The following is a 115,343-nucleotide window of genomic DNA, read 5'->3' as shown; positions in this document are numbered from 1 at the left end:
CGTCCAGGTCCAACTTGGCGCTCGCCTTGAGGACGTCGTCCTGGTGCTTGAGGAGAACACCCAGGCTGTCCCGTACGACCGTCTCGTCCAGCGTGTCCGCTCCCAGCGCCAGCAGGGTGCGCGCCCAGTCGATGGTCTCGGACACCGAGGGCACCTTGCGCAGGTCCATCGCGCGCAGCGCGCCCACCACCCGGACCACCGACTCGGCCAGCGCCGCGTCCAGCTCCGGCACCTTCAGCCGTACGATGCTGCGCTCCAACTCGGCGTCGGGGAAGCCGATATGGAGGAAGAGGCAGCGGCGGCGCAGGGCCTCGGACAGTTCGCGGCTGGCGTTGGAGGTGAGGACGACGAAGGGGCGGCGGGTCGCGGTGATCGTGCCCAGCTCGGGGACGGTGACCTGGAAGTCGGAGAGTACCTCGAGGAGCAGGCCCTCCACCTCGACGTCCGCCTTGTCGGTCTCGTCGATCAGCAGCACCTTGGGGTCGTCCCCGCGGATGGCGGTCAGCAGCGGGCGGGGGAGCAGGAACTCCTCGCTGAAGATGTCCGAGCGGGTCGCGTCCCAGGTCTCGTCGCGGCCCGCGCTGATCCGCAGGAGCTGCTTGGCGTGGTTCCACTCGTACAGCGCCCTGGACTCGTCGACGCCCTCGTAGCACTGGAGGCGGATCAGCTCGGCGCCGGCGATCTCGGCGACGGCCTTGGCCAGCTCGGTCTTGCCGACGCCGGCCGGGCCCTCCACCAGGAGCGGCTTGCCGAGACGGTCGGCCAGGAAGACCGTGGTGGCGACGGCGGGGGAGGCCAGATACCCGGTCTCCGCGAGGCGGGCGGAGACATCGGCGACGGATGTGAACAACGGGGCCTCCAGCGCCGGTGTGAACAGGATCGGATCTACTATCTAAGCGCTTGTTCACCGATCCTGTCACGCACGAATTGGTCACCCGGCCACCAGTACAACTTCCAGCGTGCGCGGACCGTGCACCCCCTCGACCCGGTCCAGCTCGATGTCACTGGTCGCGGACGGACCGGAGATCCAGGTCAACGGCCTTGTCGGGTCGAGGCGTTCGAGGGCCTGCGGCACGGAGGAGACGACCTGGTCGGGGACCCGGACCACGCAGATGTGGTGGTCGGGGACCAGGGTGATCCGACGGCGCCCCTGATCCGGGCCACCGTCCAGGACGATGGTGCCGGTCTCGGCGATGGCGAGGGCGCAGCCGGTCACCACGCTCTCGACCTTGTCGAGATCGTGGGCCGTACTCACCACCCGATCGTGAACGCGGGTGGGATCGGCGGCCGACATCCACTCGGGTGGCAGGCCCGGCGGGACGAGCACGTACTGGGGACCGCGTTGGGCGAGCAGTCGCATGATCAGATACGGCAGCTCATCAGGATCTGTGCGATGCACGATCGCCCGGTAGTCCGCCAGGTTCTCGGCGAGGAGTTCGACGGTCTCCTCGACGCTGCGGTTTCCGTGCTCGCGCAGATAGTCGCGGTCGACCGCCTGCTCGTACGGGGTGTCGTCGCGGGGCACGTCCGCGAGTGCGCGGCGCACCCGGCCCAGGATCAGGTCGCGGCTGTTCACTTGCTGGTGTCCTTTCCGCCGTTGGTGCGCTGCCACCAGTCACGGAACGGCTCCGCCGGTACGGCCGGCAGATCGCGGGTGGCGCTCCATGCCTTGCCGGGGCCGGGCAGCGTACGTGGGTGCAGTCGCCGGGTGCGGGAGGCGAGGCGTTGGCCCGTGCGCAGGGCGCCGGGGTGGCTGAACGCCCAGCGGGCGGCACGCATCGCGGCCCGCTCGGCGGCGTGGCCCTTCGCGGGCTTCAGGACGACCTTGTTGCCCTCCCGGGTGGCCGGCCCGCCCTCGACGACGCGCTCGCGCAGATGCACCAGCACCTCGGGGATGTCGATGGCGACCGGGCAGACCTCGTAGCAGGCCCCGCACAGCGAGGAGGCGTACGGGAGCGACGCGTCGATCTCGCTCTGGGTGCCCCGGAGTTGGGGGCTGAGGATGGCGCCGATGGGGCCGGGATACACCGAGCCGTAGGCGTGACCGCCGGCCCGCTCGTACACCGGGCAGACGTTCAGACAGGCCGAGCAGCGGATGCAGCGCAGGGCCTGGCGGCCGACCTCGTCGGCGAGGGTGTCGGTGCGGCCGTTGTCGATCAGGACCAGGTGGAAGGTCCCCGGGCCGTCGCCGTCCGTCGTACCCGTCCAGGTCGACGTGTACGGGTTCATGCGCTCGGCGGTCGAGGAGCGGGGGAGGGTCTGGAGGAAGACCTCCAGGTCCTGCCAGGTCGGCACGATCTTCTCGATGCCGACGACCGAGATCAGCGTCTCGGGCAGGGTCAGGCACATCCGTCCGTTGCCCTCGGACTCGACCACGACCAGGGTTCCGGTCTCGGCGACCATGAAGTTGGCGCCGGAGACGCCCACCTTGGCGCGCAGGAACTTCTCCCGGAGGTGCAGCCGTGCCGCCTCGGCGAGTTCGGCGGGCGTGTCGGTGAGGCCCTCGGGGGCCGGGCGGCCCCACTCGCTCATCTCGCGCGCGAAGATGTCCCGGATCTCACCCCGGTTGCGGTGGATCGCCGGGACGAGGATGTGCGAGGGGCGGTCCTTGCCCAACTGCACGATCAGCTCGGCGAGATCGGTCTCGTAGGCCGCGATGCCCTCGGCCTCAAGGGCCTCGTTCAGCCCGATCTCCTGCGTGGCCATCGACTTGACCTTGACGACCTCCGTCTCCCCGGTCATCCGCACCAGGTCGATGACGATCCGGTTGGCCTCGTCGGCGTCGGCGGCCCAGTGCACCACACCGCCCGCCGCCGTGACCGAATCCTCCAGCTGGAGGAGGTAGCGGTCGAGATGACGCAGCGTGTGATCCTTGATCCGCTTGCCCGCCTCCCGCAGCTCGGCCCAGTCGGACATCTCCGCGACGGCTTTCGCCCGCTTCCCGCGGATGGTGTGGGTGGCGTGGCGCAGGTTCCCGCGCAACGTCTGGTTGCCGACCGCCTCGTGGGCGGCCTTGGGGAAGGCCGGCATCCCGACGAACGTCCCGCTCATGCCAGGGGCTCCTCTTCCGTGCTCGCCAGGATTTCCGCGATGTGTACCGGCCGCATGCCGACGCTGAGCCGGGTCATGGTGCCGCCGATGTGCATGAGACACGAGTTGTCGGCGGCGCACAGCACCTCCGCGCCCGTCGACTCGGCGGCGCGCACCTTGTCGGCGCCCATCGCCGCCGAGACATCGGAGTTCTTCAGCGCGAACGTGCCGCCGAAGCCGCAGCACTCGTCGGCGCCGGGCAGCTCACGCAGCTCCAGCCCCTTCACGGCCTGAAGCAGCCTGAGCGGCCGGTCGGCAAGCCCCAGGCCGCGCAGCCCGTGGCAGGTCGGGTGGTAGGTGACGGCGTGCGGGTAGAAGGCGCCCACGTCCGTCACCCCCAGCACGTCCACCAGGAACTCCGTCAGCTCGTACGTCTTCGGGACCACCGGTGCCAGGGCGACCGCGAGACCGTCCCCGCGCCCCTCGGCCCGTGCCCGTTCACCCATCCGCGGATACAGCTCCCGCACCATCGCGCCGCACGACCCGGAGGGCGTGACGATCGCGTCGTACTCCCCGAATACATCGGAGAAATGCCGGGCGAGAGGCTCGGCCTCATGCCGGTACCCGGTGTTGTAGTGCGCCTGCCCGCAGCAGGTCTGCGCCATCGGGAAGTCGACCTCGACACCCAGCCTGGTCAGCAGTTTCACTACGGCGCGGCCCGTTTCCGGATACAGCGTGTCGTTGACACAGGTAAGGAACAGGGCGACACGCATCGCGGCTCCTAGCGATCGATCATCGGATGAGTGCAGAGTACGCGGAGGTCGCGCGGTCGGGGAATCCCCGTCTCACCGGGTGTCGGTGAGACGGGCCTCCGCCGCCCGCCAGGCCCCCGGGTCGCCGGACGGCTCGTAACGGGTCAGCGGCTGGGTACGGGCGAGCAGCCGGCGCATGTCCGTACGGTCGCCGACGAGCCCGTGGGCCCTCGCCTGGACGAGGACGTTGCCGAGCGCGGCGGCCTCCGCCGGACCCGCCACCACCGGCAACCCGCAGGCGTCGGCGGTGAGTTGGCACAGCAGGGCGTTGCGCGTCCCGCCCCCGACGATGTGCACGGCGTCCACGTCATGCCCGGCGAGCCGCTGGGCGTCGGTCACCGCCCGCCGATGTGCGAGGGCGAGGGAGTCGAGGATGCACCGCGTGATCTCGCCCGGGGTCTGCGGCACCGGCTGCCCGGAGGCACGGCAGGCCTCGGCGATCCGCTCCGGCATCCGTCCGGGCGCCAGGAACGCCGCGTCGCCCGCGTCCACCACGGACCGCAGTCCGGGCGCCTCGGCCGCCGCCCGCAGCAGGTCGCCCAGCTCCGGGTTCCCCCAGGCCCGTACGCACTCCTGGAGCAGCCACAGCCCCATGATGTTGCGCAGATAGCGGACCGTGCCGTCGAGCCCCAGCTCGTTGGTGAAGTTGGCGGCCCGGCTCTCCTCGGAGAGCACCGGCGCCGCCAGCTCCAGGCCCGCCAGGGACCAGGTGCCGGTGCAGATGTAGGCGAACCGCTCGTCCACGGCCGGCACGGCCGCCACCGCCGAGGCGGTGTCGTGCGAGCCGACCGTCGTCACCGGCACCGGCCCGGTGAGCCCGGTCTCCTCCAGCACCTCCGCCCGCAGCACGCCCGCAGGATCCCCGGGCTGCCGAAGCGGCGCGAACAGCCCGAGATCGATGTCCAGCTTCCGCGCGATGTCATGGGCCCAGTCGCGCGTGCGCGGGTCGATCAGCTGGGTGGTGGAGGCATTGGTCAGCTCGGTGCCGGCCTCGCCCGTCAGCCAGTACGTCAGCAGATCGGGGATGAGCAACAGCCGCTGAGCGGCGGCCAGTTGACGGGTGTCGCGGGCCGCCGTCAGCTGGTAGAGGGTGTTGAAGGGCGCGTACTGCAACCCGGTCGCCGCGTACAGCTCGGCGGCCGGGACGGACGCCCACACCTTCTCCGCCACACCCTCGGTACGGGCGTCGCGGTAGTGCACCGGGTTGCCCAGCAGGGCCCCGTCGGCGTCCAGCAGCCCGTAGTCCACGGCCCAGCTGTCGATGCCGACGGAGTCGAGTTCTCCCCCCGAGTGGACGCCGGCCGCCCGAAGCCCGTCGAGGACACCCCCGTACAGTGCGAGCACGTCCCAGCGCAGCCCCTCGGGCACCCGCACGGGACGGTTCACGAACCGGTGCGCCTCCGCCAGCTCCAGCGTGTCCGGCCCGACGCGGCCGACCATGACGCGTCCACTGGACGCGCCGAGGTCGACCGCGGCATACGACTTCAAGGTGCGGCTCATCGCAGGAAGGCGGCGGCGACGCCGGCGTCGACCGGGACGTGCAGCCCGGTGGTGTGGGTGAGCTCGCCGCCGGTCAGCGCGAACACGGCGTTGGCGACGTGCTCGGGCAGCACCTCGCGCTTGAGGATGGTCCGCTGCGCGTAGAACTCGCCGAGCTTCTCCTCCTCGATCCCGTACGTCGCCGCACGCTGGGCACCCCAGCCGGCCGCGAAGATCCCGGAACCACGCACGACACCGTCGGGGTTGATGCCGTTGACCCGGATGCCGTGCTCGCCCAGCTCGGCGGCGAGCAGCCGCACCTGGTGCGCCTGGTCGGCCTTGGTCGCGGAGTACGCGATGTTGTTCGGCCCTGCGAAGACGGCGTTCTTGGACGCGATGTAGACGATGTCGCCGCCCAGTTCCTGGGCGATCAGCACGCGAGCCGCCTCACGTGAGACGAGGAACGAGCCGCGCGCCATGATGTCGTGCTGCAGGTCCCAGTCGCGCGCCGAGGTCTCCAGCAGCGGCTTGGAGATGGAGATCCCCGCGTTGTTGACGACGAGATCGACCCCGCCGAAGGCCAGTACGGCGTCCTTGAACGCCTCCGCGATCTGCTCCTCGGACGTGACGTCCACGGTCACGGCGACGGCCTTGTCCGGGCCACCCAGCTCCTCGGCCACAGCCGCCGCGTTCTCCGCGTTGAGGTCGGCGACGACGACACAGGCACCCTCGGCGACCAGCCGCTCGGCGATGGCCTTCCCGATGCCGCTGCCCGCCCCCGTCACCAGCGCGACCCGGGTGGCCAGCGCCTTCGGCTTGGGCATCCGCTGGAGCTTCGCCTCCTCCAGGGCCCAGTACTCGATGCGGAACTTCTCCGACTCCTCGATCGGCGCGTACGTCGAGACCGCCTCGGCCCCGCGCATCACGTTGATCGCGTTGACGTAGAACTCGCCGGCCACCCGCGCGGTCTGCTTGTCCTTGCCGAAGCTGAACATGCCCACGCCCGGGACCAGCACGATCGCGGGGTCGGCGCCACGCAGCGCGGGGGAGTCGGGCAGCGCGTTGCGCTCGTAGTAGGCGGCGTACTCCTCGCGGTACTCGGCGTGCAGCTCCTTCAGCCGCGCGATCGCCTCGTCCAGCGGAGCGGAGGCCGGCAGATCGAGAACGAGCGGCCTGACCTTGGTACGCAGGAAGTGGTCCGGGCAGGAGGTACCGAGGGCCGCGAGCCGCGGGTGCTCGGCACGCGACACGAAGTCCAGCACGACGTCCGCGTCCGTGAAGTGCCCGACCTGCGGCTTGTCCTGCGAGGCGATGGCCCGCACGTACGGGGCGAGCGCGGCGGCCCGATCCCGCCGCTCCTCCGGCGCGAGGGCGGCGTACCCGTCGAGCACGGGGCCGAAGGGTTCGGCCTTGCCGCGCTCGGCGAGGAACGTCTCGGCGGTACGGATGATGTGCAGCGAGTTCTTCTCGCACTCCTCGGCGGTGTCGCCCCAGGCGGTGATGCCGTGCCCGCCGAGGATGCACCCGATCGCCTGCGGGTTCTCGGCCTTCACGGCGGCGATGTCCAGCCCGAGCTGGAACCCGGGCCGCCGCCACGGCACCCACACCACGCTGTCCCCGAAACACTCGGCGGTCAGCTTCTCTCCGTCGGCCGCGCAGGCGAGCGCGATACCGGAGTCGGGGTGGAGGTGATCGACGTGCGCGGCGTCGACGAGCCCGTGCATGGCGGTGTCGATCGACGGCGCCGCCCCGCCCTTGCCGTGCAGGCAGTAGTCGAACGCGGCCACCATCTCGTCCTCGCGCTCCACCCCCGGATACACACCCTTGAGCGCGTGCAACCGGTCCAGCCGCAACACGGCCAGCCCACCTTCGGTAAGGGTCCCCAGGTCACCCCCGGACCCCTTGACCCACATCAGCTCCACATCACCACCGGTGACGGGATCGACATCGGTCCCTTTCGCGGACGTGTTACCCCCGGCGTAGTTCGTGTTCCGGGCGTCAGCACCAAGCCGACGAGACCGAGCAATGAGGGCAGCGGCTTCAGGATGGGTTGCCATGCGAGATCAATCCTTACGTGACGTTTTCGAGAAAGGGCGGGGGAGGTGTTTCAGGGGCGCGGGGAACTGCGCGACAAGCCACGACGAACCGGCACTCCGCAACGAACGGAACCCGGCAGCCGCTCACGCCCCCCAACCGGCCTGCTCCCCACCAACCCGCTCCGCAGCAATCTTCGAACCCCACCCGGACCGCGCATACGCCGCGATCGGATCCCCGTCCAACCCCAGCTCCTCCCGAACCTCCACCAGCAACGGCCGAACATCCGTGTTGTACGCGTCCATCAACACCGCGTTGGCAGCAAGAACGTCTCCGGCCCGCTGAGCCGCCGCCAACGCCGACGCGTCAACGAGCAACGCCTTCGCCGTAGCCTCCTGCACGTTCATAACCGACCGGATGATCGCCGGAATCTTCGCCTCGATGTTGTGGCACTGGTCCAGCATGAACGCCACGTCGGGCGAGAACCCCCCGCCCCGGATCACCTCGTACATGATCCGGAACAGCTGGAACGGGTCCGCCGAGCCGACCATCAGGTCGTCGTCCGCGTAGAACCGCGAGTTGAAGTCGAACGCGCCGAGCTTCCCCTCCCGCAGCAGCGTGGCGACGATGAACTCGATGTTGGTGCCGGGCGCGTGGTGCCCGGTGTCGACGACGACCTGCGCCTTCGGTCCGAGCTTGAGGCAGTGCGCGTACGCCGTGCCCCAGTCCGGGACGTCGGTCGTGTAGAAGGCCGGCTCGAAGAACTTGTACTCGAGGAGCATCCGCTGGTCGTCGCCGAGCCGCTCGTACACCGCGGCCAGGGCCTCGGCGAGCCGGTCCTGCCGGTCGCGGATGTCGTCCTGGCCGGGATAGTTCGTACCGTCGGCGAACCACAGCTTCAGATCGGCGGACCCCGTCGCGTCCATGATGTCGACGCACTCCAGCAGATGGCCGAGCGCCTTGCGCCGAACGGCCGCGTCCGGGTGGCAGATGCTGCCGAGCTTGTAATCGTCGTCCTGGAAGGTGTTGGAGTTGATCGCGCCCAGCTTGAGGCCGCGCTCCTGCGCGTACTTCGACAGCGCGGCGTAGTCCTCGACCTTGTCCCACGGAATGTGCAGAGCCACGGTCGGGGCCACTCCGGTGAAGGCGTGCACCTGCGCGGCGTCGTCCAGCTTCTCGAAGGGGTCGCGGGGAACGCCGGGCTGCGCGAACACCTTGAAACGGGTCCCCGAGTTCCCGTAGGCCCACGACGGGGTCTCGATGGCCTGGGTCTTGAGAGCGGCCTTCACCGCGCTGAGCTCGGTCACTTCGGGACTCCTGTGACATCGGGTCGGCTCGACTGCTGGGTAACAGCATGCGGAACGACGTTCTGATGAAACGATTCAGAACGGGAAGCTATGAGTCACCCGGAGGGGTGTCAAGTCCTCTGACCGATTCGGCCTACCGTGACTTGCCTGTGACCTTCGATTATCGAAAAAATTTCGACACGGACCCATTGACGTGACATGTCTGCCATGCCTAACGTCCCGGCAACCCAGTTGAAACCTTTCACGACGCCGTGAGGGCCGTGCCACCGGCGTCGTCGAGGAGCCCTCATGACCCACCCGTCCGACCCGGGGCCGGCCCCAGTGCTGGCACTCAAGGACATCTCGAAGTCCTTCGGTGCGGTGCGTGCCCTGCGGGACGTCTCCCTGGAGCTGTTCCCCGGCGAAGTGCACGCACTCGCCGGCGAGAACGGCGCCGGCAAGTCGACCCTCATCAAGACGCTCGCCGGAGTGCACCGACCGGACACCGGCCAGGTGCTGCTCGATGGCGCGCCCGTCGCCTTCCACGGCCCCGGCGACGCCCGCGACGCCGGAATCGCCGTGATCTACCAGGAGCCCACGCTCTTCCCGGACCTGTCGATCGCCGAAAACATCTTCATGGGCCGCCAGCCCCGGCGCGCCCTCGGCCGGATCGACCACAAGGCCACCCACGCGGCGACCGCCGCCCTGATGCAGCGCCTCGGTGTCGAACTCGACCCCGACCGGCCCGCACGCGGCCTGTCCATCGCCGACCAGCAGATCGTCGAGATCGCCAAGGCGCTCTCCTTCGACGCCCGCGTCCTGATCATGGACGAGCCGACCGCGGCCCTCACCGGCAGCGAGGTCGCCCGCCTCTTCGGCGTCGTGCGCACCCTCCGCGACCAGGGCGCCGCCGTCCTGTTCATCTCGCACCGGCTGGAGGAGATCTTCCAGATCTGCCAGCGGGTGACGACCCTGCGTGACGGCGCCTGGATCGCCAGCGAGCCGATCGACGGCATGACCGAGGACGATCTCGTACGCCGTATGGTCGGCCGCGACCTCGACGAGCTCTACCCGAAGCAGGACGTGCAGGCCGGCGAGGTCGCGCTCAGCGTGCGCCGGCTGACCCGCGAGGGCGTCTTCACCGACGTCTCCTTCGAGGTGCGCCACGGCGAGATCGTGGGCCTCGCCGGACTCGTCGGCGCCGGCCGCACCGAGGTCGCCCGGGCCGTCTTCGGCATCGACCGCTGGGACGCCGGCGAGGTCGAGGTGGACGGCAAGGTCCTGACGAACGGGGCGCCCTCCACGGCCATGGCCGCCGGGCTCGCCCTCGTCCCCGAGGACCGCCGCGCCCAGGGCCTGGTGATGGACATGTCCATCGAGCGGAACATCGGCCTCACGGGCCTCCGTACGACCGTCCGGGCCGGCCTCATGGACCGGGGCGCCGAGCGCAGCCGCTCCCTCGACTGGGCCGTCAAGCTCCAGGTGAAGTACGCCCGCATCGCCGACACCGTCAACACGCTGTCCGGCGGCAACCAGCAGAAGGTCGTCCTCGCCAAGTGGCTCGCCACCGGCCCCCGGGTACTGATCGTCGACGAGCCCACCCGAGGCATCGACGTCGGTACGAAGGCCGAGGTGCACCGCCTGCTCAGCGAGCTGGCCGCCGACGGGGTGGCCGTATTGATGATCTCCTCCGACCTGCCCGAGATCCTCGGCATGGCCGACCGCGTGCTCGTGATGCACGAGGGCCGCCTCGCCGCCGAGATCCCGCGCTCCGAAGCAACCGAGGAAACGGTGATGGCCGCAGCCACCGGGAGGGCCGCCGCATGACGGTGACCGCTCCCAACCCCGCTCCCGCAGCCGAGGTGCCCAAGTCCAGCGGCACCCGACTGGTGGACCGCGTGTTCAAGATGCGCGAACTCGCCATCCTCGTCGTCTTCCTGGTGATGATCGCCATCACCCAGGCCGGCAACAGCGAGTTCCTGTCCGAACAGGGCATCAAGGACCTGCTGCTGAACGCCACGATCCTGGTCCTGGTCGCCACCGGTCAGTCCCTCGTGGTCATCACCCGCAACGTGGACCTGTCGGTCGGCTCCACCCTCGGCATCAGCGCCTTCGCCGCCGGCGTCTACCTCCAGGACGGCGGAAACCCCGTCGTGGCCGTACTCCTGGCCATCCTTCTCGGCATCGGCTTCGGGCTCCTCAACGGGCTGCTCGTCAGCTTCGGCCAGGTACCCGCCCTCGTCGTCACCCTCGGCACGCTCTACATCATCCGCGGCATCGACTCCATCTGGGTCGGCTCCCGGCAGATCACCGCGGCCGACCTCCCGGACGGCTTCGTCGACTTCGGCTCCGGCGGCATCTCGGCGGTCCCCTACCTCGCGCTGATCGCGCTCGCCGTACTCGTCGCCACCGCCTACTACCTCAGGCAGTTCGGCAGCGGCCGTGAGCTGTACGCGCTCGGCTCCAACCCCGAGGCCGCCCGGCTCGCCGGCATCCCCGTGCGCAAGCGGATCCTCCTCGCGTACACCTTCTGCGGCGCTCTCGCCGGACTCGCCGGCGCTCTCTACCTCGCGCGCTTCGGCAACGTCGACTCCAGCACGGGCAACGGCTACGAACTCACCGTCGTCAGCGCGGTCGTCGTCGGCGGTGTGGTCTTCACCGGCGGCTCCGGCAGCGTCTACGGTGCCGCGCTCGGCGCACTGCTGCTGACCTCCATCAACAGCGTGCTGCCCGCCCTCGGCGTCAGCTCGGTGTGGGTCATGGCCATCAACGGCATCCTGCTCATCCTCGCCATCGCGGTCGACCGGGTCGTCGCCCTGCGCGTGGCGACCGCCCTGAAGAAGAGGAACGCCCGCCATGGCTGACTCACCGCTCGCGCGTGCCATCCGCGGGTCCTCCCTGAAGAGGTGGGACTCCGCCGTCGGCGCCCTCCTCGTCGTCGTCCTCCTGCTGTCCTTCGGGTTCGTGGACGGGTTCGGCAACGGGCTCAACCTGTCCTTCCTGATCGGCAACACCCTGCCGATCGCACTCGTCGCGCTGCCCATGACCCTGCTCGTCGTCTCCGGTGAGATCGATCTCTCGGTCGCCTCCACCGCCGGCCTGTCCGGCGCGGTGATGGGCGCTCTGTGGAACCAGGGCCTGACCATCGAGATGATCATCCCGATCTGCCTGGTCCTGGGCGCCGTCTGCGGGCTGGTCAACGGGCTGCTCGTCACCCGCCTCGGGCTGCCCTCCCTCGCCGTCACCATCGGCACCATGGCCGCCTACCGGGGCATCGCACAGATCGTGCTCGGCTCCGACGCGGTGACCGACTTCCCCACCCAGTACCTGGACTTCGCGGCCGGACGTATCGGGGACACCTTCATCCCGTACGCCCTGTTCCCCTTCCTGGTGCTGCTCGCGATCGCCGTGGTCGCACTGCACGCCACCCCGTTCGGCCGCTCGCTCTTCGCGATCGGCGCGAGCGAGGAGGCCGCCCGCTTCGCGGGTATCCGGGTCAAGCGGCAGAAGCTGATCCTGTTCACGGTGACCGGCCTCACGGCCTCGCTCACCGGGATCTTCTGGGCGCTGCACTACGCCAGCGCGCGTTATGACAACGCGACCGGGCTCGAACTCTCCGTCATCGCCGCGGTGTTGCTGGGCGGCATCGACTTCGACGGGGGCAAGGGCACGCTGGGCGGCGCGATCGCGGGAGTTTTCCTGCTGGGTGCGCTGCAGAACGTGATGAGTCTTCAGGATGTCTCGGCTCAGTCGCAGATCGTTGTGACGGGCGTTCTGTTGGTGCTTTCTGTGCTGGGGCCTCGGGTTGCTCGGCAGGTTTCTCTTGCCAGGGCGTCACAAAGGCTCACCTAGCAGGCCGTTCGAACGCTGCGGGCCTGCTGTGGCTGGTCGCGCAGTTCCCCGCGCCCCTAAAGACGGGCGCTTCTCCTCACCCTCTGTTTGTAAGGAACCCTCATGCGTAAGTCATCCGTTCGTCGTGCCTCTGCGGCTCTTGCCGCTGCCACCTCTCTCGCCGTGGCGCTCACCGCCTGTGGCGGGACCACCAAGAACGACGTCAAGGACGAGGGTGCCTCGGCCGCCGCGACCGGCAAGGCCGACCCGAACGCGGCCACCAAGAAGGGGCTGACCGTCGGCTTCCTGCCGAAGCAGGTCAACAACCCGTACTTCACCTCCGCCGACAAGGGCGGCGAGGCCGCGCTGAAGACCCTGGGCTCCAGCTACAAGGAGGTCGGCCCCAGCAGCGCCACCGACACCTCCGGGCAGGTGTCGTACGTCAACACCCTCACCCAGCAGCAGGTCGACGCGATGGCCGTGTCCGCGCAGGACCCGGGCGCCCTGTGCACCGCGCTCAAGCAGGCCATGAAGAACGACATCAAGGTCGTCACGTACGACTCGGACACCAAGACCGACTGTCGCAACGCCTTCGTCTCGCAGGCCAGCGCCGAGGACCTGGGCCGTACCGAGGTGCAGCTGCTCGCCGAGCAGATCGGCTACAAGGGCGAGATCGCGATCCTTTCCGCCGCGCAGACCGCGACGAACCAGAACACCTGGATCGACTTCATGAAGGACGAGCTGAAGGACCCGAAGTACAAGGACGTCAAGCTCGTCAAGGTCGCGTACGGCAACGACGACGCCCAGCAGTCCTTCCAGCAGACCCAGGGCCTCCTCCAGGAGTACCCGAACCTGAAGGGGATCATCTCCCCGACCACGGTCGGCATCAAGGCCGCCGCCCAGTACCTGTCCGGCTCGAAGTACAAGGGCAAGGTCAAGCTGACCGGTCTCGGCACCCCCAACGACATGCGCAAGTACGTCAAGAACGGCACCGTCGAGGGCTTCGAGCTGTGGGACCCGGCGAAGCTCGGCTCGCTGGCCGCGTACACCGCCGTCGCGCTGGCCTCGGGTCAGATCACCGGCAAGGAGGGCGAGACCTTCAAGGCCGGCGACATGGGTGAGTACACGATCGGCAAGGACGGCGTGATCAGCCTCGGCAAGCCGACCGTGTTCACCAAGGACAACATCGACCAGTTCAACTTCTGATTCCCTGGGGGCTGTTGATGCAACGCGTGTGCTTTCTGCTGAAGGTCAGGGCGGACCGCCTCGACGAGTACCGCGAGCGGCACGCCGCCGTGTGGCCCGAGATGCTCGAAGCGCTCTCGGCCACCGGCTGGCACAACTACTCGCTCTTCCTGCGCGCAGACGGCCTGCTGGTCGGCTACCTGGAGACCGAGGACTTCGCCGCCGCCCAGGCCGGCATGGAAGCAGCGGAGGTCAACGCCCGCTGGCAGGCGGAGATGGCGCCGTTCTTCGAATCGCTGGACGGCGCCCGTCCCGACGAGGCCATGAAACCCCTCACCGAGGTGTTCCACCTCGCCTGATCACCCCGACCCACCCCCGCTCCCCGCATCATTTCGCAAGACAACGGAGTCCCCGAGATGAACAGACGTACGTTGCTCGGTGCCGTCCTCGCCGGCGCCGTGGTGACCCCCGCCTTCGCCGCGGGCAGTGCCCGCGCCGCCGACCCCGGCCCCTCGGTCACCCAGACCGGCATCACCACGCTCGACTCCCAGGCCGTCTTCTTCGTCTCCTACGACGGCCTGGTCAACAACAACTCGTTCCAGAAGAACGGCCTGCTGACCTACAAGGGCTACCAGTACGCCGTCTGGTACACCGCCGACAAGAACGCCGTCGTCGGCCGCCGTGTCCTCGGCGGCAGCACCTGGTCGACGGTCCAGGTCGGGCACACCCTCAAGGTCAACGACTCGCACAACGTCATCTCCATGGGCGTGTCCAAGATCGACGGCCGGCTCCACCTCAACATGGACTCGCACAGCGACGGCTTCACCTACGTCAAGTCGGTGGCCGGCCTCATGGACAACCCGGCCGGCCTCAGCTGGACCGCGGCCCGTTTCGGCGCACCCCAGTCGACGCTCGACGGACTCGCGCTCACCTCGCAGTTCACGTACCCGCAGTTCGTGTCGTTGTCCGACGGCAAGCTCCAGCTCAGCTACCGCGTCGGGATCTCCGGCAACGGCCGCAACGCGATCGCCGAGTACGACGGCACGTCCTGGACCAACCTCGGCGAGTGGTCCAGCTCCACCGGCACGTACACCAGCGAGCACGGTTCGTCGACGGCCCGCAACATGTACCTGCACGGCATCGACTACGACAAGAACGGCCGACTGCACTCGTTCTTCACCTGGCGCGAGCAGAACGGCGCCGTCATGTGCAACAGCGGCGGCATCACCAACCACGACACCGGCTACGTCTACTCCGACGACCGGGGCCGCACCTGGCGCAACAACGCGGGCGCCGTCGTCGGCACGACGGGGGGCTCCGACAAGGTCGCGGTCACCGACAGCGGCCTGGTGGTCGACCCGCTGAACCCGGACCACTCGCTGATGAACCAGGAGAGCCAGTTCACCGACTCGTCCGGGCTGCCGCACGCCATCATCAGCTACGTCCCCGGCCGCTTCGGTCAGTGCACCACCAACTACGTCGCCAACCGCACCGCCAACGGCCGCGCCTTCCACCTGCGCAAGAACTCCGCCGGAAGCTGGCAGAAGACCGAGATCCCGGTCCCGTTGAACTCCAGCCAGCGCACCAAGCTGGTCCTCGACAAGTACGACAACGCCTACGCGATCTTCCCCTTCGGCCGCATAGCCGGCGCCTCGAAGGCCTCCGGCTACACCGACTGGACCGTGCTGTACGACGGCAGCGGACTGAACGCCTTCGGCGAGGTCGTGATCGACGAGTCGCGGATAGCCCAGGACAACGTCCTGTCCGTCCTCTACCAGGAGAAGTCGAGCGGTACGACCCCGTCGGCGCTCCATGTCGTCGACTTCCGGCTCCCCGCGTGACCGGAATGATCAGCGGATTAGTCAAGGCCGGGCAGGCAGCTAATGTAAGGGCCTGCCCGCCACCGTTCGTTTCCCTGGAGGTCCCCGCCTGATGGCCCAGCCGGTGGGTATCAAGGATGTAGCCCGCGCCGCCGGAGTCTCGGTGGGCACGGTTTCGAACGTCATCAACCGCCCGGACTCGGTCGCCACCGAGACCCGCGCCCGTGTGCTGTCCGCGATCGACCGCCTCGGCTACGTCCGCAGCGAGTCGGCCCGACAGCTGCGCGCCGGACGCAGCCGCATCATGGGCCTGCTCGTCCTCGACATGGGCAACCCCTTCTTCGTGGACGTGGCACGCGGTGCCGAGCGGGCCGCGCGCGACGCCGGGCTCGGTGTGATGGTCTGCAACAGTGCGCAGAGCGCCGGCGAGGAGGCCGACTACCTGTCGCTCTTCGCCGAGCAGCGGGTGCGCGGAGTGCTGCTCACCCCGGCCGACGCGACGGGCCGCAACATCGACGCGTTCCGCCGCCACGGCATCCCGTTCGTCCTCGTCGACCGGGTCGCCGAGGGCACCACCGAGTGTTCGGTGTCCGTGGACGACGTCGCGGGCGGCGCACTGGCCGTACGTCATCTCGTCGACGCCGGCCACCGCTCCATCGCGTACGTCAGCGGGCCCCCTGGCTTCAACCAGGTGCGCGACCGCCGTACGGGCGCCATGAACGCGCTCGCCGAGGCGGGCCTCAGCCCCACGGCGCTGCGCGAGCTGCCCACCGAGCGCCTCGACGTGGCCGCGGGCCGTGACGCGGGCGCCCGTCTCCTGGGCCTCGCCGACCGGCCGACCGCCGTGTTCTGCGCCAACGACCTGCTCGCCCTCGGCGTCCTGCAGGCCATGTACGCGGCCGGGGTCGGCGTCCCCGACGACCTCGCGATCGTCGGCTACGACGACATCGAGTTCGCGGCGGCGGCCGCCGTCCCGCTCACCTCCGTACGCCAGCCCGCCGTGACCATGGGCGCGCTGGCCGCGGAACTCCTCCTGGAGGAGACCGAGACGGAGGCGGAGTCCGGCGCGCGGCGCCACTCCCACCGCCGGGTCGTGCTCCAGCCGGAGCTGGTGGTGCGGCGCTCCAGTCTCGCGGCCCGCTGAACCGGGGTTCAGTACACAATCCGTGGGTCCTCATGATCCCGGGGCTCGGCAGCGCCCCGGCCATGTGCTGAACTGGGACGGCCTGGAATCCAACCGTCTCGGGAGCCCCGTTGACCGTCAGCTACCGCCAGCCCGGCGTCGTCCTCACCGACCGCCGCTTCACCGTGCCCCTGGATCACGACGACCCCGGGGGCGAGACCATCGAGCTGTACGCCCGTGAGGTCGTCGCCGGCGGTGATGCGGACCGGGACGACCTGCCGTGGCTGCTCTATCTCCAGGGCGGTCCGGGCTTCGGGGCGAATCGTTTCGTCGGCCAGGGTGCCTGGCTCGGCCGGGCCCTGGAGGAGTTCCGTGTGCTCCTCCTCGACCAGCGCGGCACCGGCGCCTCCACGCCCGCCAACCGCCAGACGCTGCCGCTGCGCGGCGGGCCCGCCGAACAGGCCGCCTATCTGACCCGTTTCCGCGCGGACTCGATCGTCCGGGACTGCGAGGCCATACGCCCCTCGGTGACCGGCGGCGCCCCCTGGACCGTCCTCGGCCAGAGCTTCGGCGGCTTCTGCGCGGTGAACTATCTGTCGACGGCGCCCGAGGGCCTGACCGCCGCCCTGATCACCGGCGGCCTTCCCTCGCTCGACGGGCACGCGGACGACGTCTACCGGGCCGCCTACCCCCGTATCGAACGCAAGGTCGCCGCGCACTACGCGCGTTACCCCCAGGATGTCGAACGGGCGCGGCGGATCGCCGAGTACGTGAGCGTGCACGAGCCGGTGCTGCCGAACGGCTACCGGCTGACCGTCGAGGCCTTCCAGTCCCTCGGCATCGTCCTCGGCGGAGGCGAGGGCAGCCACCGGCTGCACTACCTCCTGGAGGACGCGTTCGTCCGGACCCCCACGGGCCCGGCCCTGTCCGACGCGTTCCTGGAGGAGGTGCAGGGCCTGCTGTCGTACGCCGGTCATCCGCTGTACGCCCTCGTCCACGAGGCGATCTACGGCCAGGACCACCGGCCCACCGACTGGTCGGCCGAACGGGTGCGCGCCGAGTTCCCGCAGTTCGACGCGGGCAAGTCCCTCGCGGACGACGGCCCGTTGCTGTTCACCGGCGAGTCGGTCCACCCCTGGATGTTCGACGTCGACCCGGCCCTGCGCCCCCTGCGCGAGACCGCCGAACTCCTCGCCGCCCACACCGACTGGACACCCCTGTACGACCGTTCCCGCCTGGCCGTCAACGAGGTCCCGGTCGCCGCGGCCGTCTACCACGACGACATGTACGTCGACACCGGCCACGCCCTGGAGACCGCGCGGGCGATCCGGGGGCTGCGGACCTGGGTGACGGACGAGTTCGAGCACGACGGGGTGCGGGCGGGCGGCCCTCGGGTCCTCGACCGGCTGCTGGCCCTGACCCGTGACGAGGTGTGACGCGACCCGGTGACTCAGGCGGCGACGGCGAGCCCGCCGCCGCGCAGCGGGCCCACGGCCCGTCCGTCCGGCAGGAGTTCACCCGTGTCGTCGAAGACGATGGTGCCGTAGCACAACAGGTTCCAGCCCTGCTCGGGGTGGGCCGCGACGATGAGGACCGCGTCGTGGTCGGGGCTGTCGACGGCCGGGCACGAAGGCTGATGAGTGCACATGGTCTCTCCCGCGTCTCAAGTGTCTGTCTCTGTAGTACCGGAGGAAGTTTTCCTCTGTATGTGGAGACCCCGACACCCGGGGAAATTCATCTGTGAGGTCGCGGGTCAGACGGCCGCCAACTCCGTTCCCGGCGACCGGCGTTCGAGGTGCAGACGCAGTCCCTCGGGTATCACCGTCAGCCGTTCCGCCACCCGCAGCCGGTAGTCGGGGTCGGGCTTCAGGTCGTAGCGGCGCAGCAGCAGGCCGAGGACCAGTGTCGCCTCGTGCAGGGCGAACTGACGGCCGATGCACGCCCGCGCCCCGGTGCCCCAGGGCTTGAACGCGTGGGCGGGGCGGGCGCGTACGGCCGCCGCGTCGAAACGGTCCGGGTCGAACCGGTCGGCGTCGGCGCCCCAGACCGCCGGGTCGCGGTGCAGCAGCGGGGCGAGGACCAGGGTCCAGGCGCCCTCGCGCATCGGATGCTCGCCGCCGAGCACCGTGTCCTGGCGGGCTTCACGGGCGAAGCCGGGTGCCGTCGGCCACAGCCGCAGCGACTCGTCGAGCACCCGGCGCACGTACCGCAGCTTGGCGACCTGGTCGTACCCGGGGACGGCGGCCGGGCCCCAGACGCGGTTCACCTCGGCGCGGGCGCGGGCGGCGACCTCCGGGTGGCGGGAGAGGTAGTGCAGGGCGAAGGAGAGCGCACCGGACGTCGTCTCGTGGCCCGCGATGAGGAAGGTCAGCACCTGTCGGCGCACGTTCTCCGGCGCGAGGCGCTCGCCGGTCTCCGGGTGGGCGGTGTCGAGCATGCGGTCGAGCAGATCGCCGGCGCCCGCGCCGGCCGACGCCCGGCGGGTCCGTACGAGCTCGTCGACCGTGCGGTTCAGGTAGGTCATGGCCGCCTCGTTGCGGCGCGTGGCCCGGCGCAGCAGCAGCGGGGCTAGCGGCGCGGGGACGACGTTCAGGTACTGCGCGTGGTTCAGGGTGCCCACCATCGCCGTCACGAAGGGGTGTGGGCGCTCGCGTTCGAAGGAGCCGAAGTCGTGCCCGAAGCCGGTGCGCGCGATCGTCTCCAGGGTCAGCTTCGTCATGTCGCCGGGCACGTCCACAGCACGGCCCGCGGCCAGTTCCCGGTCCCAGTGGTCGGTGAGCCGCCCGGCCACGGCCAGCATCATCGGGTGGTAGCCGGCCATCGCCTCGCGGCTGAACCCGGGGGCTAGCACGTCGTGCGCCAGCTGCCAGTTGGGCTCGTGGTTGTACGCGGTGAACAGCCCGTCTCCGGCGATCGGCCGCAGGTTGGCCACGCCGAGGCCCACGTGCTTGGCGAAGCGTGACTCGTCCGCCAGATCGGCGGTGAGATCCGCGCCCCACACGAACACGATCTCCTTGCCGAACGCCCTGCGCCGGAAGATCGGGCCCAGCCGGCGCCCGACCCGCATGGAGTCCTGGAGGGGCGTACGGGGGCTGACGCCGAACAGGTCGCCGAGCAGTGGGATCCGGTGCGGCGGATGAGGAATCCGGTGCAGCTCGGGCCAGCCCTGCTCGGCACTGCGGAATCCCCCGGACGGGTCGGTCCGGGTCACCGTCTCGGTCATGGCGCCATCTCCCTCGAGCCAGGGGCGTGTTGACCCTGTTGTACGTGGATTCAATAGCGGGGTCAGTCTGATCCCGCCGCTGAACCGACGTCAAGTAAGGTGCGGGCATGGCCGCGAAAGAGGGGGAGCGCACACGTCGGAGGCTGAGCACCGGCGAGCGTCGGGAGCAGCTTCTGGCGGTCGGCGCGCGGCTGTTCTCGGAGAGCCCGTACGACGAGGTGTGGATCGAGCAGGTCGCCGAGATCGCCGGTGTCTCGCGCGGGCTGCTCTACCACTACTTCCCGACCAAGCGGGACTTCTTCGCGGCGGTCGTGGAGCGCGAGAGCGAGTACATGCTGCGGATGACGGCTGCCGTGCCGGGGGTCCCCGCGCGCGAGCAGCTGGACGCGAACCTCGACGCCTTCCTCGCGTACGTCGAGGAGCACGCGCACGGCTATCGCGCCTTCCATCGCGCCGACGCCTCCGGTGACCAGGCGGTGCGGAAGGTCTACCAGCGGGCGCTGGCCGCGCAGGAGCGGCAGATCCTCGCCGCGCTCGCGGCCGACCCGGAGTTCGGGCGGCTGTCCGAGGAGCGACCCGACCTGCGGCTCGCCGTCCGGGGGTGGCTGGCGTTCACCACGGCGGTGTGCCTGGAGTGGCTGCGCGGCTCGGACCTGTCCAGGGAGCAGGTGCGGGAGCTGTGCGCGCGGTCGCTGCTCGGCACGCTCGCGCCCTGACGGCGCGCAGGGGTTTTCAGCGGTTCGTGGTCGGGTGCGGGTTCGTTGTGGTTTGTCGCGCAGTTCCCCGCGCCCCTGAAAACTCGGGCGGAGGTGGTTGGCGTACGCCCGGATCTTCGATAGGTTAGGCAAGGCTTACCTAAGGAGGTTTGGGATGGGTGACAGTCCGACCTGGACGACCGCGCCCGCCGCGGCGGAACGCGCGCGCTCGGTGCTCGCCGCGGTCTGGTCCTGCGCGGTGACCGCGGACGGCGGGCGCGAGGAGTTCGTCGGCGCGCACACCGTCGGCGAGGACGGCACGGTGGTCCTGGACGTATCGGCGGACAGCACGCTGCTCGCCGCCGCCGTCTGCGCCCCGCGCGGCGAACCGTCGGCCGTACTGGAGTTCGCCGACGTCTCGCCCGTCCCCGTGCGCAACCGGATCCGCGCCCGGCTGTGGATGGCCGGCTGGTTCTCCGTCGAGGGCGAGCGGCTCACGTTCCGCCCGACGCGCATCGTGCTGCGCCAGACCTCCGGTGCCGTCGTCGTCGACCTCGACGACTTCGCCGCCGCCGCGCCCGACCCGCTGGCCACGGCCGAGGCGGGACTGCTGACCCACCTCGCCGACTGTCACTCGGACGCCGTCGAGCGACTCACCCGCCTGGTCGAGCCGGACAGCCTGTACGGCGCGGTCAGGGTCCAGCCGCTCGCCGTCGACCGGCACGGACTCACCCTGCGCATCGAGCGGGCCCGCGCCCACGGCGACGTACGGCTGGCGTTCCATCGGCCCGCCGACACCGTCGCCGAGCTCACCGAGCGCATGCACATCCTGCTCACCCGGGCCAGCGCCGCCTCCTGCCCCCGCGCTCTACAGCGGCAGCGCACAGACGGCCACGGGTGACGCGAACGGCTCGCCCGCGAGGCGCAGTTGACCGCTCACGCGGTCGACACGGAACACACTGACCGTGCCCGACCGCTGGTTCGCCGCGAACAGCAGGTTCCCGTCCGGCGCCAGGGCGATGTGGCGCGGGAAGTCACCCGCGACCGGCACCGTGTCGATCAGCCGCAGACGCGCGCCGTCCGCCTCCACCGCGTACCGCGTCACACTGTTGTGGCCGCGGTTCGCCAGATACGCGTACCGCCCGTCCCCGGTCACCGCGAACTGGGCCGGATAACTCGTGCCCGCCCCTGTCCCGGTGGACTGCGCCTCTCCCACGGTCAGGCGCCCGGTGGTGGGGGAGTAGCCGCAGACCGCCACCGTGTTGTCGACCTCGTTCGCGAGATACGCGTACCGGCCGCCCGGGTGGAAGGTCAGATGGCGTGGGCCCGCGCCCGGGCGGGTGCGCGCACGCGACACCTCGGTGAGCGTGCCGCGTGCGGTGTCCAGGCGGTACGTGTAGACCGTGTCCGTGCCCAGATCGACCGCGAGGACATGACCACCGTCCGGGCTGGTGGCGAACTGGTGCGCGTGCGGGCCCTGTTGGCCCGGACCCGGCGCGGGACTGGAGTGCGCGACCAGATCGGTGCGCTCGCCGAGCGCGCCCGACGCGCCGATCGGGTGCACCGCCACGCTGCCCGAGCCGTAGTTGGCGCTGAGCAGCCAGCGTCCACTGGGATGCACCGACAGATGACACGGCGCCGCCCCGCCGGTCCCGCGGGTGCCGAGCACCCGGTGCCGCTCGCCCTCGCCGCCGAGCCGGATCGCGGTCACGCCGCCGTCCTGGCGCTCGTTCACCGCGTACAGGGTGCGGCCGTCAGGGTGTGCGGCGAGGAAGGACGGGTCGCCCACACCGGTGAGGGTGCCGGCGCCACTGACCCGGCCCGAGACCGGGTCGTAGACGGCGAGACCGATGCCGGTGCCGCCGCCCTCGACGGAGGTGTACGTACCGAGGAAGAGAGGGCGCGGCGCGGCAGGCCGAGGGGTCGCGGGCGCGGGTGACTCCGGTGCGGCGACTGGCTTCACCGGGGTGGACGCCATGGCTCTCACCGGCACCGAAGCCGTCGCGGCGGTGCCCGCCGCCGCACCCACGAACCGGCGCCTGCTCCAGCCACTCATACCTGCACCCCGGGTCTCGGTCGCGTCGGCTCGGACGAGCCGTGATCAGCCGTGATCAGCCGTGACAGCAACTCTGACCCGGATCACCCGTGAAGTGCAAGAGGAGCAATGGGTGTTGCGCATGCTGCAATGCGCGTGAACGCGGTTCACCAGTCCCCGTCCTCCACCGGTTTCCCGGTCAGCGGCTTCACCTGGCCGGGCAGGGGCGCCTGCCACGGCTCGAGGTCGTCGCCCAGCCAGTCGCCGACCGGCTTCACGGCCGTCAGGGAGTCCGTGGGGGCGAGGTCCTCGGCGTCCTGGTCGAAGTAGTCGAACCAGGGCAGGCCGGCCCGCGTGTAGGCCGCGCGGTCCACGGGCGACGGGGGCGGGGCCTCGCCGGTGATACGACGCCACTCGGGCGGCGTCACGAGGTGCACGAACACCCGTCCGGCGGGACGCTCGGCCCATGCCGTGAGCGGCCGGTCGTCCCGGTACACCTCCTGGCGCATGGAACCGCCGACGCCCAGCCCCATGGCCGCCCCCGACCGCTGCGCGGGCGCCCCGCCGGCGGGTGCCGCCGGTGCGGCCATCGCCATCGGCACGGCCCCTCCGTAGCCCCCTGTCGAAGCCGTCGCCGCACGCGCCCGCTCGGCCCGGCGCTGCTCCTCCGCGCGCCACTTCGCCAGTTCCGCGTCGGTCAGCGGGAACGACTGGAGCTGCACGCCGCCCCACACCTCCTCGCCCGTGACCTGGCCCTCCACGGTCGCGCCCAGCCCGAGCGGCACCGCCACGAACTGGCGGACAGTGCCCTTGCCCGAGTTGATGCCGTCCAGCCAGGGCTGACGGGGCAGCACCACATAGTTCTGCGGCTTCCTCGACAGCCGGTCGCTCCACGGCTTGCCCGACACCGCGCACACCTTGCCCACGCCCACCTGCAACGCGGCGGGCTGGATCGTGCCCCCGAAACTCAGCCACATCGCCTCGCGCAGATACACCGGCAGCATCACCCCACCGCGCGCCCGCCAGGCCTCGGGCACGGTGTCGGGATAGTCGGCGACCCGCCGGACCGGGAACTCGCCGAGCCCCGGCGGCAGCGGATGCGTGCCCGTCTCCGGCAGCCGGAGGGTGCGGATGAACCGTACGGACACACCGCCCGGCAGCCGCAGTGTGTTCCCGTCGATCCGCACCTCGGAGTCACCCATGCGCAGCCCTCTCGATCCCAGTCGGTGCCAGTCGTCCCTCTTCATGTGACGTCGCCACATGGTTCGTCACATAGAACGACGTGACACCGCCCGGCGGTTCCGGCCGGGCACCCGCACGCGCTTCACGTAGTTGACGTACTTCCGCAGCCGGGCCACCCAGGGCATCCGCTCCCTTTCCTCCCGGGTGCAGCGGTCCAGCTCCTCCAGCAGTCGCCGGGAGCGGTGCTCGGTGTCCAGCTCGTCGAGGATGCGGTTGACCTCGGTCAGGACGGCACCGTGCAGCTGCCACTGGGTGGTGATCCCGGCGTTCTGCTGGATCTCCGCCAGGAGCAGCCGGGCCAGCTTGTCGCGGGTGGCCGTCGCGCCCCGGAGCTCGGTGGCGAGCCGGGTCTCCGCCGACTCGGCGCTGACGCTCACGTCGGTGGTGACGAGGACGGCGAAGCTGACCACGGCGTCGCCGATCTCGGACAGCAGCCGCTCCAGCGTCGCGCCCGTCTCCGGGGCGAACAGCGGCTCGGGGTCACGTTCCTTGGCCAGATCGGTCAGGCTGCGGGCGAGCACGCGCAGGACGACCGTGCAGATCTCCAGTGTGTCCAGTCCGGTGCGCAGCACCACCCGGTGCAGCAGGCCCTCCCGGACCCGCGGGTTGAGCCGCAGACTGTCCTCCGCCTGCTTCAGGGCCGCGTCCACCTCGACGATGTCGTGGTCGAGCCGGCGGGCCTCGTGCAGACGGGCGGTCGCGTGGTCCACCGGAGTACGGCCGGCGGCCTCCTCGCCCATGCGCAGCATCAACCGCCGTACCCGGCGTGCCAGCCCCTCGATGGACTCACCGGCCTGGTCCACCCACACCGGGGGAGCGAACAGCAGGTTGAAGGCGAGCCCGACGACCGCGCCGATCACCGTCTCCAGCACCCGCGCCCACGCCGTGTCCCCGACCCGGGTGACGCCCAGCACCAGCATCGCGCTGATCGCCACCTCGGGCACGAACTCGCTGACCCGCACCAGATGTCCCACGGCCAGCGAGGCCAGGATGATCAGTCCCAGGCTCCACCACGTCAGACCCACCAGCACACTGAAGCCGATCGCGATGACGACCCCGGCGACCACCGAGTTCACCCTGCGGATGCCGGTGGTGATCGTGGCGTAGAGGGTGACCTGGACGACCAGGAGCGCGGTCAGCGGTGCGGTGAGCGGCGCGGCCTCGGGGCTGACGCGCAGCGCGACGACGTACGCGATCGTCGCGGCGGCCGTCGACCGCAGCGACTGGACGACCACGGGCTCGCGGTGCTTTCCGACGAACCGGACGGCGGACGCCGTCCACTCACCAAGTGCCACTCGCATACGAGCACACACCTCCTTTCCCACAAACGGACCGAGCGTAGTCACCGAAGTCCGGAAGTGTGTGCGAAGGGGAGCGAGGTATTCCTCACGTGATCAGGGATGTCCTAAAGCTGTGGATCTTCGGGGCCGCCGGATGATCTCCTGACAGGCATGGTGGTCGAATCCGCATCCGAATCCGATTCAGTGCACGCGAAGGCACTGCGCCATGTCGCCGCCCTCTCCGCCGGCCCGGCCGTGCCCGGGGACCTTCGGGTGACCGTGAACTTCCACCCCGACCGGACGGCCCGCGAACTGCCCCTGCTCGAGGCTCTCGCCCAGGACGGTTTCTACCGCTCCCAGTTCGTCACCGGCACGAGCAACGGCGGGCTCACCGCCCGTCCCGGCGGCGACCGCTGGCGCTGGGAGAGCCGGATGTTCGCCGGGGCGTACGACAGCGCGCCCGCCCAACTGCGCCCGGTGTACGGCGCGTTGAACTTCCGGCGCCAAGTCGTGGGCGCCGCCCCGAGGTTCGGCTCCGCGCACTTCCGGCTGAGCGGCACCACCCTCGCCCGGGCCACCTTCTGCTACCCGGACAGCGCGGCCGAACCCGACCACTTCGGAGTCGCCGCCGGCATGTCCCTCCTAGCCCTCGCCGAGGCGGACACCCAGGACGCGCTCAACGACTACGTCGAGGCCCAGGTGCACGGCCCCGTCGCCCTGGCCCGGGACGTCGAGGCGCTGGTCCTCGACGCGAGCCATCGCGGCACACCGGTGGAGGAGGCGGCCCGCGCCCTGCCCGTACCGCTCGAATGGCACCCCGGATACCGGCTCTCCGTACGGGAGTTGCGCCGCCACGCCGACTACCGGGGTCCCGGCGCCGTCGAACTCGGCGCCCGGATCGCCGAGGACGGCCGGCTCGACCCACGCGTCATCGGCGACGCGGCCCGCACCGGTCGCCATGAGCTCCAGGACCTGAAGCTGGTCTGGCACTGCCTCGCCCGGTTCGGCGCCCCGGAGGGCGCGGGGACGGCACCTTCGTCCTACGGCGCCTGAGCGCGGTCGGCGGACGTTCCGTACCCTGTTCCGGGCCGTACGCGGGTTCGGGTGCGGCGGGTCGCAACGGGGAGGCGTGGACGGTGACCGATGCGTGGGAGCGGGCCAGGGAGGTCCTCGGGGCGGCGGGGCTGTCACCGGACCACCTGGTGGACTGCCGTCCGCTGACCGGCGGGACGTACAACACCGTCGAGGAGCTCCGGCTGGCCGACGGCAGCCGCTACGTCCTGAAGGTCCCGCCGCCGGACACGGTGCCGGGGCTGCGGCACGAATCCCGACTGCTCGTCTCCGAGGCGGAGTTCTACCGGGCCGCCGGCACGGTCGGCGTCCCCGCACCGAGTGTCGTCGCGATCGGGGACGACCATCTGCTGATGACCGCCTGCCCGGGCGATCCCTGGGACGACTCCACGACAGGGGCCGAACAGGCTCTCCTGAGGGACGAGTTGGGCACCCTGGTGGCCCGTCTGCACCAGGTCACCGGCTCCGCCTACGGCTACCCCTCCGGCGCCCTCGGCCCCCTCGCCCCCGACTGGCGTACGGCCTTCTCGACGATGTTCGACGCCGTACTCGACGACGCCGTCCGCTACGAGGCCTGGCTGCCGGTCCCGGTGGACGAGGTGGCCCGCACCGCCCGGGCCGCGTACGACACCCTCGACGAGGTCACCGTTCCCCACCTGGTCCACTTCGACCTCTGGCAGGGGAACATCCTGGTGGACCGCTCGACCGGGGCACCCCGGATCGGCGGCCTCATCGACGGGGAACGCATGTTCTGGGGTGACCCGGTGGCCGACTTCGTGTCGCTGGCCCTGCTGCGGGACATCAGGGACGACGAGGCGTTCCTGCGCGGCTACCGGGAAACGGGCGGACACGTCGAGTTCGACGAACCGACCTGTCGGCGGCTCGCCCTGTACCGCGCCTACCTGGACCTGATCATGCTGACCGAAACGGTGCCACGAGCGATGGGCGAGGAACGCACGAGGTGGGCACGCGAGGTGGTGGGCCCCGCACTGATGGGGGCGTTGAGCGATCTCCGATCGCCTGAGTGAGATCACCCTGATCCACGATGCGCCGCTGATGGCGGTGCGCGGCGCCCTGCTCACCGACGACCGGGAACAACAGGCGTCCCGAGGCCCGGCGGTAGCCGGCGCTCCCGCGTCCACGCCAGCAGGTCGTCCGCCGGCCAGGTCGTGACCACGCGTTCGGGCGGTACGCCGCATTCCTCCGCGCGAGCACAGCCCAGGATCTGCCAGTCCAGCTGGCCGGGCGCGTGCGCGTCGGTGTCGATCGAGAACAGCACGCCCGCCGCCAAGGCCTGCCGCAGCAACCGGCGCGGCGGGTCGAGCCGCTCCGGACGACTGTTGATCTCCACGGCCGTGCCCGTCTCCGCGCACGCCGCGAACACCGCGTCCGCGTCGAACTCCGACTCCGGCCGCGCACGGCCACCACCCCGCTTGCCCCGCCCACCACCGCCACCCCGGGGCTCCTCCCCGACGAGCAGCCGCCCCGTGCAGTGCCCGAGCACGTCCGAGTGCGGATTTCGTACGGCGGCCACCATCCGGCGGGTCATCGAGCGCTCGTCCATACGCAGCTTGGAGTGCACGGACACCACCACGACGTCCAGCAGATCCAGCAGCTCCGGGTCCTGGTCGAGCGAGCCGTCGTCGAGGATGTCGCACTCGATGCCGGTGAGGAGCCGGAACGGCGCCCACGTCGCGTTGAGTTCCTCGACCAGCGCCAGCTGCTCGCGCAGCCGCTCGGCGGACAGCCCGTGCGCCACGGTGAGACGCGGGGAGTGATCGGTGAGCACGGCCCACTCGTGCCCGAGCTGCTCCGCGGTACGGCCCATCTCCTCGACCGGGCTGCCGCCGTCCGACCAGTCGGAGTGCAGATGGCAGTCCCCGCGCAGCAGCGCCCGCAGCCGGTCCCCGTCCCGCGCAGGCGGGGTCACTCCCTGCTCCCGCTCCAGTTTCTCCAGGTAACCGGGCACCCGCCCGTCTAGCGCTTCCCGCACGACCTGCGCGGTCTTCGGGCCGATGCCCTTGAGCGACTCCAGTGTGCCCGCCTCGGCCCGCTGCCGGATCTCGTCCGGGGACAGCTCCGCCAGCACCTCGATCGCGGTACGGAACGCACGTACGCGATACGTGGGTGCCAGTGAGCGCTCCAACAGGAAGGCGATCCGGTCCAGCGCCTCGACGGGGTCCAACGCCATGGCCATCGTCACCTCCGCCTCCAGCGTCGCGCGAGGTCGGCCCGGCCGCACCACGGGGGAGAGGGAGGCGACTGTGCCTGCTCTGTCCGTGGCTGGTACAGGATGGCTGGATTCGCTCTACGCTCGATGCATGACCGAAATTGCGAGCCCCTACATCTCCCATCCACGGATCATGGTGCTCGGGGTGCAGCCGGGCATGCCGCCGTTCCGGATCGTGGAGATCGACGGTGAGGTGGTCGGTGCGGCGCGGGCGCTCACCGATGTACTGACGGTCGCCGCCGCGGCCGGTATCACGGTCCATGACCTGGACGATCCGGACATGGTCCGCTGGGTGGGCGGCGACAAGCTCACCTGGACGAGGTAGCCCGTCGCCGGGGCGCGTGCACGGCGCGGCTGAGTCGACGGCCCAGGAGCAGGTAACCGACCAGCGCACCCGTGGTGTTGAGGATGACGTCGTCGATGTCGAAGGCGCGCCCGGTGATCAGCGCGCCCTGGGCCACCTCGACCATGAGCATGACGGTCGCGGTCAGGAACAGCACCCGCAGCACTCCCCGGGTCCGGGGTGCGACGACCGGCATCAGGGTGCCGAAGGGTACGCCGAGCAGCAGGTTTCCGCCGATCTGGCGGATGGCGTCACGCATTTCGGGCTGGTCCAGATAGGCGCGCAGCGAACGGCCCGGATGGAAGTTGTTGTGGGTGAGCGCCACGGACGCCGGGGACGGTTCCAGGGTCAGCCGGGCCAGGATCACGGCGAAAGCCACCATGAACACGAAGGCGCACAGGACCGTCAGCACCCGCGCCAGAAAGGCGAACGGACGGCGCTTCGGGCGAGCCTCCTCGGGGGGCCGCGCCGAGGCCTTCGGAGTCCTTCGGGCGGTAAGGGCGCGCAGGGCCTTCGGTGTCCTCGGGGTCTTCGGTGTCCTGGTGGAGGGCGCGGGTTTTGAAGCGGGCTTCGGCGCGGGCTTGGTCGCGGACTTCGAGGCGGGTTTCGCCCTGGATCTCGGCTTCGGCTTGGGCTTCGACGGGGACTTCGACGGGCTCTCCGGCGGCTTGCCCTCGGCCTTCGCGGGACGCAGACGCAGCGCGGAGAGGGAGCGCGGAGCTGATCGGGCCATCAACATCCTCCGGTCTTCAACTGAACCCCGTGAAAGGGCAGTTACCCCCGATCGGACCGGGAATTCCACCGGGGCCGGGTCTCGGCCCCTCCCCGGGACCCGGCCGCCTCCCTCAGGTCCCGTACGTGACCTTCACGTCAGTGAAGCCGAGGGAGCCGAGCAGCCCCCTGAGCATGGCGGTCGTGTTCTGTTCGGCGCGCACGGTCAGTTCGCTCTCCTTCGCCGCGTCGCCGATGTGCTGGGCCGCCAGTTTCTGGACGGCCTGCTCGTCGTTCGGGTTGCCGGAGAAGATGTCGGTGAGCCGGTCGAAGAGACCGCGCTGCTTGGAGACGGCATAGGAGCGGTCGGGGTCGAGCGCGGGCTTCCCGAGTGCCGCGTGCGGCAGCCGGAGCGTCGCGGAGGTGCGGTCGTCGTTGACGGTCACGTCGCTCTTCGCGACCTTGCCGAGATCGACGTAGGCGTCGACCGTGCCGGCACCCACATAGAGCACACGGGTGCCCTTGATCGCGTCGGGCAGGTACTTGGTGTCCTTCTCCAGGTCCACGACGACCTGGAAGTTGCCGGACGCCGCGTCGTAACGGCTCATGTCCTGGATGGATTCGAGGAGCGCGGGTCCTGAACGGTCGTGCGTCTCCTCACCGAAGATGTCCCCCAGTACCGGAAGCACCGCCAGCCGGAGCCCGGCCAGCAGCAGTGCGAACATCACCACCACGACACCGAGCAGCTTGGCCCAGAGAGGCATGCGTCGCACGGCCTTGATGGACGTCGTCATGACGACGGACCTCCTTCTTCCTACGTACTGAGTCGAATGCCCGCCAAATGCCGTGCCAGACCGTCCTGTTGACGGATCGCAACAATTCCGAGGGGGTCGACGCGAGCAGTCGTGCGCCTCAGTCGTTGGGCCGAGGAGTCATAAGGTGCCGGAGGCTGCCTCGGGCAGCCCGAGGGCCGCGTCCAGCGAGGCCAGGGGCGGCAGCAGCCGGGTCAGGCCGGTGACCTTGAGGACACGCAGGGTGAGTGGATGCGTGCAGACGAGCTGGAGGTCGCCGTCGTGGGCGAGCACCCGGTGGCGGGCCCGGTAGATCAGGCGCAGTCCCGAGCAGTCGAAGAACTCGACATTCGTCAGGTCGACCACGATCCGGGCGCCAGGGCTCCCGGTGGCCGCGTCCAGGTGCGGGATGATCTCGACGGCCGCGGCGATGTCGATCTCACCGTGGAACTCCAGCACCGTGTGGCCGCGGTCCTGGTGGACACGCAGATGCCGGGTGGGCGGTGCGGATTCCTGCTGCACGGCGACATCGCCTCCATCCGGCTGCTGTGGTGGCGGGACCCGCAGATGGGCGCAACTGAGGTCCCCGCCATGCAAGTTACCCTCGATGGAGTGAATTTGAGCATGTTCGATTGACATATGTCTTCGAAATCGACACGTGTCTCGCACCTGTTTCGCGCTCGTCTGTCTCTGCTCTGCCCCCTCCTCTGCCGGCCCCCTGCGCGGCGGGCCTACGACAGGGCGTGCCAGGCCTTCGACAGCGACTGGCGCAGCTGCTCGGCCTGGTGTGACGTGAGGTCGCGGATCATCCGCTCCTCCAGCTCCCGCACGGGCTCGACGAAGCGCTCGAGCAGCTCGCGGCCGTCGTCGGTCAGCAGGATCAGCAGCTCTCGGCGATTGCGCGGATTGCGCTCCCGGCGCACCAGTCCGCGGGTCTCGAGGGACCGGACGAGGTCGGCGATGGACTGGGCGGTGACGAACGAGTCGCGGGCCAGTTGGGCCGCCGAGAGGCCGTCGTGTCGCTCCAGTACGGTGAGCGAGGTGTACTGGAGTGCGGTGATTCCAGCCGGTCTGACCAGATCGTCCAGATGGGAGCGCACTACGAGCTCCACCTGCTTGACCATGTAGAGCAGTGAGGGGGGTGCCTTGGTGCTGACCATGGATTCAGACTAGAGCATTGACAGGAAACCTGTCTGTAATCAGACTGCGGACCAACAGGAATCCTGTTGATTTATGTCTTGGCAATGAGGCTGAGGAGTGGTGATGACCACCTTCGAGATCGAACCCGGGCGACTGTTCATCGCAGGACAGTGGCGCGAGGCCGCGGACGGAGCACGTACCGAGGTGGTCGACCCGTCCCGGGGGACGGTCGTCACGACCGTCGCGGAGGCGTCCGCCGCCGACGTGGACGCGGCCGTGCGGGCCGCGCGGGAGGCCTTCGAGAGCGGCCCGTGGGCCGCGATGAGCGGACGCGAGCGCGGCCGGATCCTGAACCGGGTCGCCCAGCTGATCCGGGAGAACGCGGATGAGATCGCGGGGCTGGAGAGCCTCGACGTGGGCAAGCCGATCAGCCTGTGCCACGCCGTCGACGTGACCAACGCGGCCAACGACTACGAGTACTTCGCCGCCCTCGCCTTCTCTCTGGACGGCGCGACCCGCGAGACGGCCCACAACGCGCTCGCCTACACCAGGCGCGAGGCCGTCGGCGTCGTCGGCGCGATCACGCCCTTCAACTTCCCGCTGATCCTGGCCGGCACGAAGCTGGGCCCGGCGCTGGCCGCCGGCAACACGGTGGTGCACAAGCCCGCCGACGAGACCCCGCTCAGCGCCCTCTACATGGCCAAGCTGTTCCAGGAGGCGGGGGTACCGGACGGCGTCGTCAACATCGTCACCGGCACCGGTCCGGTCGCCGGTGAGGCGCTGCTGCGCCACCCCGGGGTCGACAAGATCGCCTTCACCGGCTCCACCGCCATCGGCCGCCATGTGGCGAGCGCCGCGGGCGAGGCCCTCAAGCCGGTCACCATGGAGCTGGGCGGCAACGCGGCGCACATCGTCTTCGACGACGCCGACGTGGAGAAGGCGGTCGGCGCGGTCATCAAGGCCTTCGTCTTCAACACCGGCCAGTTCTGCATGGGCGGCCCGCGACTGCTGGTCGCGCGCCCGGTGTACGAGACCATGCTCGGCATCCTCGCGGAGGCCGTGCCCGGGGTGCCGGTCGGCGACCCGCGGCAGCCCGAGACCGTGGTCGGACCGATGGCGGCGGAGAAGCACCTGCGCAAGGTCGAGGAGTACGTGGCGCTCGCCCGCAAGGAGGGCGCACGGATCGTCTGCGGCGGTGAGCGGCTCGACCTGGACGGCGGCTACTACTACAAGCCGACAGTGATCGCCGACCTGACCAACGACTCCCGGGTCGTCCAGGAGGAGATCTTCGGCCCGGTCCTCACCGTCCAGCCCTTCGACTCCGAGGACGAGGCGGTCCAGCTCGCCAACTCCACGCCGTACGGCCTGGCTTCGGGCATCCAGACCACCAACCTGGCCCGCGCCCACCGGGTCGCGAACCGGCTCCAGGCGGGCATCGTCTGGATCAACGACTGGGCGATGCTCGACCCCGCGATCCCCTTCGGCGGCGTGAAGGACTCCGGCTTCGGCCGCGAGTACGGCCCCGAGGCGCTCGCCGCGTACACCAAGGTCAAGTCCGTGGTCGTGTCGCTCGACTGAAAGCGCTCGTCGACCGATCACCCCAACACCCCAGCAACTCAGCAGGTCAGCAGTTCAACACCTGGTCAACTCGTCAACTGTGTCAGCCCGTAAAGGGAGTTAACGATGTCCATCACCACCCGCGCCGCGGTCGTCGAGTCCGGCGGTGCGCCCTTCACCCTCTCCGACGTCGAACTGGCGGAGCCCGCACCCACCGAGGCGCTCGTACGTCTGGTCGCGACGGGCCTGTGCCACACGGACCTCGGGGTGGCGAGCGGCGGACTGCCCTTCCCCCTCCCGGGAGTTCTGGGGCACGAGGGCGCGGGCGTCGTCGAGGCGGTCGGCTCCGCCGTCACCGGCATCAAGCCCGGCGACCATGTCGTCCTGTCCTTCACCTCCTGCGGGAGCTGCCGCAACTGCCGTGACGGGCACCCCGCGTACTGCGCGGCCTGGCTGCCGCTGAACCTCCTCGGCGGCCGGCGGGCCGACGGCACCGCCACCATCAGCCGTGACGGCGCGGAACTGGGCGGCCACTTCTTCGGCCAGTCCTCGTTCGCGGAGCGGGCGTTGGTCGACCAGCGGAGCCTGGTCAAGGTCGACCCGGATGTACCGCTGGAGTCGATCGCCCCGCTGGGCTGCGGAGTCCAGACGGGCGTCGGCGCCGTCTGGAACGTGCTGAAGCCGGTCACCGGCAGCACGGTGCTCGTACTCGGCGCCGGAGCCGTGGGGCTCTCGGCGGTCATGGCGGCCGCGCTCACCCCGGCGACCACGATCATCGCGGTGGACAGGGTCGGTGAACGCCTCTCGCTGGCAAAGGAGTTGGGCGCCACCCACACCATCAACGCGGGCGAGGCCGACCTCGGCGAGGCCGTCGCGAAGATCACCGACGGACAGGGCGTCGACGGAATCGTGGAGACCACCGGCAACGTCAACGTCCTGCGCCAGGGCGTCGACGCGCTCGCCCTGCGAGGCACCCTCGTCGTGGTCGGCGCCCCGCCGTTCGGCACCGAGGTCGCCCTGGACGTCAACGGGATGCTCGGCGGCAAGCGGGTGGTGGGCCTCACCCTGGGCGACGCCGAGACACAGACCTTCATCCCGGCCCTGGTGGACCTGGTGAAGACGGGCCGCCTTCCCCTGCACCGCCTGATCAGCACCTACCCGTTCGAGGACATCGCCCAGGCGGTGAGGGACATGGGAGCGGGCAAAACAATCAAGCCGGTACTGACCTTCACCCCCAGCCCGTCCGGCGTTTGAGGACGAGGCCCGTTCAGGGCCGAAAGGGGGGTCTGGGGGCGCAGCCCCCAGGAACGGGATGGGACGGGTAGGGGCGGCGGGGGCGAAACGAAAACCCCTCACCTGCTCCGATGCAGAGCCACCAGCAACTGCCACACCTGATGGGCGATCTCCTCCGAGGTCGCCTCGATCCTCCCGTGCAGCCAGTCCGCCAGGACCCCGGCAAAGGTGGCCGCAACCGCCGAGGCAACCAGCGGAGCATCCCCCGCCCCGGCGAGCTCCCGCTCCGCGAGGCTCCGCGCACGCAGATCCCGGTGCAGAACCTGCCCCAGCGGCCCCCCGCCCCCGGGGCTCAGCAGAGTCCGGTACAACGCGGTGTGCGGGGTGAGTTCCGCGAAGAACTCCACGAGCGCGGTCGGCGCGATCATCGGATCGGGCCGGCCGCGCCACGCGTGCAGGGCGTCCACGGCCTCCCGTACGACATCGGCGCAGGCGTCGACGGCCAGCGCCTCCAGGTCGGGGTAGTGGACGTAGAAGGTGGCCCGTCCGACCCCCGCCCGGCGCACCAGCGCGGCGACGCCGATCTCCGCCAGCGGGTGTTCGGCGCACTCCGCGAGGAGGGCCGCACGGAGTTTCGCCCGGGTACGGGCGGCCCGCGGGTCCTCGGGCGCGCCGCGCGTCACCGCGCGACGAGGACGGCGGCGAGGGCGATGGCGCCGGGCAGCGCCTGGGCGATGAGGATGCGCCGGTTCGCGGTCGCGGCGCCGTAGACGCCCGCCACGATCACACAGGAGAGGAAGAAGACCTGGGCGCGGAACCCGGTCGGGTCGGCGGCGATCAGTCCCCAGACCAGGCCTGCCGCGAGAAACCCGTTGTAGAGCCCCTGGTTGGCGGCCATCGCGGCGGTCGCCCGGGCCATCTCCGGGTCGAAGCCGTGGAACTTGCGCCCCTGCGCGCGCTGCCACAGGAACATCTCCATCACGAGGATGTACAGGTGCAGCGCGGCCACCAGGCCGACCAGCACGTTCGCGACCGTCTCCATGCTCAGCAACTCCCACGTCAGGCTTCTGAAGCTTCTTCTTGGACAGATGTCCATGATGGACAGGCGTCCAGCATACATGGACGGATGTCCAACAAGTCGCCCGCGTTGTCAGACCCTGCCGATAGCGTCCGTGACGTGACCGACCACGCTGCTCAGGACCCGACGATCACCGTCCGCCCCGCCCGTACCGACGATCTCCCGGGACTCGTCGCCTCCAGCACCGGCCTCTTCGCCGAGGACGCCGGCACCCGTGATCCGAGCGTCGACGCGGACTGGCCGCGCGAGCACGCCGCCGAGTCGTTCTCGGTGGCGCTGGCGGACCCCGCGCGCCTGGTGCTGGCGGTCGAGTGCGCGGGTGCGGTGGTCGGACATCTGACGGGCTCGCTCGCCGAGCCGACGGCCATGCGGCCGGTGCGGGCCGCCACCCTGCTCAGTGTCTACGTCCGTCCCGCGCACCGGAGTTCGGGAGCCGGGGCGCGTCTGGTGGAGGCCTTCGTACGGTGGGCGGCCGAGCGGGGCGCCGTGCACGCAGAGGTGAGCGCGTACGCGGTCAACTCGGACGCGATACGTTTCTACGAGCGTGCCGGCTTCGCACCGCAGACGGTGACACTCCGCCTGGGGCTGTAGCCAGAGCCAGAGCCAGAGTCGGAACAGGGGCCACAGCCAGGAAGCCGGAGTCACCCGTCAGCCGTCAGGCCTCCGACTCGGCCGCATACACCCTCTCGCCCCCCACATAGGTGAGCGCCACCTTCGTCTCCCCGATCGCCTCCGGCGGCCCCGCGTACGGATCGCGGTCCAGGATCGTCAGGTCGGCCAGCGCCCCGGCGCGCACGCTGCCCGTGTCGTCCAGGTGGTTGGCGTACGCGGAACCCGCGGTGTACGCGGTGAGCGCGTCCGTCAGGCCGATGCGTTCGGTGGGGAGGAACACGCGCGGAAAGGCGGAGCCGGGGGCCGAGCGGTTGACGGCGACATGGATCGCCTGGAGCGGGTCGGGGCTGCTGACCGGCCAGTCGCTGCCCGCCGCCAGGGTGGCCCCGGAGCGCAGCAGCGCGCCGAACGGGTACTGCCACGCGGCCCGTTCGGGGCCGAGGAAGGGGATCGTCAGGTCGTCCATCTGGGGTTCGTGCATGGCCCACAGCGCCTGGATGTTCGCGACCGCGCCGAGCCGCGCGAAACGGGGCACGTCGTCCGGGTGCACCACCTGCAGGTGGGCCAGGTGGGGCCGGGTGTCGCTCGGTCCGTTGGCGTCGCGCGCCGCCTCGACGGCGTCCAGGGCGTCGCGTACGGCCCGGTCGCCCAGGGCGTGGAAGTGGCACTGGAAGCCGAGTGCGTCCAACTGCGTGACGTATTTGGGCAGTTCGGCCGGGTCCAGGAAGCTCGTGCCGCGATTGGCCGTGACGCAGCCGCACTTGTCGAGGTACGGGTCGAGCAGCGCGGCCGTACCCGTCTCGGCGACCCCGTCCAGCATCAGCTTCACGCTGCCCGCCCGGAACCTGCCCCGGCTCAACGCGGCCCGCCGCTCGACGAGTTCGGCAATCTGCTCGGCCCCGCGATCCCGGTCCCACCACAGTGCGCCGACCACCCGCGCGGTCAGCGAACCGTCCCGGGCGGCGGCGAGGTACGTCTCGGAGGGGTCCTCCATCCCGAGGAACGAGCCGACCAGCGCGTCCTGCCAGGCGGTGACGCCGAGCGAGTGCAGCCGGCGCTGCGCGGACAGCAGGGCCCCCAGCCGTTCCGCCGCCGTGACCGGCGGGGTCAGCCGGCCCACGTACTCCATGGCCCCTTCCTGGAGCATGCCGGTCGGCTCGCCCGAGGCATCCCGTTCGAAGCGGCCGTCCACCGGGTCCGGGGTGTCCCGGGTGACGCCCGCGAGTTCCAGGGCGCGGGTGTTGACCCAGGCCCCGTGATGGTCCCGGTTGGGCAGGTACACCGGCCGGTCGGGGACCACCGCGTCCAGCAACTCCCGGGTGGGGGTGCCCCCTTCGAAGGCCTCCATGGACCAGCCGCCGCCCGTGATCCACTCCCGTTCGGGGTGTGCGAGGGCGTACGCGCGGATGGCGGCCACCGTGTCCTCGGCGGTCTTCAGGCCGGTCAGATCGCACTGGGTCAGCTCGAGACCGGCCGGCAGTGGATGGACGTGGGCGTCCTGGAAGCCGGGCAGGAGCAGCCGTCCGGCGAGATCGACGACCTCGGTCCCCGGCCCGACCAGATCGTGCACCTCGGCCCGGCCCACGGCGGTGATCCGGCCGCCGGTGACCGCGACGGCCGTGGGGCTCCCGGGGGCGAAGACGGGTCCGCCGGTGAAGAGGAGGTCAGCGTGCATGTTCCGTTTCCTTGCTGGTGTGGGGGGAGGGCGGGGAGCGGGGGCTATGGCACCGACGGCTGCTGTACGGAGAGGAGTTGGGGCGCGTCGGCGTCGGTGCCGTGGCCCGTGTGGAAGTACGGGGACCTGCGTCCCCACTTGGCCCAGGCGGCGGCCAGGAAACCCGAGGCGACCATCATCGACGGCACGAGAAGGAGGAACCAGCCGTTGTCCGGGCTGAGTTCGAGGTGGTCGGCGGAGGTGTAGAAGGACCAGCCGAGATAGCCGCCGAGCCCGAGCAGCGTGGCGGCGCTCAGCGCGGGCAGCACCACCGCGCGTATCCCGTCCCGCCAGTTCTCGCGCAGCAGACCCCGGAACCGTGCGGCGGCGGCGAGTGCGGTGAGCGCGTACGACAGGGCGACGACCATGCCGATCGCGTTGACCGCAGCCAGGATCATGTCGGCGAGGCGCGGGATGACCAGGGCGAGCGCGGCGACGCCCGCAGCCAGCGCGCCGATCATCATCGTGCCGGCCGCCGGGGTGCCGTACTTGGGGCTGACCCGCGACCAGGCCGGGCCGAGCGTACGGTCGCGGCTCATTGCGAACATCGAGCGGGCCGTCGGGATCACCCCGGCCTGCAGCGAGGCCACCGCCGAGAACATCAGCGCGACCAGCGGCAGCGCGGCCAGCGGCTGGTCGGCGAGCCGGTTGCCGAAGAACGCCAGCCCCTCGGCGCCGTGCCCCGCCAACTCGCCTTCCGACAGCACCCGTTGGAAGGCGATCGAGCCGAGCAGGAACAGCCCCAGCATCGTCACCAGAGTGGTGATCCCGGCCCGTGAGGCCTCCCTCGGGTCCTTCACCTCCTCGTTCACACTGAACGCGGCCTCGAAGCCCCAGTAGCAGAACACCGACAGCAGCATGCCCTGCGCGAGCGCCGACGCCGAGGGGATCTGGAAGGGGTCGAACCAGCTCAGGCTGAACGGGTGCGGGCCGACGACGATGCCGTATCCGCAGAAGCCCAGCAGGACGACGTACTCGAAGACCAGCAGTGCGCCCTGGAGCCGGGCGGCCGTCCTGATGCCGGAGACCGCGGTCAGGGTGACGGCGACCAGGACCAGGATGCCCACCCCGGTCGTCTGCGCGGTGGACCCCGGGTCCAGGGTCAGCCCCGCCACCCGGTGCAGGCCCGCGTCGCCCGTCAGTTGGAGCACCGCCGAGCCGGTGACCGCCGTGGTGTACGCGAGGAACACCACCGAGGCCACGATGTTCACCCAGCCGACCATGAAGCCGAGCCAGGGGCTGAGCGAACGACCCACCCATACATAGCCGTTGCCGGCGTTGGGCTCCACCCTGTTCAGCCGGGAGTAGGCGCCCGCGATGCCCAGGATCGGCAGGAACGCCAGCAGCATGATGGCGGGCAGATGCAGGCCGACCACCCCGGCCGTGACGCCGAGACCGATGCCGATGCTGGTGGTCGCCGCCGTGCTGGACGCGGCGATGGCGACGCCGTCCAGCATGCCGAGCGACTTGCGCAGCGCGGTCGGCGTGGTGGGCGTGGGAGGGGCGGCTCCGTAGGGCTGGGGCTCGGTCATGGCGGTCTCCGCTCACACCTGGGGGCCTCGGTCGACCCCGGTGAACGCACATGAAACTGCCTGTGGCCTTAACAGGTCAACGGTGTTGTCATAAGGTGCCCGCGGCCACCGACAGGACAGCGGCCACCGACAGGACAGCGGCGACCGAACCGACCGCGCAGGAGGAAGCCCGTGAGTGAACGTGTCGTGCCGCCCGCCGCCCGGCGGCGCAGGCGCCCCACCAAACAGGGCGTCGTCCTGTCCGAGGAACTGATCGTCGAGACGGCGATGAGGCTGCTCGCGGAACACGGCGCCGAAGCCCTCTCCGTGCGCCGCCTCGGCCGTGCCCTCGGCGCCGACCCGAGCGCCCTGTACCGCTACTTCCGGGACACCGACGACCTGCTGCTCGCCATCGCGGACGAGCTGATCGGCCGTACGCTGCGCGGCTGGCGGCCCAGCGGCGACTGGTGCGCCGACCTGCGGGACCTCGGTCTGCGCATGCACTCCGGAGCCCTCGCCCAGCCGCACGCGGCGGTACTCAGCTCGTACCGGGTGACCGGACGGGCGCACGAGATTCAGGCGGTGGAGACCGTCCTGGGGGTGCTGCGCGGCGCCGGGTTCCCGGACGCCGAGGCGGTGCGGATCTACCACGCCTTCGTCGACCAGGCGCTCGCCTTCGGAGCCCTCGACTCGGCGACCGTGGCGCTGCCCAGGGCGGCCCGCGAGGCGGAGACAGCCGTATGGCGGGCGACCTACGCCCAACTGCCCGCCGACACCCACCCGCACATCAACGCGACCGCCCGCCACCTCGTGACGGACATGCGGCACAGCTCCTACCCGGCGGCCCTCGACCTCTTCCTCACAGCGGCGGCGGCCCGCCTCGCGCAGCTCACCGGGCGCGCCGACGCGGCGCCTGTGTGATTCCGGCGGGCGGGGTACCCGCAATCGGGAGGGCCGCGGCGACGAGGACCGCCCCCGATGTCCGTACGGAGGAAGCATGACCTTGGTGACAGCAGGCGTCGTGGTGCTGGACTGCGCCGAACCCGAGAAGCTCGCCGCCTTCTACAAGGAACTGCTGGCGGCCGAGGAGACCCACGCGACCGCCAACCGCATCGAGATCAGGGGCGCCGACGGAACCCGGATGGCCTTCCGCCGTGACGTCAACGCCACCCCGCCGAGCTGGCCGCGCCCCGAGAACTCCCTCCAGGTCCACCTCGACTTCCGGGTGGAGGACCTCGACGAGGTGGAACGCCGGGTGATCGGACTCGGCGGGCGCCCGCTGGACACCAAGGACGCCGGCGGACCGTACGAGGAGCGGGGATACGCCGACCCGGCCGGCCACTCCTTCACCCTCCTGCGGGTCGTGCCGACGGCCCCCAAGCAGCATTGACGGCCAACGGGACCGGCGGCGACAGCAGGCAGACGGGCGGTACGTCGTCGTCGGACCGGCGGACACGGGTGACCGTGCTGGTGGCGCTGGGCGCCAATCTGCTGATCGCCGTCGCCAAGGCGGTCGGCGGACTCGTCACCGGGTCGCCCGCGCTGCTGTCCGAGGCCGCGCACTCCGTGGCCGACAGCCTCAATGAGGTCTTCCTGCTCGCCGCCCTGCGCCGCAGCCGCCGCCCCGCCGACCGGCGGCATCCCTTCGGCTACGGCAAGGAACGGTTCTTCTGGTCGCTGCTCGCGGCCGTCGGCATCTTCGTCATGGGCGGCTGCTTCTCGTTCTTCCAGGGCGTCGAGGCGTTCATGAGCGACACCCAGGAGTCCTTCGGCGGCTACGTGGCGGGCCTCGTCGTGCTCGGCGTCGCGCTGCTCGCGGAGGGTGTCTCGCTGCTCCGGGCCGTGCACCAGGCACGCGGGGAGATGGCCGGGAAGGGCACGGCGGGCGCCAGAAGCGCTCTGCGCGATCCCGCCCTGCGTACGGTGATCGCCGAGGACGGCACCGCCGTGCTCGGTGTGACCCTCGCCCTCGCGGGCATGGCCCTTCACATGGTCACCGGGCAGGTCGTGTGGGAGGCGTCCGCGTCCCTCGCGATCGGGGTACTGCTCGTCTGCGTCGCCGTCTGGCTGGGCCGGGACGCGCGTGACCAGCTCATCGGCGAGGCCGCCGACCCGGAGGTGAGCCGCGACGTCCGCGCCCTGCTGGCGGCTCAGCCCGAGATCGACAGCGTGGAGGCGCTGTTCACGATGAAGATGGGGCTCGACTCCACACTGGTGGCCGCCCGGATCGACCTCGTGCCCGGTCTCGACAGCGAGCGGGTCGAGGAGGTCGCCGTACGCATCAAGCGCTCGGTCGTCCAGACCGTCCCCGAGGTCGGCGAGATCTTCCTCGACGTGACCGACGCCGACGCGAAGGAGGCAGCGCGGAGCCCCGCCGCGACGGGGGAGCGCGGCGGGGCCTGAGGCTCAGGTGCCCGGAGGCGGGGAGTTCATTCCTCCGGGCACCGAAATTTGTTCTCCTGCGGCCCGGATCAGTTCCCGGCGGGCGGTTCGAGGACGAACACGGGTATCTCGCGGTCGGTCTTCTTCTGGTACTCGGCGTACTGGGGGAACGCCTCGACCGCCCGCTCCCACCACACGGACTTCTCCTCGCCGGTCACCTCACGGGCGACCATGTCCTGGCGCACGGGTCCGTCCTGGATGTCCACGTGCGGATCGGCGAGGACGTTGTAGTACCAGACCGGGTGCTTGGGAGCGCCGCCCAACGAGGCGACCACCGCGTACAGCCCGTCGTGCTCCACCCGCATCAGCGGGGTCCTGCGGATCTTGCCGCTGCGGGCACCCCGCGTGGTGAGCAGGACCACCGGCAGGCCGGTGTCGAGCAGGGTCGTGCCCTCGGTGCCACCCGAGCGTTCGTACAACTCGACCTGCTCACGCACCCATTGGGTCGGACTGGCTTCGTATTCGCCCTCAAGAGGCATGGAGTTCGTCCCATCGTCTCGTCGCGTGTGACCGTTGCTACGAGGGTGCAACACCGGGACGGAGCGGATTCATCCGGGGTCGTCACGCCGGTGACAGCACCATCCGCACCGCCAGCGCCATGATCACCGCGCTGGACACGAGCGCCGTCACCAGCCGCCCGCGCCGGCCCGTCAACGCGCGGCCGAGCAGTGCGCCCCCCGAGGCGATCAGCAGTTGCCAGCTGGCCGAGGCGAGAAAGGCCGCGAGGACGAACACCCCTTGTTCCCAGTGGGATACGGCGTCCGAGGCCCGGCTGCCCAGGACCAGCGCGGCGAAGTAGATCACCGTGGTGGGGTTGAGCAGGGTGATGCCGACCAGCATGAGGAACGCCCGCAGCGGGGTCGGTGGCATGGCGTCGGCGCGGGTGGCGAGTGCGCCCGCGCGGTACTGCCGCAGGGCGCCGGCCCCGCCCCGGACCGCGAGGACCGCCAGCACCAGGGCGGAGGCCCAGCGCAACGGCACCAGCACCGGCTGCAGGGCACCGGCCAGGGCGGTACCGCCGAGCGTGGCCAGCAGGGCGTAGAGACCGTCGGCGGTGGCGATACCGAGCGCAGCGCAGACACCGGTCCGCAGCGACGTACGTGCGGTGAGGGAGACGAGATAGGTCGTGACGGCTCCGACGGGAACGGCGATGCCGTACCCCGCGAGAAGCCCCGCGACGAGCGCGGCCGTCATGACCGGGGAAGCACGGGCCTCCGGGGGCGGCCGGGCTGCTGCTGGACCCGCACCGGACGAGCGGCGACGAGGGACAGCGACAGGAAGGCTTCGATCGTGGGCATGGCGTGATCCTGGAGGAGGGATCGCCCACCCACAACTCATTTAGGGTTTCCGGATGACCGAGACGACCGCACAGACCCCCGAGGCCCCGGCCCCCAAGCCCTTCCTCTACGTCATCGTCTGCGCTGCCGGGATCGCCTCCGACGTCAGCAAGCTGATCACCGCCGCGCAGGAACGGGACTGGGAGGTCGGGGTCGTCGCGACGCCGCTCGCCATGGGGTTCTTCGACCCGGCGGCTGTCGAGACACAGACCGGACGCCCGATCCGCTCCGCGTGGCGCAAACCCGGTGATCCGCGCCCCTTTCCCGCGCCCGACGCCGTGCTCGTCGCGCCCGCCACCTTCAACACCCTCAACAAGTGGGCGGCCGGCATCGCCGACACCCTCGCCCTGGGCACGCTGTGCGAGGTGTACGGACTCGGGGTGCCGATCGCCGTACTGCCCTGCGTGGGCGACGCGTTGGCCGCCCATCCCGCGTACCGGGCCAGTCTGGAACGGCTGCGCGGGATGGGCGTGCGGTTCGCGGACCCGTACGCCTCGGACGTTCAAGAGGGCGGCGGGCGACCGGAGTTCGGGTGGGAGCGCGGGCTCGAGCTGCTTGCCGCACGGTGATCGTGACACCGGTGACGCGTCAGGAGGTGACGCGTCAGGAGGTGATCGGTCACATGGTGAGGTCCAGCGGGGCGCCCATCGGCAGCCAGCGGAACCGCTCCCGGACGTCCTCGGGCGCCTTCGCCAGTTCCGCCTCGATCGCCTCCCGCCCCTCCTGGAAGTGCCGCCAGCCCTCGTAGTGGACGGGCAGCGCGGTCCGGGGTCTCAACTCGCCGCACAGGGACACCGCCTGGGCGGCCGTCATCGAGTAGCGCAGGGGGCCGGTCAGCGGGAAGCGGACACCGCCCAGGTGGAGGAGCGCCGTGCCGACGGCCAGCCGGTGGGCGACCTCCCGTACCCCGCCGTAGAGGACGGTGTCCCCGGAGATCCACAGGGCGCCGTGCCGCTGCCCCTCCCAGCGCAGCGCGAAGCCCGTCACCTCACCGACGACGGGGCGGGAGAGCGGCGGACCGTGCCGGGCGGGCGTGGCCGTGACCTCGATCGTGGGGCGGCCCGCGGCCGTCAGACGGTACGTCGTCCAGGGGGCCAGACCGTGTGCGTTGCCGCCCACCCTGCGCGCCCCGGACGGTGTCGTCAGGACGACGCCCGCCCCCGGCAGCAGGGCCCGGCCGGCCGGGTCGAGATTGTCGCCGTGGTGGTCGTGGGTCAGCAACACGGCGTCCAGTGAAGGGAGTTCGGCGGTCGGCAGGGCCGGTCCCGAGGTCTTCACCGAAGAGGTGCCCCAGCCGAAGGAGTAGCGGCGGCCGGGCGGGTCGAACGTCGGGTCCGTCAGCAGCCGCCAACCGCCGGCCTCGATCAGCGTGGTCGGGCCGCCGATGTGGGTGACACGGGCCTCGGTCATCAGGGGTTCCCTCCGGGTTCCGGATGCCCGGAGCGGCCGGTGCACGGCCGCCCCGGGCTCTTGGCGGTCTACCGCGCGTGCCGGACCGCCCACTCCAGCACGTCGTCCGCGATCCCCTCCCAGCCGGGGGCGGCGGGAAGCAGGTGCGGCCGGCCCGCGTACTCCCTGATCTCCGTGACCGTCTTCGACTTGTAGTGCTTCGCGTTGGACTGCTGCACCTTGGGCGGCATCAGATGGTCCTGTTCACCCGCCACGAACAGCAGCGGCGCCCGCTCGTCGTTGTGATAGTCCACGTACGTGCTCTGGTGGCCGGGGCGCAGCGTCGCCAGGGCGCTGTCGAAGAAGATGCTGCCGGACGCCGGGACCGCGTACCGCTCGTACAGTCGCCGGGACTCCTCCTCGGGGAACGTGTTGGTGAACGCGTAGTGCCACTGCTCGAAGTTCAGGCCGACCGCCCGGTGCCGGTTGGCCGGGTTCTTCAGAACCGGGAAGGCCGCCTTGATCTGGGACAGCGGCAGCACCGCCACCCCCTCCGTCGGCGCGGAGTTGAGCGCCACGCCCACCGCGCCCAGGCCCCGGTCGAGCAGCAGTTGCACGAAGACACCGCCCGCGGAGTGGCCGATGAGGATCGGCGGCTTGTCCAGCGAGCGGATGACGCCCTCCAGCTTCTCGACGATCTGCGGGACGGTCACCTGCTCGACCGGTGTCGGGTCCGCGTTCAGCGCCTCGACCTCCACCTCGAAGCCGGGGTACGCGGGCGCGAGGACCCGGTAGCCGCGCTTCTCGTAGTGGTCGATCCACTGCTCCCAGCTGCGGGGCGTGACCCAGAAGCCGTGGATCAGGACGACGGTGTCGGGAGTGCTCATCGGTGCTCCTCAGCGGGTGGCGCGGTGGGCGGCCTGGATCTGGCGGACGACGCTGTCGGTGCGGGACATCATCACGACGTGCGAGGCGCCCTTGACCTCGACGACCTTGCTGCCCGCCCGCTCGGCCATGAAGCGCTGCACCGCCGGCGGGATGACGCGGTCGGCGGTCGGGATGACGTACCAGGACGGCAGGGTCTTCCAGGCCGGTACGCCGCTGCCGTTGCCCAACCCTTCGAGGCTGCCCGGGCGTTGGGCCGCGGCCATGACCCGTGTGGTGTTCCTCGGCAGGTCCTGGGCGAAGACGTCGTGGAACTTGGCCGGGTCGATGTAGCCGTCGTGGCCGTCGGGGGCTCCCGGTTGCGGATACGTCCGGACCAGGAGCGATTCCGGCAGCTTGCTGCCGGTGAACTTCTCGGCCAGGCCCAACGCCGTCTCGCCCTGGTCGGGCGCGAACGCGGCGACGTACACCAGGGCCTTGACGTTGGCGTTGCCTCGGGCGGCGTTGGTGACGACCTCGCCGCCGTAGGAGTGGCCGACCAGGATCACCGGGCCGGGAATCGTCTTGAGGACACTGGAGACGTACGCGGAGTCGGCCGCGAGGTCGCGCAGCGGGTTGGCCGGGGCGATCACCGGATAGCCCAGGTCCTGGAGCGACTTGATCGTGGAGTTCCAGCCGGACGAGTCGGCGAACACGCCGTGGACGAGCACGACCGTCGGCTTGGGCCCGGGCTTCTGCGCGGAGGAGGCCGCGGGGGAGGAGGAGTGTGCGACGGCGCCGGTCAGACCGGCGACCAGGGCACAGCTCGCGAGGACCGTGCCCAGGGTGCGGTGGAGTCGCATGCTCACGAAGTCCCTTCCGGGGATCAGGAGTTCAGGAGTTGAGGAAGTCGAGGAGATCCGCGCTCAGTTGGTCCCTGTGCGTGTCCGTGATGCCGTGCGGCGCGCCCGGATAGACCTTGAGCGTCGCCGTCTTGATGCGGGCCGCCGACGCCTTGCCGCCGACGTCGATCGGTACGACCTGGTCGTCGTCGCCGTGTACGACCAGCGTGGGTACGTCGAAGGCGTCGAGGTCGGCGCGGAAGTCGGTCGCGGAGAAGGCCGCGATGCTCTCGTAGGCGTTCCGGTGCCCGGCCTGCAGGCTCTGGCGCCAGAACGCGTCCCGGATGCCCTGCGAGACGTCCTGGCCGGGCCGGTTGTGGCCGAAGAACGGCCCGTCGGCCAGATCCCGGTACAGCTGTGAGCGGTCGGCGAGCGACCCGGCCCGGATCGCGTCGAACACCTCGCCCGGCACCCCGCCCGGATTGTCGTCCGTCTTCAGCATGAACGGCGGTACGGCGGACACGAGCGCTAGCTGGGCGACGCGCCCGGTGGCGTGCCGGCCCACATAGCGGGCGACCTCGCCGCCGCCGGTGGAGAAGCCGACGAGGGTGACGTCACGCAGGTCGAGGGTGTCGATGAGGGTGGCCAGGTCGTCGGCGTAGGTGTTCATCTCGTTGCCGTGCCAGGTCTGCGAGGAACGGCCGTGGCCGCGCCGGTCGTGCGCGAGGACCCGGTAGCCGTGGGTGGCGAGGAACAGCTGCTGTGCCTCCCAGCTGTCCGAGTTCAGCGGCCAGCCGTGGCTCAGGACCACCGGGCGGCCCTGCCCCCAGTCCTTGTAGAAGATCTCCGCGCCGTCCGCTGCGGTGACGTATGGCATGGGTGTGCTCCCGTCTGCGGGACTTTCCCGACCCCCTGAGCATCCGTCGCACGCGGTGGGCCCCGTACCCCGTGCGGCGCGTAGTCGTTACCGCGCGCTGGGCCGGCTCAGAGGCCGGGGGCCTGGGCGAGCTGTCGCCGGGAGGTCACGTCGAGCTTCCGGAAGATCTTCCGCAGGTGGTAGTCGACCGTGCTCGCGCTGATGAACAGCTGGGCGGCGATCTCGGCGTTGGTCGCGCCGCCCTTCGCGAGACGGGCGACGGTGAGTTCCTGCGGGGTGAGCGCGTTCGCCGTACCGGCGGGTCCCCGCCGGGGGTGTTCGCCGGTGGCGGCCAGCTCCTGGGCGGCGCGTGCGGCGAAGCCCTTGGCGCCCATCGCGTCGAACAGGTCCACCGCCGTACGCAGTTGCTCCCGGGCGTCCCGGCGTCGCCTGCGGCGGCGCAGCCACTCGCCGTACAGGAGGTGGGTGACCGCCAGATCGGACCGGGCGCGGGTGTCCGACAGCACGCCGATCGCCTCGGCGAACAGCGGTTCGACCTCGTCCGCCGGAGCGAGCAGGGCCCGTGAGCGGGCCAGCAGACCGAGCGCCCAGGGCGTGCCGGCTGCCTCGGCCCGTGCGGTGAGCGTGCGCAGGGCGGCGGTGGCGAGGACCCGGTCGCCGCAGCGCACGGCGGCCTCGACGAGGTGCGGGAGCAGGCGGGAGTGGATCCCGTGGGGGTCCTCCTCGACCAGCTCCTTGGTGTGGTCGCGCGCCGTGGCGTAGTCGCCGCGGCTCAGTGCCAGGACGGCCATGCCGATCCGGGCGATGGACTCGACCGCCCCGGCGCCGAGCCAGGTCCCGGCGTCCATCGAGCCGTTCAGCACGGTGTCGATGTCCTCCGAACCGCCCTGCCAGGCGAGGAGTTCGGGATGGCGGTAGATCGCCCACACGTCGTCGGTCGCGCCGATCGCCGCCCGGATCTGGTCGCCTTCCGCGCGCAGGGCCTCGGCGTCGGCCAGTTCACCGAGGTTCGTCTCGGACATCACCGCGCAGTACAGCGCGCTGTCCAGCTGAGTGAGCGCGCCGGTGGCCCGGGCCACGTCCGCGGTCCGCCGCAGCACGGCGGTCACCGTCCGCTCGTCCCACCGGATCATCGCCATCGTCACGGTGGGCAGATAGGCGCGCAGCACCTGTTCGTCGGGCGTGCGCGGGTCCAGCACCATCGCGCAGGCCCGCCGCAGATGCGGGACGGCGCACTCGTAGCCGTCGAGGGCGAGCACGGCGAAGGCGCGCAGTACGAGATCGGGGCCGCCGGCGGGCCCGGAGCGGGGCAGCAGGCTCTCGATGGCCCGGGCGATCTCGGCCGCCGAGGTGTCCCGCATGAGGTGCTCCGAGGTGATGACACCGTGGATCGCCTGCAGCAGCGCCTGGCGCGCGAGGTCGGGCGCACCCTCGGCGAGCAGCAGTGCGGCGCGCAGACACAGCGCGGGCGCACGCGAGAACGAGTCCGCGTCGCCCAGCGCCAGTACCGCGTACGCGCGGACCAGCAGCATCCGGCCCCGGCCCACCGCGTCGAGCGGGCCCACGTCGACGGCGTCGACCAGCGACTCCGCCTGCAGGGGCGCCCCGGCCCGCAGCGCGGCCTCGGCCGCCGCCAGCAGCCGCCCGGCCCGCATCCCGTCGTCCGGTGTCAGCTCGGCGGCCCGGGTGAGAAAGGTGGCGCGGGCCGCGAACCCGCCCCGGGCGCCCGCCCGGTCGGCCGCGCGCTCCACCTCCGTCGCGACCTCGGAGTCCGGCCCCAGCGCGGCGGAGGCGAGGTGCCAGGCCCGCCGGTCGCTGTCCAAGGGGCGGTCGGTGGCCTCGGCGAGCGCGAGGTGGACGCGCCGTCGCTCCACGCTGGTGGCACCCCCGTACACCGCGGAACGCACCAGCGGATGCCGGAACACGGCGGCGCTCCGCAGCACCACCAAACGGGCCGCCTCCGCCGGATCGGAGGCCTCGGCACCGATCCCGAGTCGCTCGGCCGCCGCGGTGATGTAGCCGAGATCGCCGCCCGGTTCGGCGGCGGCGAGCAGCAGCCAGGTCTGCGCGTCCGGCGCCAGCGCGTGCACCCGCTGGAGGTAGTGCGCCTCCAACCGCCCGCCCACGGGCAGCGGTTCGGGCAGCGCGAGGCCGCCGACGAGCTGCTCCGCGGACAGCTCCTGGCCGAGGTCCGCCAGCGCCAGGGGGTTTCCGGCGGTGGCGCTCACAATGCGGGCCGCGACTCGCGTGTCGAGCGGCCCGGCGACCGCCGCCCGCAGCACCTCCAGCGCGAACGGCTCGGCCAGCCCGGCGACTTCGGTGACGGGGAGCCCCGCCGGTACGTCGAAGCCGGTGCGCGCGGCGAACAGCAGTCCGACGCCCTCCGCGTGCACCCGGCGCCCGACGAACGCCAGCACGCCGAGGGTCTCCTCGTCGAGCCACTGGACGTCGTCCACGAGCGCCAGCACGGGCCGGGCCTTCGCCGCCTCCGCGAGGAGGGTGAGCGTCGCGAGCCCGACCAGGAAGCCGTCGGCGGGCGGCCCCTCGGCCAGCCCGCAGGCCACCCGCAACGCCTCGCGCTGGACGGCGGACAGCGGCCCGGGCTCCTTGAGCCCCTCCAGGAACGGTACGAGCAGCCGGTGCAGCGCCGCGAACGGGAAGCCCGCCTCCGCCTCGACACCCGCGATCCGCAGCACCCGCAACCCGGCGGCCTCGGCGGCCGCGTGGTCGAGCAGCACGGTCTTCCCGATGCCCGCGTCGCCGCGCAACAGCGCGACCCGGCTCAGCCCGGAGCGAAGGTCGGTGACCAGGTGGTCGAGTAACTCACGTTCCGCCGTGCGCCCTTGCAGGATCAAGCCAACACCCTTCAGTGCGGCCCCAGTTGGGCCCGAGAGCGAACATGTGGGGGTTGCGTGAAGCCCTCTGATTCAAGCAGGGGCGACACCCCGGCAGGGGCCGATCTCCCCGTTCCGCCTCAGCGCGTCCTGCGGATGTACCCGGCGCTGCCCGGTGTCGACACATCGACATCCCTGCGGACGATGCTCAGCCGGTCACCGAAGCCCGCGAGGGCCTTGTGCAGCCCGCTGTCGGTGTACTCGATCACGACCACCCGGTCGTCGAACGCCGCCGCGTACTCCCCGCACTCGTCGAACTCGCCGCACTCCTCCGCGACCGCGAAGTCCAGTCCGGTCTTCTTCCTCAGCCCGGCCAGGTCCGCGGTGTTCTTCTGACCGATGGCCAGCCCCCGCGCGTGCGCGTGCCGGGAGAGAAGGGTGATGAAGGCGGTGGCGTCGTCGGCGGTGAGGAGGTCGTCGGAGCGGGTGTAGCTGTCGTAGTTGTCGGGCTCGACCGCGTCGAAACCCTTGTCCGCGCAGCCGTCGATCCACTCGTTCACCCGCGCCGCGATCCGCTTTCGTTTCGCCGCCGTGCCGATGTCGAGCAGGGCCTCGTCCCAGTCCTCGTCGATGACGGTCTCGCCGTTCGCGTCCCGCAGCAGCAGATCGGCGGGCCATGACTTCTCGTCGCCGGGCTGCGCCTGGAAGGCGTTGACGTAGCAGATGTTGTAGAGGCCGGGCGCGGGAGCCGCCGTACGGTCGCGGCTGACGATGCGCACGCCCACAGGGGGCGGATAGGCGCCGCCGATCTGGTAGTCGAAACCGGCGTGCAGCGGCGGCAGTCGGACCTCGGCCGAGGCGGGGGGCGTGGGCGTCGACCCGGGTTCGGCCGCTTCCCCCGGCTCCGGCGACGAGCCGCCGCACGCGGTCAGTCCCCATCCGGCAGCGCAGACGGCCGCCAGCACGACCGCCGCCGTCCGGAAGCCTCCGACGCGGTGTGCACCCTCGGCGGGCATGTCCGCTCCATCGATCGCGGGTACGACCACCACCGGCTGTGCGTACCTCTGCGCACCGGGCGCACGGCCCGGCACGGTCAGGATCAAAGCGCCCGGAACGCCCGCAGTCAAATGGACCCGGTACCCGCATGTCGACGGCAGAGCCGGTCACTTGACAGAAGCCCGCACCCCGGCCTCCCGGCCATGATCAGGTCGCGCCCTCGCCCGCTCGTCCCGCCGAGTCAAGGAAGACACGTCATGCGCGTCGGCATCATCGGCACCGGAGCCCTCGGACAGGCCCTCGCCGTCCGGTTCGTGGCTGCCGGTGAGACGGTTCTCCTCAGTGACAGCCGGAACCCCCGGTCCCCGCGCGACCTCGCCGACACGATCGGGCCGGGGCTCGTCCCGGCGACCGTGGCGGAGGCGGCCGGTGAGGAGATCGTCGTACTCGCCGTGCCCTGGCGGCAGTTGTCCGAGGCGGTCGCGGCGGCCGGGACCTGCGACTGGCAGGAACGGATCGTCATCGACACCACCAACCCGCTGGGGCCCCTCGACCTTCACGTCGCCGACCTCCACGTCACCGAAAGCCAGGACCACCAGTCCAGCGAGGTCGTCGCCGGCCTGGTGCCCGGGGCCCGCCTGGTGAAGGCGTTCAACACCCTCGCGCCCGCGATCCTCGCCGCCGAGCCGCGCACGCCCGCCGGACGCCGGGTGATCTTTCTCTCCGGCAACCACCCGGGCGCCAACGACCGGGTCGCCCGGCTCGTCGAGCATGTCGGCTGGGCGGCCGTCGACCTGGGCCGATTGGCCGCCGGGGGCCGCCTCCAACAGTTTCCCGGCGGACAGCTGGCGACACTCAGTCTGCTGCTCCAGCCCTGAACCGTGGGCGGTACCACACCCGTTCGGGACGACCTGGAGCCAACTCACCGCTTATTGTCAGGACATGATCGGAGAGCGCACCCCGTCGGACTTACGGGACTCGTCGGCCGGTGCCGACCGGCCACCCGCGGCGATTCCAGCAGCAGTCCGCTCCTCAGGGGCCCCCTCATGAGCCCCTCCCGTCCCGGCGAGGAGTGGATCGTCGGCCGCGACAGCGAACTCGCCGTCCTCACCGAGCTGGTGAACCAGGTCACGGCCGAACCCGACGACCTCCCGGGGGCGCTGCCAGGCGTCCTGGTCCTCACCGGCGGACCGGGCGCGGGCAAGAGCGTGCTGCTCGACGCGGTCGGCCGTACCGCCCTGCGGGCCAAAGTGCGCGTGCTGCGCTGCCGAGGCTGCGAAGGCGAGTCCGGGCTGCCGTTCGCCGGACTGCATCAACTGCTGCGCCCGGTACTGGACCTGGCCGATGGTCTGCCCGTACGCCAACGGGCCGCGCTGCTCGGTGTGTTCGGGCTCGACCCCGAGCAGGAGCAGGCCACGGTCCCCGACCCGCTGCTCACCTCCCTCGGCGCCCTCACCCTGCTCTCCGACGCGGCGAGCCGGGGACCGCTGCTGCTCGTGATCGACGACGCCCACTGGCTCGACGTGGGCACCCTCGACGTCCTCGCCTTCGTCGCCCGGCGCCTCGAAGGGGAACCGGTCGCGATGGTCCTCGCCGCCCGCGACAACTCCCTGCCTCCTCAATTCGCGCACGAGCACCGGCAGTTGACCGTCGAGCCGCTGCCCCCGTCCGCCGCCGGACGCCTCCTCGACCTCCAGCCCGAACCGCCCGTCGGCCGCGCCCGCTCCCGCATCCTCGACCAGGCGGCCGGTGTCCCCCTCGCCCTGGTCGAACTCGCCCGAGCCGTCAGCCGCGACCCCGAGGCCGGACGGGACGGCGCCACCGAGGCACTGCCCCTCACCGACCGCCTGGAGGCGATCTTCGCCGCAGACCTGCCCGAACTCCCCGCACCCACACGCCGGTTGCTGCTCCTCGCGGCAGCCGCAGAGACGGCCGAACTGCCCGTCATCCTCTCCGCGGCCGGACACACCGCCACCCCCGCCGACTGGCGGCCGGCCGAAGAGGCGGGACTCGTCCGCATCGACGACGGCCGCCTCCACTTCCGGCACCCGCTGATCCGCTCCGCCGTCTACCAGTCCGCGACCTACGCCGGACGCCACGCGGCCCACACCGCCCTGGCGGACGTCCTCGCCGGTGACCCCGACCAGCGCGCCTGGCACCGGGCCGCCGCCGTCTCGGGCGTCGACGAGGAAGCCGCCCAGGGACTGGACGACAGCGCCGCCCGCGCGCAGCGCCGGGGCGGTTACGCGGGAGCGGCGGCCGCCCTCGAACGGGCGGCCCGGCTCAGCCCCGACCCCGGCGTCCGCTCCCGGCGGCTGGTCCGGGCCGCGAACATGGCGATGCACGCCGGACACCCGCGCTGGGTCGGCGAACTGGCCTCCCACGTCCTCACCCTCACCGACGAGCCGGCCGTGCTCGCCCAGGCCTCGCTCCTGGCCGGCTGGGCGCTCGCCGTGACCACCCGCTTCGAGGACTCGCTCGGCTTCCTGCTGCCGGTAGCGGAGGCCGCCGTCGAGACCGATCCCGCCCTCGCCCTCGACGCCCTCAGCACGGCCACCACCCCCGCCTACCACTCCGGTGACCCCTCGTTCCGTGAGCGGATCCAGCGGATCACCGCGAGCGTGCCGACCCAGGACGACGAGGCGGGCCGCGTGTGGGCGCTGGCGGGCTGCGATCCCGTACGCAACCGTGAGCAGGCCCTCGCGCTGCTCAGGGGCACCGACTGGACCGGAGACCCGCCGGGGCTCCCGCCCGGGCCCGCCGCCCAGGACCAGAGACTGGCCCGGCTGGTCGTCGTGGGCGCCGCCGCCTGGATCCTGGACGAGACCGCCGAAGCCGTCCGGCTGCTCGGCGCCGCCCTGGACCATCTGCGGCGTTCCCCGACGGCCGGCGCCAACGCCACCGTCGCCAACGCCCTTGCGCTGGCCCTGTACGAGAGCGGGTCCTGGAACCGGGCCCACGCGATCTTCGACGAGTCGTACCGGACGGCGGCCGAGGCCGGCCTGGAGATCGTGGCGGCGGGCTCACCCGTCGTCGGCGCCACCATCCTCGCCCTGCGCGGGGACACCGAGGCGGCCCGCGCCGCGGTGCAGCGGGCCGTCCACGGGGTCGATCTGCCCAACTCCCTCAGCCTGCAGGTACGCAGGCACTACGCCCTCGGCGCCGCCGCCCTCGCCGAGGGCGACCACGCAGCCGCCTACACCCGCTTCCGGGCCGTCTACACCCAGGACGCCGAGCCCCAACCGCTCCACTTCCACGCCTCCGACCACTACCTGGCCGATCTCACCGCGGCGGCCGTGCGCACCGGCCGAGCCGACGAGGCACGCCGGATCGTCGATGCGACCCGCCGTCGCCTCGCGGCCGGCGGCGTCTCCGCCCGGCTGGACGCCGTACTGCACCGGGCTCAGGCGCTGCTGAGCGAAGGCGACGAGGCGGAGGAACACTTCACGGCGGCCCTCGCCGATCCGGCCGGCGAACAGTGGCTGTTCGAGCGGGCTCTGGTCCGCCTCGACTACGCGGAGTGGCTGCGCCGCAGACGCCGTTCGGTGGAGGCGCGTCCGCAGCTCACCGCCGCGCTCGTCGCCTTCGAACGGGTCGGCGCCCGCCCCTGGACCGAGCGCGCCCGCGCCGAACTGCGGGCCACCGGCGTCACCCCCACCAGCACCCCGCCACGCGACGTCCTCGCCGAACTCACCCCGCAGCAGCTCCAGATAGCCCGGCTGGCCGCAGCGGGCCTCAGCAACCGCGAGATCGGCGAACGCATCTTCCTCTCGCCCCGCACGGTCGGCTTCCACCTCTACCGCGTCTTCCCCAAACTCGGCATCACCGGCCGCGCCCAACTGCGCGACGCGCTGCCCGAGTCGTCCCAGCCGCTGGAGGGGACCCCGGCTCCTTGATCACGTCAGGCGTACGCTCGATCGCGTACCGGTACCCCACCCGAAGGCAGGAGCAGCAACGATGCAGTACGTGAAGCTCGGTTCGACGGGCCTGGACGTGTCGCGGATCTGTCTGGGCTGCATGAGCTACGGCCTTCCCGACCGCGGCAACCACGCGTGGACCCTCGACGAGCAGGCCTCGCGCCCACTGATCCGGCAGGCCCTCGACGCCGGGATCAACTTCTTCGACACGGCGAACGTCTACTCCGACGGCACCAGCGAGGAGATCGTCGGCAGGGCGCTCGCCGACTTCGCCCGCCGCGACGAGATCGTGCTCGCCACGAAGGTGCACGGCCGGATGCGGCCCGGACCCAACGGCGGCGGCCTCTCCCGCAAGGCGATCCTGACCGAGATCGACCGCAGTCTCACCCGCCTCGGCACCGACTACGTCGACCTCTACCAGATCCACCGCTACGACTCCGTCACCCCGGTCGAGGAGACGATGGAGGCGCTGCACGACGTCGTCAAGGCGGGCAAGGCCCGCTACATCGGGGCGAGTTCGATGTACGCCTGGCAGTTCTCCAAGGCCCAGTACACGGCCCGGGAGCACGGCTGGACGCGGTTCGTGTCCATGCAGAACCACTACAACCTCCTCTACCGCGAGGAGGAGCGCGAGATGCTGCCCCTGTGCGCGGACCAGGGCGTCGGTGTCCTGCCGTGGAGCCCGCTGGCGCGCGGCCGGCTCACCCGCGACTGGGACACCGCCACCGAGCGCAGCGAGACCGACGAGTTCGGCCGCACCCTCTACCCGGAGAGCGACCGCACCATCGTCGACACGGTCGCCCGCATCGCGGCCGAGCGGGATGTGCCGCGCGCCCGGGTCGCCCTGGCCTGGCTGCTGCACCAGAGCCCGGTGACCGCCCCGATCGTCGGCGCGACCAAGCCGCACCACATCGACGACGCGGTGGCCGCCGTCGACATCGAGCTGACCGACAAGGAGATCGAGGAACTGGGGCAGGCGTACACCCCGCATCCCATCAGCGGTCACTGACCGGCGGCGAGGGCGGGGGTGTGCCTGCCCGGCAGGGCGTCAGTGCGGTCCGGAGAGCGGCCCGAACTCCGTACCGCACGGCCCCGCGCCCTCGCTCTCCCGCAACTGGACCCGGTCACCGCTCATGGAGATCGTGCGGTAGAAGTGGCCGATGCTCTCGGCCGAGCGGCCCACGTAGTGCCCGATGAAGGAACGGCGGAACCGGTCGGCGCTGCGGTTGGGCTGCGAACCGTGCACCAGGCTGCCGTTGAAGAACAGGACGTCACCCGGGGCCATGTCGACCGGTACCGTGCTCAGACCGGGTGGCGGGGGCACGTACTCCCGGGCGAAGGACAGCCCGGCGTCCGCCTGTTCGGGACAGAACAGGTCCATCCGGTGCGTGCCGGGCACGACCTCCAGACCGCCGTTGTCCCGGTCGATCGCCTCGCAGGCGATCCACGCGGCCACACAGGTGCCCGGCTCGACCCGCAGATAGAAGTTGTCCTGGTGCAGCGCCTGGCCCCGGGCGCCCGGTGGCTTGAAATAGAACATGCTCTGCGCGGCCAGCACCTCCTCGCCGAGCAGGATCTCCAGTACGGCGCGCAGCCGGGGGTCGAGCAGCCAGCCGAGCGACGGCTCGTGGAACTCGTGCGGCTGCATCACGCGCGGATACGCGTCCAGTGGGTCGGCCGGCCGGCCGACCTGGCCCGACGGGCGGGGCTCGAAATGCCCCGGCACGGGACCGGCCGCGTGCAGCGCTGTGAACTCGGCGCGAAGACCGGCGATCTCCGCCTCCCCGAAAAGTCCCCGTACGACGGTGAATCCGTCCTCCTCGAACCGTCGGCGCTCCTCCTGCCGCAGGATGGAGGCGCCGGCGGCACCGATACCCGTGACTGTCATCGTCCACTCCCTCGGTCCGCTGTCACCGGCCGCCACACTAGGGCCGACGCACTCTGGAGACGATGCCCGTGAACGCTGACGGATTGCCCGAGACCGCCACCCCCGCACCGCCGCCCGGACTGGTGACCGTCGGGCGCTACGACGAGGGGCCCGGATACGCCGTCAACCGGCCGCAGGGCGCGGACAGCTGGCTCTTCACCTGGACGACGGACGGCCACGGTCTGCTCACCCAGGGCGCGGCCGGGGCGCGGGCCGACGCCGGGGACCTGGTCGTCCTCGGCCCTGGGGTGCCGCACCGCTACCAGGTCGGACCGGGCGCCCGGCACTGGCGGTTCTGGTGGGCGCACTGCCAGGCGCGCCCCTCCTGGACGGCCTGGCTGAGCCCCTACGCCGTGGGCGACGGCCTGTACGTCGTCGCCCCGGTCCCGGCCACCTTGCACGACCGTATGGCGACGGCGTTCGCCCGCATGCTGTCGGACGCCCGCTGGCCCGGCGGCGGGGCACAGCCGCCCGGTTCCCCGGTCGATTCCGCTTCCCCGGCCGTGCCCAACGGCCCGATAGCCGTGGCGCACGGCACCGCCGCCCAGGAGCTCGCCCTCTGTTCCCTGGAGGAAATCGTCCTGCTCGCCTCGGCCGCCGCCCGCCCCCTTCCGGCGCGGCCGGGAGTCGACGCGCGGGTGAGCCGGGCGGAAGCCCTCATCGCCGCAGACCCCGCCGCCGCGCACACCGTGCGGTCGCTCGCCGAGGGGGTCGCGCTGTCGCCCTCGCGGTTCGCGCACCTGTTCACCGAGCAGCTCGGCCGGTCCCCGATGCGGGCGCTGCGCGAGGCCCGGCTGCGGCATGCGGCCCGGCTGCTTGAGGCCACCGATCTGCCGGTGGAACGCGTGGCCGTCGCCTCCGGTTTCGCCAGTCCCTTCCACTTCAACCGGGTGTTCCGGGAGCGCCACGGGACACCGCCGGGCGCGTACCGGGCACTGTGCAGACGCGTACCCGCGGTAACCGATTCTCCTATTGGTTTGACGGCGGGTTCCGGACACAGATGTGAAGGAACCGGCCAACTACCGTGACGTCCCCGTGTGTTGCGGCGGCCCCGTCCATACCCGGAACATGAGCTGCGGAAACACCCGGGCCCGTGGTTGCGGGTCCGCCCGGGCGGACCCTTTCGCGACTCGGGCGGAGGTTGTCCGTCAATGGTTGGGAAACAGCGCCGAGCGAAGTGAATACCGTTTGCAATGCGGATCTTGATACAGTAGCAATCCCAAAAGGCGCACCCTCATTGACACTTCGTCTACCGCATTCAGCAGTGCTGGAATGCGGAAAACGGCGTGATCTCTTGTTACGGCTCGCTGAGCTGTGCAAAGGTGTGCACGTCGGTGTGCGGACAATCATTTTCCCCCTGCACGTACGCGACGTTCCCGCTGGGTCCCCGCTCCAAAAGAGCTGTCCGCTGCGGGCGTTCGCGATACCGATCCCCGTTTGGTCGGATCCTGTCGTTTCGTCGGCAGGGTCGCATACCGCTAGGTATGGACTAGAACCCGCGTTGTCCGTGGAGGAATACAGACGTGAAAGACGCAGGCCTGTCGAATTCCCCAACCCCAGCCCCAACTCCCGCGTACGACGCCTCGGATGTCGAACTCAGCGCCGAGTTGAAGAAGTGGACGGGGACGACGCCCGCGCTCCATCCTGTCGGCGAACTGCTCGACCGGCACTGGGAAGCGGCCTTCGCCTACGCGCGTCTGTGCACCAGCGGCCCCCGCCCGGCCGGAATGCTCACCACGGCCGCCTTCACCCGCATCTTCGGTGAGTCCCTGCGACAGAGCGGCCCCACCTCCGCCTGGCGTCCCCACCTGCTGGTCACCGTGCGCCGACTGGCGGCGGAGTGGGAGGGCGACCACCGGCACGAGATGCTCCACCCCGAGCTGCGCACCACGCCCGGCGGCGGAAACCGCGTCGCCGCCCGACTGCTGCCCGCGCCCGACCGGCGGCTGCTCTCCCGGGCCTTCCAGAACCTCCCGCAGTCCGCGCGCTGCCTGCTCTGGCACGCCGAGGTCGAGGCCGAACCGCTGGAGATACCCGCCGGCCTGCTGGGTCTGAGCGTGGCGGACGCCGCCGTGGAACTCGGCCGGGCCCGCGGCCGTCTGCGTGAGGAATGCCTGCACGTCCACCGCGAGGTCGTGCCCCAGGAGGAGTGCCGCCGCTACATCCGGCTCATCGACGTCACCTGCCGGCGCCGCAGCTTCGACATCGACCCCGATCTCGCCAAGCACCTCGCGGACTGCAAGACCTGCCGCCACGCCGCCGACCAGCTGAACCAGTTCAACGGCGACCTCGCCCTCGCGCTGGCCGAGGGCGTCCTCGGCTGGGGCGCGCGCGCCTATCTCGAGTCCCGCCCCGGACGTGCCGCGGAGAGCGCCATCGTCGAGGTCGAGCAGGCCCCGATCATCGAGGTCGCCACCACCGAGAGCCTGCTTCCCGTCCCGCGGATCCTGGCCCAGGCCCCGCCCATGCCCACGACCCCTCCCTCCTCCACCGAGCTGGCCGTCCGCCCCGGCTCCCACCGCTCCGCGCACAAGGCAGCCCGGCGCAGGGTCCGCCGACGCAACCGCACCCTCGCCGTCGCGACCGTGAGCGCGCTGGTCCTCGTGCCGCTGGTCCTGTGGTCCGCCCTCAACCAGGGCGACGACGACGGCCCGACAGCCGAGACCAACCCCTCGGACTCCGCCACCGACGGCTCGGGCACCGACTCCTCCTGGGTCGGCTCGGGGGAGACCACCAAGGGCGACCTGCGCGGCCGGCTGCACAACGTCGAGTCCGGCCTGTGCATCGGCATCGCCGGCGGCAAGTCCGTCAAGGGCGCGGAGGCCGAGCTGACCGGCTGCTCGTCGGCGCCCGGCCAGGAGTGGTCGTACGAGACCGACGGCCTGCTGCGCAACGTCGCCGCCCCTGACCTCTGCCTCGACTCCCACCTCGGCTACTCGGTCCAGCTCGCCCCGTGCACGGGCCCCTCCCAGCCCGGTACCAAGAACGTGCGCTACGACTTCACTCTCCAGGGCACCCTGGTCCCGCGCTGGGACCAGAACCTGGCGCTGACCCCCGCCGACGCGAAAAGCAGCTCACCGCTCGTCCTGAAGGCGCGCGAGGAGGACGCCGACCAGCACTGGGTCTTCGACTCGTCTTCGCCGTCCCTCCAGATGGAGGCCGTCAACTGGGACGCGGCCGACGAGTCGAGCCCTCCGGTCGTCAAGAAGGCCCCCGCGCCCGCGAACACCCCGGCGCCGGCCCCCACGCCCACACCGGCCCGGCCCACACCGACTCCGCCGGCGGCCCAGCCGACACCCCCGCCCCCGTTCCCGACGGCAGGGCCCTGCTCCTACGGTTACCCCAACTGCGCCGGGAGCGGCCCGAACCCGACCAACGGCGGCAACTACGGCCCCGGTTACGGATACCCCTACGGGTACGGAGGCGGCTATGGCTACGGCCCGTACGGAGGCTGGGGAGCACCCCGCTGACGCCCGGGGGCCCGCTCGCCCGTCCCTCAGCTCCCGAGGACGGCCAGCGAGCCCCACAGCGCCACGACCGCCGGGATCAGCGCGGCCGGCACGGAGATCAGCCCGAGCCGCGTGAACTCCCCGATCCCGACCTCGTGTTCGTACCGGTGCACGATGCGCCGCCACAGCAGGGTCGCCAGCGATCCCGCGTACGTCAGGTTCGGACCGATGTTCACCCCGAGCAGCACGGCGAGCACCGCGCCCGGACCGGCCGTCGCGGTCAGCGGCAGCAGCACGAGCACCGCGGGCAGGTTGTTGATCAGATTGGCGAGTACGGCGGCCAGCGCGGCGATCCCGAGCAGCGCGGCCAGTCCTGTCCCGTCGGGCAGCACCCGGCCGAGCGCGTCGGCGAGCCCGTTGTCCACGACCGCGCGGACGACGATGCCCAGCGCCAGCACGAACGCGAGGAACCCGGGCGCCGTGGCCCGCACCACCGCCACCGGGGTCGCGTGCCGTCGCACCAGCGCGCGTCCGGCGAGCACGAGCGCCCCCGCGAGCGCGGCCCACGCAGGATCGACGCCCAGCGCGGAGGCCACGACGAACCCGGCGAGCGTGCAGGCGACGGTGACGAGGGCGAACAGGGGAAACGCGGGCGTGTCGGCGGCGGACGCGTCCGGGTCGGCCACCTCGGCCGACGCCGGTGCGGCCAGGTCGGCGGCGAAGAACCGCCGGAACACCAGGTATTCGGCGGCGATCGCGACCAGCCAGGGCAGCGTCATCAACGCGGCGAACCGGGTGAAGCTCAGCCCACTCGCGCTGAACGCCAGCAGGTTGGTGAGGTTGGAGACCGGCAGCAGCAGCGACGCCGTGTTCGACAGATGCGCGCAGGCGTAGGAGTGCGGCCCCGGCCGGACCCCCGACCGGGCGGCCGTGGCGAACACCACCGGCGTGAGCAGCACGATGGTCGCGTCCAGACTCAGTACGGCCGTGATCGCCGAGGCGAGCACGAAGACCGAGGTCAGCAGCCGCCCGGGCCGGTTCGCCGCCCACCGGGCCATCCAGGCCCCGCAGGCCCGGAAGAGGCCCTCGACATCGCAGAAGTGGGCCAGCACCAGCACCGCGGCGAGGAAACCGATCACCGGCCCGAGCCGCTCGGCCTCCTCCCACGCGTGCTCCGGCGAGATGGCGCCGGTGACGACCACGAGCCCGGCTGCGGGAACCGCCACGACCGCCTCCGGCAGCCCGAACGGGCGCACGACAGCGCAGGCCAGGACAGCGACGAGCAGCACGATGGACAGGGCCTCGGCGGACGGGGCGTTCAGGGTTCGGTCCTCCGGGACAGGAACAGATGTACCCGTCCATGAAAGCAGGCGCCGCTCGGCTGCTCTCCGGCCGGGTCAGGGTCCGGTGCCGGGAGCGAGGACGGTCAGGAACACCGACGACTTGTTTCCGCCGACGGGTACCTCTCCCGCCTCCCAGGCCACCTCGAGTTCGTCCCCCTCGTCCGGCGGGGTCACCAGCAGCTCGGCCGGTGTCGCCGTCTCGGCCTCGCTGAGCTCCGGGTTCGTGAAGCTCAGGCCGGCCCAGGCGCTGTCGCCCGGCGCCAGTTCGACCGGCGTCGGTGTGGCCTCGGAGTGCTGGGGAGCGGGGCCCAGCCGCTTGCCCGACGCGTCCACGAAGACAGCGCCGGGATAGCCGCGCACGGTGCAGGTGCGGTCCGAGTCGTTGGTCAGGACGACGGGGAGGTTCCGCTGTCCGGCGCCCGGATCGAGACGCCCGACCGAGGCGCGCAGCTCGGTGGACCGGCAACGCGTGTCGCCTGTCGACGGGCTGGTCGCGGACGGGACGGTGTTCGGCGAAACACTCTCCCCGCCCTTGCCGCAGGCCCCGAGCAGCACCGGTAACGCGATCACGGTGGTGAACAGCGCGGCCCCGCGCACCGGGCGGGACGTAGGGAAGATCGACATGCCCTCACTCACTCCTCGAAGTCACTCCGCGAAGAGCGAGTGTTCCGATCGGCGCGTTCCATGCACCGCGAGGAGCGGTCCGGACCTCAGATGTCGTCCGTCAGCGACAGCTCGGCCCAGATGGTCTTCCCGTCGGGGGTGTGCCGGCTGCCCCACCGCTCGGTGAGCTGCGCGACCAGCAGCAGACCCCGGCCGCCCTCGTCGAACGTCCTGGCGCGCCGCAGGTGCGGGGCGGTGTGACTGGCGTCGGAGACCTCGCAGATCAGGGTGGACGTGTCGTGGACGAGGCGCAGCCGGATCGGATGCGAGCCGTAGCGGATGGCGTTGGTGACGAGCTCGCTCACCACCAGCTCGGTGGTGAACGCGGCCTCGCTCAGCCCCCAGACGTCGAGCTGCTCACCGACCTGCCTGCGGATCGGCCCGACGAGCGCCGGGTCGGCCGGGATGTCCCACGTGGTGACCCGGGAGGCGGGCAGGCCCTGGGTTCTGGCCAGCAGCAGGGCCACGTCGTCGGCCGCGCCGCCCGGCGGGAGCAGGGTGTGCAGGACGCGGTCGCACATCTCGTCGAGCGAGTCGGCGTACGCCGCCAGCGCGTCGCACAACAGGCGGTGACCGGCGTCGATGTCCCGCTCGCGGCTCTCGATCAGCCCGTCGGTGTAGAAGGCGAGGACCGTCCCCTCGGGCAGCTCCAGTTCCGTGGACTCGAACGGCAGACCGCCCAGACCGAGCGGCGGACCGGCGGGCATCCGCACCTGCCGGGGCGTACCACCTGGCGTGAGCATGATCGGCGGCGGATGCCCGGCACGGGCCAGGGCCAAGCGCCGCGACACCGGGTCGTACACCGCGTACAGACAGGTGGCGCCGACCTCGCCCGGGCCGCCCTCACCGCCGGCCTCGGCCGACAGCCGAACGACGAGATCGTCCAGGTGGGTGAGCAGCTCGTCCGGGGCGAGGTCGATGTCGGCGAGCGTGCGCACGGCGGTGCGCAGCCGGCCCATGGTGGCGGAGGCCTGGACACCGTGGCCGACGACGTCCCCGACGACCATCGCGACCCGCATCCCCGACAGCGGGATCACGTCGAACCAGTCGCCGCCGACCCCGGCCCGCGCCGCGGGCAGATACCGTGAGGCGGCTTCGAGGGCGGCGGTGTGCGGCAGGGTGCGGGGGAGCAGGCTGCGTTGCAGGGCGAGGGCGGTCTCGCGTTCGCGGGAGAACCGGCGGGCGTTGTCGATACAGACGGCCGCCCGGGCGGTGACCTCCTCGGCGAGCAGAGCGTCGTCGGACGTGAACGGGTCGGGGCGCCGGTACCGGGTCAGGACGGCGACGCCCAGCGTCGTACCGCGTGCCGTGATCGGCACGGACATCGTGGAGTGGATGCCGAACTCCTTGACCCGGTCGTAGCGCGCCTTGTCCCAGGTCATCCACTGTTCGAAATCGCCCGAGGGCACCGCGGCCACGATGGTGCGGCCCGCGAGAAGGGAGTCGGCCTGGGGCGAGAAGGCCGGGTACTCGTCCAGCTGTCCCGGCTTGGCCACGGCTTCGGGACTGCCCGGGATGATCGACCGGTGGGCGGCCCGGCGCAGGCTGAGGGGCGCCGTCAGCTCGGCCGGATGATGGTCGCCGCCGTGCTGCGGCGGGTCCAGCAGGTCGACGCTGACGAAGTCGGCGAGCGCCGGGACGCAGACGTCCGCCAGTTCCTGCGCCGTCCGGGTGACGTCGAGGGTGGTGCCGATGCGTACGCTCGCCTCGTTGACCAGCTGGAGCCGCTCTCGGGCGAGGTACTGCTCGGTGAAGTCGTGGGCCGCGAGACAGACCCCCCGCACCCGCCCCTCGGTGTCCTTGAGTGGCGCGAGCCGGGCCAGCCAGGCGTGCGCGTGGTCCTCGCCGCCGGTGCGCAGATAGGTCTGGACGTCCTTCGCCCTGCCGCTGGTCAGTACGTCGAGCATGTTCAGTTCCAGGTCAGCGCTGCGTTCCTTGCCCCCTATCTCGGCGATCCTGAGCCCCCGGATGCGATCCAGCGGCAGTCCGATGACAGCGGCCATGGCGTCGTTGACACCGTGCAGCCGCAGCCGGTCGTCGTAGACGGCCGTCGCGCAGGGCGCCTGGTCCAATGCGGCCCGCATCAGCTGGTCGTCCGCGGCCTGGGCACCGCTCTCCAAGGGGGTGACGACGAGCCAGTCGCCCCCGCCGCCGTCCGGGGACGGCCGGTGGTGGGCGAGGAGCCAGCTGGACACCGTACGGCCGTCGCGGTGACGCAGAGCGAGGGTGCCGTGCCAGAGGTGCTCCGTCGGCCGTCCGGGCCCGTCCGCGCCGTCGGCGGCCAGCAGGGAAGCGGCGGGGCGGCCCAGCATTTCGGCCGCCGACCAGCCCAGCAGCCGACGAGCACCCTCGTTCCAGCCGGTCAGTGTGCCCCGCGCGTCGACGATGGCTCGCGCCGAGGCGGAATCGTCGAACGGGTACACCGGACTCATCAGCGCCACTCCATCGTGAACACGCACAGTGAGCAGGGGGACGTCACTGGTGCTCCACCCTAGTGCGTCCTGCTCATGAGCGGTCAGGGACACCACCGTCCCCGGGCCCTCGGCAAGGCCGCCGCGAGGGGCGGAATTCAGGCCGTTGTGACAGGTGAGGCCGAAGTACGTCACCGAACTCTTGACGGGCGCATGTTCCACACCGTCAGAATCTGTTTGCTAACGATCAGTTGTGATTATTTCTGGGCCCTGATGAGGGAGAGCCGCGATGACGGTCACTCGCAGATCGGTGTTGATCGCCGGTACGTCCGCCCCCGCCGCCGGAGCCCTGCTGGGCACCGCCGCCGACGCGCGGGCCGCGACCGGCCCGGGCGGCCGCCGAACCGTCCCGCTGCGGGACGGCTGGCGCTTCGCACTGGTCGACCCGGGAGGGATCACCGACCCCACGGGCGAGTACGCGAACGCCGCCGACCCCGCCTACGACGACTCCGCGTGGCGGGCGGTCGCCGTCCCCCACGACTGGAGCATCGAACTCACCCCGACCACCGACCACGGCACCACCAGCGGCACCGGGTTCTTCCCCGGCGGCCTCGGCTGGTACCGCCTCGCCTTCACCCTTCCGCCCGCGCCGGCCGGCCGGCGGATCTCGGTGGAGTTCGACGGCGTCTACATGGACTCGTACGTCTACTGCAACGGCACGGAGGTCGGCCGCCACCCCTACGGCTACACCGGGTTCGCGCTCGACCTCACCGGCCTCCTGCACACCGACGGCACCACCGAGAACGTGCTCGCGGTCAAGGTGCAGAACCGTCTGCCCAGCAGCCGCTGGTACTCGGGCAGCGGCATCTACCGCGAGGCCCGCCTTGTCGTCACCGAACCGGTGCACGTGGAGCGCTGGGGTACGTACGTCACGACGCCGGAGATCACCGCGGAGCGGGCCCGCGTCCGGGTGCGGACGTCCGTGGTGAACGCGTCCGGGGCCGCCGCAGACGTCGAGGTCGTCTCCCGCATCGTCGACGCCCGCGGCCGTACCGTCGCCCGTACGTCCTCCACGGTCACCGTCACCGACCGGGCGGACGAGACCCATGAACTCACCGTCCGCGAACCGAAGTTGTGGGACATCGCGGACCCGCACCGCTACACCCTGAAGACCGAGCTGCGCGTCGCAGGCACCCCCGTGGACACCCACCGCACGACCTTCGGTATCCGCGACTTCCGCTTCGACCCGGACGAGGGCTTCCAGCTCAACGGCACCCATCACAAGATCAAGGGGGTCGACCTCCACCACGACCTCGGCGCCCTCGGAGCCGCCGTCAGCATCGACGCGATCCGCCGGCAGATGACCATCATGAAGTCGATGGGCGTCAACGCCTTCCGCACCTCCCACAACCCGCCCTCGCCGGAGATCATCCAGGTCTGCGAGGAGCTGGGCATCGTGATGATGGTGGAGGCCTTCGACTGCTGGCGGACCGGCAAGTCCCGCTACGACTACGGCCGGTTCTTCGACGAGTGGTGCGAGAAGGACGCCACCGAGATGGTGCTCGCGGCCCGCAACTCGCCCGCCGTGCTGCTGTGGTCGATCGGCAACGAGATCCCCGACTCCACCCAGACCGCCGGCCTCGCCATGGCCGACCGAATCATCGCCGCGATCAGGGCGGCCGACGACACCCGCCCGCTCGTCATCGGCTCGGACAAGTACCGCAACCCGCCCGCGAAGGGTTCGGCGGCCGACCTGATGCTGGCCAAGCTCGACGGCCTCGGCCTCAACTACAACACCGCGAAGTCGGTGGACATCCTGCACGCCGCCTACCCGCATCTGTTCCTCTTCGAGTCGGAGTCCTCGTCCGAGACCTCCACCCGAGGCACCTACCAGGAACCGGAACACCTCAACACCGGCGAGAACCACACCCCGGGCGGTCGCGCGGTCTCGTCCTACGACAACAACCTCGCCTCCTGGACGATGAGCGGCGAGTACGGACTCAAGAAGGACCGGGACCGGAAGTGGTTCGCGGGCGAGTTCCTGTGGTCGGGCATCGACTACATCGGCGAACCGACCCCGTACAACGTGTTCCCGGTGAAGGCGTCCTTCTTCGGGGCGGTCGACACAGCGGGCTTCCCCAAGGACATGTACCACCTGTTCCGCAGTCAGTGGACGAACGAGCCCATGGTCCATCTGCTCCCGATGACCTGGAACCACGAGCCGGGCGACACGGTGGAGGTCTGGGCCTACGCGAACGTGGACACGGTGGAGTTGTTCCTCAACAAGAAGTCCCTGGGCACAAGGCGGTTCGACACGAAGAGGACGACCGACGGCCGCGCCTACCTGGAGACCACCGAGGCCACCGGCGACGACAAGACCGTCACCTCCGGCGCCTGGCCCGGCAGTTACACCAGCCCGAACGGCAGCGCGGGCAAACTCCATCTGAACTGGCATGTGCCGTACGAGCCCGGCGAGTTGAAGGCGGTGGCCCGCAGGGACGGCCGGGTCGTGGCGACGGACGTCCTGCGGACGGCCGGACCGGCGCACGCGATACGCCTGACCGCTGACCGCAAGTCCCTCTCGGCGGACGGCCGTTCCCTCGTCTTCGTGACCGCCGACGTCATCGACGCCCGGGGCGTGGTCGTGCCCGACGCCGAGCACCTGCTCGCCTTCGACGTCGACGGCGGCTCCCTGGCCGGCCTCGACAACGGGCGCGAGGAGAGCGCCGAGCGCTATCAGGCGAGCACCCGGACCGCCTTCCACGGCAAGGCCCTCGCCATCGTCCGGTCGGGCACCGACGCCGGACGCCTCAAGGTGACGGCCCGCTCGGCGGGGCTGCGCACGGGCACGGTCGTGGTCCGTACGACGGCCGCGCGCGACGAGGCGCTGACGCCGGCGCCGCACTTCGCACCCGACCCGGGCCCGGGCGCGCCCGCCTACCCCCGGGCGGACGCCAGTTACTCCGGCCGCCCGGACACCCTGCCCGCCGCGATGCTGGACGGCGCGTCGGCCACCGGCTGGTCCAACGGCTTCCACAAGGCGCCGACCGCGCTGCTGCCGGCGTTCAGCGGGGCCCGGGCCGAGGACTGGGTGTCGGTGGACTTCGGACGGGTCCGCGACTTCACCCGCGTCGAGGTGTCCTTCACGGTGGACGCGACGCATTCGCTGCCCGCGTCGATAGCGGTGTCGGTACGGAACGGCGACCGCTACGTGCGGGTGCCCGCGGCGGCGGTCCAGTGGGCGGACGCCTCCGACACGGCGACGGTGATCACCTTCGCCGCGGCGAGGGGTACGGGTGTGCGCCTCGACCTGACGAGCCGCTACCCGGGGGAGGAACGGGGCGCGATACGCATCAGCCACCTGGACGCGCCGGCGGGCTGAGTTCTCGCCCCCGCCGCCCCTACCCGTCCCTCCCCCAGAGGGGGGGACCCCCACTGGGGGCTGCGCCCCCAGACCCTCGCTTTCGGCCCTGAAGGGGCCTCGTCCTCAAACGCCGGACGGGCTGGTATGTCAGCCCCTCCGGCGTTTGAGGAGCGGGGGGTCGGGGGCAGCGCCCCGAGAAGGATGGGAGGGGTAGGGGCGGCGGGGGCGAAAACCGTCCGGATCGTTGACGAGCCATCACCCCTCGCACAACATGGCCACGTCCGAACTTGGGAGCGCTCCCATCACGCACGCCGCACCTCCACCACCCCACCCGAGGAGCCCAGACGTGAAACGACGCAGAACCACCCTGCTCTCGGTGACCGCCCTCCTCGCAGCGGCCCTCACCACCCTCCCCACCACCCCGGCCGGCGCCGAAGAGATCGAACAGGTCAAGAACGGCACCTTCGACACCACCACCGCCCCCTGGTGGACCACCAGCAACGTCACCGCCGGCCTCGCCGAAGGCGGCCTCTGTGCCGAGGTCCCCGGCGGCACCACCAACCGCTGGGACGCCGCCGTCGGCCAGAACGACCTGACCCTCGTCAAGGGCGAGTCGTACCGGTTCAGCTTCAAGGCGCTGGGCACGCCCGCAGGACACGTCGTCCGGGCGATCGTCGGCCTCTCGGTGGCCCCGTACGACACCTACTTCGAGGTGAGCCCGCAGCTGAGCGTCTCCGGCGACGCCTACTCGTACACCTTCACCGCCCCCGCCGACACCGCCCAGGGTCAGGTCGGTTTCCAACTCGGCGGCAGCGCGGACCCCTTCCGGTTCTGCATGGACGACGTATCACTGGTGGGCGGGGTGCCGCCCGAGGTGTACGAACCCGACACCGGTCCCCGGGTACGCGTCAACCAGGTCGCCTACCTCCCCGCGGGCCCGAAGAACGCCACGCTGGTCACCGGCTCCACGCAGCCGCTGCCGTGGCAGCTGAAGAACGCCGAAGGAAAGACGGTGGCCCACGGCAGGACCGTGCCGCGCGGCACCGACGTCTCCTCCGGACAGAACGTCCAGTCGATCGACTTCGGCGCCTACCGCAAGCCCGGCACCGGGCTCACGCTGGTCGCCGACGGTGAGACGAGCCGCCCCTTCGACATCGGCACGAGCGCCTACGACCGGCTGCGGCTCGACTCGCTGAAGTACTACTACACGCAGCGCAGCGGCATCGCGATCCGCGACGACCTGCGCCCGGGCTATGCCCGCCCCGCCGGCCACGTCGACGTGGCGCCCAACCGGGGCGACTCCCAGGTGCCGTGCCGGCCGGGCGTGTGCGACTACACCCTCGACGTCACCGGCGGCTGGTACGACGCCGGCGACCACGGCAAGTACGTCGTCAACGGAGGCATCTCCACCTGGGAGCTGCTGAGCACGTACGAGCGAGCCCTGCACGCCCGTACGGGACAGCGGGACAAGCTCGGTGACGGCACGCTCGCCATCCCGGAGAGCGGCAACAAGGTGCCGGACGTCCTGGACGAGGCCCGCTGGGAACTGGAGTTCCTGCTGAAGATGCAGGTGCCCGCCGGGCAGCCGCTGGCCGGCATGGCCCACCACAAGATGCACGACGAACAGTGGACCGGGCTGCCGCTGCTGCCGAGCGACGACCCGCAGAAGCGTGAACTGCACCCGCCGACCACCGAGGCCACCCTGAACCTGGCGGCCACGGCGGCGCAGGCGGCCCGGCTGTACCGGCCCTACGACCGGACCTTCGCCGCGCACGCCCTCGCCGTGGCGCGGAAGGCCTGGACGGCCGCCCTCGCCCACCCCGACCTGCACGCCGACCCGAACGACGGGACCGGCGGCGGTGCCTACAACGACACCGACGCGAGGGACGAGTTCTACTGGGCGGCCGCCGAGCTGTATCTCACCACCGGTGAGAAGCCGTTCGAGCAGTACATCCTGAACTCGCCGGTCCACACGGCCGACATCTTCGTCCCGCTCGGCTTCGACTGGGCCAGGACCGCCGCGGCCGGCCGTCTCGACCTGGCGACCGTCCCCAGCAAGCTGCCCGGCCGGGACAAGGTCCGCCAGTCCGTCCTCAAGGGCGCCGACCGCTATCTGACCACGCTGGCGGCACAGCCGTACGGCATGCCCTACGCCCCCGACGCCAACCTGTACGACTGGGGCTCCAACGCCCAGGTCCTCAACAACGCCGTCGTCATCGCCACCGCGTACGACATCGGCGGCGCCTCGAAGTACCGGGACGGCGCGCTCCAGAGCATGGACTACCTGCTGGGCCGCAACGCGCTGAACATGTCGTACGTGACGGGCTACGGCGAGGTCAACTCGCATCAGCAGCACAGCCGTTGGTACGCCCACCAGCTCGACCCCAAGCTGCCGAGCCCGCCGGACGGCACGCTCGCCGGCGGCCCCAACTCGAGCATTCAGGACCCCTACGCACAGAGCAAACTCCAGGGCTGCGTCGGCCAGTTCTGCTACATCGACGACATCCAGTCCTGGTCGACGAACGAGCACACGATCAACTGGAACGCGGCCCTGGCCCGGATGGCGTCCTTCGTGGCGGACCAGGGCTAGCCCGGACCGGGTCCCGCCCCCACGGTACCTCTGCCTCACCCTTCTGACCTGGTGGTATTTACGGGTAAGTACCGGCGAGGTACCGTGGGGGCATGCCTGCTCTGAATGTGGAGTTCAGTGACCGCGAGCTAGAGGACCTGCGGCAGATCGCCAAGGAACGCGGTACGTCGATGAAGGCACTCGTGCGGGAGGCGGCGGCGGCCGACATCGCCCGGCACCGTGCCCTGCAGGAGGGCGCGGAGGAATTCCGGCGGTTCTTCGCGGCCCACGCCGACGAGTTCGCCGCCGCGTTCCCCGAGGACGAACCGGTGGCGCCGGGGCGTCAGGGACAGGTCGCCTGACCGATGGCTCCCGTCATCCACATCGACGTGCCGTGGCTGCTCCAGCGCCACGAGGAGGTCCTGCCGGACCAGCCCACGGTCAACGACTTCTCCGCCCTGGTCGCCGCTGTGGCCCGGCACCGGGTCGACCCGCCGCGGCTCGGCGTGGACTCCGACCCCGCCTGGCGGGCCGCCGCGCTGCTGCACACCCTCGCGCTGCTCAAGCCGCTGCCGTCGGCCAACGCCCGCTTCGCCTGTGCCACCGCGGTGGCGTACATGTTCGTCAGCGACGTCGGCATCGACCCGCCCTACGGCGCTCTCGTCGACCTCGCCCGCGATCTGATCTCGGGCAAGACGGACGTCTACGGCGCGGCCGACCGACTGCGCTCCTGGCAGATCTGAGGCCGAGCCGCGAGCTGGGCCCGCCCTCGGGGCCGCCGACCGAGGGCGGGAGGAACGGGGTCGGCGGCCGTTTCGCGCGAGAGAGCCGCCGTTTCGCGCGGGGCCTCCGAGAAGGGCCGGTTCCAGTGGACTACACCGTTGCACACGCCGGGAGCGTGCGCGGCGCCCGGGCGTGTGCGCGCCGTTCACACGGGGCGCGGGCAAGAATCCGAAAACCGGTACGAGTGCTGGAGCTTCTCCCCTGTTGCCGACCTTTCTGCAGTGAACGGACGTGAGCGGATGTTGCCCAAGTGGCTTGTTGGCCAGGAGCAACTTGTGCAAGGGTGAACTACTTGTACAGGGGGAGTGGCCGGGCTCGACTCGCCGGTGGTGATGCTGTGGCGGTCCAGCGCCACAGCCGGGGCGGGGCTACGCGGCCGGGGGACCTCTGTGAGTCACCCGTGCGTGGGAAGGAAACCGCTCAGTGCCCCATCCCCACCCCCCTCGTCCGTCCTACCTCCCGTACTCCGGTGGGGTCCTGGGGGAATCGGACGAGAGCCTCGCGGCGCAGCTCAGAGGCAGACCGGAGGGCGAGAGCGGCCCTGCTGTGGCCCTGCTGACGGCGCGGCACTGGCAGGCGGCCCACGAGTACGCGGTCATCTGCCTCGCCACCTCGGCCCAGACCGCTTCCATGGTCACCGCCGCGGCCTTCCACCAGGTCCTGGAGCGGGTGATGCGGGCGGAGTCGGCCGTCGCGCTACGCCCCCGGTTCCTCGTGGCCGTGCGCGACACGGTCAGGGAGTGGGCCGACGACGACCGTATATCCGATCTGCTGCCCGAACTGACGAAACCGGCGGGCGGTCGCGGTATGCGCGCGGCGAAGTCCATGACGCCGGAGAACCGAAAGCTCGCCGAGCGTTCGTTCCAGGCTCTTCCAGGCCTCGCCCAGTGCCTGCTGTGGCACACCGAGGTCGAGGCCGACCCGATGAGGGTCCCCGCCGAACTTCTCGGCATGGACACGGATACGGCAGCGGCGTCGCTGGAACAGGCCCGCGAGCAGTTCCGCGAGGGCTGTGTACGCGCCCACCGGGAACTCGCGCCGTCCAAGGAATGCCGGTTCTACAACCGTCTCCTCGACGTCCCGATCCGACGAGGCGGGGCGCTGCTGCCCGATGTGCAGCAGCATCTGATGGAGTGCCGCTACTGCCGTTACGCAGCCGAGCAGTTGAGCCAGGTCGAGGGCGCACTCGGCACGATGCTCGCGGAGGCGGTGCTCGGCTGGGGCGCCCGCCGCTACCTCGACTCCCGCCCGGGCCGCACCCAGGGCACCGCCAGGGCGCGGGGCCAGGCCCGGCACGGCGGTGGCGGGGGGAGAAGCAGGCGCACCGCTGGCCGCCGCCGTGATATCGGCGGCCTGGGACGCGGCCGACTCCTCTCCAGGATCCCCTCCCCCCGCCGCCCGGCAATGGGCCTCCCCCACAACAGAAGAACCCTGTTCACCAGCGTGGGCCTGGCGTCGGCGGTCGTTCTCGCGGTCGTGCTGGGCAGCGGGGTGTGGCCGAAGGACGGCAGCGGTGCCGACCCGGCCGCCTCGTCCAGCGCGACCGGCGGCCGAACCCAGACGCCCGGCGCCACGCCGACCCCGCCCGCGGTGTCCTCCTCCCCGCCCGCGAACCCGACGGCGACCCAGCAGACCAGGTTGCGCAACATCACCGCCGACCAGTGCCTCGACATCCGGGGCAGCAAGGCCACGGTCGGCGCCGTCACCAAACTCGCGTCCTGCTCGACGGCGTGGACCCAGCTGTGGTCGTACACGGACGACGGCCTGTTGCGCAGTGTCGCCAACCCCGAGCTGTGCCTGGACTCGCACGCCGACGCAGGTGTGGTCATCCTCGGCCGCTGCGCCGCCGCCTCCAGCGACGACGTCCGCTACGACCTCACCGTACGGGGCGAGTTGCTGCCCCGCTGGAAGGAGGGTCTGGCCATAGCTCCCGCCTCCGACGACCCCGACACGGACGTCGTGGTAAAGGTCCGCGACGGCTCCCCCCAACAACGCTGGCAGACGGACCCGACCACCGCCAGCCCCGGCTCCCTGTCGATAGGGGGCCCACGGGGAAAGGCGGAACAGGTCGCCACATCCCGCACCATCAGCCCGTCCGGCGATTGAGGACGAGGCCCGTTCAGGGCCGAAAGGGGGGTCTGGGGGCGCAGCCCCCAGGAACGGGATGGGACGGGTAGGGGCGGCGGGGGCGAAAACCCTCAGGCAGGCCCGACGCCCCCCGCCGCCCGATGCAGCACAGCGGCCAACTCCCGCGGCCGGGAGAACATCGGCCAGTGCCCGGTGTCCAACTCGACCAGCTCCCACCGCTCACCCTTGAGCAACTCCACCACGTCCTCGGACGGCTCCGGATCATCGAGCAGACACTTGATGTACGTCGCCGGAAGATCACCCACCGACCCCCGGAGTACCGCCGGCTCGGTGAGACTGGCCCCCGGATGCGGCGTCGAACCGCTCACGATCCGCGCGATCTGCTCGTCACTGAGCCCCTGCCCCGAGAAGTGGGCGGCTGACGCGGTCGGCCAGAAGCCCCCGTTCTCGGCGATCGACGCCTCCACCCCGGCACTGTCCCAGCCCCACAGGAACGACTTCCCGTCGGCCGGGACGCTCGCGTCCACGAACACGACCCGCCGCAGCCGCTCCCCGATCTGCTCGGCGGCCTGCCCGACGGGTATCCCCGCGTAACTGTGCCCGACGAGCACCACATCCCGCAGATCGAGGCGCTCGACCTCCTCCACGATGTCCCGCACATGGGTCTGCTGCCCCGCCGGCTCACCGCGCCGCTCCGCCAGCCCCGACAACGTCAGCGGGTGCACCTCGTGCCCGGCGGCACGTAGCTCGACCACCACCTCGTCCCACGCCCAGGCACCGAGCCGCGCACCCGCGACCAACACGAATTCGCTCATGCCGGACACCTTGACATGCTCCTCGCCCTGAAGGCGCGAGGATTCCGGCAATCGCGAGCAGGCCGCCCCCTGGTCATGAATATGCCATTGAGTTGCCCTCGGTGACGGTCACTCCTCGTCGGCGGACGGCTCCTGAGGTTCGGCGTCCGGTCCCTGGGACCGGACGCGCTGCACGTGTTCGAGGGACTCGCGCAGCTCCGTGAGCCAGTCGTCGGTGTGGCGTTCGACGAGGCGTACGCACCAGGCGAGGGCGTCGCTGCGGCTGCGGGCCACCCCGGAGGCGATGAGGGTGTCGAGGACCTGTCGCTCGGGCTGACGTAGCCGGGTCATGACGGGCGCGGCGATGTGGGTGAACAGCGCGCGCCGGCCGTCGCACTCCACACCCCAGGAGACCTTTTTGTCGAACCGGTGCTCGGCCTCGCGCGCGACCGCGATCCGGGTCTTCCGGGTGCGCTCGCGGAACTCCTCGATCCGGCCCTGGACGGTCGCGTCCCGCTCGGCGGTCGACACGTCCTCGGCGAGCCGGGGTGCGGGGATCCGGCCGATCACGGTGATCTCCTCGCGGTCGACGGTGACCTCGGCCAGGCTCTCGAACAGGTCGTCGGGCAGTCGGCCGGCGAACCAGCCGCGCAGCTTCTCTCGTTGCTCTGGCGTAATCATGTAATAAGAATTACTCCGCAAGGGAGAGAAAGCAAAGGGGTGGTGCGGGCGTCCGCCCGGAGCTGAATCGGAATGTTTCAGGCCGATTAAAAAGGCAGGTGGATCCAGCCAGTATGTCGTTCGAAGTGATCATCGACCGCTCAGTTGTGGGCTTCTGGCGTTCACGGTCACGTAACTTCACGCCACTGATTCAATGCGCAAGGTTACTGAAACGCATGGGGTCGAGATGAGTTTCGGCGCCGGACTCGGCAGACTCACGCTCGCCGATCCGGCCCGACCGGCTGGGATCGAGCACCCTGCGAACCATTTGACCTTCGATTCGCATCTTCGAACCGAGCGGAAGGATGCACACAATGCCGAACACCGCGCGCTGGGCAGCGACTCTGACCCTGACGGCCACCGCCGTCTGCGGCCCCCTCACCGGGGCCGCCGTCGCCACCCCCGCCCCCGCTGCCTCCGGGCTCTACGCACCCTCGGCCCTCGTCCTCACGACGGGGCACGGAGACACCGCGGCCGCCGTCACCCCGGAGCGTGCCGTCACCCTGACCTGCGCGCCCACGGCCTCGGGCACGCACCCGGCGGCGTCCGACGCGTGCGCCGAACTCCGCGCCGCCGACGGGGACTTCGACGCCCTGGCGGAGCGAAGTGGCGTGAAGTGCACCAAGCGGTACGACCCCGTCGTCGTCACCGTCCAGGGCGTGTGGCGTGGGCAGCGGGTCGCCTATGAGCGGACTTTCGCGAACGAGTGCGTGAAGAGCACCTACGGGACGGCCCTCTTCACGTTCTGAAAGACCGGGGTCGCGCGCTCCCGTGGGCATCGCAGGACGCTCGCGGATGGGGAGAGCCAACCCTGTGTCGCGGGAGTCGCGCGATCTCGCAGCGGGGCCGGTCGGTGGTGTGGGGCCACCGGCCGGCCCATCGGCGTGTGCGGGGACGAGGACCAGCCCCCGAGCCCCTCATTCGGGGATGCGTGAGAGAGGCGGAAAGCGTCGAAGCAGCCGCGCGGCGTGCAGCAGGCGGTGGATGCGGGCCGTGTCGGAGACCAGACGCAGCCGCCCGCCCCGCTCACGGGCCCGGCTGTCCGCACGGCACAGTTCGCGCAGACCCGAGCAGTCGAAGAAGTCGACGTGCCGGAGGTCGACCAGTACGTCCGGCTCGGGGCGCGCGGTCGCGGCGTCCAGATGCTCGGCGAGGAGGCCCGTGGTCGCCAAGTCGATCTCCCCGGAGACCTCGACCACGGTGAACGGCCCGTGCACGTACGTACGGGCATACGGATTGGCCGTCGGCGGCAGGGCTCCGGACGAGTCCGAGGCCGTGCGCTCGGACGGCCCGCGGGTACGGTCGTCGGCTTCCGGCGTCATGGCTGCTCCACCTCTGCAGTGGGCACATTTCGGTCTCCGTAGCTACCCCTCCGAAGCCCGGACCATCCCTGCCGCGCCGCCTGCAAGATCTAGTTCACTCGAGAAGGTGAATTACGAGCCTCGTAATTGACATTTCCATGCGTCAGGCACTCGCCGCAGTCGGGAGGGGCCGCCGTCTCCCTGAAGACGGCGGCCCCTCGGTCTCTCCGGTCCGGGTGCGTCACATGTGCACCACCGGCGCGGCGTTCTCGTCCTGGACCGGTACGCCGGGGCGGTAGAGGAGGAAGGTGATCAGCGCGCCCGCGGCGAAGAAGCCGGCCGACCACCAGAAGGCGGTGGTGTAGCTCTCGATCGTCGACTGGGCCTGGACCAGCTTGTCGGCCGCGTTCCGCCCGGACAGGTAGTTGGTCGCGGCGCTCGCGGCGAGCGTGCTCAGCAGGGCCGTACCGATCGAACCGCCCACCTGCTGCATGGTGTTGACCGTCGCGGAGGCCACCCCCGCGTCCTCCGCGCCGATTCCGCTGGTGGCCAGCTGCATCGCGGGCGGCATGATGGCGCCCATGCCCAGGCCGATCACCAGCAGCTGCGGAAGGACGGCGGTGCTGAAGTCCGAGCCGACCCCGATACCGGTCAGCCAGGCCATGCCGCCCGCGCCGAGGAGGAAGCCCAGCGGGATGATGATCCGGGGGCCGAAGCGGGGCACGAGCATCGTGGTCGAGACCTGGGCCGCGACCATCAGGGCCGCCATCATCGGCATGAAGGCCAGGCCGGTCCTGGTCGGGCTGAAGCCGAGGTTCAGCTGCAGGTAGTAGGTGAGGAAGAGGAAGACCCCGAACATCGCCGCGCCGGAGATGAGCACCGTGAGGAACGAGGCCGCACGGTCGCGGTCGAGCAGGACGCGCATCGGCAGCAGCGGGTGCTTCGCCCGCGTCTGCCACTGGGTGAACGCCACGAGGAGCAGGACGCCCGCGATCAGGAAGCCCCAGGTCTGCGGTGAACTCCAGTCGTGCGTCTCGGCGTTGGAGAAGCCGTAGACGACGGAGAAGAGGCCGGCGGAGACCAGCAGGGTGCCCGGGACGTCGATCTTGGAGTTGGCGGCGTCACGGTGGTTGCCCAGCAGTATCCAGCCGCCCACGAACGCGACGACGGCGAAGATCAGGTTGACGTACAGCGTCCAGCGCCAGTCGAGAGCGTCGGTCAGCAGTCCGCCGAGCAGCAGGCCCACCGCGCCGCCGGCACCGGCGATCGCGCCGTACACGCTGAACGCGCGGGCACGTTCGCGCGCGTCGGTGAAGGTCGTGTTGAGAAGGGACAGCGCGGCGGGCGCGAGCAGTGCGCCGAAGACACCCTGGAGGGCCCGGGCGACGACCAGCATCTCGAAGCTGTTGGCCGCGCCGCCGAGGACGGAGGCGCCGGCGAAACCGGCGACGCCGATGAGGAAGGCGGGCTTGCGGCCGAACAGGTCGGCTATCCGGCCGCCGAGCAGCAGCAGGGAGGCGAAGGCCAGCGCGTACGCGGTGACGATCCACTGGCGGTTGCCGTCGGTGAAGCCGAGGTCGGCCTGTGCGGAGGGGAGGGCGATGTTCACGATGGTGGCGTCGAGGACGACCATCAGCTGCGCGATACCGATGATCGCGAGGATCAGCCACCGCCTCGGGTTCGGCGCGGCGGACCCCTTGTCCGTGTCGTTCGTGACGCCCTTCGGGGCGCCTTCGGTAAGGGACTGGGACATCTGAGCACACTCCAGGGAAAGCAGCTCCGGCGAGGAGCGGACGAGGGTGACGGAGAGCAGGGAAGGCATGGGTTACGCGTATGTAAACGAAACCGTTTCGTACGCCCGATGGTCCGAGGCTAGCCCACTTTCATCGAAACGGCAAAGTATCGATACGGGAAAGTATCGTTAAGGAGGATGTGCGGACGTGCGCAGCGGCAGGCTGGCGGTCGACGGGGCCGAGCTCTACTACGAGGTGCGCGGGGTCGGCCCGGCCCTGCTGATGATCAGCGGCGCGGGCGGAGACGCCGGCTACTACTCCGGGATCGCCGAGGGCCTCGCCGACGCCTTCACCGTGATCACCTACGACCGGCGCGGCAACTCCCGCAGTACCGGTGGCGGCGCCCTCATGGCACTGTCACGGCAGGCAGCCGACGCCCGGGCGCTGGTCGCCGACCTGGCGGAAGGCCGAGCGCTGGTCTTCGGCAACAGCGGCGGCGCGATCATCGGACTGACCCTGGCCGCGCGTCACCCGGAGTGCCTGGCGGGTCTCATCGCCCATGAACCGCCCGCCGTGAACGTCCTGCCCGAAGGCGACCCCGCGCGCGGCTTCTTCGCCGACCTGGCCGCCCGGTACGAGGCGGGTGGTGCCCCGGCGGCGGGCCGCCGTTTCGCCGAGACGACGCGGGGCGAGGGCTCCTACCGCTGGCCGGCCGACCTGTGGGAACGCTTCCTCGGCAACGCCGACCAGCTCTTCCGCCATGAATGGCCCGGCTTCGCCGCCTTCCACCCCGACGAGGCGGCGCTGCGCGCGGCACCGTTCCCCATCGTCCTGGGCGCCGGCGCGGACGACCGGGGCACGTACTACGCCCGGCCGTCGATCGAGATCGCCCGCCGGATCGGCGTGCCATGGGTGGAGTTCCCCGGCATCCACATGGAGTTCCTGCGTCATCCGTCGGTCTTCGCAGCGGCCCTGCGGATACTGGCGACCCAGGTGTACGCCGCCGACGGCCGGGTTCCGGAACCGTGGCACGGGGTACCGGCGGCCCCTTGACCCCCGCCCGTCGACCGGACTACGCCAGCTGTCGGCGCACCAGTTCGTGCAGCCGTCCACCCGTGTCCGCCAGCAGCTGGGCCGGGGGACCCTGCTGGGCGACCCTGCCGTCCTCCATCACGATCACCCGGTCCGCGTCCAGCACCGTCGACAGACGGTGGGCGATCACGATCCGGGTGGCGTTCAGCGCCCGGGTGCTCTCGATGACCGTGCGCTGGGTCTCGTTGTCCAGGGCACTGGTCGCCTCGTCGAAGAAGAGAATGCGCGGCCTGCGGATCAGTGCCTGCGCGATCATCAGCCGCTGCCGTTGGCCGCCCGAGATCGCGCCGCTGCCCTGGACGATGGTGTGCAGGCCCATCGGCATCCGCTGGATGTCCTCCGCGAGGCCCGCCATCGCGGCGGCCGCCATCGCCTCCTCCGGCGTGTAGGGCTCGGTGCCGCAGATGACGTCCAGGATCGAACCCGTCATCGGCTGGGCGTGCTGGAGCACGACACCGCACTGGCGCCGTACGGCCGACTGGTCGAGCGCGCCCAGGTCCTGACCGTCGTACAGCACACTGCCCGAGACGGGTTTGTCGAAGCCGATCAGCAGGCGCAGCAGCGTCGACTTGCCGCAGCCGCTCGGGCCGACGATCGCCACGAACTCGCCCGCCCGCACCTGGAAGGACACGTCGTCCAGGACGAGCGGCCCGTCGTCCGCGTAGCGGAAGGAGAGTCGGCGGGCCTCGATCGCGCCGGTCAGCACACCCGGCCGGGTGCTCGCCACGCGCACCTCCGGGGTCGCCTCCAGCACCGGCTTGATCTCCTCGTACAGCGGGAGCGCGGCCACGCCGGAGACGAAGGCGCCGGTCAGCTGGGTGACCGAGGTCAGCAGCATCGTCACCGAGGTGTTGAAGGTGAGGAAGGCAGCCGCCGACATCGCACCGCGTGCCGGACCCGCGAGCAGCATGAACATCAGCAGGGTGCAGACCGGCAGGTACACCGCGCCCAGCACCGTGGTGAGGTTCTTGATGCGGCCGACCTTCTGCTGCAGCTCGCGGCTGCGCGCGAACTCGCCCGCCCAGGCCGCGTACGCGTAGTTCTCGGCCGCGGCGACCCGGAGTTTGGGCAGGCCGCGCAGGGTCTGGAAGGCCTGGTTGTTCAGCTTGTTGGAGAGCACGATCAGCCGCCGCTGCCAGCGCACCTGCCACAGCCCGAGCCCCAGGAACACGGCGGCGATCACCACCAGCATGCCGATCGCCGCCAGCGCCATCGGGACGCTGTAGTAGAGGAGCAGGGCCAGGTTCATCGCCGCGACCGTGACCGACTGCGTGACGACGGGGGCAACTCCCGCCAGCAGCTTGCGGATCGCGCTGATACCCATCGCCGCACTCGCCAGCTCACCGGTCGAGCGCTCCGTGAAGAACTTCGTCGGCAGCCGCAACAGCCGGTCCCAGACGGCCGGTTGGAGTGTCGCCTCGATCCGGCCCTCCATCCGGAGCAGAGTGAGGTTCTGCAGCAGCATGAAGGCCGCCGCCACCACGCTGCTGATCATCACGGCGAGACAGAACTGCACGATCAGCGTCGTCTGCGCCGTCGGCACGAACTCGCCGAGCACCTTGCCCGTCGCGACCGGTACCAGCGCCCCGATCGCGATCGTCACCAGAGTGCTCAGCAGCAGGTTCACCACATCGCCCCGGCTGCCGCCCATGCTGAACCGGAGCAGCCGCAGCGGGCTCATCCCGCGTTCGGGCAGCGGACGGTAGAACATCACCGCCCGCTCCTCGAACTCCGCCGCGTTCGCCTTCTCCACCGGCGTCTCGCGACCCGACGAGGGATGTACGGCCACATAGCCCCCGCGCCGCCACAGCAGGGCGACGGGCGAGCCCGACAGACTGCGGTGGCCGATCAGCGGGCCGACGTTGTCGTGCCACCAGCGCCCGTCGAGCCGGACGGCCCGGGTACGGACACGGGAGGCGAGCGCGATCCTCTCCACCGGGTCGAGCCGGTCGCTCTCGGTACCGCTCTGCGCGGGCTCGGCGAGCGTGATCCCGGCCGCCTCGGCGACCAGCCGGCAGGCCGCGTACGTGGCGTCGGCGTCGGCAGCGGTCGTACGCTTCACCGACGGCCTGCCGATCGACGCCAGCAGCGTCCGGTCGGCCTGGGCCCGGACCGCCTCGCCCGCCTTGATACCGGCCGCCGTACGGGTCTCGTGGCTGCGTTCGAGCTGCTCGATCCACCGGTCGAGGGTGGCGAGCAGCCGGAACTGCTGGTCGACCATGCCCTGCCAGACCCCGGGGTCCATCAGCAGATCAGCGGCGGCCTCCGTCCCGTACAGCGATCCGTACTGCACACTGCCCGGCGGGACCTGCATCCAGAACACGTCGTCGTCGGTCGGCGCGGCGGCCCGCTCGGAGGCCATCGGCGCCTGGAAGAGGATCGACAGACCCCGTCCGACACCCAGGGCGAGGGCGTACTCCAGCGGGCTGGTCGCCGGGGGCACGTACTGGGCGTTGCCGTACTCGTCGTACGACCAGGTTTCCGTGGCCGGCGACTGGTACAGCTCGCGCAGGCCGATGCGGTGCACCACGCAGTCGCGCACCGGACGGGCGACCAGCGTGTGCTGCGGCCCGGTGACCGGGCCCAGCAGCAGCGCGCCCGCCTCCAGTCGGCCGATGTGGTGCCACTGGCCCTGTTCCACGGCGTCCACCGCGTACAGGTCGAGCGCGCCGGACGCGACCAGCCACAGCACCTGCGGGCCCTCGAGATCGAGACGGCCCTGCCCGGACAGATCGAACCGCGTCCCCAGCTGCCCGAGCGCGCCCAGGACGACATCGCCCTCGTGAACCGTCGTCATCTCATCGCTCCCTGACCAGTTCGGCATACGCCCCACCGGCCGCCACCAGGGCTTCGTGCCGCCCGCGCTCCACGATCGTGCCGTGCTGGAGTACGACGATCTCGTCACTGTCGCGCACGGTGCTCAGCCGGTGCGCGATCACCACACAGGCGCAGCCCCGCTTGCGCAGGTTGTCGATCACCGTCTGCTCGGTCTCCGCGTCCAGCGCGCTGGTCACCTCGTCGAGGACGAGAATGCTGGGGTTGCGCACCAACGCCCGCGCGATCTCCAGGCGTTGCCGCTGGCCCCCGGAGAAGTTCCGGCCGTCCTGCTCGACCCGGCTGTGGATACCGCCCGGCCGACGCGTGATGACGTCGTACAGCGCCGCGTCCTCGAGCGCCGCCACCACCGACTCGTCCGGGATCGACGGATCCCACAGCGCCACGTTGTCGCGGACACTGCCCTCGAACAGGAACACGTCCTGGTCGACGAAGGAGACCGAGGCCGCCAGCGCGCCGCGCGGAATGTCATCGAGGCGCTGCCCGTCGATACGGATGACGCCCTCCCAGGGCGCGTACAGCCCCGAAATCAGCCTGGAGACAGTCGACTTGCCGCTGCCGGAGCCGCCGACCAGCGCCACCTGCTGTCCCGGACCGACGGTCAGATCGAAACCGGACAGCAGGGGCTTGTCGAGCGGGCTGTAGCCGAAGGTGATGTCCTGGAGCTCGATGTGGCCGTGCAGCCGACGCGTCGAGTCGCCGCCGCCCGGGCGCGCGTAGAGCGGATCCGCCTGGAAGTTCTCGACGTCCTTGAGCCGGGCCACGTCCGCCGCGAAGTCCTGGATCCGGCCCGCCACGCCGTTGAGCCGGGTGAGGGGCGCGGTGAACCGCACGACCAGGGCCTGGAACGCCACCAGCAGACCCACCGATATATGGCCCTCGACGGCCCGCATCCCGCCGATCCACAGGATCAGCGCGCTGTTCAGCGTCGCGAGCGTCGGCGCGACCACCCCCAGCCAGGCACTCGGCACCCCGAGCCGCTGCTGCTCCTCCAGCGTCGTCGCGTGCTGCCCGGCCCACTTGCGGAAGTAGCCCTCCTCGCCGCCGGTCGCCTTCATCGTCTCGATCAACTGGAGCCCGGAGTAAGCGGTGTTGGTCAACCGGGCGTTGTCCGCGCGCAGTTTCGCGGTACGCGTCGCACGCAGCCGGATCACCACCCGCATGGCCACGATGTTCAGCAGCGCCACACCGATACCGACGGCCGTCAACTGCGGGTCGTACGTATAGAGGAGCACGGCGTACAGCACGACCACGACGGCGTCGACGCCGGCCGACGCGAGGTCGCGAGCCAGGGTCTCGGACACCGCGTCGTTCGACTGGAGACGCTGGACCAGGTCGGCCGGGCTGCGCTGGGAGAAGAAGGTGACCGGCAGGCGCAGCAGATGGCGCAGGAAGCGGGCACTGCTCAGGGTCGAGGAGATGATGCGGCCGTGCAGCAGGTTCGCCTGCTGCAGCCAGGTCAGTACGACGGTGAGCGCCACGCACGCGCCCATCGACGCGAACAGCACCTCCAGCATCGAGGTCTGGCCGCCGATCAGGAACGAGTCGATGTAGGTGCGGCTGAGCGCGGGCATCGCGGCGCCCACCGCCACCAGCAGCAGACTCGCCAGGATCGCGGCGGGCATGGTGCCCGACGTACCGCGCAGCCGGGCCGGCATGGCACCCAGAACACCCGGCTTGCGCCCGCCGCGCTCGAAGTCGGGGCCCGGTTCCATGACGAGGACGACACCGGTGAAACTGGAGTCGAAGTCCTCCATCGGCACGAACCGGCGGCCCTTGCCGGGGTCGTTGATGTGCACCCCGCGCCGTCCGAAGCGGCGCCCCATGCCGTCGAGGACGACGTAGTGGTTGAACTCCCAGAACAGGATCGCGGGCGCGTTCACCTCGGCGAGCGCGGCCGTGTCCATCTGCATGCCCTTGGCCGTCAGCCCGTAACTCCGGGCCGCCTTCAGGAGGTTGCTGGCGCGCGAGCCGTCCCGCGAGACCCCGCAGGCGATGCGCAGCTCTTCGAGGGGGATGTGCCGGCCGAAGTGTCCGAGGACCATGGCGAGCGACGCGGCGCCGCACTCCACGGCCTCCATCTGGAGCACGGTCGGTGTGCGCACGGACCTGCCGCCGCCCTTGGGGACCGTGCGCCGGGGCGGGGCCGAGCGGTGCCCCGACCGGGAGTTGTGTGCGGGACTCACGGCAGCAGCCAATCGACGGGACGCTGGTCGGCCAGCCGGATCGAGCCCGAGGCCAGGGTCATGGAGGTGAGCTGGAACGGCGGCCCGTCGGCGGACGACCACTGATAGCCGCTCTTGGTGGACGACGACCTCTCCAACTCCACCAGTACGGCGACCGGACGGCCCTTCCTGGTGAACTGCTCGCCCAGTTGGCTGTCCCCGAGGAACGCGCCGATCTGCTGCTGCGTCTGCGCGGCCCGGTCCACCGACTTCACCCGGCCGCGCAGCACTCCGTACTGCTGGGTGGGCGCGGTCTGGACGGTCAGGTCGACGGCCGCGTTCGCGGGAATCGTGGCGGCGCTCTCCGCAGGGACGTACACCGTCGCGTACAGCGGGTCGCTCGCGCGGGCGACCTTCTCCATGGCCGCGATGTTCGTGCCCGTGGTGATGATCTGGCCGATGGTGGCGGCGAGCGCGGTGAGCCGGCCTGCGGCGACAGAGCGGACGACCGAGTCACCGGAGGCCGTACGGACTTTCAGCACCGGCGAGTTGGCGGGCAGCCGGGCGCCCTCCTCGGCGAGGACTGCGGTGATCTGGCCGGAGACAGGACTCTGCAGGACGTAACTGCCCTCCCCGTGCGTGAGGATGGCGGGCGCGGAGACCGTGGAGGAGACGGACCCCGTGACCGCCCACACGGACGCGGCGGCCATCACGACGACCGTCACCGCGAGGACCAGCCAGCCCTGGGGACGGGCGAAGCGCACCGGAAGGTCCAGTTCCTCGGCCGACTGGAGCTTGGCGAGGGCCTGTTGGCGGAACTGCACGGGCTTTCCCCACCTGCGTAGGAAGAAGTGAACTCAGGGCAGCCGAGAGTCCCGGAACCGGGAGACGGTTCCGGGACTCAGCGGCGCGAGGCGACGATCAGAGACCGGCGACCGTGTTGGTGATCGCACCGGTGTTCAGGCCGGTGAGGCCCTCGACCGTGCCGACGACCGTGCCGACCAGCGGGAGCGCGCCGGGGGCAACGCTGTCCACCAGGTTCGTGACGGTGCCGACGGCGTTCAGGGAAAGACCGCCGGAGACGGCGTCGAGGGCGGCGTCCGACAGCTCGGCGGTCTCAACCTGGGGGGTGGAGTTCATGATGGAACTTCCCTTCGTATGGGGATTTCACAAGGGGGGAGCGGCCCCCTCTGGGACAGTGACGGCCGCGACCGCAGGGCCAATCGGTGTTGTCTGCACAACCTCGGCGGCCCCTGCGATGCGTTGGATCAAAGCACGCCCGCGCCACGCCCTTCCAATCAACCAACCGCCTCACCTGGGCATTTGAGACCCAGGGGCCTCACACCGTGAGGGAGCACGCACGACTTGGCGGCGACTTCTTCACAAGCCGCACGGCTTCGGTGCAGCGCGGCTCTTGCGGTCGGGTGCGCGCGCCGGTCACGGCCGCGCGGCGGAATCGGACACTCCGCCACCAAAGGCGTGGCGTGTTACGAGCGGATGTGCGCAACCGTCGTATCCGGTGACCTGACTGCGTATTCGATGTGCAGATTCACTGGAGCCGGGATTCGTCCCGCCATGACCGACACAGCGCCATGCGGCGACTACGGAAGGTGTCCTCCGGGCCTCCTTGTTGCCCCTTCTTGCGGGCTGTCAGCCCAGCAGGGCGTACACCGTGCTTGCGCGGGCCGCGAGTTCACCGGACTCCGCGTCGGTCAGCGTGATGTCGGCGAAGGCCATCCGGCGGCCCAGCTTGGTGAGGACCGCCTCGATCAGGACATCGGATCCGGTCACCGCGCGCTGAAAAGTCGTGGACTGCTGGACCGTCGTCATGGGGACGAAGGCCCCGCGAGCCGCCGACACCGCGATCACGGTCGAGGTGTCGGCGGCGGCCATCAGAGCCTGGCCCGACAGCGCTCCGCCCTCCCGCGCCAACCGAGTCGACCAGGGCATACGCAGCAGCGCGCGGTGCTCGCCCAGTTCCTCGACGGACAGGCCGAGATCGAGCACCCAGGGGGCGAAGTTGGCGGAAAGGATCTTGTCTGCTTCGGCGGGCGTCATCGTCATATGGGTGATTGTTCCCGGCAGCCGTCGGTCAGGCGCGGGCAATGGCCGATTCGCTGTTTCGCAAAGGGAGTTGGCAAATCTTTTGAACGCCCCACGCAACCCGTCCGTACCTAGAGCCATCCAGGCGCCCCACTCGGTCGCCGAGAACCATCGGCGGCTAAGACCCCGCCCCGCAGGAGGTCAAGAAGTTGAGTCACAAGCGAGTTCCGAAGCGTAAGGCCGCGATAGCGGTGGGCAGTGTCGCGGCGCTCGGAGCGGCGGCCCTGCTGCTGCCCAACGCCATGGCGTCCCAGACCGACGCTGCGGCCGACGCGGCTCCGAAGACCCTCAAGGCGACGGATGCCTCGGATCTGGCCTCGCAGCTGCAGGAGTTGCTCGGCGACGCCTTCGCGGGCTCCTACTACGACGCCGACAAGCAGCAGCTGATCATCAACGTCGTCGAGGGCGACAACAACAACGTCATTGTCCAGGCCAAGAAGGCCGGCGCCGCTGTTCGCGAGGTCGACAACAGCATCGCCGAGCTCAAGGCCGGTGCGCAGACGCTGAAGGCGAAGGCGACGATCCCGGGCACCGCCTGGGCGCTCGACCCCCGCACCAACAAGATCCAGGTCACCGCCGACAGCACGGTCACCGGCGCCAAGTGGGACACGGTCGAGTCGACCGTCAAGAGCCTCGGCCCGGGCATGGCGACGATCAAGAAGAGCCAGGGCACCTTCAAGACGTTCGTGGAGGGCGGCGACGCCATCTTCGGCGGCGGCGCCCGCTGCTCCCTCGGCTTCAACGTGGTGACCGGCGACGGTACGCCCGGCTTCCTGACCGCCGGTCACTGCGGTGTCGCGGTGGCCGAGTGGTCGGACGCGGAGAACGGCGAACCCATCGCCACGGTCGAGGAGGCCACCTTCCCGGGCGACGGTGACTTCGCACTCGTGAAGTACAACGACCCGGCGACCGTGGCGGCCAGCACCGTCGACGTCGGCAACGGCCAGACCGTCGACATCCTCCAGGCCGCCGAGGCCACGGTCGGCCAGCAGGTCTTCCGCATGGGCTCCACGACGGGCCTCAACGACGGTGAGGTCACCGGCCTCGACGCCACCGTGAACTACCCCGAGGGCACGGTCACCGGCCTCATCCAGACGAACGTCTGCGCCGAGCCCGGCGACAGCGGCGGCTCGCTGTTCACCCAGGACGGCGGAGCGGTCGGCCTGACCTCGGGCGGCAGCGGCGACTGCACGGTCGGCGGCGAGACCTTCTTCCAGCCGGTCACCACGGCCCTGGAGGCCGTCGGCGCGACCCTCGGCGAGGGCGGCGCGGGCGCGGGCGCCGGTCAGGACGCGGGCGCGGGCCAGGACGCCGGTGCCGGTGAAGAGGCAGGCGCCGGGCAGAACGCCGGTGCCGGTGAAGAGGCGGGCGCCGGGCAGAACGCCGGTGCGGGCGAAGAGGGCGGTGCCGGTCAGGACGCGGGCGCGGGCCAGGACGCCGGTGCCGGTGAAGAGGCGGGCGCCGGGCAGAACGCCGGTGCCGGTGAAGAGGGCGGTGCCGGTCAGGACGCGGGCGCGGGCCACGACGCCGGACTCGGTGAAGAGGTCGGTGGCGACGAGCTCGGCGGTGTCGACGACATCGGCAACGGCGCGGACAACGGCCTCGGTGACGGCAACGGCCTCGGCGACAACGGCAACGGTGCCGACGACGGCACCGGCCTGGGGAACAACCAGAAGCACTGATCGGCCACACCAGTAGTACCGGCCGACACCGACGCGGTCCGGCCCTCCGGCGGGAGGGCCGGACCGTTCTGCGTGCGCGAACCCGTCCGCAGGGCAGCGCGGGGACGGCCCGTCAGGGCCTGTACCGCGAGGGAGCGTCGGTCAGCGCTCGTCACCCCGCGCCTTCAGCAGAAGCAGCGCGATGTCGTCCACCCGGTCGGTCACCCCCGCGCCGAACTCGACCAGCCCGTCCGCCAGTTCGTCCAGCGGCCGGTCCCCGGTCTCCGCGAGCCGACGTCCCAGGGCGGCCAGCGTCTCGTCGAGGTCGACGCCCGGGGACTCGATCAACCCGTCCGTGTACAGGGCGAGGACACAGCCCGGCGGCAGCTCGACCTCGGTCGTCGGGTACGTGGCCGAGGCATCGATCCCCAGCAGGGGACCCCCGGCCAGGTCGAGCACTTCGACCCGCCCGTCCGGGAGCCTCAGCAGTGGCTGGGGATGCCCCGCACGGGCCAGCACGGCCCGGCCGGTGCCCGGATCGAGCCGCAGATACAGACAGCTCGCGAACAACTCGGTGCCGAGGTCGATCAGCAGCCGGTTGGTGCTGCTCATCACCTCCCCCGGCGCCTGACCGACGGTCGTGTACGCCCGTACGGCCGTACGGATCTGGCCCATCAGCCCGGCCGCCGGCACGTTGTGCCCCTGGACGTCCCCGATCACCGCCGAGGCCCGCCCGTGCGAGGGCACCAGGTCGTAGAAGTCGCCGCCGATGTCCATGCCCTGGGTGGCCGGCAGATAGCGCGCGGCGGCCTCGATGCCGGGCAACGACGGCAGGGAACTGGGCAGCAGGGCGGCCTGGAGGCCGTGCGCGACCCGGTGCTTGGCGTCGTACAGCATGGCCCGCTCCAGAGCCTGGGCGATCATTCCGCCGAGACTGGTCAGGACGGCGCGCTCGTCGGCGGGGAAGTCGTGCCGTTCGGCATAGCCCAGCACACAGGTGCCCACCGGACGCCCGGACGCGATGAGCGGCAGAAACGCCCACGCCGCCATCGAACCTGGTACCTCCCGCACCACCGGATACGCCCGATCCAGTTCCCCTCGGGACCCGAAGAAGGCGGGCACACCCGTGGTGAGGACCTGGGTCCCCGGGTTCTGGTCGGTCATGGGCAAACCGTCGAACCGCTCCACCAGCTGGGGGTCGGCGAACCCGCGATGCCCCACCACGCGCATGCGCCCGCCGCCCGAGCGCAGCAACACCAGCGTCTGGCAGCCCACCGCGGGCATGATCTCGTCCGCGACCAGCTGGACGACGTCCTGGACACCCGCCGCCTCGGTGAGCGCCCCCGCCAACGACAGCACCTGCGAGATCGTGACCAGACTGGACGGACCCCCCTTCCGGCGCCCCGCGCGGTCCAGGTCGGCCACCGCCCGCGCGCGGGTGATGCGAACGCTCAGCCCGGTCTCGCTCGGATACAGATGGAACGACAGCCAGTCGCCGGGCGGGCGCAACGCCACGAACGAGGTGACGTGCAGGCTGAACAGCGCGGCGCGGTAGCGGTCCTCGTACACCGGATCGTCGAGCCAGGGCACCGACACCCACAGCCGGGAGCCGAGCAGCGCGCTCGCGGGAACGCCCAGCAGCTCCGCGGCCGCCGTGTTGACGAAGCAGACCCGTCCGTGCAGGTCTAGGGAGCACAGCCCGTACGGCAGCCGGGACACCATCCGCGCCGCTTCGACCGTGCCGAAGGTCTCGGCCGTCGGCACATCGGGCGGGATGGCCAGCAGATCCGCCTCGGGCCCCAGCGGACGGCGCTCGGCGGCCGCCCGTTCCAGGCGCAGGGCCAGCCGGTCGCAGGCCGCGCGGAGCTGCTCCCGCTCCCGGTCCGACAGTTCCGGAGGGTGCGAACCGGGCCAGGTGACGAAGACCGACCCGTACACCGCGGAGTCCGTCGCCAGCGGTACGGCGGCCAGCGCGAAGGGGTAGGGAAGCACCACGGCGACCCGCGGGAAGCGCCGGGCCATGTCCTCCTCGCCGCCCACCCACACGAACCGCCGCTCACGCGCCGCCTCGGCGACGGGAACCGGCGCGCCGAGCCCGACCCGCTCCCAGGGCGCCGCGAACGCCCGGGGCAGCCCCGCCATGACGGCCATCTCCAGCACCGACCCACCGGGCTCCAGCAGGTACACCCCGCCCGCGAGGGCCCGGACCTCCTCCATCATCCCGGCGAGCGCCAGCGACAGCAGTGGCTTACCGAACGAGGCCGAGGGGGTCTCATCTCCCGGCCGTCCGTGTGCGGAGGTCCGTCCGTCGGCCATCGGGACCACCTCCTCACCGGGCCGGGTGCTTCCGACTCAAGGCTCTGTCCACTCGGGCCGTCGCGCACGGCGAGCGCCCGCCGCCCCGGCCCGCCTCTCGCCGAGGCACCTCGACAGGCGGGAGTCCCACCGAATACCCAGTCCGCACCGGCTCATGTCCCCCGGTTCCCCGGGTCGAAGCACGGGCCCGGCGCGGGAGCCCCCCGGGTGCGCCCCCACGCCTCCCGTTGGCCAGTTCTGCACGCCCCCGAGTCGCCCTGAGAACCGAGTGCCGAAAACGGGGCACACGCGTCAGCGGTGAAGCGGGCCGACGCGAGTGAAGGAGCTGTGGTGATCCGAGTGCTGCTGGTGCACGACGCGAGTCTGGTGCGGTCGGTCCTGGCGGAGTGGCTGCGCCAGGAACCCGACCTGGGGGTGTCCGACGCCTCCTGGCGCTGCGCCGGGGGGAGGGTGCGGGCGCTGCGGCCCGATGTCTGCGCGGCCGACCTGGAGAGCCTGGACTCCTACGGCTTACCCCCGCTGGGCGAGTTACGGGGGCGCGGGGCGGGCGCGGCCGCGCCCCGCCTGCTGGTGCTGGCCGGCGCCGGCAGACCGGGACTGCTGAAGCGGGCGGCGGAGGCGGGCGCGCTGGGCTACGTCGACAAGGAGAGGGAGGGGGCGCCGGAGCGGTTGCTGTCCGCCATCCGCAGCGTCGCGGCCGGCAAACGGTTCGTCGACGACTCGCTCGGTTTCGGCTTCCTCAGAGCCACGCAGATCCCGCTCACCCGGCGTGAACTGAGTGTCCTGTCACTCGCCGCGGACGGGGCGTCCGTCGCGGAGATCGCCGGCAGCCTGCATCTGTCCCACGGAACCGTGCGCAACTACATGGCGGCCATCACCCGTAAGACCGGGGCCCGTAACCGCATCGACGCCATCCGCATCTCGCAGGGCGAGGGCTGGCTGTGACGGCACCGGCGGCTCCGCCGACCAACTGCCCACCAGATCGCGGTAGAGGGACGAGCGCTCCAGCAGTTCGTCGTGCGTTCCGTACGCACACTCCCGGCCGTCCATGACGAGGACACGGTCGGCGCGGCGCGCGGAGGCGATCCGGTGCGCGACCACGACCAGGGTGGTGCCCGGCCGGGCGGCGAAGGCCCGCTCGGCGCGTTCCTCCGCCTCCGGGTCGAGATGGCAGGTGGCCTCGTCGAGGAACGCCACACACGCGTACGAGAGAAACGCCCGGGTCAGCGCGATCAGCTGCCGTTCGCCGGCCGACAGCGCGGCCGGGTCGACCTGGCCCTGCGGGCCGCCGTGCCGGTCGAGGAGCGCGGTGAGCCCGACCGCCTCGGCGGCGGCCAGCAGTTCGGCCTCGGGCACGGGTTTTGGCCGCAGACAGCCGAGGTTCTCGGCGAACGTCCCGCTGAACACGTACGCCTCCTGGGGGATGACGACCCGATGCGCGCGGGCGGCGCCGCCGGGCACCGGATGCCCGCACAGCCGGATCGCACCGCGCCGGGGGTCGAGGAGACCGGCGGCCAGGGAGACGAGGGTGGACTTGCCGATGCCACTGGGACCGACGACGGCAAGCCGGGTGCCCGCGGGCAGGCTGAGCGTGAGGTCGTCGACGACGGGCGCGCAGGCGGGTCCGTAGGCGAAGGTGAGGCCGGAGACGGTGAGGGCGGGTGTCGGCGCGGGGGCGGGGGCCTCGGTCGGCGTGGACCTGGGCACGGGCGCGCGTGACGGTCGTGAGGGCGTGGGCGCTGGTAGCGCCGCGGGTGTCGGTGCGGGAGCCTCGCTGGGCGTGGGCGCACGTGCGGGCGAGGGCGAGGGCGTGGGGCCGGGAGCTTCAATGGGCGCGGGCTTGAGGGAGGGGGCGGGACAGGGGGCCGGCCCGCTGCCGTCGACCCCCGCCCGGCCGGGTGGTACGAGGCGGCGGAGGACCACCGCGAGGCGGGAGCCGCTGGTGCCCATGCCGTGGACCAGGTTCTGCAGGGCGGGCAGCAGGGACTGGGTGACATAGGCCAGCGCTCCTACCAGGGCGCCGGGGGTGACGCCCTGACGCAGCAGCCAGGGTGCGGTGAGCAGAAGCAGTACGAGAGGCAGCTGGCCGCCGACGGCGATCGACGCGACGCGCGGCACCCCCCAGCGGGCCAGTGAGCGAGCCGCCCGCAGCTCGGCCTCGACCCGGTCGCCCACGTCGGCCGCCACCAGCTTCTCCGCGCCTGACGCTGTCACGTCCCGCAGCCCCGCGCAGACCTCCCCGAACCGGTCGGCGAGCGCTTCGTCGGCGACCAGGAACGTCTCCTGGCGGCGTGCCAGCGGGCGCATGCTCGCCGCGAAGAGGCCCACGCCGAGGACCAGTGGGGGAGCGACCACCAGCAGGAGGGGCGGCGCCAGCGAGGCCAGCCCGATCAGCGCACCCCCGGCCGTGAAGACGAACGAACGGGACACCATCACCACCCCGGCGAAGGTGTCCCGGGCGATCTCCACCTGCTGGGTCAGCGCGGACAGCGCCCCGCCGTCCGCCTCCCGGACCCCGCGCGCCACCACCCGCTCCACGAGCCGGTCCCGCAACGGTTCGACGAGCGCGGCGACCGCCTCGTACACCCGCCGGGTGCCGTACGCCCCGACGGCGACCGCGAGCGCGGCGACCCCCAGCCAGCCGAGGCCGACGCCCGCCCGGCCGCGCAGGAACCCCTCGTCCAGGGCGCGGGCCAGGGCGTACCCCATGAGGAAGGTCTGCGCGGTCTCCAGCACGGACCACAGCACGAGCCGCGCCACGACACGCCGCTGCTGTCGCAGAAACCGCAGCCCACGCGCGCGTAGGCCGAACTTTCCGGCCCCTCGTGCGGCGGACCGCCGCCGAGCGTCCTCACCCCGCGCCATCCGCGAACACCTCCCGGTAGCCGCTCTCGCGCCACAGCCCCGCATGCGTGCCCACCGCCCGCACGCGCCCTGCGTCCAGCCAGGCCACGGTGTCCGCGCGGGCCGCGGTGGAGGCCCGGTGGGCGACGACCACGCGGGTGCCGCCGGGGGAGTGGCGCAGCAGGGCGTCGACCACCTGGTGCTCGGTGACCGTGTCGAGGCTGGACAGCGCGTCGTCGAGGACGAGCAGCCTGCTGTCGCGGGCCAGTACCCGGGCCAGACCCAGGCGCTGCCGCTCGCCCCCGGACAGGGGCGCGGCCCGGCAGGGGGTGGCGTAGCCGTCGGGCAGTCGGCGTACGAACGTGTCGGCGCGGGCGGCGGCGGCGCCGGCCCTGATCCGGTCGGGCGGCGCCGTGCGGACGCCGAAGCCGATCGTGTCCGCGACGGTGTCGCCCAGCAGGGCGGGCCGTTCGAAGGCACAGCCGATCGCCCGGCGCAGCTCGCCGTGGTCCAGTTCGGGCAGGGGCACGCCGTCCAGGAGGACGGTCCCCTCGTCGGGGTCGGCCAGGCGTCCGGCGAGGGCGGCCAGGAGGGACTTGCCCGCGCCGGAGCGGCCGACCACCGCGAGGGTGGAGCCCCCGGGGACGACCAGGTCCACGCCGTCCAGGACTGTCCGTCCGCCGCGCCGGGCGGTGACCCCGCGCAGCTCGAGCCGGCCCCGCCCCGGAGGCAGCCGACGGCCTCCGTACCGTGTGACCGGCTCGGCCAGCACCTCGCCGATGCGCAGGGCCGACGCCCGGGCCCGGACCAGCCCCGACAGCTGCCCGACCAGGACACCGACCCCGGCCGCCAGGACCGCGTACCGCGAGGCGGCGAGCATCTCGCCCACCGTCAGCCGGCCGTGGACCAGCAGCACCCCCGCCACCGCCACCACCCCCAGTTGGAGCAGCGGGGCCAAGGCGACCGCCCTGGCCGCCGCGCGTCCCTGGACGTGCCACATCCGGTGGCCCGCCCGGGCGAGTTCCGGCAACGGCCGCAGGATCCTGGCGGCCTCCCGGTCCGCCGTCCCGGACGCGGCGATGGTGCGTGCGCCACCGATCGCCTCCGCGAGCCCGCGCGCGATCAGTCCCTGGGCTTTTTGGTAGTCGGCGGCGCATTGTGCCGAGTCATGGGTGAAGGTCCGCAGCAGCAGCGCCAGCAGTGGCGCCCCGGCGAGGAACACCGCGGCCAGCCACGGATCGAGCAGACCGAGCGCGACCACGGCCCCGACCGGTCCGGCGACCCCCGCCAGCAGCGCGGCCAGGGAGGCGGGCGCGATGCCGGCCTGCGCGGCGTTGCCGACCAGTCGGGCCACCAGTTCACCGGACCCGAAGCGCTCCCCGGCCCGTGGCCCCACGGCGAGCAGATGCCCGGTCAGCCGGTGGCGCAGCAGAGCCGTCGCGCGGGCTGTCGTGGTTCCGCCCAGCACGGTCTCGACGGCGTCGAGCACGGCCAGGAGAAGGACGAGAGCGGCGCACCACAGGACCCAGCGCACGCCCCCGGAGCCGTCGGGGTTCGCCAGGAGCAGGTCGAGGGCCCGCCCGAGGGCGAGGGGCAGGGCCAGGCTCAGGACCGTCGAGGCCGTGGCCGTCAGGAACAGGGCCGCGCAGCGTCCCCCGGTGCGGCGGACGGTCGCGCGCAGTGGCGAGGCGGTGTTCTGGGCCGGGGCCGACCGGTCGTCGGTGGCTGTCGTCATGTCGGGTGGTCCCTCCGCGCGGGGTGACCGACCGCCGGGCGGCCCTCCACGAGTGGGAGTGACCGCCCGGCGTCCGTGCGGGAGATGCTCAGAGACAGAGGGTGACGCTGGCCGCGCTGACGCAGGACAGCAGGCTCAGGGTGCTGTTGCCGCCCGTGTTGGCGGTCTCGTCGGACTCCATCGTCTGAAGGTCGAGCAGTGCCATGTCGATTCCTTTCCGTTGGTCCCGGTGACCCGGGTTCCTGTGGGGACGGGTGTCGCGTCACGACTCCTCGGTCGGAGCCGCGTCATGGGGCCGCCGCAGCGGCGGGAGGAAGGGCAGAGCGGCGGGGGCCGTCTCGTGGAGGGCCGCGCCGAGCGCGAGCAGACAGCCCGCCGTTCCGGTGCCCAGGTCCATGGAGAGCCTCATCATCTGGTGCCCGGGGAAGGCCAGTTGGCCCTGGTACGACATCGCGTACCAGCCGAGCCCCGTGATCTGCTCCCGCAGCCGCGCCTCGGGGGCGCCGGTGCGGGCGAGGTGCAGGATCATGCCCGCCCGGCCCTGGAACAGACCGGGCTGCGCGTAGAAGCGCGAGGTCGCGGAGGTCAGGATCCGGTCCCGGGCCCGCTCGAATTCCTCGCGCCGGTCGGCGTGGGTCTGCGAGCGCGCCCCGGACGCGCCGAGCGTCAGGTAGTCGTCGAGGACCAGGCCGATGCCCACGCTGCCCTCCGCGAGGTACGGCATCGTCCGCCACCCCTCGTCGACCTCGAGCCCGCCGCCCCGCTGGACGACACAGCCGTCCAGGTCCCGGCGCAGCGCCGTGCCGGCCGCGTCGAGCAGCGCCGGGTCGCCCGTCACCTCGTACTGGCGGAGGAACAGCAGCGCGGGCCCGCTCGCGCCCCGCAGCAGTCCCGCGCGCCGTTTCGGCGGCTCCGGGAGCGGTTCGGCCAGTCGGCCCACCAGGATGTCCGTGACGTCCTGGGCCCGTGCGGCCAGCTCCTTCTCGCCGGTCGTGTGCGCCAGGCGCCCGAGGACCAGGCCGAGACCGGCGAGGCCGCCGCGCAGGTCCGAGGAGAGCTTGTGCCACTTCTCGCGCAGGACCAGGTCGATCAGGTCGAGCGCTCGCGCGCGGTGCCCGAGCAGGTCGAGGACATGGGCGACGCCCGCGAGACCGTCGTACAGGCCAAGCGGCGTGCCCACCGGCACCGGGTCGGTGTGGGCCAGCAGCCAGCGTTCGCCCTCCTCGTACCGCTCGGCGCCGGTCTGGGAGAGCGCGTACAGCACCCCGGCCGCGCCGTGCGCGAGGCCGAGTCCGCCGCCGTCGGAGAACTGGGTGATGTCGCCGGGGAAGAGCCGGTCGTCGCGGTCAGGGGTCGCGGAGGCGAGGATCGCCTTCACCATCGAGTCGCGGCTGTGGGGCCAGTCGCCGGGTTCGACCGGAGCGGCGGGCGGCGAGGGCACGCGATGGGCCGGCCCCCGCGCGGACACGTCACGGGTGATCTCGGCGACCGCCTCGGCCAGGAACTCCTCCGGTACGTCCGGGAACTGCCCGGCGATCACCTCGGCCAGCTGCGCCGCCTTGCCGCGGTCCACCACGAACAGGGTGGTCAGGGGCATGAACAGCGCGAGCCGCAGACACGCCAGCGCGTACCGGTCGACGTCCGTGCCCCTGCGGTCGGGCGGGGCGAAGAACCCGGGGTGGGCGACGACCTGGCGGCCCCGCTCCTCGACGGGCGCCGCCGCCTCGAAGTCGACCAGGGACACCGACTCCTCGTCGGGCGCGACCATGATGTTGAAGATGTGCAGGTCGTTGAAGACGATCCCGCGCGCGTGCACCGCGTCGAGGGCTTCCTCGACCATCCGGTGGATACGCAGCGCCCAGCGCGTGTACGCGGCCACCGCCGCCGGATCCGGATCGTGGGTGAGCAGCGGGTGGCGTTCGGCGAAGAAGGAGTTGAGGGGACGTCCCTCGACGAAGTCCATGACGAGGAAACGGTGGTCCCCGAGTGTGAACCAGTCACGCACCTGTGGCACCGACCCCAGCCCCGCAACCCGCTCCAGCGCGGCACGTTCACGCTCCAGCCGGGTGACCGCGTCGGCGCCGTCGGCCGCCAGTCCCGCGTGCGGCCGCCCCTCCTTGAGGACGACCCGGCGCCCGTCGCGGGTGTCGGTGCCCACGTACACGCCGCCGCCGTTGGAGAAATGCAGTGCCTTCTCGATGCGGTACGGCAGGTCGGCGACCGTCGTCGCGTTGCGGGCCGCGAGCTGCGCCTCCAGGAACGCGGGCAGCCGCACCCACTCCGGGACCTGGAAGGAGGGCGCCCGCCGGTCCGGCACCAGCCGCCCCTCACCGTCCCGCACCGCCGGCACGAGCGAGCCGCGCTCGTCGACGACGAAGGAGCGCGCGAACGCCCCGTAACGCACATACAGCGGGCCGTCCTGCCAGCGCAGATCGGTGAGGATGTACGGCCCCTCGCAGCCCTCGAGGAGCGCGCCCAGCTCGGTCAGCACCTGGTGCAGCTGGTCCTCGTCGGCCGGGTAGACCGTCACGAACTTGCCGCTGCCGTCCCGGCCCGCGTACTTGGTGTTGCGCAGATGCAGCAGATGCGGGCCCGGCAGGAACTTGAACGGGATGCCGCGCGGCACGCAGTACTCCCACACGGCCTCGGCGATCCGCTCGGCGTTCGCCCGGGTGGCCGAGGCGTGCACCTTCCAGCCCTGGGTCGGGCCGGGCAGTGGGTCACCGTCCGCCCCGAGCGGCGTCAGCGTCAGCCAGTCGCCGATCCGGTCCGCCCGCCAGCCCTCCGGCACCGCACGGCCGGCCGTCTCGAACAGGGGAGCGGCCTCGCCCGGTGCGGACAACCGGTCGGGCGTCTCGTAGAAGTGCCGGTCGGCGAGCGCGTACACCTCGTACCGCTGGTCCATGCCCACCTCCTCGATGTCTGGCACCGAGCCTTCCAGCCCGCCCCCGGGGCCCGACAGTCACGGCTGTCACGAGACGACCGTGCGGAACGCATGGACGACCTGGAACGCCAGGGGCTGCGCCCGAGCCCCATACGCGCTGTAATGACGAACGTGGTCAGTGAGGACGCGGGACGCGCAGCGACAACGGCGCGTGCCGAACTTGCCCTCAAGTCGCTCACCGCCGATCTCGACCCCCGCGAACGCCTCCGCCGGATCCTCGAACAGACACTCGTCTTCACCGGCGCGACCGTCTGTGCCGTCTACACCCCGGGCGACACCGGTGACGTGCTGTGTCTCGTCGAGTCGGCCGGCGTGCCCCGCACCCTGTACGGCCTGCGCGACAGCTATCCGGTGGCCGCCGGATCGCCCGCCGCCGACGCCCACCGCACCGGAACGCCCGTATGGCTCGGCCCGGACGAACTCGTCGACTGCGCCGAGTCCAGGCGGCTGCCCGCCGGTGCCGTCCATATGGCCGCACTGCCCGTCCGCGCCGGGGCGGCGGTCGGTGACGGCGGCTGTCTGCTCGTGGTGACCGAGTGTCCTGGCGGCTTCGACGAGGACGCCCGCGACTGCCTGGAACTGTTCGCCGACGCCGTAGCCTGGCCCGCCCCGCCCACCGCCTCGGACGTCGGTGAGCTGGTCGGTGAGCTGTCGGACAACGCCTTCAGCCTCGCCATGGACAGCGGACACGTCGAGGTCGGCGACGAACTCCTTCACCTGTTCGCACTCGACCGCGCCGACTTCGACGGCAAGGTGGAGACCCTGCTCGGCCTCACCGTGCCCGAGGACCTGCCCTCACTGATGTCCGTCGTCGAGGCCGACCACATGTCCATCGGCGACCGCGAGCTGGAGTTCCGGGTCGTCCAGCCCGCGGGCCCGCCGAGGTGGCTGCGGCTGCGCGGACGGCTCGAGACCGTCGCGGAGGGCCGCCCGGCCCGGCTGGTGGGCACGGTGGGCGACGCCTCCACGCTGCGCTCCGGCGTCACCGACGTGGCCCGCGTCCAGCGCCTCGCCGCCGCCCTGGCCACCGCCGGGACCGTACGCGACGTCAGCCAGGCCGTCGTCACCGCGCTGCGCAAGCCGCTGCGGGCCGACCGGATCGCCCTGGCCGAGCTGGAGAACGACCGGCTCGTCGTCACCGTCCTCGACCCACCCGAAGCCGAGTCCTGGCCCGAGTCGTGGCGGCTCGAATGGCGCTCCGAGTGGCCCGAGTCGCCCGTCCGCTCCATGCCCACGCTGGCCGCCGCCCTGCGTGAGGGCCGCGCCGCCATCTGGCCCGCCGGCACCGAGACCGAACCCGCCCTCGAGGGTGTCGGACCCGGTGGCCTCGCCGTGCTCCCACTGCCCGCCGGGGGCCGGATGGCCGGCCTCTGCCTGATCGGCTGGGACAACCCGCACGAGTTCGGCACCGACGAACGAGCCCTGCTCACCGCCGCCGCCGGCCTCGCGGGCCAGGCCCTGACACGTGCCCACGCCTTCGACGCCGAACACGAACTCGTCGGCATGCTCCAGCGCACACTGCTGCCCCGCCGCCTGCCCAAGCTCCCCGGCGGGGTCGCCGAGGCCCGCTACCTCCCGACCACCGAGGGCCTCGAGGTCGGCGGCGACTGGTACGACGTGATCCCGCTGCCCGACAACCACGTGGCCCTCGTCATCGGCGATGTCCAGGGCCACAACGCGGGCGCCGCCACCCTCATGGGCCAGATGCGCACCGCCCTGCGCGCCTACGCCGTCGAGGGCCATCCGCCGGACGTCGTCGTCTCCCACGCCAACCGCCTCCTCGTCGACATGGAGACCGACCTCTTCGCCACCTGCTGCTACGTCGAGGTCGACATGGAGGAGGGCACCGCCTGGTACGTCCGCGCCGGTCACATCCCCCCGGTCGTCCGCAACCCCGACGGCAGCACCGAGATCACCGAGTCCGAGGTGGGCCCGCCGCTCGGCGTACAGGCCCGGGCCGACTATCCGATGGGCCTGATCCGCCTCCAGCCCGGCACCCTGCTCGCCCTCACGACGGACGGCCTCGTCGAGTCCGCGGAGATCGACGTCGAGGACGGCCTCGACGCCCTCGCGGCCAACCTGGCCGCCGCCGACCCCGCCCACCTCGGCCTGGTCGCCGACGCCCTCCTCGCGGACGCCAACCGCAACGACGACGTCGCCCTGCTCCTGCTGCGCTACGACGCCATGGAACGGCGCCCGCTGCGCGAGAGCTGGACCGTGTGGCGGGTGCCCGAGGCCGTCCGGCACGCCCGCCGTTTCACCCGGCGCACCCTGCGCACCTGGGGCGGCGCGGGCGAGGCCGGGCTCCAGGAGAACATGGACACCGTGCTCCTCGTCGTCTCCGAGCTGGTCACCAACGCCCTCGTGCACACCGACGGCCAGGTCCGTCTCGACCTCACCGTCTTCAACGGCCGACTGCGCGTCGCCGTCGCCGACAACTCGCCCCGCACACCCATCAAACCGACGAACCTCGGCTGGGAGGCCACCGGAGGCCGCGGCATGCTCCTCGTCGAGGCCATGTCGGCGGCCTGGGGAACCGTCCCCGTCAGCGGCGGCAAACAGGTGTGGAGCGAGATCGTGCTGGAGCCGTGAGGACCGCCCGGCGGGCCCCCGCGCCGGTCACTCTGAGGCACCGGATATTACGTCCTGGGAAATCGAAGCTAGGGTGAACGGATGAAGGCTCTCGTGCTCTCCGGTGGCGCCGGCACGCGGCTTCGGCCGATCACCCATACCTCGGCGAAGCAGCTCGTACCCGTGGCCAACAAAGCCGTGCTGTTCTACGGCCTGGAATCCCTCGCCGACGCGGGCATCACCGAGGTCGGCATGATCGTCGGTGACACCGCGCCCGAGATCGAGGAAGCGGTCGGCGACGGGTCGAGGTTCGGCCTGAAGGTCACCTACATCCCCCAGGAACGGCCCCTGGGCCTGGCCCACGCGGTGCTGATCGCGCGGGACTTCCTCGGCGACGACGACTTCGTCATGTACCTCGGCGACAACTTCATCGTCGGCGGCATCAGCGACCTCGTCGACGAGTTCCGCCGGCTGCGCCCCGACGCCCAGATCCTGCTCACCCAGGTCCCCGACCCCCGCTCCTTCGGCGTCGCCGAACTCGACGAGGCCGGCCAGGTGATCGGCCTGGAGGAGAAACCCGAACACCCCAAGAGCGACCTCGCCCTCGTCGGCGTGTACCTCTTCACCCCGGCGATCCACGACGCCGTACGCTCCATCAGCCCATCCCGGCGCGGCGAGTTGGAGATCACCCACGCCATCCAGTACCTCATCGACGCCCGGTCCGACGTACGATCCACGCTCATCAAGGGCTACTGGAAGGACACGGGGAACGTCACCGACATGCTGGAGGTCAACCGCATGGTCCTGGAGGGCCTCGAGCGGCGGATCGACGGCGACGTGGACACCGCGTCCGAGACCATAGGGCGGGTGGTGATCGAGGAGGGCGCGAGCATCAGCCGCTCACGCATCGTCGGACCCGTCGTCATCGGTGCCGGTACGGTCGTCAGCGACTCGTACGTGGGGCCGTTCACCTCCGTCGCGGAGAACTGCCGGATCACCGACAGCGAGCTGGAGTTCTCCATCGTGCTGCGGGACTCCTCCATCGCCGGGGTGGGCCGTATCGAGTCCTCGCTCATCGGCAGGCATGTCGAGGTGACCCCGGCCCCCAGTGTTCCCAGCGCCCACCGACTCGTCCTCGGAGACCACAGCAAGGTGCAGATCCACTCATGAACCTCCTCGTCACCGGCGCCGCCGGCTTCATCGGCTCCATGTACGTCCGCAACCTCCTCGCGTCCGACGCGCCCGACGCGCCCCGGATCACCGTGCTGGACAAGCTCACGTACGCGGGCACCCTGGACAACCTCCCGGCCGAACACCCCCGGCTGAAGTTCGTCCAGGGCGACATCTGCGACGCCGACCTCGTCGACAAGCTGATGGCCGAGGCCGACCAGGTGGTCCACTTCGCCGCCGAGTCCCATGTGGACCGCTCGATCGACGGTGCCGCCGACTTCGTGCGCACCAACGTCGTCGGCACCCAGGTGCTGCTGGACGCGGCGCTGCGCCACGGCGTCGGCCCGTTCGTACACGTCTCCACCGACGAGGTGTACGGCTCGATCGAGTCGGGTTCCTGGCCGGAGGACCACCCGCTGGCCCCCAACTCGCCCTACTCGGCCTCGAAGGCGTCCTCGGACCTGCTCGCCCTCGCCTACCACCGCACCCACGGCCTGGACGTGCGCGTCACCCGCTGCTCCAACAACTACGGGCCGCACCAGTTCCCCGAGAAGGTCATCCCCCTCTTCGTCACCAACCTGCTGGACGGCAAGAAGGTCCCGCTGTACGGCGAGGGCCTCAACGTCCGCGACTGGCTGCACGTCGACGACCACTGCCAGGGCATCGACCTGGTGCGCACCGGCGGGCGGCCCGGCGAGGTCTACAACATCGGCGGCGGCACGGAGTTGAGCAACAAGGAACTCACCGGGCTCCTTCTGGAGGCCTGCGGAGCCGACTGGGACAGCGTGGAGTACGTCGAGGACCGCAAGGGCCACGACCTGCGCTACTCCGTCGACTGGAGCAAGCTCCACGACGAGCTGGGCTACACCCCGCGCCACGACTTCGCCGCCGGACTCGCCGCGACCGTCGCCTGGTACCGCGACAACCGCGCCTGGTGGGAGCCCCTCAAGCGGCGCGTCGGCACCGACGAGAAGCAGGCCAAGGGATGAAGTGGCTGGTGACCGGCGCCGCCGGCATGCTCGGCCGCGACACCGTCGAGGAACTCCTCAGGCGCGGTGAGAACGTCGTGGGCCTGGCCCGCACCGCCCTGGACATCACCGACCCCGACGACGTGCGCCGCGTCTTCACCGAGCACGAGCCCGACCTGGTCGTCAACTGCGCCGCGTACACCGCCGTCGACGACGCCGAGACCGACGAGGAGACGGCGCTGCGCGTCAACGGCGTCGGACCCCGGCTGCTCGCCCAGGCCTGCGCCGAACACGGCGCCCGGCTGATCCATGTGTCGACCGACTACGTCTTCGACGGCGAGGCCCGCGAGACCCCGTACCCCGAGGACCACACCCCGGCCCCGCGCACCGCGTACGGCCGCACCAAACTCGCCGGTGAACAGGCCGTCCTGGCCACGCTCCCGGACACGGGCGTCGTCCTGCGCACGGCCTGGCTGTACGGCGCCCACGGCGGCAACTTCGTGGCTACGATGATCGGCCTGGAGGCACGTCGGGACACCCTCGACGTGGTCGACGACCAACGCGGCCAGCCCACCTGGAGCGCCGACGTCGCCGGACTGATCGCCGACCTCGGACCCCTGGTCGGTTCCGGGGCCAGTGGTGTCCTCCACGCCACCAACTCCGGCGAGACCACCTGGTTCGAGCTGGCGCGTGAGGTGTTCCGCCTCGTCGACGCCGACCCGGACCGGGTACACCCCACCACCAGCGCGGCCTTCACCCGCCCCGCACCCCGGCCCGCGTACAGCGCCCTCGGCCACAGCCGCTGGCAGCAGACCGGTCTGCGACCGCTCCGCGACTGGCGTACCGCCCTGCACGAAGCACTGCCTCACATCCGCAAGGAGATTTCCTCGTGAAACGCCATGAGTTCCTCCGGGAGCTCCACAAGGTCAGCGCGAACAGGAACTACCTGGAGATCGGCGTCAACGACGGCCGAAGCCTGACCCTGTCCCGGGTACCGAGCATCGCGATCGACCCCGCGTTCAAGGTGGTCTCGGAGATCCGCGCCGACGTCCATCTCGCGAAGGCCACCAGCGACGACTTCTTCGCCCGGCAGAACCCCCTCTCCCACCTCACGGGCGGCCGGCACCCGCTGCGCAACCTGGCCCGCAACCGCAGCCCGTTCGGTTACTGGCAGCGCACCACGCTCGACCTGTCGTTCATCGACGGCATGCACCTGTTCGAGTACGCGCTGCGCGACTTCATCAACGTGGAGAAGTACTCGGACTGGGCCAGCGTCATCGTCCTCGACGACATGCTGCCGCGCAGCATCGACGAGGCGGCCCGCGACCGGCACACCAACGCCTGGACCGGTGACGTCTACAAGCTGATCGAGATCCTCACCCGGTACCGCCCCGACCTGGTCACGGTCCTCGTCGACACGGCGCCCACCGGACAGCTCATCGTCTTCGGCGCCGACCCCGACAACACGGTCCTGAAGGACAACTACGACGAGATCATCGCGGAGTTCGAGGTCCCGGACCCGCAGAAGGTCCCCGAGAGCGTCCTGGAGCGGACACCCGCCATCAAGCCGGAGACCCTCATCGAGGCCGGCTTCTGGGCCCCGCTCGTCAGGTCCCGCAACCGGGGCACCAAGCGCGGCAAGGGCCTGGAGCAGCTGCGGCGCAGCCTGCAACCGCTGAGCACCACCCGCTGACGCGGAAACGACCGAAGGCCTGCGGCCCGGAAGCTGATCAGCTCCCGGGCCGCAGGCCTTTTTTGTTGGTCACTCATCTCGTACGGAGTTACCGGTTGTCGCGCAGTCCCGCGTAGTACGCCGTGCACGCCTCGTAGGACGGCAGCAGCCCGGCCGCCTCCGCCTCCGCCAGGGTCGGCGCCTCGGCGTCCTTCTCCGACAGCACCGGCTCGATGCCCTCGGGCCAGGCGATGCCCAGCTCCGGGTCGAGCGGATTCACCCCGTGCTCACGCCCCGGCGCATAGCCGGTCGAGCACAGGTAGACCACGGTGGCGTCGTCGGTGAGCGCCATGAAGGCGTGCCCGAGCCCCTCCGCGAGGAACACGGCGTGCCGGGTCTCGTCGTCGAGCCGCACGGCCTCCCACCGCCCGTACGTGGGTGAGCCGACCCGGATGTCCACCACGACGTCCAGCACCGCGCCGCGCACGCACGTCACGTACTTGGCCTGGCTCGGCGGTACGTCGGAGAAGTGCACCCCGCGCACGACGCCCCGGCGCGAGACCGAGCAGTTCGCCTGGGCGAGGGAGAGGTCGTAACCGGTGGCCTCGCGGAACTCCTCGCCCCGGTACCACTCGTGGAAGGTACCCCGGTCGTCCGGGAAGATCTTCGGCTCCAGTACCCAGGCGCCTTCGATGTCCAGTGCTCGCATGCTGTCAGGCTCCGTTTCCGCGTCGCAGCCCGGCCTTGCGCGCGATCTTCCCCAGGGTGCGCCGCACCTTGCGGACCAGCTTCTGACCGCGGCTGGGCCCGGCCGGCTTGGCGGGCCGTACGACCTGAAGGCGACCGCCCTTGGCGCTGAGACCGACGGACATCGCCAGGAAGCGCGGCTCGTCGGCCTCCGGGGCCAGGCACAGCTCGGGCTTCCACGTCCCGTCGGCCACCGTGCCGGAGGGCAGCGTCGCGTCGACGAACGCGCGGGCACCGTCGGGGGCGCCGGACAGCGTGCCGGCCACCTCCACGGGCGTGGCGGAGGCCGACGAGGTCAGTCGCAGCAGCGTCTTGGTGTCGCCGGAAACGTGCAGGGGCAACGCCACGCGCAGCCGGTCACCCGTGACGGTGACATCGTCCGGCTTCAGACGGCCCAGGCCCACGCCCTTGACGGCGCGGTCGACGTCCAGGGAGAGGGTGGCCTGCTTGGCGGTCCAGTACGGCAGGACCACACGACCGGCGACCACACCGGCCGGCGGCACCGGACGGGGGTCCAGCTTCACCGGGCCGAGCCGGCACTCACGGGTCCAGCCGCCCAGCTTGATCCGGACGAACACGTCGAACAGCCCGCCGCCGAGCGGGACGCCGCCCGCCGCCGTGCCGGGGTCGACGGTGGCCGTGCCGCGCAGCACCAGCCGCACCTGCCCGTCCTCGTCGGCCGGGAGGGTCTCACGGGTCAGCTCCACCGGCTGGAAGAACTGGGCGGCGGTGGACCGCTCACGCACCAGGAAGTCCGCCGTCGCGCTCCCGAACCGGGCGACCGTGGACGCGCCCACCCGGGCGATCGCGTCGTCGGCGTCGGTGGGCGTGCCGTCCAGGTCGGCGCCGTCGCTGTCGTCCTCGGCGGGGAACGCCATGGGCTTGCCGCGCGAGGTGAACTCGGCGGTGAAGCCGACATGCAGGACCCCGTCCCGCCACTCCACGCTCTGCGGAGTGGCGGAGGGGGCGAGCGACGCCTCCCACTCCGCGAACGCCACCACGTCGTCGAGACGGTCGGCGGCGATCAGCGCCGCCACGATCCGCTGCGCCTCCTGCATGCCGTTCGCGACGCCCGGGCCGAAGCGCTCGACGACGACGCCGCGGATCTCGTCGAACATCTCCCTGCGATAGTCCTCCGGCAGCTTGAGGAGCCGGTTGCTCCGCATGCGCTCGACCATCTCGTTGCGCAGCCAGCGCCGGTAGAGACGGTCGCGCACCGCGCCCGGCTCGGTGTACCGCTCGACGACGTCGAGGGCCTCGCGCAGGTTGCGGAAGTAGCCGACCGGGTCGAAGCGCTGGAAACCCGCGTTCGAGGCGTCCTCGCGCTTGACGTGGTAGTAGCAGACGTAGTCGCTGAGCACGGAGACGTTGTCCGCGCGCAGATACGCCTCGGTGACGAAGACGTGGTCCTCGAGACGCCGCCGGCCCTCGGGGAAGCGCAGGCCGATGCGGTCGAGGAAGGCGCGGCGGAGCATCTTGTGCGGGGTGAGGCTGTCGATCAGCGGGGCGTTCTCGACAGTGGCCTTGGGGTGGTTGCGCCGGAACAGCTCGACCGGCACCGGTCGGCCCTTGCCGGCCATCTTGCCGACGATCACATCGGCGCCGTTGGCCACGCCGTACTCGTACATCCGCTCGAGGGCTTCGTCGCCGAGGTAGTCGTCGTTGTCGACGAACATCACGAACTCGCCCCGCGAGGCCTCGATACCGACGTTGCGCGGCTTGCCCGACCAGCCCGAGTTCTCCTGGTGGATGACCTGGAAACGATCGTCCGCGATGGCGAGCTCGTCCAGCAGGGCCGGGGTGTCGTCGGTGGAACCGTCGTCGACGAAGATCACTTCGTACTCGTCGGCGGGCAGCGACTGCCGGAGCAGCGACGCGACGCAGTCCTGGATGTAGGGCCCCGGGTTGTACACCGGAACGATGACGCTGACCTTGACCGGCATGCGGCTGAAAGCCCCCTCTTCACCTCTGTTCCCCGTCTCCGCAACGACACGGTCCGGGCTGCCTGATACTAACCGGCCGAGGGTCTCAACGACCTGCCGGGGCGTGGCGTCCGAGGGGCGCGCCGGCGCCCCCGAGGGGCGCGGGGAACTGCGCGACCAGCCCCAACGGCGCCGCACCCGCAAGACGACAAACAGCGGCACCCCGCAAGCGCGCCTACGCTCACGACCGTGCACCTACTGCTCCTCTCCGACACCCACCTCCCCAAACGCGCCAAACACCTGCCGGAGGCACTCCTCACCGAACTCCCACGCGCCGACGTCGTCCTCCACGCCGGCGACTGGGTCGACACAGCAACCCTCGACCTCGTAGAGACCCGCTCCCGCCGCCTCGTCGCCGTGTACGGCAACAACGACGGCCCCGACCTGCGCGCCAGACTCCCCGAGGTGGCCTACGCCGACCTCGGCGGCCTCCGCTTCGCGGTCGTCCACGAGACGGGTCCCGCCCAGGGCCGAGAGGCCCGCTGTGCCGCCCGCTTCCCCGACGTGGACGTCCTGGTGTTCGGCCACAGCCACATCCCGTGGGACAGCGCCGCCGACACCGGCCTGCGGCTGCTGAACCCCGGCTCACCGACGGACCGGCGCCGCCAGCCGCACTGCACGTACATGACGGCCACGGTGACGGACGGCGGGCGACTGACCGACGTGGTGCTGCACCGGCTGCCTCCCCGTCAGGCCTGACCCCGGCCCTCGTCCGGCGGATGGATGGCGCCGCCCGTCGCCGTCAGCGCCGCCCCGCTGCCTCCCCAGCGCAGGGCGACGATCTCGGCGGCCACGGACACCGCCACCTCCTCCGGCGTACGGGCGCCGAGGTCGAGGCCGATGGGGGAGCGCAGCCGGGCCAGCTCGGGCGTGGTGAGGCCGGCCTCCGTCAGGCGTCGCCGACGGTCGTCGTGGGTGCGCCGGCTGCCCATCGCCCCGATGTACGCGGCGGGCCGGCGCAGCGCCTCCTCCAGCAGCGGTACGTCGAACTTCGGATCGTGGGTCAGGACGCAGATCACCGTGCGCTCGTCGGTGTCCGTGCCGCGCAGATAGCGGTGCGGCCAGTCGGCGACCACGTCGACGCCCTCGGGGAAGCGCTTCGGCGTGGCGAAGACCGGGCGGGCGTCGCAGACGGTGACCCGGTATCCGAGGAAGGCGCCGATCCGGGCCACGGCGGCGGCGTAGTCGATGGCGCCGAAGACGAGCATGCGGGGCGGGGGCGCGAACGAGTGCAGGAAGACCGTGACGGCGTCCTCACGCCGCTCCCCGTGGGGTCCGTAGTGCCGCAACCCCGTTGTACCCAGGGCGAGTTCACCGTGTGCGTCGGCGGTGACGGCCACGTCGAGGCCCGTCGTGCCGAGCGTGCCCGACACCCGGTCGGGCCAGACGGCGAGGGTGGCGCCGCGCGCCGCCGGGCCGTCGGTCACGGTGGCCACGGTCACCGGATGGCCGGCCGCCACTGTCCGCGCGACCGCCGCGAAGGACGGATCGAGGGCCGGCGTCACCGGCCGTACGAGGAGGGTGATCTCGCCGCCGCAGGTCAGCCCCACCGCGAAGGCGTCCTCGTCGCTGTAGCCGAAGGTCTCCAGACGGGCCTCGCCGCTCGCCACGACCTCCTGGGCCAGTTCGAACACCGCGCCCTCGACGCATCCCCCGGACACACTGCCCACCACCTCGTCGCCGGGCCCCACGGCCATCGCGGCCCCGGGGGCACGAGGCGCGCTGCGGCTCACCGAGACGACGGTGGCGAGCCCGAACGGTTCGCCCGCCGCGTACCACCGTCCGAGCGCGGGGAGGATGTCTCGCACGATCCGCTCCTTTTGTCGCCCCATGTGACCCCATGATCGACCATGAGCCTCAAAAGCTGAAGATTACTCAGGAGTCAGTTTCTATTGACGGCTCCTGGTGCGCGCGGGACTGTAATGCACATGTCGAAGTCACGTGTGCCACTGCTCGGCGTACTGGTCTTGGTCACGGGTTTCCTGACCACTGTCGGCTCCCAGCCCGCTCGGGCCGACACCCTCTGGTTCGACTCTCCCGCTTCCTCCACCCTCACCGTCCAGAACGGCCGGTTCACCGACGCTCTGGGCCGCGAGGTCGTTCTCCGCGGCTACAACGTCTCCGGTGAGACCAAGCTCAAGGAGAACAACGGACTGCCCTTCGCCTCCGTCGCCGACGCCAAAAAGTCGGCGACGGCCCTGCGAGCGCTCGGCGGCGGCAACAGTGTCCGCTTCCTGCTCTCCTGGGCGTACGCGGAGCCCGTCCGGGGGACGGTGGACAGCGCCTATCTGGCCGCCGCCACCGCCCAGATGGGTGCCTTCCTGGACGCCGGCATCCGCGTCTACCCCGACTTCCACCAGGACCTCTACTCCCGCTGGCTCTTCGACCCGGACAGCTGGTACACCGGCGACGGCGCCCCCAAGTGGGCCGTCGACCTCGGCAACTACCCGGACGAGTCCTGCGGGATCTGCCTCCTCTGGGGGCAGAACATCACGTCGAACGCGGCCGTGCGCAACGGGACGTACGACTTCTGGCACAACGCCTACGGGATCCAGGACTCCTTCCTCGACACCGCCCAGAAGACGATGACGTACCTCAAGCAGAACCTGACGAGCGCCCAGTTCAGCGGTGTCGTCGGCTTCGACCCGTACAACGAACCGCACGCGGGCAACTACGACTCGGGCCAGACCAGCCGGGCCTGGGAGAAGGACGTCCTGTGGCCGTTCTTCGTGAAGTTCCGGTCGCGGATGGACGCGGCGGGCTGGCAGGACAAGCCCGCCTTCGTGGAACCGAACATGTTCTGGAACGCCAACCTCGACTTCCAGAAGCAGGAGGGCGGACTGCTCGACGCCGGGAACATCGGCCCGCGCTACGTCTTCAACACCCACTTCTACGACCAGAAGGCGATCTCCGGCGTCTTCATGTGGGGCAAGGCCGGTGACGGGCAGTACGTCAACGACTTCGGCACCGTCCGCGACCGGGCCGCCGCCACCGGAACGACGGGAATCGTCAGCGAGTTCGGCCACCCGCTGAACGGCAACGTCTCCGACAAGGCGCCGACGGTCCTCAAGGCGATGTACCAGGCCCTCGACTCCCGGGTGAAGGGGGCGGGCTGGTGGACGAACGCGAGCGGCTCCGGGCCGGTGCTGTCCGGCAGCCAGTGGCAGTGGGACATCTACAACGGCCGCCACCACGAACTGATGAACGACAACCCCGACAAGGTGATCACCGCCGCTGACGCCTGGAACGACGAGGACCTGTCCGCCGTACGCCTCGACGACTCCGGTACGGCGGTGCTGCGCCAGGACGCCCGGATGCTGGACCGCGTCTACCCGGGCGCCACGGCCGGGACGACGCTCGCCTTCACCTATGAGGACCGCTCCCGGGACGGGTCGACGACCCTGACCTGGAACCCGGTGCCGAGTTCGATGCCGAACGTGTCCCAGCTGGTGGGCTCGGGGCAGTACTCGGTGCTGGTGTGGCGGTCGAAGGGCATCTCGGCGCCGACCGAGCTCCATCTGCCGGCGTCCTTCCCGACCGCCACGACCACGGTCGTCTCCGACCTCGGCACGGTGTACGGCCCGCCGGCCTACACCAGTACGACGCCGGTCGCGGCGGGCACCGACCCCGGGAACACGGGAAGCCGCCGCCTGCTGCTCACCGCGCCGGACTCGGGAGTCCTGCACTACGCGCTGGTGACCAACGGGGCGACGGCTCCCTCGGCGACCCTGCTGAACGCCGCGCGGACCGAACTGGCCTCGTGGGCCGCGCAGGAATTCAGCTGAGCGATCGACCGACAGTCAACCGGCGGTCGACTGGCCTGAAAGAACAGGTCAGTTGGTCGCCGGGCCAGTCCAGTCCGCCTCGACATGGCCGAGGCGGACGCGCTGGGGGTGGTCGCCGACCGGCACGGACACCGTCTTCTGCCCGGTGGCGAAGTCGATGGCCGTGACCTGGTCGGCACCGCTCTCGGAGATCATGCAGGACTTGCCGTCGCCGCTCACCGTGGCCCAGTAGGGCTTCGAGGCGGGGACGAGCGGGCCCTCCTGGAGGGTCGCGCGGTCCACGACCGTCGCGTAGTCGTCCATCGTGCCGGCGACGCACAGCTTCGTACCGTCCGGCTTCATCGAGATGCCGTGGTGGCGGGAGTCGTTGACGAACGTGGTGCGGTCGTCGCTGGTCGCCGGGTTCTTCGGCAGGGTCTTGGTCCGGGTGATCTTGTCGGTGGCGACGTCGTACTCGAAGAAGCCGTTGAAGAACGAGACCTGGAAGTAGAGCTTCGACTCGTCGGGGGAGAAGGCGGCCGGGCGGACGGCGTCCGAGTAGTCGTTGAGGCCGATCGCGTTCAGCCGGTCGCGCATGTCGATCACCTTCACCTGCTTGAAGGTGGCCGCGTCAACGACCGTGATCTTCCGGTCGCCCTTCGTGAAGTCCTGCCACGGAGCGTCCTGATTGGTGTTGACGTCCCCGATGGACATGTTCCAGATGTACTTGCCGTCCTTGGTGTAGATGTTCTCGTGCGGCTTGTCCCCGGTCTTGAACGAGCCGATCTGCGCACCGGTGTTGATGTTCAGCACGTGCACGGTGTTGGAGATCGAGGCGGAGACCGCGACCTGAGTGCCGTCGGGGGAGACCGCCATGTGGTCGGAACGGTAACCCGACACCGGGAAACGCCAGTTGATCGCCCCGGTGGCGAGGTTGATCGACACGACGTCGGCGAAGCTGGGCCGGGACACGACCACCGACTTGCCGTCCGGGGTGGAGTACATGTCGTCCACCAACTGGTCGTGGCCCTCGCCGACTCCGTTGCGGATGGCCATGTAGTAGATCCACTTGATCGGGTCGGCGTTGATCGCGGCAATCCGCGCCGCCTTGTCCGGTACGACGTTGATCCGGCCGATCTTGGCGAAGTCGCCGCTCGACTTGATGACGTCCGCGGTGCCTTCCCAGTTGTTGCCGACGAACATCACCTCGCGCAGGCTCGCGGCGGTCGCGCCGTCGGCGTCGGTGGCCGCGACGGCGGCGGTCGCGGGGGCGGTGACGGTCAGGACGAGGGCGGCGGCCATGGCACAGAGGTGCCTGGAACTGGAAGCAGACATGAGTGCTCTCCCCTCCGGGAGTGGGACAGACGGGTGTGGCGGGTGCATGACATGTGGGGTAAAAGGGAGAACATGGCTGCGGTCAGGAAACTGAACACGGTCACGTTCAGATTGGACTTACTGGAAAGTAAGGAGGGGGTGCCCTTCTCCACAAGACTGCGTGCAAGACAAACTTGGCCCCCGGACCGACGGAGGAGGGTTCATTGGCGGGCAGACTCAGGGCGCCTACCGGCCGATACGCGGGCAAGACGGCCGAGGAACGGCAGAGCGAGCGGCGTCGCAGATTCCTGGACGCCGCGCTCCAGCTGTTCGGCGACACGCCGGGCTACCGCTCGACGACCGTCGCCGCGCTCAGTGAGGCGGCGGGCCTGTCGACCCGGCAGTTCTACGAGGAGTTCCGCACCCTCGAGGACGTACTGGCCGCCCTGCACCTCCAGGTCAACGACTGGGCGGAGGAGGCGGCACTCGCCGCGCTGGCCGCCGCGGAGGGTCTGCCCCTCGCCGAACGAGCCGCCGCGATCTTCCGCGGCTATGCCGCCAACGTCACCGCCGACCCGCGCCGCATCCGGATGACCTTCGTCGAGATCATCGGCGTCAGCGCCCGCCTGGAGGAACAGCGCCTCGCCCGCCGCTCCCGCTGGGTGAACCTCATCTGCACGGAGGCGGAGGCCGCGGTGGCCCGCGGAGAGGCGGCGCCGCGCGACTACCGGCTCGCCGCGACCGCGTTCATCGGCAGCGTCAACGGCCTGCTCCACGACTGGAGCGCGGGGTGGGTGGACGCCACGCTGGACGAGGTGGTGGACGAACTGGTCCGCATGCTGCTGGGCATCCTCCGCCCGGCGGGTTGGCTGCCACCGGGCGCGGGGGGAAGCGGAGAGGACGGGGGCGGGGGCGCTGCGCGCGCGGGGGATGCGGTGGCGCGCTGAGGCCGTTGTAAGTGCCGGGGTGCTGGCTGAGGGTGCCCGGGTGCCGAGTGTTGCGAGTGCCCGTGCGGGGTGCGGGGTGTGGTCGGGGGTGCCGCAGGACGGTGAGGGTGGCGCGGCGGGGCTGAGGCGGTGCGGCCACCCTGTGGGTGCCGGGGTGCCGGGGTGCCGGGGTGCCGGGGTGCCGGGGTGCCGGGGTGCCGGGGTGCCGGGGTGCCGGGGTGCCGGGGTGCCGGGGATGTCGAGGGTGCCGGGGATGTCGAGGGTGCTGAATGCGGCGCGGACGCTCAGGATGTCGGAGTGCCGCGAGCGGCGGGGTGCCGGTGTAGGGGGGCAGTGAAGGCGCTGCGGGTGCCGGGAACGCTGCGGGCGCTGAGGGGCCCGGGGGCCCGGGGGCCCGGGGGCCCGGGGGATCGGGGGATCGGAACGCCGGGGGCGCTGTGGCGCCCTGGGTGTCCGGGGTTCAGGGGGGGGTGCCCGGTCCCCCGGGTGGGGGCGGTGAGGTTGGGGTCAGTCGGACAACCTGTGCAATGACTCCAGTACCAGTCCGACACCGTCCTCCGCGCCGATGCGGGCCGCGAGAGCACGCGCCCGCTCCCCGTAAGAGGGGTCACTGGTCGCCTGTAGTAGTGCCGCGGCCAGTGAGGTGGTCGTCAGTCTGCGTAGGGGGATTGTCCGGGGTGCCACACCCAGGGAGACCAGGCGGGATGCCCAGAAACCCTCGTCGAACTGGATCGGGACCGGCACCGCCGGTACCCCGGCCCGCAGGCCGGCGGCGGTCGTGCCCGCGCCGCAGTGGTGGACCACTGCGGCCATGCGCGGGAACAGCGCGGAGTGCGCCACCTCGCCGACGGTCAGCATGTCGTCGCCGTCCGCTGACAGCTCACCCCAGCCCCGCTGGATCACCCCACGCAGCCTGGCCTGCCGCAGAGCCCCCACGAAGACGGGCGGAGGCCCCGAGGCCAGGAACTCCTCGACCTCGGGCGGCAGTTGGGGCTGAGTGTCGTACGGCCACCAGTAGCCGCAGATGTCGAGCCCCGGGCGCCAGTCCCGGGGCCGGGGCACCACCAGCGGGCTGAAGCCGTGCAGCACCGGCCAGCCCTGGCGCTCCCGGGCGCGGCGCGCGGCGCCCGGGGTGTGGTGAGGGAGGCCCAGCCGGGCCCGTACGGCCGGCACGGTCGAGGCGAAGATCTGCTCGACGGCCATGCTCACCCCGTTCCCGGCGAGCCGGTTGCCCGCCGCGCCCCAGGACCGTCCGCCGAGAACGGGCGGCCCGAACTCCCTTGTCGGGGCGAGGGGTTGCAGGTACACGCCCATGCTCGGCAGTCGCAACCCCTCCGCGATCGTGTGCCCCAGCGGGCCCAGCGAACTGGACAGCAGCAGTACGTCGTTCGCGCGCGCGGCGGCCAGCAGATCGTCGGTCATCCGCCCGACGAGCCGCCGAGCCATCTCGACCACCCGCAGCAGCTTCCCCGCCCCGGTCGCGCTGCGATGCAGCCCGCGCCCGCGCGCCGACTCCAGCTCCGCCCTGGGGTCCACGGGCAGGGCGTGGAACCCGACCCCGGCCCCTGCCACCAGCGGCTCGAAGCAGCCGTGCGTGACCAGGGTGACCTCGTGCCCGGCACGGGCCAGCCCGTGCCCGAGCCCGGTGAAGGGGGCCACATCACCCCGCGAGCCTGCCGTCATGATCGCTACACGCACGGGGGCCAGTATGGCGTCCCGCAAGGGGCGCGGGGAACGGCGCGCCCAGCCCCCGTCGTCCCGCAACAGCGAACCGTCCCTCCCGCGGACGACACCCCCTAGCGGCGCAGTGGTGCGAGGACGAGCACCAGCAGTGGTGCGGTTGTCGCCGCGAACGTCAGACACGCCGCCGTCAGTCGCCTCTTCAAGCGGCGGTACCTCGCCTCGTACTCGGCCCGCAACTCCGCGCTCCGGGCCGCGGTGCGTTGCCAGGAGGCGCCGGCGAGAGCGAGGTGCTCCGCCGCGAACTGCCTTTCCAGTTCGGCTCGTTGCCCGCTCGTCAGCCAGTCGAGGCGGGCGGTGAAGCGGGCAGCGGCCTCCTGTCCCTCCTGGCGGGTCGCCGCGATGAGCAGGTGGCCCTGGATCTCGTTGACCAGGGTCGTCACATCCACCTGGCCGTCGTCGTCCCTCGTGGTCACTGTCGGGTCAACTCCTGCTGTTGGGCGGGGTGATGGAGGTCGAACGCCGGGGACTCGCTGCGGATCCTCGGCAGGGTGAGGAAGTTGTGGCGCGGGGGCGGGCAGGATGTGGCCCACTCGAGCGAGCGGCCGTAGCCCCACGGGTCGTCGACCTCGACCTTCTTGCCGTACTTCGCGGTCTTCCACACGTTGTAGAGGAACGGCAGCACGGACAGGCCCAGCAGGAACGAGCTGATCGTCGAGATCGTGTTCAGGGTGGTGAGCCCCTCGACCGCGAGGTAGTCGGGGATGCGGCGCACCATGCCCCCGGCGCCCAGCCAGTGCTGGACGAGGAAGGTGCCGTGGAAGCCGATGAACAGCGTCCAGAACGTGATCTTGCCGAGGCGCTCGTCGAGCATTTTGCCGGTCATCTTCGGCCACCAGAAGTGGAAGCCGGAGAACATCGCGAACACGACCGTGCCGAAGACGACGTAGTGGAAGTGGGCGACGACGAAATACGTGTCGGACACATGGAAGTCGATCGGCGGTGAGGCCAGCATCACGCCGGTGAGACCACCGAAGGTGAAGGTGATCAGGAAGCCGGTGGCCCAGAGCATCGGGGTCTCGAAGCTCAGCGACCCCTTCCACATGGTGCCGATCCAGTTGAAG

95 protein-coding genes and 1 pseudogene (1 of these 96 running past the window's edge) are annotated in these 115,343 nt (G+C 71.2%); 42 read left to right on the top strand and 54 right to left on the bottom strand.

Features of this window, described 5'->3' with window-relative positions; genetic code table 11:
- The 7 genes from PV396_RS34865 to rhaI all read right to left on the bottom strand — a co-directional run.
- Window positions 1-850: the 5' portion of a MoxR family ATPase gene (locus PV396_RS34865; protein ID WP_319211556.1), read on the bottom strand. It extends 8 nt beyond the left edge of the window; only the first 850 of its 858 coding nucleotides appear in the window; it begins with the start codon at window positions 848-850; the stop codon falls past the left edge of the window.
- Window positions 851-931: 81 nt separating this feature from the next.
- Complete coding sequence (locus PV396_RS34860; protein WP_319211554.1) at window positions 932-1,576, bottom strand: lactate utilization protein C; 645 nt, start codon at window positions 1,574-1,576, stop codon at window positions 932-934.
- Window positions 1,573-3,051: a LutB/LldF family L-lactate oxidation iron-sulfur protein gene (locus PV396_RS34855; protein WP_319211552.1), complete on the bottom strand. Its 1,479-nt coding sequence runs from the start codon at window positions 3,049-3,051 to the stop codon at window positions 1,573-1,575. The genes PV396_RS34860 and PV396_RS34855 overlap by 4 nt, the downstream gene beginning before the upstream one ends.
- Window positions 3,048-3,803, bottom strand: coding sequence for a (Fe-S)-binding protein (locus PV396_RS34850; RefSeq protein WP_319211550.1), 756 nt, complete (start codon window positions 3,801-3,803; stop codon window positions 3,048-3,050). Before PV396_RS34850 ends, PV396_RS34855 begins: the two co-directional genes overlap by 4 nt.
- A gap of 72 nt (window positions 3,804-3,875) precedes the next feature.
- Window positions 3,876-5,342 (bottom strand): rhamnulokinase family protein, encoded by a 1,467-nt coding sequence (locus PV396_RS34845; protein WP_319211549.1) that lies wholly within the window; start codon window positions 5,340-5,342, stop codon window positions 3,876-3,878.
- Complete coding sequence (locus tag PV396_RS34840) at window positions 5,339-7,378, bottom strand: bifunctional aldolase/short-chain dehydrogenase (protein ID WP_319211547.1); 2,040 nt, start codon at window positions 7,376-7,378, stop codon at window positions 5,339-5,341. The genes PV396_RS34845 and PV396_RS34840 overlap by 4 nt, the downstream gene beginning before the upstream one ends.
- Before the next feature lie 123 nt (window positions 7,379-7,501).
- Window positions 7,502-8,662, bottom strand: a complete 1,161-nt coding sequence (rhaI, locus tag PV396_RS34835) for an L-rhamnose isomerase (protein WP_319211545.1) — start codon at window positions 8,660-8,662, stop codon at window positions 7,502-7,504.
- Between the two features lie 288 nt (window positions 8,663-8,950).
- Here rhaI and PV396_RS34830 point away from each other — a divergent pair, with 288 nt between their 5' ends.
- The 8 genes from PV396_RS34830 (at window position 8,951) to PV396_RS34795 (ending at window position 18,036) form a co-directional block, all read left to right on the top strand.
- A complete protein-coding gene (locus PV396_RS34830) occupies window positions 8,951-10,468 on the top strand; it encodes a sugar ABC transporter ATP-binding protein (protein WP_319211543.1) in 1,518 nt (505 codons plus the stop codon).
- The gene (locus tag PV396_RS34825; RefSeq protein WP_319211541.1) at window positions 10,465-11,505 is read left to right on the top strand and encodes an ABC transporter permease; all 1,041 of its coding nucleotides are present in this window, start codon (window positions 10,465-10,467) and stop codon (window positions 11,503-11,505) included. The genes PV396_RS34830 and PV396_RS34825 overlap by 4 nt, the downstream gene beginning before the upstream one ends.
- Window positions 11,498-12,493 carry an ABC transporter permease gene (locus tag PV396_RS34820; protein ID WP_319211539.1) on the top strand — a complete coding sequence of 332 codons (996 nt, stop codon included), beginning with the start codon at window positions 11,498-11,500 and terminating at the stop codon, window positions 12,491-12,493. The genes PV396_RS34825 and PV396_RS34820 overlap by 8 nt, the downstream gene beginning before the upstream one ends.
- Before the next feature lie 102 nt (window positions 12,494-12,595).
- Entirely contained in the window at window positions 12,596-13,678 is a 1,083-nt protein-coding gene (rhaS, locus tag PV396_RS34815) for a rhamnose ABC transporter substrate-binding protein (RefSeq protein ID WP_319211538.1), read from the top strand.
- A gap of 17 nt (window positions 13,679-13,695) precedes the next feature.
- A complete protein-coding gene (locus PV396_RS34810; protein ID WP_319211536.1) occupies window positions 13,696-14,016 on the top strand; it encodes an L-rhamnose mutarotase in 321 nt (106 codons plus the stop codon).
- Between the two features lie 57 nt (window positions 14,017-14,073).
- Window positions 14,074-15,498 carry a BNR repeat-containing protein gene (locus PV396_RS34805; protein WP_319211534.1) on the top strand — a complete coding sequence of 475 codons (1,425 nt, stop codon included), beginning with the start codon at window positions 14,074-14,076 and terminating at the stop codon, window positions 15,496-15,498.
- Window positions 15,499-15,589: 91 nt separating this feature from the next.
- The gene (locus PV396_RS34800) at window positions 15,590-16,621 is read left to right on the top strand and encodes a LacI family DNA-binding transcriptional regulator (RefSeq protein WP_319211532.1); all 1,032 of its coding nucleotides are present in this window, start codon (window positions 15,590-15,592) and stop codon (window positions 16,619-16,621) included.
- A 110-nt stretch (window positions 16,622-16,731) separates the two neighbouring features.
- On the top strand, window positions 16,732-18,036 hold the full coding sequence (locus PV396_RS34795; RefSeq protein ID WP_319211531.1) for an alpha/beta fold hydrolase: 1,305 nt from the start codon (window positions 16,732-16,734) through the stop codon (window positions 18,034-18,036).
- Between the two features lie 14 nt (window positions 18,037-18,050).
- Here the strand turns inward: PV396_RS34795 and PV396_RS34790 are convergent, their stop codons facing one another.
- Entirely contained in the window at window positions 18,051-18,248 is a 198-nt protein-coding gene (locus PV396_RS34790) for a DUF5999 family protein (RefSeq protein WP_319211528.1), read from the bottom strand.
- A 105-nt stretch (window positions 18,249-18,353) separates the two neighbouring features.
- Complete coding sequence (locus PV396_RS34785) at window positions 18,354-19,823, bottom strand: cytochrome P450 (protein ID WP_319211526.1); 1,470 nt, start codon at window positions 19,821-19,823, stop codon at window positions 18,354-18,356.
- 107 nt (window positions 19,824-19,930) lie between these two features.
- On the opposite strand from PV396_RS34785, the gene PV396_RS34780 reads away from it, so the two are divergent.
- Together PV396_RS34780 and PV396_RS34775 are read left to right on the top strand one after the other, a co-directional pair.
- The gene (locus PV396_RS34780; protein ID WP_319211524.1) at window positions 19,931-20,539 is read left to right on the top strand and encodes a TetR/AcrR family transcriptional regulator; all 609 of its coding nucleotides are present in this window, start codon (window positions 19,931-19,933) and stop codon (window positions 20,537-20,539) included.
- Between the two features lie 154 nt (window positions 20,540-20,693).
- Window positions 20,694-21,419 (top strand): DUF2470 domain-containing protein, encoded by a 726-nt coding sequence (locus PV396_RS34775; RefSeq protein ID WP_319211522.1) that lies wholly within the window; start codon window positions 20,694-20,696, stop codon window positions 21,417-21,419.
- Here PV396_RS34775 and PV396_RS34770 read toward each other — a convergent pair.
- From PV396_RS34770 to PV396_RS34760, 3 genes are all read right to left on the bottom strand, one after another.
- Entirely contained in the window at window positions 21,387-22,574 is a 1,188-nt protein-coding gene (locus PV396_RS34770) for a lactonase family protein (protein WP_319211520.1), read from the bottom strand. The genes PV396_RS34775 and PV396_RS34770 overlap by 33 nt on opposite strands.
- A 146-nt stretch (window positions 22,575-22,720) precedes the next feature.
- Complete coding sequence (locus tag PV396_RS34765) at window positions 22,721-23,755, bottom strand: hypothetical protein (RefSeq protein ID WP_319211518.1); 1,035 nt, start codon at window positions 23,753-23,755, stop codon at window positions 22,721-22,723.
- A 66-nt stretch (window positions 23,756-23,821) separates the two neighbouring features.
- Entirely contained in the window at window positions 23,822-25,096 is a 1,275-nt protein-coding gene (locus PV396_RS34760; protein ID WP_319211516.1) for an FUSC family protein, read from the bottom strand.
- Window positions 25,097-25,246: 150 nt separating this feature from the next.
- On the opposite strand from PV396_RS34760, the gene PV396_RS34755 reads away from it, so the two are divergent.
- Both PV396_RS34755 and PV396_RS34750 read left to right on the top strand, forming a co-directional pair.
- Window positions 25,247-26,128: a DUF3626 domain-containing protein gene (locus tag PV396_RS34755; protein WP_319211514.1), complete on the top strand. Its 882-nt coding sequence runs from the start codon at window positions 25,247-25,249 to the stop codon at window positions 26,126-26,128.
- An 83-nt stretch (window positions 26,129-26,211) separates the two neighbouring features.
- Window positions 26,212-27,174 carry an aminoglycoside phosphotransferase family protein gene (locus PV396_RS34750; RefSeq protein WP_319211512.1) on the top strand — a complete coding sequence of 321 codons (963 nt, stop codon included), beginning with the start codon at window positions 26,212-26,214 and terminating at the stop codon, window positions 27,172-27,174.
- A gap of 50 nt (window positions 27,175-27,224) precedes the next feature.
- Here the strand turns inward: PV396_RS34750 and PV396_RS34745 are convergent, their stop codons facing one another.
- Complete coding sequence (locus PV396_RS34745; RefSeq protein ID WP_416071529.1) at window positions 27,225-28,343, bottom strand: PHP domain-containing protein; 1,119 nt, start codon at window positions 28,341-28,343, stop codon at window positions 27,225-27,227.
- A 124-nt stretch (window positions 28,344-28,467) separates the two neighbouring features.
- On the opposite strand from PV396_RS34745, the gene PV396_RS34740 reads away from it, so the two are divergent.
- The gene (locus tag PV396_RS34740) at window positions 28,468-28,701 is read left to right on the top strand and encodes a hypothetical protein (protein ID WP_319211510.1); all 234 of its coding nucleotides are present in this window, start codon (window positions 28,468-28,470) and stop codon (window positions 28,699-28,701) included.
- On the opposite strand, the gene PV396_RS34735 is transcribed toward PV396_RS34740, so the two are convergent.
- From PV396_RS34735 to PV396_RS34720, 4 genes are all read right to left on the bottom strand, one after another.
- Window positions 28,685-29,101: a VanZ family protein gene (locus tag PV396_RS34735; protein ID WP_416071531.1), complete on the bottom strand. Its 417-nt coding sequence runs from the start codon at window positions 29,099-29,101 to the stop codon at window positions 28,685-28,687. The two genes, PV396_RS34740 and PV396_RS34735, sit on opposite strands and share 17 nt — an antisense overlap.
- A 463-nt stretch (window positions 29,102-29,564) precedes the next feature.
- Complete coding sequence (locus PV396_RS34730) at window positions 29,565-30,224, bottom strand: DUF4230 domain-containing protein (RefSeq protein ID WP_319211508.1); 660 nt, start codon at window positions 30,222-30,224, stop codon at window positions 29,565-29,567.
- Window positions 30,225-30,362: 138 nt separating this feature from the next.
- Window positions 30,363-30,743, bottom strand: coding sequence for an anti-sigma factor antagonist (locus PV396_RS34725; RefSeq protein WP_319211507.1), 381 nt, complete (start codon window positions 30,741-30,743; stop codon window positions 30,363-30,365).
- 209 nt (window positions 30,744-30,952) lie between these two features.
- The gene (locus tag PV396_RS34720; protein WP_319211505.1) at window positions 30,953-31,381 is read right to left on the bottom strand and encodes a MarR family winged helix-turn-helix transcriptional regulator; all 429 of its coding nucleotides are present in this window, start codon (window positions 31,379-31,381) and stop codon (window positions 30,953-30,955) included.
- Window positions 31,382-31,484: 103 nt separating this feature from the next.
- On the opposite strand from PV396_RS34720, the gene PV396_RS34715 reads away from it, so the two are divergent.
- A complete protein-coding gene (locus PV396_RS34715; RefSeq protein ID WP_319211503.1) occupies window positions 31,485-32,939 on the top strand; it encodes an aldehyde dehydrogenase family protein in 1,455 nt (484 codons plus the stop codon).
- Window positions 32,940-33,044: 105 nt separating this feature from the next.
- Window positions 33,045-34,172: an NAD(P)-dependent alcohol dehydrogenase gene (locus PV396_RS34710; RefSeq protein WP_319211501.1), complete on the top strand. Its 1,128-nt coding sequence runs from the start codon at window positions 33,045-33,047 to the stop codon at window positions 34,170-34,172.
- A 98-nt stretch (window positions 34,173-34,270) separates the two neighbouring features.
- Here PV396_RS34710 and PV396_RS34705 read toward each other — a convergent pair whose 3' ends face one another.
- Together PV396_RS34705 and PV396_RS34700 are read right to left on the bottom strand one after the other, a co-directional pair.
- A complete protein-coding gene (locus PV396_RS34705; protein ID WP_319211499.1) occupies window positions 34,271-34,834 on the bottom strand; it encodes a TetR/AcrR family transcriptional regulator in 564 nt (187 codons plus the stop codon).
- Window positions 34,831-35,193 carry a DUF1304 domain-containing protein gene (locus PV396_RS34700; protein WP_319211497.1) on the bottom strand — a complete coding sequence of 121 codons (363 nt, stop codon included), beginning with the start codon at window positions 35,191-35,193 and terminating at the stop codon, window positions 34,831-34,833. Before PV396_RS34700 ends, PV396_RS34705 begins: the two co-directional genes overlap by 4 nt.
- Before the next feature lie 135 nt (window positions 35,194-35,328).
- On the opposite strand from PV396_RS34700, the gene PV396_RS34695 reads away from it, so the two are divergent.
- Window positions 35,329-35,820, top strand: a complete 492-nt coding sequence (locus PV396_RS34695) for a GNAT family N-acetyltransferase (RefSeq protein ID WP_319211495.1) — start codon at window positions 35,329-35,331, stop codon at window positions 35,818-35,820.
- Window positions 35,821-35,884: 64 nt separating this feature from the next.
- Here the strand turns inward: PV396_RS34695 and PV396_RS34690 are convergent, their stop codons facing one another.
- Together PV396_RS34690 and PV396_RS34685 are read right to left on the bottom strand one after the other, a co-directional pair.
- On the bottom strand, window positions 35,885-37,516 hold the full coding sequence (locus PV396_RS34690; protein ID WP_319211493.1) for an amidohydrolase: 1,632 nt from the start codon (window positions 37,514-37,516) through the stop codon (window positions 35,885-35,887).
- A gap of 44 nt (window positions 37,517-37,560) precedes the next feature.
- Window positions 37,561-39,087 carry an APC family permease gene (locus tag PV396_RS34685; RefSeq protein WP_319211491.1) on the bottom strand — a complete coding sequence of 509 codons (1,527 nt, stop codon included), beginning with the start codon at window positions 39,085-39,087 and terminating at the stop codon, window positions 37,561-37,563.
- 171 nt (window positions 39,088-39,258) lie between these two features.
- On the opposite strand from PV396_RS34685, the gene PV396_RS34680 reads away from it, so the two are divergent.
- From PV396_RS34680 to PV396_RS34670, 3 genes are all read left to right on the top strand, one after another.
- Window positions 39,259-39,987 (top strand): helix-turn-helix domain-containing protein, encoded by a 729-nt coding sequence (locus PV396_RS34680; protein WP_319211489.1) that lies wholly within the window; start codon window positions 39,259-39,261, stop codon window positions 39,985-39,987.
- A 76-nt stretch (window positions 39,988-40,063) separates the two neighbouring features.
- Window positions 40,064-40,456 carry a VOC family protein gene (locus tag PV396_RS34675; RefSeq protein WP_319211487.1) on the top strand — a complete coding sequence of 131 codons (393 nt, stop codon included), beginning with the start codon at window positions 40,064-40,066 and terminating at the stop codon, window positions 40,454-40,456.
- On the top strand, window positions 40,453-41,469 hold the full coding sequence (locus PV396_RS34670; protein WP_319211485.1) for a cation diffusion facilitator family transporter: 1,017 nt from the start codon (window positions 40,453-40,455) through the stop codon (window positions 41,467-41,469). Before PV396_RS34675 ends, PV396_RS34670 begins: the two co-directional genes overlap by 4 nt.
- Before the next feature lie 68 nt (window positions 41,470-41,537).
- On the opposite strand, the gene PV396_RS34665 is transcribed toward PV396_RS34670, so the two are convergent.
- Window positions 41,538-41,987 (bottom strand): nitroreductase family deazaflavin-dependent oxidoreductase, encoded by a 450-nt coding sequence (locus PV396_RS34665; RefSeq protein ID WP_319211483.1) that lies wholly within the window; start codon window positions 41,985-41,987, stop codon window positions 41,538-41,540.
- An 82-nt stretch (window positions 41,988-42,069) separates the two neighbouring features.
- The gene (locus PV396_RS34660; RefSeq protein ID WP_319211482.1) at window positions 42,070-42,702 is read right to left on the bottom strand and encodes a LysE/ArgO family amino acid transporter; all 633 of its coding nucleotides are present in this window, start codon (window positions 42,700-42,702) and stop codon (window positions 42,070-42,072) included.
- Window positions 42,703-42,859: 157 nt separating this feature from the next.
- On the opposite strand from PV396_RS34660, the gene PV396_RS34655 reads away from it, so the two are divergent.
- Complete coding sequence (locus PV396_RS34655) at window positions 42,860-43,414, top strand: flavoprotein (RefSeq protein ID WP_319211481.1); 555 nt, start codon at window positions 42,860-42,862, stop codon at window positions 43,412-43,414.
- A gap of 49 nt (window positions 43,415-43,463) precedes the next feature.
- On the opposite strand, the gene PV396_RS34650 is transcribed toward PV396_RS34655, so the two are convergent.
- The 6 genes from PV396_RS34650 to PV396_RS34625 all read right to left on the bottom strand — a co-directional run bounded on the left by PV396_RS34650 (window position 43,464) and on the right by PV396_RS34625 (window position 50,667).
- Window positions 43,464-44,255 carry an MBL fold metallo-hydrolase gene (locus PV396_RS34650; RefSeq protein WP_319211480.1) on the bottom strand — a complete coding sequence of 264 codons (792 nt, stop codon included), beginning with the start codon at window positions 44,253-44,255 and terminating at the stop codon, window positions 43,464-43,466.
- A gap of 68 nt (window positions 44,256-44,323) precedes the next feature.
- Window positions 44,324-45,121 carry an alpha/beta hydrolase gene (locus tag PV396_RS34645; RefSeq protein WP_319211479.1) on the bottom strand — a complete coding sequence of 266 codons (798 nt, stop codon included), beginning with the start codon at window positions 45,119-45,121 and terminating at the stop codon, window positions 44,324-44,326.
- A 9-nt stretch (window positions 45,122-45,130) separates the two neighbouring features.
- Entirely contained in the window at window positions 45,131-45,961 is an 831-nt protein-coding gene (locus PV396_RS34640) for an alpha/beta hydrolase (protein WP_319211685.1), read from the bottom strand.
- A gap of 31 nt (window positions 45,962-45,992) precedes the next feature.
- Complete coding sequence (locus tag PV396_RS34635; RefSeq protein WP_319211478.1) at window positions 45,993-46,817, bottom strand: alpha/beta hydrolase; 825 nt, start codon at window positions 46,815-46,817, stop codon at window positions 45,993-45,995.
- A 107-nt stretch (window positions 46,818-46,924) separates the two neighbouring features.
- A complete protein-coding gene (locus PV396_RS34630; protein ID WP_319211477.1) occupies window positions 46,925-49,672 on the bottom strand; it encodes a helix-turn-helix transcriptional regulator in 2,748 nt (915 codons plus the stop codon).
- Window positions 49,673-49,791: 119 nt separating this feature from the next.
- Window positions 49,792-50,667: an endo alpha-1,4 polygalactosaminidase gene (locus tag PV396_RS34625; protein WP_319211476.1), complete on the bottom strand. Its 876-nt coding sequence runs from the start codon at window positions 50,665-50,667 to the stop codon at window positions 49,792-49,794.
- 237 nt (window positions 50,668-50,904) lie between these two features.
- Between PV396_RS34625 and PV396_RS34620 the strand changes: the two genes are divergently transcribed.
- The 3 genes from PV396_RS34620 to PV396_RS34610 all read left to right on the top strand — a co-directional run bounded on the left by PV396_RS34620 (window position 50,905) and on the right by PV396_RS34610 (window position 55,573).
- Window positions 50,905-51,525, top strand: coding sequence for an NADPH-dependent F420 reductase (locus tag PV396_RS34620; protein WP_416071528.1), 621 nt, complete (start codon window positions 50,905-50,907; stop codon window positions 51,523-51,525).
- A 168-nt stretch (window positions 51,526-51,693) separates the two neighbouring features.
- A complete protein-coding gene (locus tag PV396_RS34615) occupies window positions 51,694-54,543 on the top strand; it encodes a LuxR family transcriptional regulator (RefSeq protein ID WP_319211474.1) in 2,850 nt (949 codons plus the stop codon).
- Between the two features lie 61 nt (window positions 54,544-54,604).
- Window positions 54,605-55,573, top strand: a complete 969-nt coding sequence (locus PV396_RS34610) for an aldo/keto reductase (RefSeq protein WP_319211473.1) — start codon at window positions 54,605-54,607, stop codon at window positions 55,571-55,573.
- Window positions 55,574-55,612: 39 nt separating this feature from the next.
- Here PV396_RS34610 and PV396_RS34605 read toward each other — a convergent pair whose 3' ends face one another.
- Entirely contained in the window at window positions 55,613-56,452 is an 840-nt protein-coding gene (locus PV396_RS34605) for a phytanoyl-CoA dioxygenase family protein (protein WP_319211472.1), read from the bottom strand.
- Between the two features lie 62 nt (window positions 56,453-56,514).
- Here PV396_RS34605 and PV396_RS34600 point away from each other — a divergent pair, with 62 nt between their 5' ends.
- Both PV396_RS34600 and PV396_RS34595 read left to right on the top strand, forming a co-directional pair.
- Window positions 56,515-57,519: a helix-turn-helix domain-containing protein gene (locus PV396_RS34600; RefSeq protein ID WP_319211471.1), complete on the top strand. Its 1,005-nt coding sequence runs from the start codon at window positions 56,515-56,517 to the stop codon at window positions 57,517-57,519.
- Window positions 57,520-58,014: 495 nt separating this feature from the next.
- Window positions 58,015-59,961 carry a ricin-type beta-trefoil lectin domain protein gene (locus tag PV396_RS34595; protein WP_319211470.1) on the top strand — a complete coding sequence of 649 codons (1,947 nt, stop codon included), beginning with the start codon at window positions 58,015-58,017 and terminating at the stop codon, window positions 59,959-59,961.
- Window positions 59,962-59,987: 26 nt separating this feature from the next.
- Here the strand turns inward: PV396_RS34595 and PV396_RS34590 are convergent, their stop codons facing one another.
- The 3 genes from PV396_RS34590 to PV396_RS34580 form a co-directional block, all read right to left on the bottom strand.
- Window positions 59,988-61,262, bottom strand: coding sequence for an arsenic transporter (locus PV396_RS34590; RefSeq protein ID WP_319211683.1), 1,275 nt, complete (start codon window positions 61,260-61,262; stop codon window positions 59,988-59,990).
- 75 nt (window positions 61,263-61,337) lie between these two features.
- Window positions 61,338-61,907: a DUF4232 domain-containing protein gene (locus tag PV396_RS34585; RefSeq protein ID WP_319211468.1), complete on the bottom strand. Its 570-nt coding sequence runs from the start codon at window positions 61,905-61,907 to the stop codon at window positions 61,338-61,340.
- Between the two features lie 86 nt (window positions 61,908-61,993).
- Entirely contained in the window at window positions 61,994-64,378 is a 2,385-nt protein-coding gene (locus PV396_RS34580) for a SpoIIE family protein phosphatase (protein WP_319211466.1), read from the bottom strand.
- A gap of 268 nt (window positions 64,379-64,646) precedes the next feature.
- Between PV396_RS34580 and PV396_RS34575 the strand changes: the two genes are divergently transcribed.
- The 5 genes from PV396_RS34575 (at window position 64,647) to PV396_RS34555 (ending at window position 73,179) form a co-directional block, all read left to right on the top strand.
- A complete protein-coding gene (locus PV396_RS34575) occupies window positions 64,647-67,739 on the top strand; it encodes a glycoside hydrolase family 2 TIM barrel-domain containing protein (RefSeq protein ID WP_319211464.1) in 3,093 nt (1,030 codons plus the stop codon).
- A gap of 328 nt (window positions 67,740-68,067) precedes the next feature.
- A complete protein-coding gene (locus PV396_RS34570; protein ID WP_319211462.1) occupies window positions 68,068-70,311 on the top strand; it encodes a glycoside hydrolase family 9 protein in 2,244 nt (747 codons plus the stop codon).
- A 92-nt stretch (window positions 70,312-70,403) separates the two neighbouring features.
- Complete coding sequence (locus PV396_RS34565; RefSeq protein WP_053745132.1) at window positions 70,404-70,652, top strand: hypothetical protein; 249 nt, start codon at window positions 70,404-70,406, stop codon at window positions 70,650-70,652.
- 3 nt (window positions 70,653-70,655) lie between these two features.
- Window positions 70,656-71,033: a toxin Doc gene (locus tag PV396_RS34560; RefSeq protein ID WP_053745133.1), complete on the top strand. Its 378-nt coding sequence runs from the start codon at window positions 70,656-70,658 to the stop codon at window positions 71,031-71,033.
- 463 nt (window positions 71,034-71,496) lie between these two features.
- The gene (locus PV396_RS34555; RefSeq protein WP_319211459.1) at window positions 71,497-73,179 is read left to right on the top strand and encodes an RICIN domain-containing protein; all 1,683 of its coding nucleotides are present in this window, start codon (window positions 71,497-71,499) and stop codon (window positions 73,177-73,179) included.
- A 92-nt stretch (window positions 73,180-73,271) separates the two neighbouring features.
- On the opposite strand, the gene PV396_RS34550 is transcribed toward PV396_RS34555, so the two are convergent.
- A complete protein-coding gene (locus PV396_RS34550; protein WP_319211457.1) occupies window positions 73,272-73,976 on the bottom strand; it encodes an alpha/beta fold hydrolase in 705 nt (234 codons plus the stop codon).
- Window positions 73,977-74,084: 108 nt separating this feature from the next.
- On the bottom strand, window positions 74,085-74,636 hold the full coding sequence (locus tag PV396_RS34545; RefSeq protein ID WP_319211456.1) for a hypothetical protein: 552 nt from the start codon (window positions 74,634-74,636) through the stop codon (window positions 74,085-74,087).
- Window positions 74,637-74,989: 353 nt separating this feature from the next.
- Here PV396_RS34545 and PV396_RS34540 point away from each other — a divergent pair, with 353 nt between their 5' ends.
- A complete protein-coding gene (locus PV396_RS34540; RefSeq protein ID WP_319211454.1) occupies window positions 74,990-75,424 on the top strand; it encodes a protease inhibitor in 435 nt (144 codons plus the stop codon).
- A 168-nt stretch (window positions 75,425-75,592) separates the two neighbouring features.
- Here the strand turns inward: PV396_RS34540 and PV396_RS34535 are convergent, their stop codons facing one another.
- Together PV396_RS34535 and PV396_RS34530 are read right to left on the bottom strand one after the other, a co-directional pair.
- Complete coding sequence (locus PV396_RS34535) at window positions 75,593-75,997, bottom strand: STAS domain-containing protein (RefSeq protein ID WP_319211452.1); 405 nt, start codon at window positions 75,995-75,997, stop codon at window positions 75,593-75,595.
- Between the two features lie 220 nt (window positions 75,998-76,217).
- Window positions 76,218-77,729: an MFS transporter gene (locus PV396_RS34530; RefSeq protein WP_319211681.1), complete on the bottom strand. Its 1,512-nt coding sequence runs from the start codon at window positions 77,727-77,729 to the stop codon at window positions 76,218-76,220.
- Window positions 77,730-77,916: 187 nt separating this feature from the next.
- Here PV396_RS34530 and PV396_RS34525 point away from each other — a divergent pair, with 187 nt between their 5' ends.
- Window positions 77,917-78,762, top strand: a complete 846-nt coding sequence (locus PV396_RS34525) for an alpha/beta hydrolase (RefSeq protein WP_319211451.1) — start codon at window positions 77,917-77,919, stop codon at window positions 78,760-78,762.
- A 19-nt stretch (window positions 78,763-78,781) separates the two neighbouring features.
- On the opposite strand, the gene PV396_RS34520 is transcribed toward PV396_RS34525, so the two are convergent.
- The 5 genes from PV396_RS34520 to PV396_RS34500 form a co-directional block, all read right to left on the bottom strand.
- Window positions 78,782-81,598, bottom strand: coding sequence for an NHLP bacteriocin export ABC transporter permease/ATPase subunit (locus PV396_RS34520; protein WP_319211449.1), 2,817 nt, complete (start codon window positions 81,596-81,598; stop codon window positions 78,782-78,784).
- 1 nt (window position 81,599) lies between these two features.
- Window positions 81,600-83,822: an NHLP family bacteriocin export ABC transporter peptidase/permease/ATPase subunit gene (locus PV396_RS34515; RefSeq protein ID WP_319211447.1), complete on the bottom strand. Its 2,223-nt coding sequence runs from the start codon at window positions 83,820-83,822 to the stop codon at window positions 81,600-81,602.
- The gene (locus tag PV396_RS34510) at window positions 83,819-84,625 is read right to left on the bottom strand and encodes an HlyD family efflux transporter periplasmic adaptor subunit (RefSeq protein ID WP_319211445.1); all 807 of its coding nucleotides are present in this window, start codon (window positions 84,623-84,625) and stop codon (window positions 83,819-83,821) included. Before PV396_RS34510 ends, PV396_RS34515 begins: the two co-directional genes overlap by 4 nt.
- Before the next feature lie 97 nt (window positions 84,626-84,722).
- On the bottom strand, window positions 84,723-84,941 hold the full coding sequence (locus PV396_RS34505) for a type A2 lantipeptide (protein ID WP_319090863.1): 219 nt from the start codon (window positions 84,939-84,941) through the stop codon (window positions 84,723-84,725).
- 510 nt (window positions 84,942-85,451) lie between these two features.
- The gene (locus PV396_RS34500) at window positions 85,452-85,865 is read right to left on the bottom strand and encodes a PaaI family thioesterase (protein ID WP_319211443.1); all 414 of its coding nucleotides are present in this window, start codon (window positions 85,863-85,865) and stop codon (window positions 85,452-85,454) included.
- Between the two features lie 188 nt (window positions 85,866-86,053).
- On the opposite strand from PV396_RS34500, the gene PV396_RS34495 reads away from it, so the two are divergent.
- Window positions 86,054-87,586: a S1 family peptidase gene (locus PV396_RS34495; RefSeq protein ID WP_319211442.1), complete on the top strand. Its 1,533-nt coding sequence runs from the start codon at window positions 86,054-86,056 to the stop codon at window positions 87,584-87,586.
- A 141-nt stretch (window positions 87,587-87,727) separates the two neighbouring features.
- Here PV396_RS34495 and PV396_RS34490 read toward each other — a convergent pair whose 3' ends face one another.
- A complete protein-coding gene (locus PV396_RS34490) occupies window positions 87,728-89,881 on the bottom strand; it encodes a SpoIIE family protein phosphatase (RefSeq protein WP_319211440.1) in 2,154 nt (717 codons plus the stop codon).
- Window positions 89,882-90,178: 297 nt separating this feature from the next.
- Between PV396_RS34490 and PV396_RS34485 the strand changes: the two are divergent.
- A pseudogene (locus PV396_RS34485) lies at window positions 90,179-90,742 on the top strand (LuxR C-terminal-related transcriptional regulator); the annotation flags it as partial.
- Here PV396_RS34485 and PV396_RS34480 read toward each other — a convergent pair.
- From PV396_RS34480 to lanKC, 4 genes are all read right to left on the bottom strand, one after another.
- A complete protein-coding gene (locus PV396_RS34480) occupies window positions 90,668-92,746 on the bottom strand; it encodes an ATP-binding cassette domain-containing protein (protein ID WP_319211438.1) in 2,079 nt (692 codons plus the stop codon). The pseudogene PV396_RS34485 and the gene PV396_RS34480 sit on opposite strands and share 75 nt — an antisense overlap.
- Window positions 92,733-94,460: an ABC transporter ATP-binding protein gene (locus tag PV396_RS34475; RefSeq protein ID WP_319211436.1), complete on the bottom strand. Its 1,728-nt coding sequence runs from the start codon at window positions 94,458-94,460 to the stop codon at window positions 92,733-92,735. The genes PV396_RS34480 and PV396_RS34475 overlap by 14 nt, the downstream gene beginning before the upstream one ends.
- Before the next feature lie 88 nt (window positions 94,461-94,548).
- A complete protein-coding gene (locus PV396_RS34470; RefSeq protein ID WP_307629835.1) occupies window positions 94,549-94,665 on the bottom strand; it encodes a SapB/AmfS family lanthipeptide in 117 nt (38 codons plus the stop codon).
- A gap of 57 nt (window positions 94,666-94,722) precedes the next feature.
- Entirely contained in the window at window positions 94,723-97,365 is a 2,643-nt protein-coding gene (gene lanKC / locus PV396_RS34465) for a class III lanthionine synthetase LanKC (RefSeq protein ID WP_319211679.1), read from the bottom strand.
- A 141-nt stretch (window positions 97,366-97,506) separates the two neighbouring features.
- Here lanKC and PV396_RS34460 point away from each other — a divergent pair, with 141 nt between their 5' ends.
- The 5 genes from PV396_RS34460 (at window position 97,507) to PV396_RS34440 (ending at window position 103,806) form a co-directional block, all read left to right on the top strand.
- Window positions 97,507-99,996, top strand: coding sequence for a SpoIIE family protein phosphatase (locus PV396_RS34460; RefSeq protein ID WP_319211432.1), 2,490 nt, complete (start codon window positions 97,507-97,509; stop codon window positions 99,994-99,996).
- A gap of 81 nt (window positions 99,997-100,077) precedes the next feature.
- A complete protein-coding gene (locus PV396_RS34455) occupies window positions 100,078-101,145 on the top strand; it encodes a glucose-1-phosphate thymidylyltransferase (RefSeq protein ID WP_319211430.1) in 1,068 nt (355 codons plus the stop codon).
- Complete coding sequence (rfbB, locus tag PV396_RS34450) at window positions 101,142-102,134, top strand: dTDP-glucose 4,6-dehydratase (protein WP_319211428.1); 993 nt, start codon at window positions 101,142-101,144, stop codon at window positions 102,132-102,134. Before PV396_RS34455 ends, rfbB begins: the two co-directional genes overlap by 4 nt.
- Window positions 102,131-103,006: a dTDP-4-dehydrorhamnose reductase gene (gene rfbD, locus PV396_RS34445; protein WP_319211426.1), complete on the top strand. Its 876-nt coding sequence runs from the start codon at window positions 102,131-102,133 to the stop codon at window positions 103,004-103,006. The genes rfbB and rfbD overlap by 4 nt, the downstream gene beginning before the upstream one ends.
- On the top strand, window positions 103,003-103,806 hold the full coding sequence (locus PV396_RS34440) for a class I SAM-dependent methyltransferase (RefSeq protein ID WP_319211424.1): 804 nt from the start codon (window positions 103,003-103,005) through the stop codon (window positions 103,804-103,806). The genes rfbD and PV396_RS34440 overlap by 4 nt, the downstream gene beginning before the upstream one ends.
- An 88-nt stretch (window positions 103,807-103,894) precedes the next feature.
- On the opposite strand, the gene rfbC is transcribed toward PV396_RS34440, so the two are convergent.
- On the bottom strand, window positions 103,895-104,494 hold the full coding sequence (gene rfbC, locus PV396_RS34435; RefSeq protein WP_319211422.1) for a dTDP-4-dehydrorhamnose 3,5-epimerase: 600 nt from the start codon (window positions 104,492-104,494) through the stop codon (window positions 103,895-103,897).
- 4 nt (window positions 104,495-104,498) lie between these two features.
- The gene (locus tag PV396_RS34430; protein WP_319211420.1) at window positions 104,499-106,475 is read right to left on the bottom strand and encodes a glycosyltransferase family 2 protein; all 1,977 of its coding nucleotides are present in this window, start codon (window positions 106,473-106,475) and stop codon (window positions 104,499-104,501) included.
- 228 nt (window positions 106,476-106,703) lie between these two features.
- Here PV396_RS34430 and PV396_RS34425 point away from each other — a divergent pair, with 228 nt between their 5' ends.
- Entirely contained in the window at window positions 106,704-107,213 is a 510-nt protein-coding gene (locus PV396_RS34425; RefSeq protein WP_319211418.1) for a metallophosphoesterase, read from the top strand.
- Here PV396_RS34425 and PV396_RS34420 read toward each other — a convergent pair.
- Window positions 107,204-108,322, bottom strand: coding sequence for an XdhC family protein (locus PV396_RS34420; protein ID WP_319211416.1), 1,119 nt, complete (start codon window positions 108,320-108,322; stop codon window positions 107,204-107,206). The two genes, PV396_RS34425 and PV396_RS34420, sit on opposite strands and share 10 nt — an antisense overlap.
- A 114-nt stretch (window positions 108,323-108,436) precedes the next feature.
- Between PV396_RS34420 and PV396_RS34415 the strand changes: the two genes are divergently transcribed.
- Window positions 108,437-110,299, top strand: a complete 1,863-nt coding sequence (locus PV396_RS34415) for a cellulase family glycosylhydrolase (RefSeq protein WP_319211414.1) — start codon at window positions 108,437-108,439, stop codon at window positions 110,297-110,299.
- Window positions 110,300-110,347: 48 nt separating this feature from the next.
- Here PV396_RS34415 and PV396_RS34410 read toward each other — a convergent pair whose 3' ends face one another.
- Window positions 110,348-111,613 (bottom strand): YncE family protein, encoded by a 1,266-nt coding sequence (locus PV396_RS34410; protein WP_319211412.1) that lies wholly within the window; start codon window positions 111,611-111,613, stop codon window positions 110,348-110,350.
- Window positions 111,614-111,816: 203 nt separating this feature from the next.
- On the opposite strand from PV396_RS34410, the gene PV396_RS34405 reads away from it, so the two are divergent.
- The gene (locus PV396_RS34405; protein ID WP_319211410.1) at window positions 111,817-112,539 is read left to right on the top strand and encodes a TetR/AcrR family transcriptional regulator; all 723 of its coding nucleotides are present in this window, start codon (window positions 111,817-111,819) and stop codon (window positions 112,537-112,539) included.
- Between the two features lie 507 nt (window positions 112,540-113,046).
- Here PV396_RS34405 and PV396_RS34400 read toward each other — a convergent pair.
- The 3 genes from PV396_RS34400 to PV396_RS34390 all read right to left on the bottom strand — a co-directional run.
- Entirely contained in the window at window positions 113,047-114,222 is a 1,176-nt protein-coding gene (locus PV396_RS34400; RefSeq protein WP_319211677.1) for a glycosyltransferase, read from the bottom strand.
- 113 nt (window positions 114,223-114,335) lie between these two features.
- The gene (locus PV396_RS34395; protein ID WP_319211408.1) at window positions 114,336-114,695 is read right to left on the bottom strand and encodes a hypothetical protein; all 360 of its coding nucleotides are present in this window, start codon (window positions 114,693-114,695) and stop codon (window positions 114,336-114,338) included.
- On the bottom strand, window positions 114,692-115,343 hold a 652-nt coding region (locus PV396_RS34390; protein WP_319211407.1), incomplete at its 5' end, for a cbb3-type cytochrome c oxidase subunit I. The genes PV396_RS34395 and PV396_RS34390, both read right to left, overlap by 4 nt.

Origin of the sequence: Streptomyces sp. ME02-8801-2C (assembly GCF_033793965.1) — a bacterium.
Classification (GTDB): Bacteria; Actinomycetota; Actinomycetes; order Streptomycetales; family Streptomycetaceae; genus Streptomyces.
This window is presented reverse-complemented; position numbering and strand designations above follow the sequence as displayed.

Bases quoted from the DNA above. Each gene is read 5' to 3' on its own strand.
- PV396_RS34855 (WP_319211552.1), bottom strand. From the start codon at position 3,051: ATGAGCGGGACGTTCGTCGGGATGCCGGCCTTCCCCAAGGCCGCCCAC.
- PV396_RS34850 (WP_319211550.1), bottom strand. From the start codon at position 3,803: ATGCGTGTCGCCCTGTTCCTTACCTGTGTCAACGACACGCTGTATCCG.
- PV396_RS34845 (WP_319211549.1), bottom strand. From the start codon at position 5,342: ATGAGCCGCACCTTGAAGTCGTATGCCGCGGTCGACCTCGGCGCGTCC.
- PV396_RS34840 (WP_319211547.1), bottom strand. From the start codon at position 7,378: ATGGCAACCCATCCTGAAGCCGCTGCCCTCATTGCTCGGTCTCGTCGG.
- PV396_RS34830 (WP_319211543.1), top strand. From the start codon at position 8,951: ATGACCCACCCGTCCGACCCGGGGCCGGCCCCAGTGCTGGCACTCAAG.
- PV396_RS34825 (WP_319211541.1), top strand. From the start codon at position 10,465: ATGACGGTGACCGCTCCCAACCCCGCTCCCGCAGCCGAGGTGCCCAAG.
- PV396_RS34820 (WP_319211539.1), top strand. From the start codon at position 11,498: ATGGCTGACTCACCGCTCGCGCGTGCCATCCGCGGGTCCTCCCTGAAG.
- rhaS (WP_319211538.1), top strand. From the start codon at position 12,596: ATGCGTAAGTCATCCGTTCGTCGTGCCTCTGCGGCTCTTGCCGCTGCC.
- PV396_RS34810 (WP_319211536.1), top strand. From the start codon at position 13,696: ATGCAACGCGTGTGCTTTCTGCTGAAGGTCAGGGCGGACCGCCTCGAC.
- PV396_RS34805 (WP_319211534.1), top strand. From the start codon at position 14,074: ATGAACAGACGTACGTTGCTCGGTGCCGTCCTCGCCGGCGCCGTGGTG.
- PV396_RS34800 (WP_319211532.1), top strand. From the start codon at position 15,590: ATGGCCCAGCCGGTGGGTATCAAGGATGTAGCCCGCGCCGCCGGAGTC.
- PV396_RS34790 (WP_319211528.1), bottom strand. From the start codon at position 18,248: ATGTGCACTCATCAGCCTTCGTGCCCGGCCGTCGACAGCCCCGACCAC.
- PV396_RS34785 (WP_319211526.1), bottom strand. From the start codon at position 19,823: ATGACCGAGACGGTGACCCGGACCGACCCGTCCGGGGGATTCCGCAGT.
- PV396_RS34780 (WP_319211524.1), top strand. From the start codon at position 19,931: ATGGCCGCGAAAGAGGGGGAGCGCACACGTCGGAGGCTGAGCACCGGC.
- PV396_RS34775 (WP_319211522.1), top strand. From the start codon at position 20,694: ATGGGTGACAGTCCGACCTGGACGACCGCGCCCGCCGCGGCGGAACGC.
- PV396_RS34770 (WP_319211520.1), bottom strand. From the start codon at position 22,574: ATGAGTGGCTGGAGCAGGCGCCGGTTCGTGGGTGCGGCGGCGGGCACC.
- PV396_RS34765 (WP_319211518.1), bottom strand. From the start codon at position 23,755: ATGGGTGACTCCGAGGTGCGGATCGACGGGAACACACTGCGGCTGCCG.
- PV396_RS34760 (WP_319211516.1), bottom strand. From the start codon at position 25,096: ATGCGAGTGGCACTTGGTGAGTGGACGGCGTCCGCCGTCCGGTTCGTC.
- PV396_RS34755 (WP_319211514.1), top strand. From the start codon at position 25,247: ATGGTGGTCGAATCCGCATCCGAATCCGATTCAGTGCACGCGAAGGCA.
- PV396_RS34745 (WP_416071529.1), bottom strand. From the start codon at position 28,343: ATGGCCATGGCGTTGGACCCCGTCGAGGCGCTGGACCGGATCGCCTTC.
- PV396_RS34740 (WP_319211510.1), top strand. From the start codon at position 28,468: ATGACCGAAATTGCGAGCCCCTACATCTCCCATCCACGGATCATGGTG.
- PV396_RS34735 (WP_416071531.1), bottom strand. From the start codon at position 29,101: ATGGTGGCTTTCGCCGTGATCCTGGCCCGGCTGACCCTGGAACCGTCC.
- PV396_RS34730 (WP_319211508.1), bottom strand. From the start codon at position 30,224: ATGACGACGTCCATCAAGGCCGTGCGACGCATGCCTCTCTGGGCCAAG.
- PV396_RS34720 (WP_319211505.1), bottom strand. From the start codon at position 31,381: ATGGTCAGCACCAAGGCACCCCCCTCACTGCTCTACATGGTCAAGCAG.
- PV396_RS34715 (WP_319211503.1), top strand. From the start codon at position 31,485: ATGACCACCTTCGAGATCGAACCCGGGCGACTGTTCATCGCAGGACAG.
- PV396_RS34710 (WP_319211501.1), top strand. From the start codon at position 33,045: ATGTCCATCACCACCCGCGCCGCGGTCGTCGAGTCCGGCGGTGCGCCC.
- PV396_RS34700 (WP_319211497.1), bottom strand. From the start codon at position 35,193: ATGGAGACGGTCGCGAACGTGCTGGTCGGCCTGGTGGCCGCGCTGCAC.
- PV396_RS34690 (WP_319211493.1), bottom strand. From the start codon at position 37,516: ATGCACGCTGACCTCCTCTTCACCGGCGGACCCGTCTTCGCCCCCGGG.
- PV396_RS34685 (WP_319211491.1), bottom strand. From the start codon at position 39,087: ATGACCGAGCCCCAGCCCTACGGAGCCGCCCCTCCCACGCCCACCACG.
- PV396_RS34675 (WP_319211487.1), top strand. From the start codon at position 40,064: ATGACCTTGGTGACAGCAGGCGTCGTGGTGCTGGACTGCGCCGAACCC.
- PV396_RS34665 (WP_319211483.1), bottom strand. From the start codon at position 41,987: ATGCCTCTTGAGGGCGAATACGAAGCCAGTCCGACCCAATGGGTGCGT.
- PV396_RS34660 (WP_319211482.1), bottom strand. From the start codon at position 42,702: ATGACGGCCGCGCTCGTCGCGGGGCTTCTCGCGGGGTACGGCATCGCC.
- PV396_RS34655 (WP_319211481.1), top strand. From the start codon at position 42,860: ATGACCGAGACGACCGCACAGACCCCCGAGGCCCCGGCCCCCAAGCCC.
- PV396_RS34650 (WP_319211480.1), bottom strand. From the start codon at position 44,255: ATGACCGAGGCCCGTGTCACCCACATCGGCGGCCCGACCACGCTGATC.
- PV396_RS34645 (WP_319211479.1), bottom strand. From the start codon at position 45,121: ATGAGCACTCCCGACACCGTCGTCCTGATCCACGGCTTCTGGGTCACG.
- PV396_RS34640 (WP_319211685.1), bottom strand. From the start codon at position 45,961: ATGCGACTCCACCGCACCCTGGGCACGGTCCTCGCGAGCTGTGCCCTG.
- PV396_RS34635 (WP_319211478.1), bottom strand. From the start codon at position 46,817: ATGCCATACGTCACCGCAGCGGACGGCGCGGAGATCTTCTACAAGGAC.
- PV396_RS34625 (WP_319211476.1), bottom strand. From the start codon at position 50,667: ATGCCCGCCGAGGGTGCACACCGCGTCGGAGGCTTCCGGACGGCGGCG.
- PV396_RS34620 (WP_416071528.1), top strand. From the start codon at position 50,905: ATGCGCGTCGGCATCATCGGCACCGGAGCCCTCGGACAGGCCCTCGCC.
- PV396_RS34615 (WP_319211474.1), top strand. From the start codon at position 51,694: ATGAGCCCCTCCCGTCCCGGCGAGGAGTGGATCGTCGGCCGCGACAGC.
- PV396_RS34610 (WP_319211473.1), top strand. From the start codon at position 54,605: ATGCAGTACGTGAAGCTCGGTTCGACGGGCCTGGACGTGTCGCGGATC.
- PV396_RS34605 (WP_319211472.1), bottom strand. From the start codon at position 56,452: ATGACAGTCACGGGTATCGGTGCCGCCGGCGCCTCCATCCTGCGGCAG.
- PV396_RS34600 (WP_319211471.1), top strand. From the start codon at position 56,515: ATGCCCGTGAACGCTGACGGATTGCCCGAGACCGCCACCCCCGCACCG.
- PV396_RS34585 (WP_319211468.1), bottom strand. From the start codon at position 61,907: ATGTCGATCTTCCCTACGTCCCGCCCGGTGCGCGGGGCCGCGCTGTTC.
- PV396_RS34580 (WP_319211466.1), bottom strand. From the start codon at position 64,378: ATGAGTCCGGTGTACCCGTTCGACGATTCCGCCTCGGCGCGAGCCATC.
- PV396_RS34575 (WP_319211464.1), top strand. From the start codon at position 64,647: ATGACGGTCACTCGCAGATCGGTGTTGATCGCCGGTACGTCCGCCCCC.
- PV396_RS34565 (WP_053745132.1), top strand. From the start codon at position 70,404: ATGCCTGCTCTGAATGTGGAGTTCAGTGACCGCGAGCTAGAGGACCTG.
- PV396_RS34560 (WP_053745133.1), top strand. From the start codon at position 70,656: ATGGCTCCCGTCATCCACATCGACGTGCCGTGGCTGCTCCAGCGCCAC.
- PV396_RS34550 (WP_319211457.1), bottom strand. From the start codon at position 73,976: ATGAGCGAATTCGTGTTGGTCGCGGGTGCGCGGCTCGGTGCCTGGGCG.
- PV396_RS34545 (WP_319211456.1), bottom strand. From the start codon at position 74,636: ATGATTACGCCAGAGCAACGAGAGAAGCTGCGCGGCTGGTTCGCCGGC.
- PV396_RS34540 (WP_319211454.1), top strand. From the start codon at position 74,990: ATGCCGAACACCGCGCGCTGGGCAGCGACTCTGACCCTGACGGCCACC.
- PV396_RS34535 (WP_319211452.1), bottom strand. From the start codon at position 75,997: ATGACGCCGGAAGCCGACGACCGTACCCGCGGGCCGTCCGAGCGCACG.
- PV396_RS34530 (WP_319211681.1), bottom strand. From the start codon at position 77,729: ATGTCCCAGTCCCTTACCGAAGGCGCCCCGAAGGGCGTCACGAACGAC.
- PV396_RS34520 (WP_319211449.1), bottom strand. From the start codon at position 81,598: ATGACGACGGTTCACGAGGGCGATGTCGTCCTGGGCGCGCTCGGGCAG.
- PV396_RS34505 (WP_319090863.1), bottom strand. From the start codon at position 84,941: ATGAACTCCACCCCCCAGGTTGAGACCGCCGAGCTGTCGGACGCCGCC.
- PV396_RS34500 (WP_319211443.1), bottom strand. From the start codon at position 85,865: ATGACGATGACGCCCGCCGAAGCAGACAAGATCCTTTCCGCCAACTTC.
- PV396_RS34490 (WP_319211440.1), bottom strand. From the start codon at position 89,881: ATGGCCGACGGACGGACCTCCGCACACGGACGGCCGGGAGATGAGACC.
- PV396_RS34480 (WP_319211438.1), bottom strand. From the start codon at position 92,746: ATGGCGCGGGGTGAGGACGCTCGGCGGCGGTCCGCCGCACGAGGGGCC.
- PV396_RS34475 (WP_319211436.1), bottom strand. From the start codon at position 94,460: ATGACGACAGCCACCGACGACCGGTCGGCCCCGGCCCAGAACACCGCC.
- PV396_RS34470 (WP_307629835.1), bottom strand. From the start codon at position 94,665: ATGGCACTGCTCGACCTTCAGACGATGGAGTCCGACGAGACCGCCAAC.
- lanKC (WP_319211679.1), bottom strand. From the start codon at position 97,365: ATGGACCAGCGGTACGAGGTGTACGCGCTCGCCGACCGGCACTTCTAC.
- PV396_RS34460 (WP_319211432.1), top strand. From the start codon at position 97,507: ATGACGAACGTGGTCAGTGAGGACGCGGGACGCGCAGCGACAACGGCG.
- PV396_RS34455 (WP_319211430.1), top strand. From the start codon at position 100,078: ATGAAGGCTCTCGTGCTCTCCGGTGGCGCCGGCACGCGGCTTCGGCCG.
- rfbB (WP_319211428.1), top strand. From the start codon at position 101,142: ATGAACCTCCTCGTCACCGGCGCCGCCGGCTTCATCGGCTCCATGTAC.
- rfbD (WP_319211426.1), top strand. From the start codon at position 102,131: ATGAAGTGGCTGGTGACCGGCGCCGCCGGCATGCTCGGCCGCGACACC.
- rfbC (WP_319211422.1), bottom strand. From the start codon at position 104,494: ATGCGAGCACTGGACATCGAAGGCGCCTGGGTACTGGAGCCGAAGATC.
- PV396_RS34430 (WP_319211420.1), bottom strand. From the start codon at position 106,475: ATGCCGGTCAAGGTCAGCGTCATCGTTCCGGTGTACAACCCGGGGCCC.
- PV396_RS34415 (WP_319211414.1), top strand. From the start codon at position 108,437: ATGCACATGTCGAAGTCACGTGTGCCACTGCTCGGCGTACTGGTCTTG.
- PV396_RS34410 (WP_319211412.1), bottom strand. From the start codon at position 111,613: ATGTCTGCTTCCAGTTCCAGGCACCTCTGTGCCATGGCCGCCGCCCTC.
- PV396_RS34400 (WP_319211677.1), bottom strand. From the start codon at position 114,222: ATGACGGCAGGCTCGCGGGGTGATGTGGCCCCCTTCACCGGGCTCGGG.